At 45.3% G+C, this 115,343-nt stretch carries 115 protein-coding genes, 1 other RNA gene and 3 pseudogenes (2 of these 119 only partly in view); 51 read left to right on the forward strand and 68 right to left on the reverse strand.

Annotation, left to right across the window (positions count from 1 at the left end; genetic code table 11):
• Both AAV35_RS06330 and recU read right to left on the reverse strand, forming a co-directional pair.
• Nucleotides 1-1,448, reverse strand: partial view of a PBP1A family penicillin-binding protein gene (locus AAV35_RS06330; RefSeq protein WP_008587562.1) — the beginning only. The gene continues 1,960 nt to the left of window position 1, outside the view; the window shows 1,448 of its 3,408 coding nt (coding positions 1-1,448); it begins with the start codon at nucleotides 1,446-1,448; its stop codon lies off the left edge, out of view.
• Nucleotides 1,449-2,057: a Holliday junction resolvase RecU gene (gene recU, locus AAV35_RS06335; RefSeq protein WP_040609093.1), complete on the reverse strand. Its 609-nt coding sequence runs from the start codon at nucleotides 2,055-2,057 to the stop codon at nucleotides 1,449-1,451.
• 319 nt (nucleotides 2,058-2,376) lie between these two features.
• Between recU and AAV35_RS06340 the strand changes: the two genes are divergently transcribed.
• From AAV35_RS06340 to AAV35_RS06365, 6 genes are all read left to right on the forward strand, one after another.
• Nucleotides 2,377-2,724, forward strand: coding sequence for a DUF1798 family protein (locus tag AAV35_RS06340; protein WP_008587567.1), 348 nt, complete (start codon nucleotides 2,377-2,379; stop codon nucleotides 2,722-2,724).
• Between the two features lie 74 nt (nucleotides 2,725-2,798).
• Nucleotides 2,799-3,200, forward strand: coding sequence for a cytidine deaminase (cdd, locus tag AAV35_RS06345; RefSeq protein ID WP_008587569.1), 402 nt, complete (start codon nucleotides 2,799-2,801; stop codon nucleotides 3,198-3,200).
• Nucleotides 3,201-3,317: 117 nt separating this feature from the next.
• Nucleotides 3,318-3,887: an SLOG family protein gene (locus AAV35_RS06350; protein WP_008587571.1), complete on the forward strand. Its 570-nt coding sequence runs from the start codon at nucleotides 3,318-3,320 to the stop codon at nucleotides 3,885-3,887.
• A gap of 56 nt (nucleotides 3,888-3,943) precedes the next feature.
• Nucleotides 3,944-4,279 carry a cell division regulator GpsB gene (gene gpsB, locus AAV35_RS06355; protein ID WP_008587573.1) on the forward strand — a complete coding sequence of 112 codons (336 nt, stop codon included), beginning with the start codon at nucleotides 3,944-3,946 and terminating at the stop codon, nucleotides 4,277-4,279.
• 57 nt (nucleotides 4,280-4,336) lie between these two features.
• An RNA gene (rnpB, locus tag AAV35_RS06360) (RNase P RNA component class B) lies at nucleotides 4,337-4,711 on the forward strand.
• Nucleotides 4,712-4,856: 145 nt separating this feature from the next.
• The gene (locus tag AAV35_RS06365; RefSeq protein WP_040609095.1) at nucleotides 4,857-5,984 is read left to right on the forward strand and encodes a THUMP domain-containing class I SAM-dependent RNA methyltransferase; all 1,128 of its coding nucleotides are present in this window, start codon (nucleotides 4,857-4,859) and stop codon (nucleotides 5,982-5,984) included.
• 127 nt (nucleotides 5,985-6,111) lie between these two features.
• Here AAV35_RS06365 and AAV35_RS06370 read toward each other — a convergent pair whose 3' ends face one another.
• From AAV35_RS06370 to AAV35_RS06380, 3 genes are all read right to left on the reverse strand, one after another.
• A complete protein-coding gene (locus AAV35_RS06370) occupies nucleotides 6,112-6,510 on the reverse strand; it encodes a ribonuclease HI family protein (protein WP_008587579.1) in 399 nt (132 codons plus the stop codon).
• Nucleotides 6,511-6,515: 5 nt separating this feature from the next.
• Entirely contained in the window at nucleotides 6,516-7,193 is a 678-nt protein-coding gene (locus AAV35_RS06375) for a queuosine precursor transporter (protein WP_008587581.1), read from the reverse strand.
• Between the two features lie 257 nt (nucleotides 7,194-7,450).
• Nucleotides 7,451-7,651, reverse strand: a complete 201-nt coding sequence (locus AAV35_RS06380; RefSeq protein WP_008587582.1) for a cold-shock protein — start codon at nucleotides 7,649-7,651, stop codon at nucleotides 7,451-7,453.
• Nucleotides 7,652-7,916: 265 nt separating this feature from the next.
• On the opposite strand from AAV35_RS06380, the gene AAV35_RS06385 reads away from it, so the two are divergent.
• The 13 genes from AAV35_RS06385 to AAV35_RS06445 all read left to right on the forward strand — a co-directional run bounded on the left by AAV35_RS06385 (nucleotide 7,917) and on the right by AAV35_RS06445 (nucleotide 19,211).
• Nucleotides 7,917-8,765, forward strand: coding sequence for a DUF72 domain-containing protein (locus tag AAV35_RS06385; protein WP_008587584.1), 849 nt, complete (start codon nucleotides 7,917-7,919; stop codon nucleotides 8,763-8,765).
• A gap of 156 nt (nucleotides 8,766-8,921) precedes the next feature.
• Nucleotides 8,922-9,875: a thymidylate synthase gene (locus AAV35_RS06390; protein ID WP_008587586.1), complete on the forward strand. Its 954-nt coding sequence runs from the start codon at nucleotides 8,922-8,924 to the stop codon at nucleotides 9,873-9,875.
• Nucleotides 9,876-9,885: 10 nt separating this feature from the next.
• Nucleotides 9,886-10,374, forward strand: a complete 489-nt coding sequence (locus AAV35_RS06395) for a dihydrofolate reductase (protein WP_008587588.1) — start codon at nucleotides 9,886-9,888, stop codon at nucleotides 10,372-10,374.
• 130 nt (nucleotides 10,375-10,504) lie between these two features.
• Complete coding sequence (locus tag AAV35_RS06400) at nucleotides 10,505-10,687, forward strand: twin-arginine translocase TatA/TatE family subunit (protein ID WP_008587590.1); 183 nt, start codon at nucleotides 10,505-10,507, stop codon at nucleotides 10,685-10,687.
• 70 nt (nucleotides 10,688-10,757) lie between these two features.
• Nucleotides 10,758-11,492 (forward strand): twin-arginine translocase subunit TatC, encoded by a 735-nt coding sequence (gene tatC, locus AAV35_RS06405; protein ID WP_008587592.1) that lies wholly within the window; start codon nucleotides 10,758-10,760, stop codon nucleotides 11,490-11,492.
• A gap of 87 nt (nucleotides 11,493-11,579) precedes the next feature.
• On the forward strand, nucleotides 11,580-11,801 hold the full coding sequence (locus AAV35_RS06410; protein ID WP_008587593.1) for a YozE family protein: 222 nt from the start codon (nucleotides 11,580-11,582) through the stop codon (nucleotides 11,799-11,801).
• 8 nt (nucleotides 11,802-11,809) lie between these two features.
• Nucleotides 11,810-12,958 carry an exonuclease SbcCD subunit D gene (locus AAV35_RS06415; protein ID WP_008587595.1) on the forward strand — a complete coding sequence of 383 codons (1,149 nt, stop codon included), beginning with the start codon at nucleotides 11,810-11,812 and terminating at the stop codon, nucleotides 12,956-12,958.
• A gap of 2 nt (nucleotides 12,959-12,960) precedes the next feature.
• A complete protein-coding gene (locus AAV35_RS06420; RefSeq protein ID WP_008587596.1) occupies nucleotides 12,961-16,077 on the forward strand; it encodes an AAA family ATPase in 3,117 nt (1,038 codons plus the stop codon).
• Between the two features lie 12 nt (nucleotides 16,078-16,089).
• A complete protein-coding gene (locus AAV35_RS06425; protein WP_008587599.1) occupies nucleotides 16,090-16,338 on the forward strand; it encodes a DUF2584 domain-containing protein in 249 nt (82 codons plus the stop codon).
• A 48-nt stretch (nucleotides 16,339-16,386) separates the two neighbouring features.
• The gene (locus AAV35_RS06430; RefSeq protein ID WP_008587601.1) at nucleotides 16,387-17,055 is read left to right on the forward strand and encodes a uracil-DNA glycosylase; all 669 of its coding nucleotides are present in this window, start codon (nucleotides 16,387-16,389) and stop codon (nucleotides 17,053-17,055) included.
• A 96-nt stretch (nucleotides 17,056-17,151) separates the two neighbouring features.
• Complete coding sequence (gene msrB, locus AAV35_RS06435) at nucleotides 17,152-18,111, forward strand: peptide-methionine (R)-S-oxide reductase MsrB (RefSeq protein WP_040609063.1); 960 nt, start codon at nucleotides 17,152-17,154, stop codon at nucleotides 18,109-18,111.
• 102 nt (nucleotides 18,112-18,213) lie between these two features.
• Nucleotides 18,214-18,417, forward strand: coding sequence for a DUF6501 family protein (locus AAV35_RS06440; protein ID WP_008587605.1), 204 nt, complete (start codon nucleotides 18,214-18,216; stop codon nucleotides 18,415-18,417).
• 473 nt (nucleotides 18,418-18,890) lie between these two features.
• Complete coding sequence (locus AAV35_RS06445) at nucleotides 18,891-19,211, forward strand: GRAM domain-containing protein (RefSeq protein ID WP_008587607.1); 321 nt, start codon at nucleotides 18,891-18,893, stop codon at nucleotides 19,209-19,211.
• A 1,618-nt stretch (nucleotides 19,212-20,829) separates the two neighbouring features.
• Here AAV35_RS06445 and AAV35_RS06450 read toward each other — a convergent pair.
• From AAV35_RS06450 to AAV35_RS06460, 3 genes are read right to left on the reverse strand one after another with little or no spacing between them, the layout of a single operon-like run.
• Nucleotides 20,830-21,807, reverse strand: a complete 978-nt coding sequence (locus AAV35_RS06450; protein WP_008587609.1) for a hypothetical protein — start codon at nucleotides 21,805-21,807, stop codon at nucleotides 20,830-20,832.
• Nucleotides 21,808-21,818: 11 nt separating this feature from the next.
• Nucleotides 21,819-23,030 (reverse strand): glycosyltransferase family 2 protein, encoded by a 1,212-nt coding sequence (locus AAV35_RS06455; RefSeq protein ID WP_008587611.1) that lies wholly within the window; start codon nucleotides 23,028-23,030, stop codon nucleotides 21,819-21,821.
• Nucleotides 23,027-23,794: a GGDEF domain-containing protein gene (locus AAV35_RS06460; RefSeq protein WP_008587613.1), complete on the reverse strand. Its 768-nt coding sequence runs from the start codon at nucleotides 23,792-23,794 to the stop codon at nucleotides 23,027-23,029. Before AAV35_RS06460 ends, AAV35_RS06455 begins: the two co-directional genes overlap by 4 nt.
• Nucleotides 23,795-24,596: 802 nt before the next feature.
• Here AAV35_RS06460 and AAV35_RS14700 point away from each other — a divergent pair.
• The 4 genes and pseudogenes from AAV35_RS14700 to AAV35_RS06480 all read left to right on the forward strand — a co-directional run bounded on the left by AAV35_RS14700 (nucleotide 24,597) and on the right by AAV35_RS06480 (nucleotide 27,825).
• Nucleotides 24,597-25,883: pseudogene (locus AAV35_RS14700) on the forward strand (IS110 family RNA-guided transposase).
• Nucleotides 25,884-26,281: 398 nt separating this feature from the next.
• Nucleotides 26,282-26,524 carry a hypothetical protein gene (locus tag AAV35_RS06470; protein WP_008587617.1) on the forward strand — a complete coding sequence of 81 codons (243 nt, stop codon included), beginning with the start codon at nucleotides 26,282-26,284 and terminating at the stop codon, nucleotides 26,522-26,524.
• 428 nt (nucleotides 26,525-26,952) lie between these two features.
• On the forward strand, nucleotides 26,953-27,492 hold the full coding sequence (locus tag AAV35_RS06475) for a histidine phosphatase family protein (protein ID WP_008587619.1): 540 nt from the start codon (nucleotides 26,953-26,955) through the stop codon (nucleotides 27,490-27,492).
• A 96-nt stretch (nucleotides 27,493-27,588) separates the two neighbouring features.
• The gene (locus AAV35_RS06480; protein WP_008587621.1) at nucleotides 27,589-27,825 is read left to right on the forward strand and encodes a ferredoxin family protein; all 237 of its coding nucleotides are present in this window, start codon (nucleotides 27,589-27,591) and stop codon (nucleotides 27,823-27,825) included.
• 59 nt (nucleotides 27,826-27,884) lie between these two features.
• On the opposite strand, the gene AAV35_RS06485 is transcribed toward AAV35_RS06480, so the two are convergent.
• Nucleotides 27,885-28,157 carry an acylphosphatase gene (locus tag AAV35_RS06485; RefSeq protein ID WP_040609065.1) on the reverse strand — a complete coding sequence of 91 codons (273 nt, stop codon included), beginning with the start codon at nucleotides 28,155-28,157 and terminating at the stop codon, nucleotides 27,885-27,887.
• A gap of 71 nt (nucleotides 28,158-28,228) precedes the next feature.
• Between AAV35_RS06485 and AAV35_RS06490 the strand changes: the two genes are divergently transcribed.
• A complete protein-coding gene (locus AAV35_RS06490) occupies nucleotides 28,229-29,194 on the forward strand; it encodes a P1 family peptidase (protein ID WP_008587626.1) in 966 nt (321 codons plus the stop codon).
• A 12-nt stretch (nucleotides 29,195-29,206) separates the two neighbouring features.
• Nucleotides 29,207-32,725, forward strand: coding sequence for a dynamin family protein (locus tag AAV35_RS06495; protein WP_008587629.1), 3,519 nt, complete (start codon nucleotides 29,207-29,209; stop codon nucleotides 32,723-32,725).
• A gap of 29 nt (nucleotides 32,726-32,754) precedes the next feature.
• Here AAV35_RS06495 and AAV35_RS06500 read toward each other — a convergent pair whose 3' ends face one another.
• On the reverse strand, nucleotides 32,755-33,489 hold the full coding sequence (locus AAV35_RS06500; protein ID WP_008587631.1) for a SurA N-terminal domain-containing protein: 735 nt from the start codon (nucleotides 33,487-33,489) through the stop codon (nucleotides 32,755-32,757).
• 169 nt (nucleotides 33,490-33,658) lie between these two features.
• Between AAV35_RS06500 and AAV35_RS06505 the strand changes: the two genes are divergently transcribed.
• The 4 genes from AAV35_RS06505 (at nucleotide 33,659) to AAV35_RS06520 (ending at nucleotide 37,616) form a co-directional block, all read left to right on the forward strand.
• The gene (locus AAV35_RS06505) at nucleotides 33,659-33,865 is read left to right on the forward strand and encodes a cold-shock protein (protein WP_008587634.1); all 207 of its coding nucleotides are present in this window, start codon (nucleotides 33,659-33,661) and stop codon (nucleotides 33,863-33,865) included.
• A 79-nt stretch (nucleotides 33,866-33,944) separates the two neighbouring features.
• Nucleotides 33,945-35,558, forward strand: coding sequence for an ABC-F family ATP-binding cassette domain-containing protein (locus AAV35_RS06510; protein WP_008587635.1), 1,614 nt, complete (start codon nucleotides 33,945-33,947; stop codon nucleotides 35,556-35,558).
• Between the two features lie 135 nt (nucleotides 35,559-35,693).
• A complete protein-coding gene (locus AAV35_RS06515) occupies nucleotides 35,694-36,518 on the forward strand; it encodes a LysM peptidoglycan-binding and 3D domain-containing protein (protein WP_008587637.1) in 825 nt (274 codons plus the stop codon).
• Nucleotides 36,519-36,623: 105 nt separating this feature from the next.
• On the forward strand, nucleotides 36,624-37,616 hold the full coding sequence (locus AAV35_RS06520; protein WP_008587639.1) for a zinc-binding dehydrogenase: 993 nt from the start codon (nucleotides 36,624-36,626) through the stop codon (nucleotides 37,614-37,616).
• 123 nt (nucleotides 37,617-37,739) lie between these two features.
• Here the strand turns inward: AAV35_RS06520 and AAV35_RS06525 are convergent, their stop codons facing one another.
• Nucleotides 37,740-37,976: a hypothetical protein gene (locus tag AAV35_RS06525; protein WP_008587641.1), complete on the reverse strand. Its 237-nt coding sequence runs from the start codon at nucleotides 37,974-37,976 to the stop codon at nucleotides 37,740-37,742.
• A 15-nt stretch (nucleotides 37,977-37,991) separates the two neighbouring features.
• A complete protein-coding gene (locus AAV35_RS06530; RefSeq protein ID WP_008587642.1) occupies nucleotides 37,992-38,594 on the reverse strand; it encodes a recombinase family protein in 603 nt (200 codons plus the stop codon).
• A 400-nt stretch (nucleotides 38,595-38,994) separates the two neighbouring features.
• Between AAV35_RS06530 and AAV35_RS06535 the strand changes: the two genes are divergently transcribed.
• The 6 genes from AAV35_RS06535 to AAV35_RS06565 all read left to right on the forward strand — a co-directional run bounded on the left by AAV35_RS06535 (nucleotide 38,995) and on the right by AAV35_RS06565 (nucleotide 43,113).
• Nucleotides 38,995-39,729: an SDR family NAD(P)-dependent oxidoreductase gene (locus tag AAV35_RS06535; protein WP_008587644.1), complete on the forward strand. Its 735-nt coding sequence runs from the start codon at nucleotides 38,995-38,997 to the stop codon at nucleotides 39,727-39,729.
• Between the two features lie 109 nt (nucleotides 39,730-39,838).
• Entirely contained in the window at nucleotides 39,839-40,030 is a 192-nt protein-coding gene (locus AAV35_RS06540; protein WP_008587647.1) for a hypothetical protein, read from the forward strand.
• Between the two features lie 631 nt (nucleotides 40,031-40,661).
• A complete protein-coding gene (locus tag AAV35_RS06545; RefSeq protein WP_008587649.1) occupies nucleotides 40,662-40,880 on the forward strand; it encodes a helix-turn-helix transcriptional regulator in 219 nt (72 codons plus the stop codon).
• A gap of 3 nt (nucleotides 40,881-40,883) precedes the next feature.
• Nucleotides 40,884-41,255 (forward strand): hypothetical protein, encoded by a 372-nt coding sequence (locus AAV35_RS06550; RefSeq protein WP_008587651.1) that lies wholly within the window; start codon nucleotides 40,884-40,886, stop codon nucleotides 41,253-41,255.
• Between the two features lie 446 nt (nucleotides 41,256-41,701).
• Nucleotides 41,702-42,262 carry a GNAT family N-acetyltransferase gene (locus AAV35_RS06555; protein ID WP_008587653.1) on the forward strand — a complete coding sequence of 187 codons (561 nt, stop codon included), beginning with the start codon at nucleotides 41,702-41,704 and terminating at the stop codon, nucleotides 42,260-42,262.
• A 566-nt stretch (nucleotides 42,263-42,828) separates the two neighbouring features.
• Nucleotides 42,829-43,113 (forward strand): helix-turn-helix domain-containing protein, encoded by a 285-nt coding sequence (locus tag AAV35_RS06565; RefSeq protein WP_008587656.1) that lies wholly within the window; start codon nucleotides 42,829-42,831, stop codon nucleotides 43,111-43,113.
• Between the two features lie 153 nt (nucleotides 43,114-43,266).
• On the opposite strand, the gene AAV35_RS06570 is transcribed toward AAV35_RS06565, so the two are convergent.
• The 7 genes and pseudogenes from AAV35_RS06570 to AAV35_RS06600 form a co-directional block, all read right to left on the reverse strand.
• Nucleotides 43,267-43,518 carry a hypothetical protein gene (locus AAV35_RS06570; protein ID WP_008587658.1) on the reverse strand — a complete coding sequence of 84 codons (252 nt, stop codon included), beginning with the start codon at nucleotides 43,516-43,518 and terminating at the stop codon, nucleotides 43,267-43,269.
• Nucleotides 43,519-43,618: 100 nt separating this feature from the next.
• Nucleotides 43,619-43,885 (reverse strand): type II toxin-antitoxin system RelE family toxin, encoded by a 267-nt coding sequence (locus AAV35_RS06575; protein ID WP_008587660.1) that lies wholly within the window; start codon nucleotides 43,883-43,885, stop codon nucleotides 43,619-43,621.
• Between the two features lie 3 nt (nucleotides 43,886-43,888).
• On the reverse strand, nucleotides 43,889-44,104 hold the full coding sequence (gene relB / locus AAV35_RS06580) for a type II toxin-antitoxin system RelB family antitoxin (protein ID WP_008587661.1): 216 nt from the start codon (nucleotides 44,102-44,104) through the stop codon (nucleotides 43,889-43,891).
• Between the two features lie 88 nt (nucleotides 44,105-44,192).
• A pseudogene (locus tag AAV35_RS06585) lies at nucleotides 44,193-44,405 on the reverse strand (transposase); the annotation flags it as partial.
• A gap of 922 nt (nucleotides 44,406-45,327) precedes the next feature.
• Complete coding sequence (locus AAV35_RS14350; protein WP_156330840.1) at nucleotides 45,328-45,657, reverse strand: hypothetical protein; 330 nt, start codon at nucleotides 45,655-45,657, stop codon at nucleotides 45,328-45,330.
• 165 nt (nucleotides 45,658-45,822) lie between these two features.
• A complete protein-coding gene (locus tag AAV35_RS06595) occupies nucleotides 45,823-46,173 on the reverse strand; it encodes a hypothetical protein (RefSeq protein ID WP_008587667.1) in 351 nt (116 codons plus the stop codon).
• 23 nt (nucleotides 46,174-46,196) lie between these two features.
• The gene (locus AAV35_RS06600; protein ID WP_008587669.1) at nucleotides 46,197-46,850 is read right to left on the reverse strand and encodes a hypothetical protein; all 654 of its coding nucleotides are present in this window, start codon (nucleotides 46,848-46,850) and stop codon (nucleotides 46,197-46,199) included.
• 906 nt (nucleotides 46,851-47,756) lie between these two features.
• Between AAV35_RS06600 and AAV35_RS06605 the strand changes: the two genes are divergently transcribed.
• The 5 genes and pseudogenes from AAV35_RS06605 to AAV35_RS06625 form a co-directional block, all read left to right on the forward strand.
• Complete coding sequence (locus tag AAV35_RS06605) at nucleotides 47,757-47,975, forward strand: DUF3953 domain-containing protein (RefSeq protein ID WP_008587671.1); 219 nt, start codon at nucleotides 47,757-47,759, stop codon at nucleotides 47,973-47,975.
• Nucleotides 47,976-48,051: 76 nt separating this feature from the next.
• Nucleotides 48,052-48,336: a hypothetical protein gene (locus AAV35_RS06610; RefSeq protein ID WP_008587673.1), complete on the forward strand. Its 285-nt coding sequence runs from the start codon at nucleotides 48,052-48,054 to the stop codon at nucleotides 48,334-48,336.
• 138 nt (nucleotides 48,337-48,474) lie between these two features.
• The gene (locus tag AAV35_RS06615) at nucleotides 48,475-48,795 is read left to right on the forward strand and encodes a cupin domain-containing protein (RefSeq protein ID WP_008587674.1); all 321 of its coding nucleotides are present in this window, start codon (nucleotides 48,475-48,477) and stop codon (nucleotides 48,793-48,795) included.
• A 282-nt stretch (nucleotides 48,796-49,077) separates the two neighbouring features.
• Nucleotides 49,078-49,668: an ankyrin repeat domain-containing protein gene (locus AAV35_RS06620; protein WP_008587677.1), complete on the forward strand. Its 591-nt coding sequence runs from the start codon at nucleotides 49,078-49,080 to the stop codon at nucleotides 49,666-49,668.
• A 123-nt stretch (nucleotides 49,669-49,791) separates the two neighbouring features.
• Nucleotides 49,792-50,205: pseudogene (locus AAV35_RS06625) on the forward strand (deaminase); the annotation flags it as partial.
• Between the two features lie 31 nt (nucleotides 50,206-50,236).
• On the opposite strand, the gene AAV35_RS06630 reads toward AAV35_RS06625, so the two are convergent.
• Nucleotides 50,237-51,004: an SDR family NAD(P)-dependent oxidoreductase gene (locus tag AAV35_RS06630; protein ID WP_008587681.1), complete on the reverse strand. Its 768-nt coding sequence runs from the start codon at nucleotides 51,002-51,004 to the stop codon at nucleotides 50,237-50,239.
• Nucleotides 51,005-51,151: 147 nt separating this feature from the next.
• Here AAV35_RS06630 and AAV35_RS06635 point away from each other — a divergent pair, with 147 nt between their 5' ends.
• The 4 genes from AAV35_RS06635 to AAV35_RS06650 all read left to right on the forward strand — a co-directional run bounded on the left by AAV35_RS06635 (nucleotide 51,152) and on the right by AAV35_RS06650 (nucleotide 54,105).
• Entirely contained in the window at nucleotides 51,152-51,601 is a 450-nt protein-coding gene (locus AAV35_RS06635) for a GNAT family N-acetyltransferase (protein ID WP_008587683.1), read from the forward strand.
• 235 nt (nucleotides 51,602-51,836) lie between these two features.
• A complete protein-coding gene (locus tag AAV35_RS06640) occupies nucleotides 51,837-52,217 on the forward strand; it encodes a PadR family transcriptional regulator (protein WP_008587686.1) in 381 nt (126 codons plus the stop codon).
• Between the two features lie 15 nt (nucleotides 52,218-52,232).
• Complete coding sequence (locus AAV35_RS06645) at nucleotides 52,233-53,237, forward strand: LLM class flavin-dependent oxidoreductase (RefSeq protein WP_008587688.1); 1,005 nt, start codon at nucleotides 52,233-52,235, stop codon at nucleotides 53,235-53,237.
• Between the two features lie 22 nt (nucleotides 53,238-53,259).
• Nucleotides 53,260-54,105: a CvfB family protein gene (locus AAV35_RS06650; RefSeq protein ID WP_008587690.1), complete on the forward strand. Its 846-nt coding sequence runs from the start codon at nucleotides 53,260-53,262 to the stop codon at nucleotides 54,103-54,105.
• Between the two features lie 246 nt (nucleotides 54,106-54,351).
• On the opposite strand, the gene AAV35_RS06655 is transcribed toward AAV35_RS06650, so the two are convergent.
• The 7 genes from AAV35_RS06655 to AAV35_RS06685 all read right to left on the reverse strand — a co-directional run bounded on the left by AAV35_RS06655 (nucleotide 54,352) and on the right by AAV35_RS06685 (nucleotide 64,267).
• Nucleotides 54,352-55,467, reverse strand: coding sequence for a glycosyltransferase family 4 protein (locus tag AAV35_RS06655; RefSeq protein ID WP_008587692.1), 1,116 nt, complete (start codon nucleotides 55,465-55,467; stop codon nucleotides 54,352-54,354).
• A 12-nt stretch (nucleotides 55,468-55,479) separates the two neighbouring features.
• Nucleotides 55,480-56,628: an NAD-dependent epimerase/dehydratase family protein gene (locus AAV35_RS06660; RefSeq protein ID WP_008587693.1), complete on the reverse strand. Its 1,149-nt coding sequence runs from the start codon at nucleotides 56,626-56,628 to the stop codon at nucleotides 55,480-55,482.
• An 83-nt stretch (nucleotides 56,629-56,711) separates the two neighbouring features.
• Nucleotides 56,712-59,147 (reverse strand): DNA topoisomerase IV subunit A, encoded by a 2,436-nt coding sequence (gene parC, locus AAV35_RS06665; protein WP_008587695.1) that lies wholly within the window; start codon nucleotides 59,145-59,147, stop codon nucleotides 56,712-56,714.
• A 15-nt stretch (nucleotides 59,148-59,162) separates the two neighbouring features.
• Entirely contained in the window at nucleotides 59,163-61,118 is a 1,956-nt protein-coding gene (gene parE / locus AAV35_RS06670) for a DNA topoisomerase IV subunit B (protein ID WP_008587697.1), read from the reverse strand.
• Between the two features lie 172 nt (nucleotides 61,119-61,290).
• On the reverse strand, nucleotides 61,291-61,704 hold the full coding sequence (locus tag AAV35_RS06675) for a CoA-binding protein (RefSeq protein WP_008587699.1): 414 nt from the start codon (nucleotides 61,702-61,704) through the stop codon (nucleotides 61,291-61,293).
• 11 nt (nucleotides 61,705-61,715) lie between these two features.
• Nucleotides 61,716-63,242 (reverse strand): ABC transporter permease/substrate-binding protein, encoded by a 1,527-nt coding sequence (locus AAV35_RS06680; protein ID WP_008587701.1) that lies wholly within the window; start codon nucleotides 63,240-63,242, stop codon nucleotides 61,716-61,718.
• Complete coding sequence (locus AAV35_RS06685; protein WP_008587703.1) at nucleotides 63,239-64,267, reverse strand: ABC transporter ATP-binding protein; 1,029 nt, start codon at nucleotides 64,265-64,267, stop codon at nucleotides 63,239-63,241. Before AAV35_RS06685 ends, AAV35_RS06680 begins: the two co-directional genes overlap by 4 nt.
• Before the next feature lie 188 nt (nucleotides 64,268-64,455).
• Here AAV35_RS06685 and plsY point away from each other — a divergent pair, with 188 nt between their 5' ends.
• The 4 genes from plsY to AAV35_RS06705 all read left to right on the forward strand — a co-directional run bounded on the left by plsY (nucleotide 64,456) and on the right by AAV35_RS06705 (nucleotide 66,579).
• Nucleotides 64,456-65,037 (forward strand): glycerol-3-phosphate 1-O-acyltransferase PlsY, encoded by a 582-nt coding sequence (plsY, locus tag AAV35_RS06690; RefSeq protein WP_008587706.1) that lies wholly within the window; start codon nucleotides 64,456-64,458, stop codon nucleotides 65,035-65,037.
• Between the two features lie 87 nt (nucleotides 65,038-65,124).
• Nucleotides 65,125-66,057 carry a GTP cyclohydrolase FolE2 gene (gene folE2 / locus AAV35_RS06695; protein WP_008587709.1) on the forward strand — a complete coding sequence of 311 codons (933 nt, stop codon included), beginning with the start codon at nucleotides 65,125-65,127 and terminating at the stop codon, nucleotides 66,055-66,057.
• Nucleotides 66,057-66,287 carry a membrane protein insertion efficiency factor YidD gene (gene yidD, locus AAV35_RS06700; RefSeq protein WP_008587711.1) on the forward strand — a complete coding sequence of 77 codons (231 nt, stop codon included), beginning with the start codon at nucleotides 66,057-66,059 and terminating at the stop codon, nucleotides 66,285-66,287. Before folE2 ends, yidD begins: the two co-directional genes overlap by 1 nt.
• A gap of 4 nt (nucleotides 66,288-66,291) precedes the next feature.
• A complete protein-coding gene (locus AAV35_RS06705; RefSeq protein ID WP_008587713.1) occupies nucleotides 66,292-66,579 on the forward strand; it encodes a HesB/YadR/YfhF family protein in 288 nt (95 codons plus the stop codon).
• Between the two features lie 23 nt (nucleotides 66,580-66,602).
• Here the strand turns inward: AAV35_RS06705 and AAV35_RS06710 are convergent, their stop codons facing one another.
• From AAV35_RS06710 to acnA, 5 genes are all read right to left on the reverse strand, one after another.
• Nucleotides 66,603-66,926, reverse strand: a complete 324-nt coding sequence (locus AAV35_RS06710; protein WP_008587716.1) for a hypothetical protein — start codon at nucleotides 66,924-66,926, stop codon at nucleotides 66,603-66,605.
• Complete coding sequence (locus tag AAV35_RS06715) at nucleotides 66,926-67,348, reverse strand: acyl-CoA thioesterase (protein ID WP_008587717.1); 423 nt, start codon at nucleotides 67,346-67,348, stop codon at nucleotides 66,926-66,928. The genes AAV35_RS06710 and AAV35_RS06715 overlap by 1 nt, the downstream gene beginning before the upstream one ends.
• A gap of 1 nt (nucleotide 67,349) precedes the next feature.
• Entirely contained in the window at nucleotides 67,350-69,596 is a 2,247-nt protein-coding gene (locus tag AAV35_RS06720) for an AAA family ATPase (protein WP_008587719.1), read from the reverse strand.
• 109 nt (nucleotides 69,597-69,705) lie between these two features.
• A complete protein-coding gene (locus AAV35_RS06725) occupies nucleotides 69,706-70,296 on the reverse strand; it encodes a TlpA family protein disulfide reductase (protein WP_008587721.1) in 591 nt (196 codons plus the stop codon).
• Nucleotides 70,297-70,440: 144 nt separating this feature from the next.
• On the reverse strand, nucleotides 70,441-73,149 hold the full coding sequence (gene acnA / locus AAV35_RS06730; protein ID WP_008587723.1) for an aconitate hydratase AcnA: 2,709 nt from the start codon (nucleotides 73,147-73,149) through the stop codon (nucleotides 70,441-70,443).
• A 205-nt stretch (nucleotides 73,150-73,354) separates the two neighbouring features.
• Here acnA and AAV35_RS06735 point away from each other — a divergent pair, with 205 nt between their 5' ends.
• A complete protein-coding gene (locus AAV35_RS06735) occupies nucleotides 73,355-73,783 on the forward strand; it encodes a DUF2621 family protein (protein ID WP_040609069.1) in 429 nt (142 codons plus the stop codon).
• 15 nt (nucleotides 73,784-73,798) lie between these two features.
• Here the strand turns inward: AAV35_RS06735 and AAV35_RS06740 are convergent, their stop codons facing one another.
• The 8 genes from AAV35_RS06740 to AAV35_RS06775 form a co-directional block, all read right to left on the reverse strand.
• Nucleotides 73,799-74,287 carry a CcdC family protein gene (locus AAV35_RS06740; protein ID WP_008587728.1) on the reverse strand — a complete coding sequence of 163 codons (489 nt, stop codon included), beginning with the start codon at nucleotides 74,285-74,287 and terminating at the stop codon, nucleotides 73,799-73,801.
• Between the two features lie 11 nt (nucleotides 74,288-74,298).
• Complete coding sequence (locus tag AAV35_RS06745; RefSeq protein WP_008587730.1) at nucleotides 74,299-74,745, reverse strand: Na(+)/H(+) antiporter subunit B; 447 nt, start codon at nucleotides 74,743-74,745, stop codon at nucleotides 74,299-74,301.
• Between the two features lie 138 nt (nucleotides 74,746-74,883).
• Complete coding sequence (locus AAV35_RS06750; protein WP_008587733.1) at nucleotides 74,884-75,294, reverse strand: hypothetical protein; 411 nt, start codon at nucleotides 75,292-75,294, stop codon at nucleotides 74,884-74,886.
• Nucleotides 75,295-75,518: 224 nt separating this feature from the next.
• Nucleotides 75,519-76,319, reverse strand: coding sequence for an alpha/beta fold hydrolase (locus tag AAV35_RS06755; RefSeq protein WP_008587734.1), 801 nt, complete (start codon nucleotides 76,317-76,319; stop codon nucleotides 75,519-75,521).
• A gap of 256 nt (nucleotides 76,320-76,575) precedes the next feature.
• Entirely contained in the window at nucleotides 76,576-76,803 is a 228-nt protein-coding gene (locus tag AAV35_RS06760; RefSeq protein WP_008587736.1) for a YneF family protein, read from the reverse strand.
• Between the two features lie 352 nt (nucleotides 76,804-77,155).
• Nucleotides 77,156-79,162 (reverse strand): transketolase, encoded by a 2,007-nt coding sequence (gene tkt / locus AAV35_RS06765; RefSeq protein ID WP_008587738.1) that lies wholly within the window; start codon nucleotides 79,160-79,162, stop codon nucleotides 77,156-77,158.
• Between the two features lie 116 nt (nucleotides 79,163-79,278).
• Complete coding sequence (locus AAV35_RS06770; RefSeq protein WP_008587740.1) at nucleotides 79,279-79,512, reverse strand: DUF896 domain-containing protein; 234 nt, start codon at nucleotides 79,510-79,512, stop codon at nucleotides 79,279-79,281.
• Nucleotides 79,513-79,560: 48 nt separating this feature from the next.
• Entirely contained in the window at nucleotides 79,561-80,229 is a 669-nt protein-coding gene (locus AAV35_RS06775) for a YneB family resolvase-like protein (protein WP_008587742.1), read from the reverse strand.
• A 300-nt stretch (nucleotides 80,230-80,529) separates the two neighbouring features.
• Between AAV35_RS06775 and lexA the strand changes: the two genes are divergently transcribed.
• On the forward strand, nucleotides 80,530-81,153 hold the full coding sequence (gene lexA / locus AAV35_RS06780; RefSeq protein WP_008587744.1) for a transcriptional repressor LexA: 624 nt from the start codon (nucleotides 80,530-80,532) through the stop codon (nucleotides 81,151-81,153).
• A 127-nt stretch (nucleotides 81,154-81,280) separates the two neighbouring features.
• Here lexA and glnA read toward each other — a convergent pair whose 3' ends face one another.
• The 6 genes from glnA to miaA form a co-directional block, all read right to left on the reverse strand.
• Nucleotides 81,281-82,612 (reverse strand): type I glutamate--ammonia ligase, encoded by a 1,332-nt coding sequence (gene glnA / locus AAV35_RS06785; RefSeq protein ID WP_008587746.1) that lies wholly within the window; start codon nucleotides 82,610-82,612, stop codon nucleotides 81,281-81,283.
• A gap of 18 nt (nucleotides 82,613-82,630) precedes the next feature.
• Nucleotides 82,631-83,035 carry a MerR family transcriptional regulator gene (locus tag AAV35_RS06790; protein ID WP_008587749.1) on the reverse strand — a complete coding sequence of 135 codons (405 nt, stop codon included), beginning with the start codon at nucleotides 83,033-83,035 and terminating at the stop codon, nucleotides 82,631-82,633.
• A gap of 121 nt (nucleotides 83,036-83,156) precedes the next feature.
• On the reverse strand, nucleotides 83,157-84,377 hold the full coding sequence (locus AAV35_RS06795) for a methionine gamma-lyase family protein (RefSeq protein WP_008587751.1): 1,221 nt from the start codon (nucleotides 84,375-84,377) through the stop codon (nucleotides 83,157-83,159).
• Nucleotides 84,370-85,620: a GTPase HflX gene (hflX, locus tag AAV35_RS06800; RefSeq protein WP_008587753.1), complete on the reverse strand. Its 1,251-nt coding sequence runs from the start codon at nucleotides 85,618-85,620 to the stop codon at nucleotides 84,370-84,372. Before hflX ends, AAV35_RS06795 begins: the two co-directional genes overlap by 8 nt.
• A 201-nt stretch (nucleotides 85,621-85,821) precedes the next feature.
• A complete protein-coding gene (gene hfq, locus AAV35_RS06805; protein WP_008587755.1) occupies nucleotides 85,822-86,046 on the reverse strand; it encodes an RNA chaperone Hfq in 225 nt (74 codons plus the stop codon).
• A gap of 40 nt (nucleotides 86,047-86,086) precedes the next feature.
• Nucleotides 86,087-87,025: a tRNA (adenosine(37)-N6)-dimethylallyltransferase MiaA gene (gene miaA, locus AAV35_RS06810; protein WP_008587757.1), complete on the reverse strand. Its 939-nt coding sequence runs from the start codon at nucleotides 87,023-87,025 to the stop codon at nucleotides 86,087-86,089.
• A 223-nt stretch (nucleotides 87,026-87,248) separates the two neighbouring features.
• On the opposite strand from miaA, the gene AAV35_RS06815 reads away from it, so the two are divergent.
• Nucleotides 87,249-87,605, forward strand: a complete 357-nt coding sequence (locus tag AAV35_RS06815) for a helix-turn-helix domain-containing protein (RefSeq protein WP_008587760.1) — start codon at nucleotides 87,249-87,251, stop codon at nucleotides 87,603-87,605.
• 83 nt (nucleotides 87,606-87,688) lie between these two features.
• Here the strand turns inward: AAV35_RS06815 and mutL are convergent, their stop codons facing one another.
• The 22 genes from mutL to dapG all read right to left on the reverse strand — a co-directional run.
• Nucleotides 87,689-89,509 carry a DNA mismatch repair endonuclease MutL gene (mutL, locus tag AAV35_RS06820; protein WP_008587762.1) on the reverse strand — a complete coding sequence of 607 codons (1,821 nt, stop codon included), beginning with the start codon at nucleotides 89,507-89,509 and terminating at the stop codon, nucleotides 87,689-87,691.
• 13 nt (nucleotides 89,510-89,522) lie between these two features.
• Nucleotides 89,523-92,060, reverse strand: a complete 2,538-nt coding sequence (gene mutS / locus AAV35_RS06825) for a DNA mismatch repair protein MutS (RefSeq protein ID WP_008587764.1) — start codon at nucleotides 92,058-92,060, stop codon at nucleotides 89,523-89,525.
• Nucleotides 92,061-92,248: 188 nt separating this feature from the next.
• Nucleotides 92,249-92,668 carry a YlbF/YmcA family competence regulator gene (locus AAV35_RS06830; RefSeq protein WP_008587765.1) on the reverse strand — a complete coding sequence of 140 codons (420 nt, stop codon included), beginning with the start codon at nucleotides 92,666-92,668 and terminating at the stop codon, nucleotides 92,249-92,251.
• Nucleotides 92,668-94,224 (reverse strand): tRNA (N6-isopentenyl adenosine(37)-C2)-methylthiotransferase MiaB, encoded by a 1,557-nt coding sequence (gene miaB, locus AAV35_RS06835; RefSeq protein WP_008587767.1) that lies wholly within the window; start codon nucleotides 94,222-94,224, stop codon nucleotides 92,668-92,670. Before miaB ends, AAV35_RS06830 begins: the two co-directional genes overlap by 1 nt.
• Nucleotides 94,225-94,458: 234 nt before the next feature.
• Nucleotides 94,459-95,256 carry a TIGR00282 family metallophosphoesterase gene (locus AAV35_RS06840; protein WP_008587769.1) on the reverse strand — a complete coding sequence of 266 codons (798 nt, stop codon included), beginning with the start codon at nucleotides 95,254-95,256 and terminating at the stop codon, nucleotides 94,459-94,461.
• Nucleotides 95,257-95,325: 69 nt separating this feature from the next.
• Nucleotides 95,326-96,888: a ribonuclease Y gene (gene rny, locus AAV35_RS06845; RefSeq protein ID WP_008587770.1), complete on the reverse strand. Its 1,563-nt coding sequence runs from the start codon at nucleotides 96,886-96,888 to the stop codon at nucleotides 95,326-95,328.
• 182 nt (nucleotides 96,889-97,070) lie between these two features.
• The gene (recA, locus tag AAV35_RS06850) at nucleotides 97,071-98,123 is read right to left on the reverse strand and encodes a recombinase RecA (RefSeq protein ID WP_008587773.1); all 1,053 of its coding nucleotides are present in this window, start codon (nucleotides 98,121-98,123) and stop codon (nucleotides 97,071-97,073) included.
• Nucleotides 98,124-98,280: 157 nt separating this feature from the next.
• Nucleotides 98,281-99,534: a competence/damage-inducible protein A gene (locus AAV35_RS06855; protein ID WP_008587775.1), complete on the reverse strand. Its 1,254-nt coding sequence runs from the start codon at nucleotides 99,532-99,534 to the stop codon at nucleotides 98,281-98,283.
• A complete protein-coding gene (pgsA, locus tag AAV35_RS06860) occupies nucleotides 99,531-100,109 on the reverse strand; it encodes a CDP-diacylglycerol--glycerol-3-phosphate 3-phosphatidyltransferase (RefSeq protein WP_008587777.1) in 579 nt (192 codons plus the stop codon). Before pgsA ends, AAV35_RS06855 begins: the two co-directional genes overlap by 4 nt.
• 116 nt (nucleotides 100,110-100,225) lie before the next feature.
• Nucleotides 100,226-101,119, reverse strand: coding sequence for a helix-turn-helix domain-containing protein (locus tag AAV35_RS06865; protein ID WP_008587780.1), 894 nt, complete (start codon nucleotides 101,117-101,119; stop codon nucleotides 100,226-100,228).
• A 15-nt stretch (nucleotides 101,120-101,134) separates the two neighbouring features.
• Complete coding sequence (locus AAV35_RS06870) at nucleotides 101,135-101,938, reverse strand: DUF3388 domain-containing protein (protein WP_008587782.1); 804 nt, start codon at nucleotides 101,936-101,938, stop codon at nucleotides 101,135-101,137.
• Between the two features lie 161 nt (nucleotides 101,939-102,099).
• On the reverse strand, nucleotides 102,100-102,795 hold the full coding sequence (gene ymfI, locus AAV35_RS06875) for an elongation factor P 5-aminopentanone reductase (RefSeq protein ID WP_008587784.1): 696 nt from the start codon (nucleotides 102,793-102,795) through the stop codon (nucleotides 102,100-102,102).
• Nucleotides 102,792-104,078, reverse strand: a complete 1,287-nt coding sequence (gene yfmH / locus AAV35_RS06880) for an EF-P 5-aminopentanol modification-associated protein YfmH (RefSeq protein ID WP_008587786.1) — start codon at nucleotides 104,076-104,078, stop codon at nucleotides 102,792-102,794. The genes ymfI and yfmH overlap by 4 nt, the downstream gene beginning before the upstream one ends.
• Before the next feature lies 1 nt (nucleotide 104,079).
• The gene (yfmF, locus tag AAV35_RS06885; RefSeq protein WP_008587790.1) at nucleotides 104,080-105,363 is read right to left on the reverse strand and encodes an EF-P 5-aminopentanol modification-associated protein YfmF; all 1,284 of its coding nucleotides are present in this window, start codon (nucleotides 105,361-105,363) and stop codon (nucleotides 104,080-104,082) included.
• Between the two features lie 107 nt (nucleotides 105,364-105,470).
• Complete coding sequence (locus tag AAV35_RS06890; protein ID WP_008587792.1) at nucleotides 105,471-106,427, reverse strand: ABC transporter permease; 957 nt, start codon at nucleotides 106,425-106,427, stop codon at nucleotides 105,471-105,473.
• Nucleotides 106,428-107,474: an ABC transporter permease gene (locus tag AAV35_RS06895; RefSeq protein ID WP_008587794.1), complete on the reverse strand. Its 1,047-nt coding sequence runs from the start codon at nucleotides 107,472-107,474 to the stop codon at nucleotides 106,428-106,430.
• Entirely contained in the window at nucleotides 107,474-109,000 is a 1,527-nt protein-coding gene (locus tag AAV35_RS06900; protein ID WP_008587795.1) for an ABC transporter ATP-binding protein, read from the reverse strand. Before AAV35_RS06900 ends, AAV35_RS06895 begins: the two co-directional genes overlap by 1 nt.
• A gap of 117 nt (nucleotides 109,001-109,117) precedes the next feature.
• A complete protein-coding gene (locus AAV35_RS06905) occupies nucleotides 109,118-110,236 on the reverse strand; it encodes a BMP family lipoprotein (protein WP_008587797.1) in 1,119 nt (372 codons plus the stop codon).
• Nucleotides 110,237-110,344: 108 nt separating this feature from the next.
• Nucleotides 110,345-111,070 carry a GntR family transcriptional regulator gene (locus tag AAV35_RS06910; protein ID WP_008587799.1) on the reverse strand — a complete coding sequence of 242 codons (726 nt, stop codon included), beginning with the start codon at nucleotides 111,068-111,070 and terminating at the stop codon, nucleotides 110,345-110,347.
• 186 nt (nucleotides 111,071-111,256) lie between these two features.
• On the reverse strand, nucleotides 111,257-113,473 hold the full coding sequence (locus AAV35_RS06915) for a DNA translocase FtsK (protein WP_008587801.1): 2,217 nt from the start codon (nucleotides 113,471-113,473) through the stop codon (nucleotides 111,257-111,259).
• Between the two features lie 310 nt (nucleotides 113,474-113,783).
• Nucleotides 113,784-114,653, reverse strand: a complete 870-nt coding sequence (dapA, locus tag AAV35_RS06920; RefSeq protein ID WP_008587803.1) for a 4-hydroxy-tetrahydrodipicolinate synthase — start codon at nucleotides 114,651-114,653, stop codon at nucleotides 113,784-113,786.
• A gap of 13 nt (nucleotides 114,654-114,666) precedes the next feature.
• A protein-coding gene (gene dapG, locus AAV35_RS06925) for an aspartate kinase (protein ID WP_008587806.1) crosses the window boundary here: on the reverse strand, nucleotides 114,667-115,343 show its 3' portion. 544 nt of this gene lie beyond the right edge of the window; 677 of the gene's 1,221 nt are visible here — the last part of the coding sequence; its start codon lies off the right edge, out of view — the gene reads right to left on this strand; its stop codon occupies nucleotides 114,667-114,669.

Raw genomic sequence — 115,343 nt, forward strand, 5'->3', positions numbered from 1 at the left:
CCGAGAGCATCACCAAGCTCCATAGGCCCTTCACCGAAGGAGATACCGAGCTTGTTGGCAAAATCACTGGCACGGCTCGGTCCTACAGCATCGAGTGCTTTTACCGCAGGGATGTTGATGGACTGGGCGAGCGCTTCACGTATGGACATCCAGCCACGGTGTTCATCGTCGAAGTTGGAAGGGGAGTACCCGTTGAAATCTGTCTCCTCATCTTTCAGCTGATGATACGTCGACCATTTTTCATGTTCTATAACCGGACCATACGCTGCGATCGGTTTCATCGTCGAACCTGCCTGTCTCGGATCGTCAGTGGCAAAATTCAGGCCTCCGGATACGTAGTTTCTCCCGCCACCTATGGCACGGATCGCACCGGTTTGAGTATCAACGACGGATACGGAACTTTGAAGGGACTCGGTCGGCCAGCTCACAGGTCCTTCCCCGTTCATAGCTTCCTGAGTGAGCTGCTGTGCTTCAGGATTCAGGGTAGTGTAAATTTTAAGTCCGTCTTTGAAAATGTTCACATCTTCCATTTTGCTTTCGACTTCCTTCTGAACCTGATCCACGAACGCCTGAAATTTCTTCGTTTTTTCTGTCCTTTCGGCAAGCATCGAAGAAATATCGGTCTGGCGCGCTTTTTCTGCTTCCTCTTCCGAAATCTTGCCGTGACTCACCATTAAGTGAAGGACAGTACTCATTCTGTCTTTGGCAAGCTCAGGGTTCTCATAAGGGTCGTAGCCGCTCGGACGCTGAGGCAGACCGGCAAGCAAAGCGGATTCTGCCAGTGTCAGTTCACTCAGGTCCGATTTATTAAAGTAAGTTTTGGCGGCTTCGGCAACGCCGTAGGCCCCCTGGCCGAAATATATCTTATTGACGTACATTTCGAAAATTCTTTCCTTTTCGTATTCACGGTCGAGTTTCAGTGCCAGATATTGTTCCTGTACTTTCCTCTCCAGCGTTTTATCGGAGGTGAGGAGGGACTGTTTAATTACCTGCTGGGTGATGGTACTCGCCCCTTCCGATCCGAAACCCTGTGTGATGTTTGCCCATATAGCGGCAAGTATACGCTGAAGATCGATACCGCTGTGCTCGAAGAAGCGGACGTCTTCCGTCGCGAGCACGGAATTTACGTATGTCTCCGGAAGGTCCTCATAATTGATCCTCGTCCGGCGCTCTTCACCGCCGACATTGATCGCGAAATCATCATTCATGTCGTAAAGTTTTGAAGAGAAAGGAGCCTGAAGTTCGGATGCCTTAAGTTCCGGAGCGTTCGAAGCATAGTAGGCGAACAGGGCAGTTACTCCGAGTCCTATGATCACTCCTGCAATTAATATAATAGCGATAATCTTTTTGATTTTGGACGAACCCGCGAACTTACTCTTCTTATTCTTCGCTTTTCGTCTGTTCAACTGCTGGCGTCGTTCTTTTCGTGAGTTGTAGTTATTAGCCATTCAATTTTCCTCCAATTTCTCCAAAACCATGTCTACAGCTTTCAAATAGTCCAGTCTTGCCTGAAAGTGAAAAGGTATTGTATACGCTTTGTCCTTGACCGTCTGATAAGGGATCGATTTTCGCCCTCCGCGTTCCTGGTTATTCCAGTATTCAATAATATATTCACTTTCCATAAGATAGGTTTCCTCCAGTGGTGCAAACCGGATAATGATAAAGGACAGACCGCGCTGGTGGATCACCTGTTCCATGTGAGCAATCTGATGGGCGTGGATGTTACTCAAAGGGAAAGATGTCTTGTTCCTCGTTTCTTTCGCCTCGAAATCCACATGATATCCTTTATAAACCCCGTTGTAATCCGTAGTCGATGCCTGTTTAAAATAAGCTTCTTTGATTACGGCGGCGCTCCTCTTCGGGTAATCGACGTTAACGATCTGCACGGGTGTAGGTTTTTTATGGATGCTTGCTATATTCCTGGAAAGGTAGTATATATTGGCTGCGTTCAAGTCCTCTTCAAGCGTCATGCCCCTGTTGCTGTATTTATCAGCTGAGGAGGCAGGAGCGGTGTTGGCACGGGATACCCTCTTTTTACTTCCGTTCGGATATCGCATCATCATATCCTCCTCCTGGAATTCTCACTTTATTATACGTGCTTCATCCCCAAACGACAAATATAAATCCTTCCATGAATACGGATACAGCAGTATTTTTTTTAAGGAAATACATTTTATTGCTGTAAGAACAGGAAAAGGGAGGGGAAGGGGTGTGAACAGGTCCGAAAGAACAGTTCCAAAGCACTGGGAAATGTGAAGAAGGGGCCGAGAGGTGATAAAGTTACATCTTTGTGAACAAAAAGCAGATCCTTTACGGGAGAAGGATTTACCAGTTACACAAATCATGCTACTCTTAATGGGGAAAAGGAGGGTATGGATGAGTCTGCAAAAAAGAACCCTTACGCTTAAAGAATCTCTGGATGAGCTGTACGAGCGATACACTTCACACACCGGCCCGGTGGACCGGACGGATCACGAATTTTTTGAAAAGGTGAAAAATGAAACAGCACCTTATTTCGAGCTGGTCCAGGACTGGTACGAAGAAGTGGAACCGTTTGTAAAGGAAAGAGACGTAACCGTACACCCGAATCAGATCAAATCGACGCATGAAAACATAGAAATGCTTATTCTTCATTCTTATTATCTTGACGTGGATAAGAACAGGTACAAAGATCTTCATCAGTCTTCCCACTACGTATTGGACATGGTGCTGGACAATCTCTGAAGGTCGAATGCAAACGCTTTACAAAAGGACGGGTGTTTTATATAATGAATATCCCTAACAGAGGAGGGGATATGATGGTAACGAGAGACGAATTAATCCAGAAAGCGATAGATATACGGAAGAGAGCTTACGTACCCTATTCCGAATTTCCGGTGGGAGCCGCAGTGCTTACGAAAAGCGGTGAGGTGTACGAAGGAGTGAATATTGAAAATGCCGCTTATCCGACGAGCTGCTGTGCCGAACGGGTGGCTATTTTCAAAGCTGTGGCAGACGGCCACTATGATTTCGAGACGCTGGCAGTCACTGCAGACACAGATCGCCCGGTTCCTCCGTGCGGCTCCTGCAGACAGGTGATGAGTGAGTTCTTCGATTCCAACACAGTGATACACACGACTAGTGTGAAGGGTCAGATCAAATCGATGACGATGGAAGAACTTCTGCCTTTTTCTTTCACTCCGGAAGACCTTAACAAATGAACAGTTTTCACTCCGGCCCACTAAAGCTATAATAGTTTTAGTGGGTTTTCATTGAAAAACAACCGCGGACAGATTGACAGGTGTTGAATAAGGAAGGAAGAGGGAGGTGGAGCCGAATTGGACAGACGCCTGGTCGTAACAGGGTATAAGTCTCACGAAATGGGAATCTTCCAGGAGGAGGACCGGCGGGTACTGTTTATAAAAGAGGCCATCCGGAGAAGACTCATCGCTTTTCTCGAGGAGGGAGGAGAGTGGGTCCTCGTCTCCTGCCAGCCGGGTGTAGAATTCTGGACAGCCCAGGTCGTGCTGGAGTTGAAAGAAGATTACGACGTGTCTCTGGCGGTTCTTCCTCCTTTTGAAGGTGCGGAAGAGCGCTGGCCCGAAGATATCCAGATGGCTTTTCAGGAAATAAAAGAAGATGCGGATTTTTATAAGCCGGTCTACAAAGGCGGCTATCAGGGTGCTTTTCAGTTCAAAGCGAAAGACCGTTTTCTGATCGAGCATTCTGACAGAGCGCTTGTTCTTTACGATGAAGAGACTCCCGGAACTCCCAAATTCTTTCTGGAAATGGCCCGTTTTGCCGAAGGTTATGAAATAGAGCGGATCACCCCGGAGGATCTTCAGGATACTGTAGAAGAACTGGAATGGACGAGCCCTGAACTGTTTGAAGGAGGAAATCCCGATTGACAGACGCACCCAGTTTTGAAAGAATATAAGTACTCGCAGGATAAGAGGTGAATGGAATGACGGAAGATCGGTTTCATTTGACGGGAAAAGAAATACTGGAAAAAGATTTCAAAACGTCGATGAGAGGTTATAATCAGGAAGAAGTCGATGAATACCTCGACCTGGTTATCCAGGATTATGAACAGTATGAGCAAATGATCAAGGATTTAAAGGAAGAAAATGACCGGCTCAAGAAGAATCGATCCATTTCGAAGGATCCGGTCCAGCCCGAAAGAAGGGAAACGAGATCGATGAAGTCCGGCAACCAGGTGAACTACGATATTTTGAAACGTCTGTCCAACCTGGAGAAGGAAGTATTCGGTTCCCGTGAATATCAGGATGATCAGGAATAAATTGTTCGATGACAATTGCCGGGAAATCTGATAAAATGAACTTTCGCAACATGGGAGATGCTGAGGTAATCGCTGCCGATGGCAGAGGAAAGTCCATGCTCGCACAAGCTGAGATTGCTTGTAGTGTTCGTGCCAGACGAAATCATAAGTCTGGGTAGTGCCAAGCACTAACGGCAGAGAAAAGACCTGTGTCCCGGATGGGATATGGTCTGACTATCTTGAAAGTGCCACAGTGACGGAGCCGAAGTAGAAATACTTCGGGTGGAACGAGGTAAACCCCTCGAGCGAGCAACCCAAACTTAGGTAGGGGCACTCTTTCGAAGGAATGAAACGGAGAAAGAGGCCGGCATCGCCGGCAGATAGATGATTACCACCGGAGTACGAGGTTTGACCACCGCCGGCAGTACAAAGGTACAGAACATGGCTTACCAGGCATCTCCCGGTCATACATAAGATATGTCACCTCCTTTATGGTAGGATTACCGTAATGGAGGTTTTTTCTTTAAGACTGCAATTCAGCCGCCGGATGAAGGTCGAATGGGGAACTATCTATTTTGAATATAAGGATGTGATATCGATGGATAAAATTACGCTTATAGCTACAGCCGCGATGGGACTTGAAGGGATCGTCGGGCAGGAACTGAGGGACCTCGGGTATGAAAACGTGAAGGTGGAGAACAGCCGTGCTGTCTTTGAAGCGCGCCCTTCCGACATACCAAGAGTGAACTTATGGCTCCGTTCCGCCGACCGGGTGAAGCTTCTCGTCGGTAAGTTCAACGCCTACAGTTTCGACGAACTGTTCGAAAATACGAAAGCTCTCCCATGGGAACAGTTCATCTCGGAGGACGGAGAGTTTCCGGTCATCGGAAAATCCAAAAAATCGAAACTGTACAGCGTCCCTGACTGCCAGGCTATCGTGAAAAAGGCGATTGTAGAACGTATGAAGCAGAAGTACGGTATCGCGGACAGGCTGGAGGAGACGGGGGCATTTTATCGTGTGGAAGTGGATATCAATAAAGACGAGGCGTGGCTCACACTGGACACCTCGGGTTCCGGTCTCCATAAGCGGGGATATCGAGTAGGCCAGGGGGAGGCTCCTTTAAAGGAAACGCTGGCCGCCGCGCTCATACAGGTGACGAACTGGAGAGGGGATGCCCCTTTCGTCGATCTCTTCTGCGGCTCCGGTACGATACCGATAGAAGCGGCGCTTATCGGGCAGAACATTGCTCCCGGGTTCAACAGGGAATTCGCTTCGGAAAACTGGTCATTCGTCAGTGACAGGTACTGGGATGCAGCTTTTGAAGAGGCTGAAGACAAAGCGCAGTATGATCACCCTGTCAATATCCAGGGGATGGATATCGATCCGAAGATGATAGAAATATCGAAAGCCAACGCCATGGAAGCGGGACTCGGAGAACTGATCCTTTTTAAACAGATGCAGGCGAGGGACTTCAAACCCGTGGAGAAAGGTGGCTATCTCGTTTCCAACCCGCCGTATGGCGAAAGGATAGGAGACAGGAAAGAGGTGGAGAAAACGTACCGCCAGCTCGGAGGGACGATGAAAGATTTCCCGACGTGGAGTGTTTATATACTTACCGCCCATCCTCAGTTCGAAAAGGTATACGGCACGGAAGCTACGAAGAAGAGAAAATTGTTCAACGGCTTTATAGAAACGAACTACTACCAGTTCTTCGGAAGAAAATAATTGTAAAACCCGCTTTCTGAATGCACAGAAAGCGGGTTTTTTAAACTTCTCCTTTAACGATTCTTATTAATACTTAGTAGCAACTCCGAAATAAAAACAAAAAAACCGATTTGTAAAATCTGCGTTATCACTCATATAAATGAGTTTGAAGCGCTTCTTTAGCCAGTCGGTCTGCCGTTTTATTTTCTTTTTCCGGAATCCACTTCATAAATACGAAAGAGAACTGTTCGGCCAGCTTTAGCAATTGCTCATGGTAGGGTAGAAAATCTTTGTTTTTGCATCGGCCGGTCTCGAATGTTTCAACAACTATTTTAGAATCCGTTCTCAAAGAAATGATTTCTCCCGGATAAAGGTCCCTGCAGATTTTGAGCGCGAAACAGGCACTTGCAAATTCCGCTTCATGATTAGAAAGTGTGCCGAGGTATGAAGTACGGTACACTTTCTCGTGGTTGTTTTTTATATAAACCCCGGAGTAACTGACTCCGGGGTTTCCTTTTGTGGCAGCGTCTGTGTAAACTTCTATCACGATCGTCACTCCTTGAATGAAAAGGATTTTGCTGCATATAGAAAAGGCGTATCCAGCAGTGACACGAGGAACTTGATGAAATAGGTGGTCCAGAAAATCTCAAGCCAGACGTCAAAAGGATACAGACCGTAAAAGGCTATACCGCAGAATACGGCAGTGTCGAGCAGCTGGCTGATCATCGTCGAGCCGTTGTTCCGGATCCACAGCTGGCTATCTTTCGGGAACATTCTTTTTAACAGGGCATACAGCCACACATCGAAGTACTGGCTCACAATGTAGGCAAGAAGACTCCCGATGGCAATCTGCGGAACGATGCCGAACAGTGCTTCCAGTCCCGACTGGGCGATGTCACTTTCAGCCGGTATGAATCTGATCGAGAACTGCATCATGATAGTCATGGTGATCAGTGCGGAGAATCCGAGCCACACTGCTTTTTTTGCAGAATCTTTTCCGTATTTTTCGTTCAGAATGTCTGTCGCGAGAAAAGCTGTCCCATAAATAATATTACCGAGGGTAGCAGTCAGTCCGAATAATTCAACTGTCTTCACTACCTGAATATTTGCGACAACAGTAGCCATACCGATCCATACGAACAGGCCGTATTTACCGAAAATCCTGTAAATCACGAGAAGCATACTGAAATTGACCAGGGCGAAAATAATCCATAATAATTCATTCGTCATAATACTTTTCCTCCTTAGTTTTGGTAACGCGGGAGTTTGCGAACCGCGAAATCCTGACAAAGTAACATTATACGCAGAAGAAAGTAAGGTTGCAACGTATTAATAAAATGGGAGCATTCTGAAATCAAATAAAAAGCCGTCCCGGACTGGTTTGTATAAACGAAGCCAGACCGGGAAGACTTACCAGACTCAAAAGGACAATATAAATCCAAATAAAAAAGCAACAGCTCAATGCTGTTGCTTTTGGGACATTTGATTTATTGTTTAACAACGTTAGCCGCTTGTGGGCCACGGTCGCCTTCTACGATTTCGAAAGTAACTTCTTGACCTTCTTCAAGAGACTTGAAACCTTCTTCTTGGATAGCGGAGAAGTGTACGAATACGTCGTTACCTTCCTCTACCTGAATGAAGCCATAACCTTTTTCTGCGTTAAACCATTTTACTGTACCGTTTTGCATTATTAAATCCTCCTAGATCTTGCACGTAACACGTGATATTACAAATATGATGCGGAACATAACAAAATGTCCTAACAAAAGTGCGGAATACAAAAGCATAAGCACTTCTCATTAGGAGTTACCTTTGTTTTATGATTCCAAACATCTTATTTGCTTACTTAATAATATATCGTAATTATAAATATTAGTCAAGGAAGTGTTCGAAAAAATTTCAAATTCTTATTAAGAAATATTATAATAGAATATATTCCGGGAGGTGACAACGATGAACATCAATATTGGACTCACAGGGTGGAGCGATCATCCATCTTTGTATGAAGAGTCTGTAAGGTCCCATGAAAAACTGCAGGCGTATGCGTCTCATTTTCCGGTGGTGGAAGTGGACACGGCTTTTTATGCTATTCAAAAACAGACCTACTACGAAAAATGGGTGAAGGATACTCCGCGGAATTTCTCTTTTGTAATCAAAGCTTTCAGGGGACTGACCGGACACGACCGGGAGAAAAGATCGAAGCAGGAACTTCACGAGCTGATGAAGGCTTATAAGGAATCGATTGAACCGGTCGTTAAAGCAGGGAAGCTGAATGCTTTATTATTCCAGTTCCCACCCTGGTTCGATGTGAAGAAGGAGAACATTCAGAAACTGAGGCAGATCAGAGAATGGCTCAGGGATTATCCCGTAGCCATCGAATTCCGGAATCAGAGCTGGTACAGGGAAGCATACAGGGAGAGGACGCTTTCGTTTCTGGAAGAAGAAGGATTTATCCATACGGTGTGCGACGAGCCTCAGGCGGGCGAAGGGTCGGTTCCGGCTGTCGTTCGGGCGACGAATAAGGATAAGACTTTAATAAGGCTGCACGGGCGCAACGTGCACGGATGGGAAAAAAACGGACACAAAGATTGGAGAGCCGTCCGCTTTCTGTATAACTATAATGAAGAAGAACTGAAAAGCTGGGTTCCTTCCATAGAGAAACTTTTGAAGGAATCGAACTCCGTCACTATGCTCTTCAATAACAACTCAGGGCACGATGCCGCTGCCAACGCTAAAGAAATGATGGAGCATTTGGGAGTATCATACGAAGGGCTGAACCCTCGTCAGCTCGGTCTGTTCTGAGTATCGGCGGGGGAGCCCGCTCCCGGGCGGACGTCTTCTGGCAGAATGATTTTAAAACCTTTCGCAAATAGTGAAAAGGCTGTATCCTTATAGGAGGCGGGGGCGGAGAATGATGATTCCAAAGTACTGCTCTACTTATGAAGGAGGCGATGAAGGATGAATGAACAGGCATACCTGGATCTCTGCAGACATATTTTACATAATGGTAAGGACAAAGGGGACAGAACAGGAACGGGGACGAGGTCGGTGTTCGGATATCAGATGAGGTTCGACCTGAAAGAAGGCTTTCCTCTCCTGACTACAAAAAGAGTACCATTCCGGCTGGTATGGAGCGAGCTGCTGTGGTTTATAAAGGGGGACACCAACATAAGGTTCCTTCTTGAGAATAATAATAACATCTGGAACGAATGGGCGTTTGAAAGCTGGATCACAAGCAGTAAATACGATGGGCCGGATATGAGCGACTTCGGCCGAAGAAGACTCACAGACGAAAGCTTTGCCGCAGACTACGAAAAAGAGATGGACAGATTCAAGCGGAGGATTCTTGAAGATGATGATTTCGCTAAAGAATTCGGGAACCTTGGTAATGTGTATGGAAAACAGTGGAGGGCCTGGAGGACTTCGGACGGCAATGTGATCGACCAGCTGAAAGAAGTGATCCATTCCATTAAAACGAATCCTGATTCCAGGAGACATATCGTAACAGCCTGGGACCCTGAAGATGTGCCGGGAAACATGGCTCTGCCTCCCTGTCACACGATGTTCCAGTTTTACGTGCAGAATGGGGAGTTGTCCTGTCAGTTGTATCAGAGGAGCGGGGATACGTTCCTTGGCGTACCTTTCAACATTGCAAGTTACGCTCTTCTGACGCATCTGATTGCGAACGAATGCGGGCTGGAGCCTGGGGAATTCGTGCATACTCTCGGGGATGCACACCTATACCATAATCACTTTGAACAAATAGAGAAGCAGCTGTCCAGAGATCCCGGGCCGCTCCCTGAGCTGAATATTTACGCCCCTGAAAAGTCTATATTTGATTTGTCCATCGATGACGTGGGGATTGAAGGTTACCATCCTCACCCGGGCATCAAAGCACCTGTAGCAGTATAGGAGGGAAAACATGATTTCGTTTATTTTTGCAATGGATAACAACAGACTTATAGGGAAAGATAATGATCTTCCCTGGCATATTCCTAATGACTTCAAGTTCTTTAAGACGAAAACGATGCATTCTACCATTATCATGGGCAGGAAGACGTTCGAATCTCTCGACGGCCCTCTCCCGAAACGGGAACATATCATCATTACAAAAGATGAAAACTACGAAGCAGGCGACTGCACCGTAGTCCATTCCGTGGACGAAATACGGGCTATTACTTCCGGAGATCCAGAAAAAGAATGGTTCGTGATCGGCGGGACGGTGCTGTTCGAATCGATGCTTGAGGATGTCGACCGGATGTATGTCACGCATATCGATCATTCTTTCGAAGGGGACACCTATTTTCCGGAGATTGACTGGTCGAGGTGGGAACTTACGGACAAAGAAAAAGGAATGCGGGATGAGAAGAATCCGTACGACTATTTTTTCTGTATTTATGACAGGAAATAATAAATCAGTAGAGACATAAAGCGATTTCCGTGATATGATGAACGAAACGAACTTATGTTCATCAGGGTTCCCGGTCAGGTTTAAAATCACACGGCTGGAACCAATATGTATATTAAAGAGGTGAAGCCACGTGGCATCTATAGGGGTACCAGGTTTAATTTTAATTTTGGTTATAGCGTTGGTTATTTTCGGACCTTCGAAACTGCCGGAGATCGGTAAAGCTTTCGGAACGACGCTGAAAGAGTTCAAGAACGCCACCGGTGATATTATGTCCGACGATTCGAAGAAATCCTCGGACAAAGAGAACAAGTAAGGAGATGCGTAGATGTAAGGGATATCCTTACATCTACTTTTTTGTTTCATTTCGACAGGGAGGGTGAACATTGGCCGATCAGGAGATGAATTATGTAGAACATTTAGGCGAGTTACGAAAAAGAATTATCCTGACGCTGGTGACGTTTATAGCATTTTTCGTCGTGGGCTTTCTTTATCATCGACCTATACAGGCTTATTTTTTAAATGACGTATCATTCGAGCTTCATATGACGAGCCCGGGTGAAATCATATGGATCGTATTTACAATTGCATCCATTATTGCGATCGCAGCTACGCTGCCGATGTTTTCGTTTCAGCTGTGGCTGTTTATCAGGCCGGCACTTACAAAAGTGGAGAAACGTGTATCACTCATGTACATACCCTTTATCTTTATTCTGTTTATTGCAGGGCTGGTATTCGGGTATTTTATATTCATCAAATTTATCATGCCGTTTCTTCTCGATCTGAATGACGGCATGTTCACGGAAATTTATACAGTGGAAAGGTACTTTAAGTTTCTTTTCCGGGTCACTGTACCGTTCGCCGTGTTTTTTGAAATCCCCCTTATTCTGATGTTTCTGACGAGTCTTGGCATAGTGAACCCCCAGTTTCTCATCAAAATCAGGAAGTATGCTTATCTCATACTTGTCATCATGGGCACGATTCTGTCTCCGCCTGACTTTATCCTGCAACTGGTGGTGGCTGTACCGCTGATTCTGCTGTATGAAATCAGTATCATCCTTTCCCGGATCGTTTTCCGGAAGCGGATGAAGCGACAGCGGGAGTACCTGGATGAAGATTAGACGCTGACCCCCGGTCGGCGTTCTTTTTTGTAACGGAGAGAAAAGCATGATAAAACAGTAATACGATAGTGTAGGGAGGAATTGTATATGAAACGTTCATTTTACCATTATATGATGAGGTTCCGGGGTGATTTGAAAGAGGGACCCGAAAAGAAGCTGGCTGACTGGATGTTTCATGAGCACAGCTTTCCGAAACAGTCTGCTGCTTACGATGAACTTAGTGCATATCTCGAGTATCACAGTCCATTCCCGGGGGCGCTCGCTGCTTTCGACCATTTGTACGATTCTTATCTGGAAGAAGAAAGGTAGGAGAACAAATGAAAATCATTCATACGGCCGACTGGCATTTAGGAAAAATCATTTACAAACAGCATCTGACCGAAGACCAGAACGAAGTTATTCAGCAGTTTCTGAAAATATGTGAGGAAGAACAGCCGGATGCCGTCATTATTGCAGGAGATCTGTACGACCGGGCCATCCCGCCTAAAGAAGCGGTGAAAGTGCTGAACGATACGCTGCTTCACCTGCGGAAGCTGGATGTGCCGGTTCTTATGATCTCCGGTAACCATGACAGCAGCGAACGGCTTGCGTTCGGGACGTCCCTCTTTGAACTTGGAGGCGTCCACTTACATACGGAACTGAAAGAAAATCGGGAGCCGGTCGTACTTCACGATGAAGAGGGCCCGGTATATTTCCATCTTATTCCGTACATAGAACCTGCAGAAGCGCAGGCAGTATTCAAAGAGAAGGAGATTACGACTCATCAGGAGGCTTATGAGGCAATTGTTGAAGACATTCGGGAGAGATTCGACATGAACGAGCGCCACGTGCTCGTCGGCCACGCTTTCATTCAGGGCGGAATGGAGAGCGATTCCGAAGAGAGACTGACGATGATGGGCGGGACGCCGTATGTGGAGGCGGAACTGTTTCACGACTTCTCCTACGTAGCTCTCGGTCACCTCCACCAGCCCCAGCGCGTAGGTTCTCCCTACATCCGTTACAGCGGTTCTCCGTTCAAATACTCCTTCTCAGAAGTGACGCACCATAAATCGCTCACTGTAGCAGACCTCCACCGGGGGGAGACGAGCACCCGGCAGACCCCTCTCACACCCGAGAGGGATCTCGAAACAGTGGAAGGCTATTTCAGCGATCTGATGAAAGGGGAGGCTGCTTCGAACCCTCGTAATTACCTGAATATACGACTGCTTGATGACGGAGAAATACTTGACCCCGTCGGACAGCTTAAAACGGTCTACCCGAATGTCCTTCATCTGGAGCGGAAAGGGATCACCGGTTCTTTTCGCGAAGAGGATCTCGAAAAGGTGAGGGAAAAGCGTGATAAAGCTCCGATTGACGTTATGGCGGAGTACTACGAACTGGTGAGAGACGAAGCCCTCTCCGAAGACAAAAAAGAGATTCTGCAGCAGATAATCGAAGATATCAGACAGTCGGAAAGGAAGGAATAAGAATGGAAATCACGGAGTTGACTATACAGGCCTTCGGTCCCTATAAACACAGGCAGACCATTTCTTTTGAGAAACTGAAACAGTACCCTATATTTCTTATCACAGGTCCGACAGGTGCAGGAAAGACGACGGTGTTCGATGCCATCTGTTTCGCTCTGTACGGCAAGGCGAGCGGCAGCGACCGCGATCAGGAAACCCTGCGGAGTCAGCTGTCCAGGCCCGAAGAGAAGACCTTTGTCTCTTTTACATTCCGCATCAATAATAAGACTTATGCGCTTGAAAGAGCCCCGAAACAGATAGTGGCGAAACAGAGAGGGGAAGGGACGAAGGAAGAGCCGGCCAGAGCCGAACTGTATTTCGATCCGGAAGGGGGGCGTCAGCTTCTGGCTTCGAAAGTGAGGGAGGTCGATCAGCTTGTCGAGGATATGCTCGGGTTAAATTACGAGCAGTTCCGCAAGATGATGATGATACCTCAGGGAGAGTTCCGTAAGCTCATCTCCGAAAACAGCCGGGAACGGGAAGAGGTGCTGCGTAAAATTTTCGACACGAGCCTGTATATGGACGTCACGGAAAGGCTCAAACAGAAGAGAGCGGGCCTCGAGGGGGAAATCACGAAGTCGAGGGATAGGGCGAAGGACATCCTGGCCCGCCTTTATTTAGATGAAGAAGAGCTGCCCGAACATCCGGCCGATGCCGTCAGCCGTATACAGCAGGATATCGACGGAAAATATGAGCTGATTACGCGGATCGGCGAACAGAAAAATGCACAGGAGAAAGCGAAAAACGAAATTGAAGAAAAGCTAAAGAAAATCGAACAGCATAATGAACTGGTGAAGGAGCGCGAGGATTACGCGAAGAGTCGGACTGAAATCGAGGCTCGGAAACAGGAGATCGAAAAGAAAAAGAGCAGAGTCGCCAAAGGGGAGGAAGCAGCCAAACTCGAAGTTTACGACAAACAGGTGAGAGAGGCCGAAAACTCCCTTACGGAATTGGAACAGCAAAGAGATGCGACGAAGAAGGCGTTTGCCGAAGTCGAACAACAAAAGGATAGAAAACAAAAAGAACAGAAAAAATGTGATGAGAAAGAAGAAGAGCGCCTGCAGCTGAAACGGAAAATGGACCGCCTTGAAGAAGACAGGGAACGGTTTCCTGAAATAAGGGAGAAAGAGAAATATGCAGCTGTGAAAAAGCAGAGGAAAGAAGAGCTGAAAAAAGAACTTCACCAGCAAAAGGAAAGCGGGAGACGCTGCAGACAGAAAGAGAAAGACCTCTCCGACAGACTTGTACAATTTCAGGGAATAGATCAGAAGTACTTTGAGTGTAATGGAAAGGTCGACCGGCAGGAGGGTGAGAAAAAAACATTGAACCGTTTATATAGCTCCGCGGCGAAATGGGCGGAGAAGCAGAAAGAACGGGAAAAGCAGGAAGCCTTTCTCCGGGAGAAAAGAGAGGAAAGGATCCATAAAGAAAAAGAATGGACGACTTTGACTTCCTCCCAGAAAGAACACCAGGCTTATCTTTTGATGCTTGAACTCGTCCCCGGCGAGCCTTGTCCGGTATGCGGCTCCGACCACCATCCGTCGCCTGCCCGTCCGGAAGAAGCGGTGGATGAAGAGATGATAGAAGCGGCGGAGAAAGCGGTGAAGCAGTTGAAAGAACAGGAAGATCAGCTGCAGAAGAACGTGTACCGGGTGAAAGCGGAGGAAGAAGCGAAGAAACAGGAACTGGAAGCGAACGGATATGAAGTGGAAAAAACCCCGGCGGAAGAAGTCGCCGCAAAGCTGGACGAAGAGATCAAAGAGGTGACGCGCACGCTTCACACCCTGAAGAAAGAAACAGAGAGTCTAAAGGCGAAAACAAAAGAAAGAGAGGAAACGGAACGGACGTACAGAGAAGTCCAAAAATCGCTGGAAGAGAAGAGGGAGCAATACGAGAATCTGAAAGAGCAGTATGATGCCACAGAAAGAGAGATTTACGAGAAGGAAGCAGAACTGAAGGAATTCTATCGTTCCCTGTCGCAGTTCGGCAGCGTCGAGGAACTGACTTCTGATATGCTGGAGCGTATGTATGAAGATATCAGGGCCCGGTACGAGAAAATGACGCAAGATAAGCAGCGGATCGATGAAGAGCTGTCCCGTCTCGCCGAAAAATTGAGCGGTCTTGAGGGGACGATGAAACAGCAGAAAGAGACGTATGAGAAAGCGGAAAAAACAGTGCGGGACACTCGGGAACAATTCAAACAGATGTTTGAAGAGACTTCTTTTTCAAGTGTGGAAGACTACGAAGAGAGTAAAATAACATCCGGTGAAGTGGAAGCTGTTAAGAAAGAGATTCAGGACTATGAAAACAGTAAAAATATCATCGAAAGCCGTCTGAAAGAACTCGAGGAAAAAATCGGTGAAGATGCCTTGTATATCCCGACCGATTCTCTGACACTCAGAAGACAGGAAATTACGGAAGAAATGAACAATATTCAGGAAAGACTCACTCAGAAGGAATATGAGAAAACTCATAATGAGAAATCGCTGCGGGAACTGCAGGCCGTCCTGAAAGAGCAGGGGGGTAAGGAGGAGCTGTTTTATGAAGTCGGAGATCTCGCCCGTATGACGAACGGTGATAACCCGCTCCGGCTTTCTCTTGAGAGATACGTACTCGCATCCTATCTGGATGAAATCCTTCTTCAGGCGAATCAGCGGCTCCAAGTGATGACCGACTACCGCTATCAGTTGAAGCGGAGTGAAGAAATCGCGAAACGGGGAGCTCAAAGCGGGCTGGACCTCGAAGTGATGGATCAGTACACAGGGCTTGAAAGATCGGTGCGTACACTGTCCGGAGGTGAAGGGTTCAAGGCCGCTTTAAGTCTTGCTCTCGGTATGGCGGACGTCGTCCAGTCCCATGCCGGAGGTATCCAGTTAAATACGCTGTTCATCGACGAAGGTTTCGGGACTCTCGATGATATTTCCCTGCAGCAGGCGATCGAATGTCTAAAATCACTGCAGGACGGGAATCGTCTGTTAGGAATCATTTCACACGTCCCGCAGCTCAAAGAGGAAATACCCGTACAGATGCAGGTGAGTGCTTCAGGCAGCGGGTCAAGTGTCACGATCAAATACAGCTGAGGAGGAATTCATATGGCTACTCCCTTTTCAATGGGATGGGTACTTATTACCGAAGGAAAAGAAAAAAGACTGGATCCGGATGATAATCTGTTTGAAGTGACGTTCGACGGATACCAGCTGTTCCCGATGCATGAACATCTGGAAGTGAGACGTCATCTGAAATCAGACCAGATCGGAACGGCCAACATCGAGCAGCTGACGCTGAAAGACGGCAGGACAATCTGTCATTACCGGCTGGTCTCCCTGTATTCGGTCAACTGAACAGAAGGATCTGCCTGATTTTTAATAAGTGGACAGGGGGAAGTAAAAGTGATCGATCTGAACAACGACTGGAACCCGCTCCTGCAGCCGGAACAGGACAAGACGTACTACCGGCAGTTGCGGTCTTTCCTGAAAGAAGAATACGGAACGAAGGAAATATATCCTCCGATGCATGACATTTTCAATGCACTTCAGACTACCGGGTATGAAGATACAAAAGTGGTCATCCTCGGTCAGGACCCCTACCACGGCCCGGGGCAGGCGCACGGCTACAGTTTCTCGGTGAGGCCCGGTGTCACCATTCCGCCGTCCCTCCGGAACATATTCAAGGAGCTCGAGGAAGACGTGGGGGTACCGGCACCTTCCGGAGGCTCTCTTCTGCCGTGGGCGGAAGAGGGTGTGTTACTGATGAACAACGTTCTCACCGTCCGCCGCGGGGAAGCTCATTCCCACCAGGGGAAAGGGTGGGAGCAGTTCACGGATAAAGTGATTGAGGTGTTGAATGAACGAGAGACACCGGTCGTGTTTTTCCTGTGGGGGAGAGCCGCCCGTCAGAAAGCGGACGGAGTCGACAGGGATAAGCATTTCGTCATCGAAAGTTCTCATCCGAGTCCCTTCGCCGCGCACAAAGGTTTCTTCGGAAGCAGACCGTTCAGCCGGGCCAATGCGTTCCTCGAGGAAAAAGGCCGTTCCCCCGTGAACTGGGAACTTCCCTGAAGTAGCCGGCCGTCTTTTGCAGTAAGCACGAAAATTGATATTTTTCGTTAATTCAGAAACAATGTAATTGGAACGAATTAGTATGGAGGGGTTCATTTGGCACAGCAACTGAAGACAGCAACATTCGCAGGCGGGTGCTTCTGGTGTATGGTAGAGCCTTTTGACGAAAGGCCCGGTATCCATTCCATCACCTCAGGCTACACGGGAGGGGACGTGGAAAACCCGACCTACATGCAGGTAGTGGCGACGGACACAGGACATAGGGAAGCCGTAGAAATCGTTTATGACCCTGAGGTTTTCCCGTATCGCCGACTGCTTGATATTTTCTGGACACAGATCGATCCTACTGACGATAAAGGTCAATTCGCCGATCGCGGTTTTTCCTATACGACAGCCATCTACTATCACGATGAAGAACAGAAGCAGCTCGCTGAAGAAAGTAAGAGAGAGCTCGAAGCTTCCGGAAAATTCCGCAATCCTATCGTAACTCCTGTGCTGCCGGCCAGTGAGTTCTATGAAGCGGAAAAGGAACACCAGGACTACTACAAGAAAAACAGATTCCACTATAAAATGTACAAAAAAGGTTCAGGGAGGGCGAAATTTATCAAAGATCATTGGAAACTTGAGAAGAATAAAGAAGATCTGAAAAACAGCCTGACGGATATCCAGTACAAAGTGACCCAGGAAAACGCTACGGAACGACCGTTCCAGAATGAGTATCATGATCACGAAGAAGACGGAATATATGTGGATATCGTTTCGAAGGAACCACTATTTTCTTCCACGGATAAATACGATGCCGGATGCGGATGGCCGAGTTTCACTAAACCTATGGAAAAACAGCAGGTCGAAGAAGAAGTCGATCAGACGCACGGCATGATCCGCACGGAAGTGCGCAGTTCTCAGGCGGACTCCCATCTCGGTCACGTATTCGAGGACGGTCCTAAGGACCAGGGCGGTCTAAGGTACTGCATCAACTCCGCGGCACTTACGTTCATTCCTAAAAACGAAATGCAGGAAAAGGGATACGGAGATTATCTTTATTTATTCAGATAACGGGTATTCATTCCCTGAAGAAAAAGCAGAGCTTTTTCTTCTACATAATAGACAGAAATAGTACGGATCACGTACCATATAAGAAAAAGAGGAGAGATTCGGATGATCCATAAAACGTGGGAAAACAATGAGACAGTTAAACGTATCAAATGCGTACACAACAATGCAGAGAAATTTGTAGTGGATAATGTGCTCACTCCGGGGAAAATCTATGACGTAAAAAACGAGAGTGAGGAATTTTACTTCATTATCGACGACTCAGGAAGAATGGGCGGTTTTTATAAGAATTATTTCGAAGAGGATTAATAAAAAAATGCGAGAATTTGAAATTTAGCTCATTTATGGATGCCCTTATGCTGGAGAAGAACAGCATGAAGGCATCCTTTTTATGTTAGTGTATTCAGGGGGATAGGGTGAACTGAACAAACATGTATGAGAAGAATTGCGACAACCGACGAGTTTTTTTAATAAAAGGGGAGGACTCAGCAGAACTATGGTATGTTTCTCGTCCAATTTAAACACTGTTAGCTTACGTCGAATCAACCGGAATATTTAATCGAATAGAATGAATGATATCTTCAATAAGTTTGTTTGAATCAGTCTAAGTTCCATCATGCTTTTAAGTGTTATATTCAGTTTAGGCTTATTTCACTAAAGTATGAAGTCTTGCTTGTACTTACTTTATTATCAAATTATAAAGACTTGTAGAAATTTATTTATATAAAATTTGAAATGTATAGGAAAAGAAGACGATATCCAATTTAAAGGAGGTCTACGTAATGCCACCAATTGAAGAGGGAGAAAATTCAATTGATTTAGGTGCTAATTTAAAAAGAGGTTTGGAATATGTTGGTGGGCGTTTGAAGATTACAAATGAAAAACTGTACTTTTATCCCCACTTTTTGAATATCCAAAAAAGGAAACTAGTGATTGCTATAAACGAAATCAAAACAGTTAATAAAGGAAGAATACTAGGTATATCTCCTAATGGTGTAGTTATACATCTTAAGGATGGCACCAGTCATAAATTTACTATTGGAATGCCTTGGTCGAACAAAAAAGCAGAAATCATTAATTATATCGATAGTTTAATTGCTTGATTTGAAAACACAATTAAACAAAGACCTTAGACGCGTTCAGAATATGCAACTTAAACCTTGAACTAGGAGTCTGCAACAAACGGGCCAGCGTGACAAGTTTTGAGATAAACACTTTCAGCGTGAAAACACAGAAAGTTAATAAATAAACTTCAACTTTACAACTAAGGATTGGAGCGTGTTGAAGGTGTAATATTGTTAAGTATCGGTATCAAAACTTCAAAGTTATGAACCGTGATTATGATAATTAGAGTGCTGAATATTTAATGATCATCGGAATTAGAATTGATAATATGAAATATATAACCATCTAGTAATTGTTAATTATTTACTATCTAGGTTCATTTCATTCAGCATTTATCTTGGAACTGAGTTTTTAGTAGGGCAGGCCAGTTGAAGAATTGAATTTGAGATAATTTGGATTGTGAAATTGATTTCTTAATTCAAACGTAATTAATAGGGAAAGCTAATAAGTTACTAAATAAGAATTTTATCGAGAGGATGGATACTTATTATTGGCGATAAGTTTACTTGCAAAAATTGCGGAAGAGAAGTTGAAAAAGATGAGAAAATGGCAATTATTGTTACACCGAAAAAGACAAATGGGTATGCTCTTTTGAAAGCCTGGGGTTCTGAACAAATCATATATTGTTCAAGATGCTTTAGTAATCTGAATTAGGTTTAGTTTAGGAAAATCTAAGTGCTTATATAAGATTGCTGAAGTTAAATTATACAAGGGAAAATACGCTTAGGTTTTGTGGTTGCTTATAAAAGGGTATCGTCAATAGGTTTGTGTAAAACAGTAGGGTGATCCTCGGGGGAAAGATTCATCCCTCTTCCCCCTTTCAGTTTGGGATTCATAACGAGTCTCAAATATAGCGTGAAGTTCAGGGCTTCCTTTATGATCGTTTCCAGCTTCTACAGAACGAAGGAACGGACCATATCGTCCCATTGATTTCGAGGATGTTTTGTCCTATGCTTGTAGACATGAGTTAGGGCATCTCCTTTATTAGTTGATTTAGTCGTTAACTATGAGGATACCCTATCTCTTTTTTTGTCTTCAAGAGCTTTTACACAAACTATTGTACGTCATCCTTTCTTCTCCAGATGAAAATTTTATGCAAACCTCTAATCTCGGTAGAAACCTAATAAAACATCTAGGTTGCCTCTAATAATACCTCGAATTCAAAACATGTTCCTACGTTCCTGATTTTCGCGAGAAGTTTTTTATATCTAGTTCTTTGTAGAAATAGGAACATAGGAACATGTCTCTCGGATCCCTTGGTGTGATGGGATTTCGATGTTCCTAAATGGGTGAAAAAACAGGAACATTTTAGGAACATTCGGGGTGTTTTAGGAACATTTTGCGTGAAAGCAAGTATTTTCGAATGTATGTTCGTATAATGAATATATATTCATTATTGGTGATTTACTTGCGTAGACTCAATTTCCGAGCAAAAATAGGAACATTTGAGGCGTTTTAGGAACATTTTAGGAACATAAACGGAGTTGCTTTCTACCAAGAAAGCAAGGAGTCATAACACCTATTTACTTATTTCGTATTATATGAAAATATTACATGTTTCTGAATACTAAATGGAAAAATAAATCATATAACACCTTAGCTATAATTCAGAAATCTTTCTTCAGCAATTGCCGGAAGGATATTATCGAAAAATTGAGCATTGTCATCACTACTCTTGTAGCCTCCATCATCAGTTTGGAGCTCTTTCATTCTTTCATAAAAAGTCCGTGCATCATTTAGATTTTCATTTTCAATATAGCTTATTGTTAAAAACGCATAAACAGAAGGAGACTCGTAGGTTACAGTGGGTTCCCTTGTACTTCTATCATACCTTCCATATATCCGTCCTGTCTCCCTCATTTCTTCTTCAACGAATGCAAAAAAACTTTCTGGTTGAAAACCAAGAAGACTACTATTCAAAGCTATCAAGCTTTGATCTATCATATTCACTTCTGACTGATACTTAAATTTTTCTGAATTGACTTGGTAGACTTCAGGGAAATACACTTCGTCTTTCACTTTGCTTAATAACTTTTCATGTGCTTCTTTTATTGGAGGGTCAAAATAGTCGAGCGCTTCAGCATCTATATAGGATAAATGAACTTCTTCAGAAGCTTTCTCAGACTTCATATCGTAGAAATCGACAATCAAATTATCTTTCATTTGATGCTCTTTGAGAAAAGATTTAATTTCATTAGCAGTAGCTTCATACTTGCCATCCCACTTATTTGCTCCCTCGTATAACGATTTCATAATTCGGAGATCATCAACAGAGGCATTGGAATGAGCATCTTGGCTCCTCCATGGAACAAAGCCGCCTTGGGAGATTTCCTGGACAATTCTAGTTTGCTGCTGGAAAGCTTTTTCCTGATTTGTCTGTAATAAAAATTGCATATAAAGTCCAATGCTCTCCGTTAAAAATTCTTTCTCTTTTATATACGTTTTGATTTTCTCATCTTGATTAATGAAATTATTCTCTATGAACTTTTTTGTCGATGGCTCTTCCTGATTAAGCATGAAAAAAGCTCCCCCTACAAAAGCTAAACTAATGAAAATACCTATAATCTTCCGCATATACGACCCCTTTAAAACCTGATAGTCTTATCCCATTCCACTTGATTCTTTCCTCTTCTGTTTTTAATGTAATAAAACAAACTGCGAACTAATAGTATTAAAAATACTTGAGAATAAGTGAAATACATTATGACTGATATAAAACTATTATAGACACTCACTGTTCTATCAAACACCATAGCACTAGCGTGCTGGATAGTGTAGACAACATAACTCATATACCAGAACATAATTAACGGGCTCTCAGTAAAATCTGAGCTGAGTCCGAAGATTCCTATCACAAACCATACATGCGATATACTCAATAGTATAACGAAAAATAAATAAACCGATAGATGGTGAAGAGTATGCACGACAGTTTTTCTTTGCCAAGAACTCTTACTGAACAATGCCTTTTCAAGCAAATAAATATTCCCTTGGAACCATCTAGTTCTTTGTTTCACTAAGGTTTTCAGCGTTTCAGGTTCTTGTTCCCAGGTACGCGCTTCAGCAACAATTGGTAAAACTAAACCTGCCGATGAAATACGCATGGTGAGTTCGGCATCTTCAGCTAAAGCATAAGGGTCATATCCACCTAGCTCTGTAATGACTTCCCGTCTCAACAACATATTCGTACCTGTTAGCGATCCTGTTCGGAAAAGGAACCATCTACCACTTTGCATCATAAGTTGGTGCACCTGAAATTCAAGCCCAATCATTCTAGTCAACCAGTTCTTATTCATATTCAGGGTTTTAACATAACCGACTGCTCCCGCAGCGTCCTCGGTTGTTTCAGCTTTACTAACCAGTAATTTCACTGCTTCTGGTTCTGGTTGGTTATCTGCATCGAAAATAATGAAATAAGGACTGTCTGATATAGATAGACCATAATTTAACACTCTTGATTTCCCTTTGGGCTTGCCTGGGGGTACATTAATATGGTGGATACTCTTATATACATGGTCAAACTCTTCAGCTATGACTCCCGTTTCGTCTTCTGAATTATCATTAAGTACATATACATTCAAATGTCCAGGGTATTCAAGAGACGCCATAGCTTCCAAAGTACTTCTTATAACTACTCCTTCATTATGTGCTGGTATTAAAACATCAACAGGTGGATAACCTTCAATTTCCACTCCCTTTTGTCTACTTCGATCAATTGCTCCAGCTATAGTCAAAATGGAGTAAAAGATAAGCATTATCCAAAAAAAGATCATAATAGCAACTAATACATAAGTCATTGGGCTTCACCACTGTATAATTCATTCTCAAAAAATTCATCAGTTAGTTCTTCGTCAAATACAGTGAATATTTGATCAGAAGAATCTACGTAATCTTCAATTAGCTTCTTGAACCTAGTTAGCACAATTTCTTTTCCCTTTTCATCCGTGTTTTGCAACAAGACAATAAATGTATTCGTATCATACCTACCTACTAAATCGAAATTTCCTCGAACTGTTGTCATAAGAGTATTACCAATCGTTTTAATGAGTGCTTTTTCTGTATGCTGAAAGGAAGAATTGATGGAAATAAACATAACCCTACCACGCTCATTTCTTCTCTTTAAACCAGTCCAAATAACTTTTGCTTTTTCCATAAACTCATTCTTTGTAAAAACATTTGTTTGCTCTTCCAACCTCTCAAGTTTAGATATTTTCTCCCTCATTTGTGATAATCGAAGGGAATCTCTCTTCAATAAGAAAAAGATTATCCATAAAACAGTAACAATAGCTGCAAAGATTAAATGGTTAAAGACAAGAGGGAGCTGAGCAATAGATGTTAACTTAGCCTGATAAGCTTCATAAGTTAACAAAAATCCAGTAATGATTACTTCAGAAATAAGTATGATAAAAGCAATCGATCCTTTTAAGAACGCAAATACTCCCCCGGTAGTCAAAATAGCTATTAGATAGATAGTTTGATAATCACTTTCTATTCTAAAAAGTCCCATAATCAAGAGAATCAGTATGATAATTAATCCATAAGTAAGACTAGGTCTTTCCATTTAAAATCACTCCATAATTAAAAAGATCATAACTAATACATTATAATATACACATATATACACAAACTAAACAAAATCAAGCAAACCAGGTTACAGAAAACGTACAACATTTCAATACTTTTAGCTGGAATCGCTTTATTAGTAATGGTGCTTTACTTTATTTTTCCTTCTCTACCACCGTTCACTTTTTATGTGAGTGCATTGCTCAGCATCGTTGGAATGATTACTGCAATACTCAGTTTCTTTTTTACTGAAGAAACTTTCTCAAGACTATATAGTATTTTAAGTATACTTGTAGGTTTAGGATTCTTGATAGTAATAACTCTTATGTTTCTGATAGGAAGTAATTTTTGAAAGTGAATTATTCATACATAAAAAAATTCAAAAGAATCCTTAATAGTTCTGGAGAGACCTAAGCATGAATCCTATCTCTCAGAGTAATCCAAAAACACTTGAAAGATATGGGAAGAAACTAGGATGATCATGGTCGACTGCAATAACCTTTTGCTAGAAACCACGATGAATAATGATGAGCTGAATATATAAACTGCATAGTAATGAAGAATATCAGCATTCCACTCTGACAAAAATAATCCCATCCCGACTACTAGAAGAGAGAAAAGCACAAACACACTTGTCTCCTTCTTTTTATCCAACCACAATGGGAGCAAAGGAGCATTCCTGTAAGGGAAAAATGCGAGGATAAATCGGAGTAGAAGCCAGATGCATAAAAGAAGCCCCCTTGGTACGATAGAGAGTGTCATGCATGACCTCGAATTAAGTACCGAAGGAGGACTTCACTATGGATTTTACACAAAATCAGCGCTTAGCGCAAATGAATGATCGCACCCTTATTATTGGCGTCGATGTAGCTAAACACAAACACGTCGCGCGGGTCGTCGATGATCGTGGCCGGGACCTTGCCAAACGGCTGGTCTTCGCCAACACGATGCCCGGTTTTTCGGAACTTTTGTCCTGGGCAAGAGATCTTTCCGAGGACCATGACCGACCGGATATCGTCATCGGCATGGAGCCTACCGGCCATTACTGGCTGAACCTGGCTTACCACCTGAAAACCCGTGGCATTTATACCGTGGTTGTCAATCCGATGAAGGTGAAACGGTTCAAAGAAATGGACGACGATTCCCCGACGAAGAACGATACGAAAGATGCGAAAGTCATCGCTCAAATCGTCCGGGACGGACGGTTCCACGAACCGACGCTGCCTAAGGATGTGTACGCGGAACTGCGTGAAGGCATGAAAGTTTACGACATCATGCAGGAAGACCTCTCTTCCATCAAAGCGCAGATGCAGAATGCCCTGGACCGTTACTTTCCGGAGTTTCTCCAGGTGTTCAAGGATTGGACCGGGAAAGCCGCACTCCATCTGTTGGAGAAAGGCTTCCTTCCGGAAGACATCCGTCAGGCTTCCGAGGAAGCGTTATTGGCAGAAGTGAAGACAGCTGCCAGACGGGCGACTGGGATCAAGCGTATCCAGGCGTTGAAGCAGGTGGCTGAAACGAGTGTCGGTCTCACCGTCGGCTTGCGCATGGCCCGTGAGGAGTTCCGTTATCTGATCGATCAGTACAAGTGAATCGAAGAACGTCTCGTCGCTCTTGAAGCACAACTCGAAGAACTCGTTCTTCACATTCCTGGTGCCGATCAGATGACAGCTATCAAAGGGGTCAGTGCTTTGACGGTAGCCGGTTTCTTCGCAGAAGTCGGAAACTTGGCCAACTATAGAGATCCACGCCAAATCATTAAATTAGCGGGACTCAACTTAAAGTTGAACCAGTCCGGCACGTTCAAAGGCCAGACAACGATTACGAAACGCGGAAGAAAGCGACTGCGAAGCTTACTGTTTCAGGTCGCCCGTCCTCTCGCACTTCATAATGAGGCCTTCCGGAAGCTCCATGAACACTATCGGTACCGGGCCACCAATCCCCTTACAGGGAAGCAGTCATTCGTCGCTCTGAGTCGCAAGCTCGTGAAAATCTTTTATGTCTTAGGGACACGGAAGTGTGCCTTCAGTGAAACACGTATGATCCGGGATATCCCCGGCATTTCAGGCTTACAGGAATCTGTTTAAGAAGAATTCAATACGTCCACTTTTTTGAACAATAGAAGCACGGAGAAGCCGGTCGATATTTTTTCCATTAGGGCATAGACCCACTTGAGGAGCATTTCCGGCATCCACCATGGTCAGGTCGAACGAAGGAATTTGCGCGCATAGACGCCGAGAGACGTGGGAGGGTCCACCGCCATGTGTAACGTGGAGATCCAAGGTGCGATTATACGATTCACACCCATTTCATGGAAAATATCCATGGATGTCTGGTTGGTGTCACACCCAAATTCCAAATAACCCCTTTATTTTCATATAAAGGTTCCGGTCACTACCATATACTTCTATAAGTCAAAAGAAAATGGGCGAAAAACGAAGAAATTCTAAGAAAACGTTAATTTAAAGAGGGAGGACCTGATACTATGTCAAAATCTCAAATGTCCAAAAGTATAGCCCCCCATTATGACGCATCAAATAAGAAAGTTTCTAACATTTTAAAATTCCTCTTTTTCAGTTTAATAGGAATTTTAGTATTTTTCTATCCTATCACCTTAAATGGTACCTCTTCAATTCCTTTAGACCATATGGTTACATGGCTAACTACAACGTTTCCCTTTCTCGCCTCAACATATGCCTTACTTGTTATTTTAGGAGGAGCAATCTGACTTACCTGTTTCCCCGTTGCTGTATCTTATCTGTCTTTCAACCTCTTTTTCTTCTACGAATAAATTAGGTGCCTATATGAGGATCGCTAGTACAAAATATACAGGTTTTAAGAGTGAAATAATTTTATAAGCGCTCTATTAGTCCGTTTTACAGACTCCAGTGCGTTTTCCGGGCTTTTCTTTCAAAAATTACTTAAATTCTGTTTTGAAAAATAAAGCTGATGCATTTAAACTGAAATCACATAATTTTTTAATTATGATTTCATCCCGTAGCTATTATTCTCCCCGGTGGAGGTCAAAAATAAATATACGAATTTAAATATTTCTGTAGATACTTCAGAAGATTTTGAAAAATAAGCGAATTTACGTGTAAAGACGAAGGGTAAAGGGAATAACCGAAGTATCCCGAGCAAAGTGAGGTTTTGCAGATGGATCGTGTAATGCTCGTACGACATGCAGAAGCCGAAGGGCAGCATCGTGATTCCCCCTTGAGCCGTCGCGGACTGAAGGAGACTGCTGCTCTTGCAGAGGAGCTTAATAACTGGAGCTGCTGCGAAGCTGTTTTTTCCAGTCCCTTTTTACGTGCGATTGAGACTATCAAACCTTTTGCCGAAGAACACGGACTTTCCATCCGGACCGATGAGCGGCTGGAGGAAAGAATATTGAGTGATGTTCCTCTGGAAGACTGGGAAGAGTATATCGAAGACAGTTTCCACGACAGGGAAATGAAAGTCTCCGGCGGGGAGTCTGCCCGTGATGCTAAAGAACGCGTCCGTGAGTTTCTGGAGGAAGTCGATTCCTTTACGTATCCTCTGCTCGTAACCCATGGGGAAATTTTAGTATATATTCTTGAACATTTCGGGATGGAAGTATCATTCGAAGACTGGCTCAGTTTCTCATATCCGGATGCCATTCTTCTTGAGAAAGACGGTAATCAGTGGAAATTCAGGAGAATTTGGCATAAATAATTGCCAGGTTTCATTATAATAGGTATGATTGAAGGTAGTGCTTCTTTCTAATTAAGATAGAGGGAAGAGTTTATCTTATAAAAAGGAGGAATAGAAATGGCATTTGTTATAACATCCCCGTGTAAAGACGAAAAATCAGGTGAATGCGTAGAAGTATGCCCTGTTGATTGCATAGAAGAAGGAAAAGACATGTTTTATATCGATCCGGCTATCTGCATCGACTGCGGGGCCTGCGAAGCGGTCTGCCCGGTAGAAGCGATATATATCGAAGACGAAGTACCGGAAGAAGAGACGCCATATATTGAAATGAACCGTAAGTTCTTCCAGGAATAGAGGAACACATAGGAAAAGCTGCCTGTTCAGAGGCAGCTTTTTTTACTGGAGAAGTTGTATCATCCTACAACTTCAAAATCCTGAAAATTGCCGGGACCATCCAGGTCGGTGACGTCCGTTTTTGTAACATCCGCAGCAGGGGCAGGGCCGTTCTCGATTTTCTTTATGAATTCCTGTATTTTTTCTTCTTCACCCTGGGCGATTATTTCTACGGTTCCATCCTCTTTATTCTGTACCTGCCCTGTGATGCCGTGCCGGTCTGCAACCTGCTTGGCAGACATACGGAACCCGACTCCCTGGACTCTGCCGTGCACTGTTATCTGTTTAAGCATACGCTCACTCCTTTCTTTCATCATCAATATGTACCTTTTTCCTATCAATTTTAAACGTGGGAGGAATCACTATGAAAAGTATAGATGTACGCGAGGTCACTCCTTTCCTTTACGGTCACTGCACAGACGAAGAAAATGGGACCGGGACTACTGTCATCATTCACGAGACAGGCGCTGTGGGCGGTGTGTCCGTCCAGGGCAGAGCTCCGGGAACGAGAGAGACCGACCTTCTGAAATCGGAGAACACGGTACAGAAGATTCACGCTGTTACGCTAAGTGGCGGCAGTGCTTTCGGTCTCGAGGCGGCCGGAGGAGTGATGAGGTACCTGTCTGAGAGAAAAATAGGGTTCGAACTGCTTGGCAATACGATCCCTATCGTGCCGGGGGCTATTTTGTTCGACTTTCTTCCCTTGTCAGGAAACGCCTGGCCCGATTCTTCCTATGGTTATGAGGCTGCGCGTCAGGCTTTCGATAAAAATGATGTTCCCTCGGGCAACAAAGGGGCCGGCACAGGAGCCAGTATCGGTAAAATGAGAGGCTTCGATTCCGCCATGAAAAGCGGGTTCGGGTCCTGTGCCGTAGAAGTTAACGGTTTGAAGATAGGCGCCTGTATTGCAGTGAATGCGTTCGGTGATATAATAGACCCTGAAACCGGCCGGATCATTGCCGGAGCCCGGGAAAGCGGTTCCTTTATGGATACTGCAAAATCCCTCCAGGAAATGGATTCTCCGGACGGAGCGGAAGGGATGAACACAACTATCGGCTGTATCACCACGAATGCGAATATTACGAAGTCAGAAGCTAACTACCTCGCCTCTGCTGCTCATGACGGCCTCGCAAGGTGCATACGTCCGGTACATACGGTGATGGACGGCGATGCTCTGTTCGTCATGGCCGGCGGCGAAGTAGATGTTTCACTCTTGCAGCTGTCAGCTCTGGCCGTGCACGTTGTGGAGCAGGCAGTACTTACTGCCGTTCGTGAGGCGAGAGGGGCGTATCAGCTACCGGCCCTTCAGGAATTATTTAAACAAGAATAAAGGAGATCGACTATGACTACCGTTCAAACATCTGCACATACGATCAAACAACTGTATACGTTCCTCGTGGAAGAAGGGCTTACAGAACAGGCTGAAAAAGTCCTGGATATATACGAAAAGGATATCGAACAGACGTTCGTTATCGGATTCGCCGGTCATTTTTCCGCCGGAAAATCGTCTCTGATCAATTACCTGGCCGGGACGGATGTACTTCCTTCCAGCCCGATTCCGACCAGCGCCAATATCGTCCGTCTCCAGAAAGGGGAAGAGATGGCGGTTGCTTATAATCAGGAGAAACGACCGATTGCCAAAGAGGCCTCGCGTGACCTGGACCGTCTGCAGGCCCTTTGTAAAGACAACAGACAGATCGCATCTCTTTCCATTTATAAGTCCGATGTCCATTTTCCTGAAAACATCATGTTCATAGATACTCCGGGCGTCGATTCCACGGACGATATGGATCGTACAATTACGGAAGGATCTCTTCACATCGTCGACCATCTGTATTATGTCGTCGATTATAACCACGTCCAGTCGGAAGTGAACAGCAGTTTTTTGACGGAACTTGAGAATCAGGGGATTTCTTATACGCTCGTCATTAACCAGATGGATAAACATCAGGAAGAGGAAGTGACTTTCGACGATTTCAGCTCGTCTGTCCGGGAGTGGCTGACTGGATACGAACTTCACCCGCAGCACATCTTCTATACGTCGATGCACCAGGAGCACCTGAACCGTCTTGAAGGAAACACCCTGCTGAATGAAGACGTTCAGGAAAGGATCAGTGAAAGGAACGGGAAGAATCACATTCAGTCAGTACTTAAGGAATGTGATCAGGCTCTTCGTCATAAATATGATATAGATGCTTACGAAGCCGAACTGGAAGCATACAGTACGTCCTCCCTTGAAGAAGCCGGGGAACGGATAGAAGCGATTAAACATAATTTCATGGAAAAGAAGAATTCACTCGAAGAGCAGTATAAGAAAAGAGTACGCGGTTTTCTGAAGAATGCCTATATTACCCCAGCTGTCCTGAGAGACGATGCACAGCAGTATCTGGAATCGACGCAGCCGAACTTCAAGAAGGGGCTCATATTCACGAAAGATAAAACCGAGGAAGAACGGAAGAGGCGCCGGGATGTGTTTTATGAAAATTTGTCCGCGACCCTTGAAAAAAATCTGGAGTGGCCTCTGCGTGATCGCATGCGGGAGCTTGCCGATACCCATTCGTTAACCGACGAACATCTTGAGAAACGGATACAACAGTTTCATGTACAGGTACCTGAGCAACTGCTCGAAGACGTGATTGCGACCGGGGCCAACGTTACCGGCGAATATGTACTGAGGTATATGGACGAGCTCAGTAAAGACATATTGAAACTGTACCAGCAGGAGACGGAAGATATCTACAAACAGATGAAAGAACAGCTGGACGCCCAGCAGGAAAATGAGCTCGCTCTTTTAGGTGATGAGGAAGAAGAGCTGAATGAGAAACAAAGGGTCGAGGAACAGCTGAATGGACAGAAAGAAAAATGGGAGGAGAAACGGAAACTCCTGTATCGGGTCCATGACGGAGAGATAGAACAAGATGAGCAGCAGGCCGAGGCTGCACTTGCGGCCAGAAAAGAAACCGATTTTGAAAATGATCTGGAACTCGAATACGACCAGCGGCTGCAAAAAGAAGAACAGCCGGAGGAATCGGGTGGCGGGCCGTCCGGCTCAAAGACCGAAATCAGAAGAAAAGCCGAAGAAGTGCTGCCGGTGCTCCAGGATTACGAATTTCTGGAGTCTTACGCCCGCTCCATTAAAGAAAAATTGAGCCGCGTGGATCATCAGCAGTTTACGGTAGCTTTATTCGGAGCATTCAGTGCCGGAAAATCTTCGTTCATAAATGCGTTACTGGGTGGGGACTACTTACCGACGTCCCCGAACCCGACGACCGCTTCCATCAACCGGGTAGTACCTCCGGAGGATAACCACCCTAATGAAACAGCGACTGTTCACTTTCTTACTGAAAAGGAACTCATCGAATCGTTCGATTTTCTTGACGTTTCCGGTCCGGAAGAAATTTTACGAACGAATACCGATGAATTGGAAACGAGAAAACGAACGATGGTACAGGCTTTTCAGAACGGTTATGAGGAACTTAAAGGACACATCGGAAGCCGCCTTGAAGTCTCTCAGAAAGAATTCGTAACATACGTCAGAGACGAATCGCACTCTGTGTTCGTAAAAGCGATAGACTTTTATGTCGATTCCGTTTATGCAAGGGAAGGGATAACATTTGTGGACACTCCCGGAGCCGACTCCGTTAACGACCGCCACACGGACGTATCGTTCGGTTATATAAAAGAAGCGGACGCTATCCTTTTTCTGACTTATTATAACCACGCCTTCACGAAAGCGGACGCCGGCTTTTTGCGTCAGCTCGGCCGGGTAAAAGATTCATTCGCCGTAGATAAAATGTTTTTCATCATCAATGCCAGTGATCTTGCCCAGAGCGAAGAGGATCTTCAGTCCGTACGCTCTTATATCGAATCCCAGCTCACCTTCTACGGAATAAGAAACCCGAGGATGCACGCCGTTTCCAGCCTTAAAGCACGGCAGGGAGAGAAAGAGGAGAGCAACCTCCCCGCGTTCGAACGCGATTTCCGTACGTTCATTCATGAAGATTTGCAGGCTATGGTCTTTCAGTCGGTCCATTCCGATCTCGAAGAAACCGTGGAAGTGACTTCCCAGCTGCTTGATTTTGCTGCCGGAAATGAAGAAGAGCAGAAAAGACAGTTGGATAAATGGGGAGAGGAAGAGAGACGGATATCCGAAATACTTCTTGAAGAAAAAGGGAAGAAAGAAGCCCCTGCTGTGGGTCAGAAGGTGGACAAGCAGTTCCACTACCTGGAGGAGCGGCAGATTCTGCAGGTATCCGATTTCTTTAAAGAGGAAATCAACCCCGGGTATATACAGGGAGAGAAATCAGAAATAAAACCACAGCTGGTGAGAGCACTGGATCGTCTTTTGAACAGATATGAGAAGGAGCTTCTCGACGAAGTCAGAGCCATCAGTCTTCGTATGGAAAGTTTCGTCGGCGACCTTCTCCGGGAAAGAAGCCGGAAAACGGTGGAACAGGTAAAAGCCGTGACGGACTCCAGACCTTTCAAGGAAGAAAAGGAGGAAGTGTCGGTGGAAACCCCATCGTTCACCGTCGAGATAGAGGAAACGGCCGAAGATCTGGATATCTCGCTGCAACGGTACTCGAGTGCCAAACAGCTCTTTGAAGGGAACAGAAAAGAAGAGTTACGCGAAGAAGTGAAAGAACAGCTACCCGGAATTTTCGGGAAAGTACTTACTCCGGTCGAGGAGAGTTTCGCGGAGTATTACAAGGAAGCCTATCTTGATGCCGTCAGCGAACTGATGGACAGGTATGAAGAGAAGGTGAAAGAGTACTACAGGAAACTCCGTAATAACGGAGAAGATGCCGTAAGTACGGAAGAGCTGCAGGAACTTAAAGAAAAGCTGACATCTTCCATCTAAAGAAACCCCCGGATTTCCGGGGGTTTCTTTTATACATTAACTTTAACGTCGGCTTTCTCACGAAGGGATTCAATGTGTTTGTTGACGGCTTCGCTCTGTTTCTGGGAAGCGAGCTGCTGTTTGATCTGGTCTTTCATCTCTTTGAAAGAGCCGAGTTGCTGCTGCTGTGCTTTCTGACCGTCTTTGTTGCCTTCTTCTTTCTGTGCATCCTGCTGTGCTTTCATCTGTTCCTTCATTTTCTCATACTGTTCTTTCGCTTCTTTATCCGTAACTTCCGGAACGTCTACGTTTTTGTCCACGTATTTCTGTGCTTTTTGACTTTTCTTCATTTCCTGTTTAATTTCTTCCTGAGACATATCATTTTTTTCAAGGAATTTTTCCCACTGATCGTTTTCTTTGTACTGTTTTTTCATTTCCTCGAACTGCTTGTTTATTTCTTTATCCGATACTTTAATATCCATTTCTTCCGCCTTCTGCATCACAAGCTCTGTGCCGATCAGCTGATTGATGGCGGTTTTATTGATCTGATCTTCCTGCTTGGAAGCGTCCATGCCGAATTGTTTGTACTGCTGCTTGACGCTTTCCACATTGGATTCGAATTCCTTCTGGGTAATTTCTTCCCCGTTTACGACTGCTGCCGCTTTGCCTGAATTGTCTTTATTTTCTTTGGAATCCCCGCTGCTGCTTTTTCCGTCATCTCCGGAAGAACATGCTGCCAGAAGAGTGACTGCTGCAACCAGAACGAGTAATAATACTTTTTTCATTGAAAAGCTCCTTTTCGTAAAAACGTTAATTGGAGTGTAGCACACAGGTATGGCGGTGTAAAACCTCCGGCGCGATTTACACATTTGTGCCATATAATTTTGACTTAACCGGAAAAAAGTAGTAAAATTAAAACAATTGTTTATTCTCTAGAATAAGAGGTGAGATAGTATGGCATTCGGAAGACAGAATCAGGAGAAAGCACCAGAGGAAGAAACATCCGTGTGGGAATGTACCGCGGAAGGTTGTAACTGCTGGATGAGGGACAACTTCAAAGATAAACAAGTTCATACATGCCCCGTCTGTGACAGCGAAATGAAACGCGCTACAAAAACGATTCAGGTCGTTGAGAATAAAAGCTTATACTATAATCAGTAGAAACGCGGATGCCCGCGTTTTTTATTTTGTGATTTCCTGATATAATAAATGAGAATTTTTGAATGGAGGATTAGTTACTATGCTACAAGTACAAAACGTAAGTCTACGTTTCGGGGATAGAAAACTGTTTGAAGATGTGAACATCAAGTTTACAGAAGGTCACTGCTACGGATTGATCGGGGCCAATGGTTCCGGGAAGTCGACGTTCCTTAAAATATTAAGCGGCGAACTGGATGCACAGAGCGGAGAAGTCGCTCTCGGCAAGGGGCAGCGTCTTGCCGTTTTGAAACAGGATCACTTCGCTTATGATGAATACAATGTTCTTGATACGGTCATTATGGGATACGAACGGCTGTATGAAGTAATGGAAGAGAAAAATGCGATCTATGCGAAAGGTGACTTTACGGAAGCGGACGGTATGCGGGCTGCGGAACTTGAAGGTGAATTCGCAGAGATGAACGGATGGGAAGCGGAATCTGAAGCTGCACAACTTCTTACGGGTCTCGGTGTAGATGACGCTCAGCACGATAAAAAAATGAGGGAACTTCCTGCAAACGACAAAGTCAAGGTGCTTCTCGCCCAGGCTCTGTTCGGCAATCCTGATGTACTGCTTCTCGATGAGCCTACCAACCACCTTGACATCCACGCCATCCGCTGGCTGGAAGAGTTCCTCATCGAATTCGAAAATACAGTGGTAGTCGTTTCCCACGACCGTCACTTCCTTAATAATGTATGTACCCATATTGCGGATCTGGACTTCCAGAAAATCCAGGTATATGTAGGGAACTACGATTTCTGGTACGAATCCAGCCAGCTTGCCAGAAAAATGGCAGAAGAACAGAACAAAAAGAAAGAAGAGAAAGTCAAACAGCTGAAGGAATTCGTCGCCCGTTTCAGCGCCAACGCTTCCAAATCGAAACAGGCTACGTCCAGGAAGAAAATGCTTGATAAAATTACGCTTGATGATATCCAGCCGTCTTCCAGGAAATATCCTTATATAGCTTTCCAGGCGGAGAGGGAAATCGGTAATGACTTACTGACGGTGCAAAATCTTTCCAAGACGATAGATGGTGAAAAAGTGCTGAACAATGTAAGCTTTACACTCAATAAAGACGACAAAGTCGCCCTTGTCGGTTCTTCCGAGACGTCCAAAACGGCACTTCTTGAAATACTCGCCGGGGAGATGGAGCCGGATGAAGGTACGTATAAATGGGGGGTCACGACATCCCAGAGCTACTTCCCGAAAGATAACACGGAATACTTTGAAGGGAACGAGAAAACGCTAGTCGAATGGTTGAGACAGTATTCACCGGAAGACGAGACGGAGACATTCCTGCGCAGTTTCCTCGGTCGCATGCTTTTCTCCGGGGAAGAAGCACTGAAGAGCCCGAATGTTCTGTCCGGGGGCGAAAGAGTCCGCTGCATGCTTTCGAAAATGATGCTCTCCGGAGCTAACGTTTTGATTCTGGACCAGCCGACCAACCACCTGGATCTGGAGTCGATCACGTCCCTGAACAAAGGAGTGGCCAATTTCAAAGGTTCGGTCATTTTCGCCTCGCACGACCACGAGTTCATACAGACGGTGGCGAATCGTATCATCGAAATCACTCCTAATGGAATAGTGGATAAAGAAATGAGATATGATGAGTATCTCGATGACCCTAAAGCTCAGGCGGAAGCTCAACAAATCTAAGCTTTGTAATGTCTGTGCAATGTGAATGTTAATATTGCAAACAAACTGTTAGCTCCTTGTTCTTAAATTATTCTGTACACCTGTTATTATGGATATTGTGCAGATGAGAGATAACCATCAAGGAGGAATTAACAAATGAAAAAACAGATCGTTACACTAGCAACTACAGCAGCCCTTACAGGAGCATTCGCTACTACAGTAAGTGCTGAGGATCACAACGTAAACAGTGGAGATACACTTTGGGGCATCTCCAAACAATATAATGTGTCGGTAAGCCAGCTGAAATCCGTCAACGGCCTTAACTCCAACATCATTTATCCTGGACAGTCGTTGAGCGTGGACGGTAAAGCGGCAGAAAAAACAACAACAAATTCCAACGTCTATACCGTAAAATCCGGAGATACACTTCACAAAATCTCCAGCAGCCATGGCATCAGCGTGTCTCAGGTGAAAAGCTGGAACAATCTATCCAGTAACCTGATCCACCCTGGAGATGAATTGGCGGTAGGAAGTAAAGCGGCAGTTAAATCAGCTTCTGACTCCAAACAGGAAGAGAAAGCGGCTTCCAGTGCAAGCAGCAGCTCTGCATCCGAGCAGAAACAAAGTAGCAGCACAGCATCTGAAAGCAGCAGTTCCAGCTCTTCTGAAAGCAGCTCCCAGGGAGATGTACAGAAGCAGTTCACAGCTGAAGCTACAGCATATACAGCTTATTGTGCAGGATGCAGCGGTGTTACAGCTACAGGTCAGGATCTGAAAGCCAACCCTGGTCAGAAAGTCATCGCAGTCGATCCTGACGTCATCCCGCTCGGTTCCAAAGTATGGGTCGAAGGATACGGAACAGCTATCGCTGGTGATACCGGTGGAGCTATTAACGGCAACCGCATCGATCTCTTCATGCCTAGCCAGGGTGACGCCCTTGACTTCGGACGTCAATCCGTAACTGTTAAAGTACTTGACTAATATATTTTAAAACGAGAGTTCATCCTTAAAAGGATGGACTCTTATTTTATTTTCCACAGATTATTGGTAAGCTGAAGGTAGTCTTAAAAGAAAGGGGACAGTAATATGAAAGCGATTGTACATGAACACAAGCAGGGAATCTCCGGACTTACATACAGGGAGATGGACGTAAGGACGCCCGGTGCCGAAGAAGTGCTTCTGAAAGTGAACGTGGGTGGACTGAACCGGAGAGATGTGGCGGTCGTCGAGAACAAACATGACCCGGAATCAGGACCTTTCATTCCGGGATCCGATGCTTCTGCTACGATTGAAGAGACGGGAGCGGACGTCAAAGATTTTCAAAACGGGGAGGAAGTCATTATCTATCCAGGTCTCGGCTGGAAAGAGAAAAGTGATGCTCCGCCGGAAGGATATGAAATCGTAGGGTTCCCGAAAGACGGGACATTCGCCGAGTATATCGTCATGCCAGCGGAGAACGTGCGTAAAAAACCTGATCACCTTACGCTGGATGAAGCGGGAGTACTGTCTCTTGCAGCATTGACAGCTTACCGGGTAATGTTCACCCGTGGAAATATATCTGAGGAAGATACGATTCTTCTGCCTGGTATCGGGAGCGGTGTACTGACATATGCACTGAAATTCGCAAAAGCAGTCGGCGCACGTGTCATCGTTACCTCACGTTCGGAAGATAAGATGAAAGAAGCTCTTGATATAGGAGCGGACCGGGCCGTTTTCACCTATGATGACTGGAATGAAGTTCTTCATGACGAGACGATTGATGTAGTAGTCGAGAGTATCGGCGGCGAAACATTCCAGAAGTCCATCGATGCCGTAAGAAGAGGGGGAACTATCGTAACGTTCGGTGCTACAACGAAGGACACTTTCGAACTGGATATCAGAAGTTTCTTTTATGGCCAGTATAATCTTCTCGGTTCAACGATGGGGAGTATGGAGGAATGGGTGGACATGCTTCAGTTCATAGAGAAGCACGACATCCACCCTGTTGTAGACAAGATGTTTTCAGCAGAGAACTGCCAGGAAGCCTTTACGTACATTAAGGAGTCCAAAAACTTGGGTAAAATAGGCATTAAATTTTAATCTAGTTCTACTTTAAACTTAGTAGTAACTCCGAAATAAAATTTAATACCGGTTAAACAACCAGAAGAGAGTAATTATCTTATATAGAGAAGGAAGCTGATTTTTTCAGCTTCCTTCTTCTGATTATACGTAGTGCATACCGAGAATGATAATATAGGGACTGATTAAAAGCAGGAAACTTAACATAACTAATTTATAGTTCCGTAATACCAGTGCTACCATTCCTCCGAACAGACCGCTTATAAAGGTAAAAAAAACTGTATAAATCACTCCGTAATCCACAAAGAAAAATTGCCAATAAGAGTGAAGCCCCAAGAGAAAGAGGAACCAATAAACAATGTAGGGGAATTTTTCTTTCATTACAGCAGGACTCCTTTACATATCATCTTCTACTTGCCGGACGAGTTTGTAAAAGGTCGTTTTCTTCACTTCCGCCTGTTTCATCGCCTGTGTCGCTGTAATATTTCCTGACTTCCATTCATTGTACGCTTCCAGGAAAGCATCTGTAATCTCAGCTTTCGGGCGACCCAATCGTTTGTAGGGATTGTTGACTTCGCTTTCTTCTTCCTTCTGCAACTCGCTCTCATCGTTATCATTTTTGGCCATCCAGGAAAGCATTTGTGAAACGAGATCGGCAATAAATGTCCCCATGCTGTCTTTATACTTTGTCGTATCCAGAAGAGGCATGTCCAGTACGACAACATCTACTTCAAGCTCTTTCGTAACAGTGTGCCATTCCTGCATAATCTCTTCTTTACTACGCCCCAGATGGTCAAGGGAATGAAGGTAGAGAACATCTCCCGGGTAAAGAATCCGTTTAAGAAGCTCATAATTATCTTTTCGAACGCTTTCATCAGTGTTCACATCTGTAAAAATGTCCCGCTCCTGAATGTTTTTTTCCTTTAGACCGGTAATCTGTTTATTATTATTTCGTTCATTATTGTCGGTATATATGTATCCGTATTTTCTGTTTTCCATCGTACAGCCCCGCTTTTCTTATGTATTATTCATTCATATCATAACACAAACGTTCGTAAAATTTCATTACTTAAACTACAAATTGACTTAACCTGGTTAAGATAAAGTGTACAAGTTAATTTACGAACGTTCATTAATTGGTGGAAGGGTGTTGCTTCTTATTTTTTATCCGAATCGATCAATATCCTGAGCCGCTTGGATATAACTGTGTTGATCTCTTAAAATAAGGGGACATAAGCCGTGATGAGTTTGCTTACGGAAATGATGGACCAGAAGGGGAGGGGCGCCAGTCATTCTTCTTTCTTAAGTTTCGTTTAATATTGCTGCAGCTGCTTGTATAATCAGAATTAACTGTTTCCAAGAGTAACCCACTGGATTGTCTGATAAGGAGGTTTTTATAATGAGACGTTTTGAAAACAAAGTAGCACTGGTGACAGGCGGACGAAAAGGAATCGGCCGCGCCATAGCCAGACGCCTGAGTGAGGAAGGAGCAACGGTCATAACTGCACAACGCGGAGAGGGTGAAGAATTTGCTTCTGTTACCGCAGATTTCTCCGATCCGGAAGCACCGGAGAAAATTATTGAAGAAGTCATCGCCCGCACCGGTCGACTGGATGTGCTGATCAACAATGCGGGAATGATGCAGGAGAGTTCTATCGAAGAAATGAGCCTTGAGGATTGGGAGAGGAATCTTAACGTGAATCTGACAGGTCCATTCTTGATGATCCGTGCTGCCTTGCCGTATCTACGTAGGACAAAAGGTACTATTGTCAATACCGGTTCGGTGGAAGGGCTGGCAGCGAACCCCGGACACGCGGCATACAGTGCCGCAAAGGCTGCCATACATGGATTGACACGTGCGGTAGCTGTAGATCACGGACATGAAGGGATCCGCTGTAATGCAGTAGCACCCGGATGGATTGATACCGAATTGAATCTTGATTTTATCAAAAGTACACCAGACCCTGAGGCATTCCAGTGGAATATAGGAAACATCCACCCTGTGGCCCGTACGGGTACGCCTGAAGAAGTGGCGTCTCTTGTGGCTTTTTTGGCAGCTGAAGAAGCCGGTTTTATTACAGGGCAGGTCTACCAGGTCGATGGTGGACGAACAACTAAACTGAGTCTGCCGTAACGTCAAGTCGTATCTGCCGTATTTTAGTCCAGGGATCGATGAGAGACGGGTTATATTTTTGAAAAAGCGGCTTGTTTATATAGTTTATTTAGTAAAAGGGAGGTTTTCGATGAGTGCAAGACTCAAAAACGGTCTTCTCTCAGCTATGGTTTTTGCGGTTATTTCTATGTCCTTCAGTTACTTTGTTGAAGGAGAGATAAGATGGAATAACGTTATAGGCTTGGCCATAGGTGGATTTGTTTCCTGGTATTTTATTATACCCAGAATCAATAAGAAGAGAGCTGACAAAAAGAAGGGGTGAAGCGTCATTTCAAAACTGGCAGGAGGCTGGACTTTGTTTGTGTTGTTAAGAATTCTAATGTTTTGAAAGGGAGGGCTGGGTTATCGTTAAGTATTTTTATGGGATACTGATAAGTATAATTCTATTTACAGGTGTTACAGGTTTAATTTTTGGAAGCGGAGAAAAGACAGACTGCAATGTGTTCAAATATTATCTATTAATAGAAAGCATTTAATTTTATTACTAAGTAGTTACTCCGAACATAAGTTAACATACATAATCATTAAGACCAGGGTATTATAAAAATACGGCATCAAGAGTGCAAAAGTAGTTAGAGATCGGCTTTCAGATATAACATGGCACCAATGATAATGGTTTAATTTCAAAGTGTTACTTAGATTATCCAAATAGCTATTAAACTGCACGGCAGGAAAAGATTTTATTCATTAGAGCTTTCAGGTTTGGAGTGAAATAATTGAAAGACTCAGGTCATTTATCTAAAAAGAGAAGATACCAAGAAAGATTCGCAGTTATTTATTTTGTGGTAGCTTTATTTTTTATAATAGTAGTATTAGAAGATGATTATACAAAAAAGTAACATATATTTTAATTTAGTATGATATATGTTACTTTTAATAAGGGGTATTATACAATGAAAAAAAAGACAGTAGCGAATAAAGTGAAGATTTCTCGTTTGGAAAAAGGTGATCTGACACAAAGTGAGTTAGCTAAAAAAGTAGGTGTAACTAGGCAGACAATGAATCTTATTGAGGCACAAAAGTATAATCCCTCTATTTACGTGTGCCTCAATGTTAGTCTACATTTAGAAAAAAGTTTGGATGAATTATTTTGGTTAGAAAAGGAGTGTTAACTAATGCCTAAATATTTTTTTGAATTGTTTGTTTTTCTCATTTTTTTAATTGGGGTTTTGGGATTAGTATCTGGAAAAGTAGAGTTATCAGGTTTTATTTCTAGTGTTATAGCTTTTACTATTTTAGAATCATTGAGAAGAAAAAGCGAAAAGAAGAAAAAGGATATACATTACGATGAAAGAGTGATAAAAAACATTTACAAATTTACTTCTACAGTATTATTAATAGCAGTTTCAGTATTGTTGGTTTTTCTAGCAATTAATAGTTATTTATTAGGAATAAATACCATACAGATAAATTATTTAATGCTCTACCTTATAGTTACTTTTTATATTTCATTATTTTTAGGACCAACAATAATAAAAGACAAATAGAATAAAAACGAATATATCATATAGGTGCACGTTTTGATTGTGGCCGCCATCACTTTATCGATATATGTATTGGTGAAATTTCTGATAGGTGTTTACGTAGAAAAAAACGAGAGGGGGGCGTAATAAAGCGAAAAGATATCCCGGATTCCAGTCATATAGAATGCCAGGACTCACAGAGGAGAATTTTTAATAAGTTATACAAAATAACGATCGTTTTTAATACAACACTTCTTAGACAAAGTGAATAATTTTTACATTAATTATGGTCCAATACAATTAAACAATCGGTCTCTTTTTTTAACAGTATCTTCAGTTTCGTTTTCAAAAAAATGGTACAATGATTACATAATATAAATGAAAGGTGTGATGTCTTATGGCACATAAACTAAATGTTAATAGTGGAGAAAAGACGTTAACGAAAAATAATATGCTAAGGAGATGTCACATTGATAACAAAAGAACAGGAATTCTATTCAGAAACGGAAAGATTAGTACTAAGGCCTTTGGAGAGCTGGGATTATGAAAGATGGCTGGAAGGGTTCCGTGGTACACTTCCTCAACAGTATAAGCACGATAACCCTAAAATGGACGTGGATGGATGGACGCAAGAAAAGTTTAATGATGTCGTTTCGAGACATAAGCAGCTAGCGGAACAAGATGAGGGGTACATTTTAAGTGTTTTTCGTAAATCAGATTTAAGTCACATTGGTATGGTTGGACTTTGGACCCTTATGAGACGTGAGTTTCAGTGGGGATTCTTGGAATACAGACTCCATAACCATTATTGGAAAAATGGTTATGGAAAGGAATCTGTTAGTGAAGGATTAAATTTTGCTTTTAAAAACCTTGATTTTCATCGAATGGAAGCTCATATAAACTTGGATAATAAGCCCTCGGTTCAGCTAGCAGAACGTGTTGGTTTGACTTATGAATGTACTAGAAAAAAGTTCATTAATGAGTCTGAGGGATGGACGGACAATCATATCTATTATATGAACTCAAAATAATTTTAAAACGAAACGACCTATTACAACTTCTTTCTATGCCGCAATAGGGTAGGATGGTATAAAAACCACAAGCCTAATTCCTTTTCTTTTGAATAAGGAATTAGGCTTTATAATTTATGACATATGTGCAAAATAACGATCAAAGTGACATCAACGATCAAAATGAAATGTCAGCTTATCGGTGTGAAAACTTCAAAATTCAGATCTATCTCAAAGTACTATATGTTTGTGTTATTGAATTATTGTGCCGTTGAGTTACTGTGTTATCTTTCATAGATAAACCTGGAAGTGGTACCTAGAAGATGAGGAAACCACGGATTTATTAGACCATAGTAAAGATTGCCTTGTGCGATTTGAAATAGAACCTATAAAACGCGAGGGGCCGTACCGCAACCAGAAATTACCCGGGAAAGAAGTACGGTTCACTCATGAACCGATAGACGGGGATTACGACAGGTTGTACGAGACATTATCCGGTGAGGTAGTTACGTATCATTTAGGAGAGTCCCGGAACGTATTTTCGGGAAAGGACAAGTATACGAAGACCTTTCGAAGGAGATGATTCGATGAAGGACCTGACTCGTACAGATGACATTTTTAAAGAACTTCCGGAAACCGAGGAGTTCTTCCACGGTATCGGCGCGATATTGGGACGCGCCGTCTTTGCAGCCCGCATGGAAGCGTCGCTCACGCAGGAAGAGCTTGCCGAGAAAGCCGGTGTTGACCTTAAAACCGTCACACGAGCCGAGGGCGGTTCAGGTGTTCTTGAGGTCCGTATGTTCGACAAGCTGTTTCGAGCGCTCGGCATATCGTCGCGGGAGTACGCGGCGCTCTTTGTTGAGGCCCAGTGATTCATTTACGAGTAAGTGCGTAGGTATACAAAGACATACCTATTACAAATTTCTGCCGACCTTCTTCACGATGGAGGTGGGCTTTTTTTACTCATTTTGTTCGATGATCGCGATAAACCTCTGGATCAAAAAAACAATCTCTATCTTTGAAGATTACGTTCGTTTTCCTGGCGAGGGAGAGGTGCAAAGCGTCTCCATGAATGTAGATACACTCTTCGTTAAATGAGAAGGATCTAGGTGCCGATGCGATCGGGCCAAAGAAGTCACATCTTCAGCCCCAAAAATAGTGAAGCTATGTTCTGGAACCACCTTTTTAATTTCGTTGTAGGCCTCCTTCGCTTTCTCTGCCGACGCTACTTCTAAAAACTCATCTATAGAAGCGGAAACAATATACAGTCTGCTCATATTTTTTCTCCTTTCCAAATGAACGAGTTGCTACCCGGGGACGTTTTCCTTTCTTCCAATTTTCGGGAGATTTTCTGAACTATGGGGAAGTCATTTGTTGTTACTCATAGATGTCTTTACGATGGCCTATATTAAAAACAATAATTTTAATTTCATTATCGTTGATGTCGGCTAAAATGCGATAATCTCCTACACGATAGCGCCAATACGCTTTCAAATCCTCTTTGAGTGCCTTGCCTAAAGCTCTTGGGTCTTTAGCATTGATTAAATGTTTTTCTATCCAGGCAATAATTAGTCTTTGTTGTGCTTTATCAACTTTCTTGAGGCTTTTTATTGCTTTTTTTGTATAAACAACTTGATAGGACATGGACTATAAACCTAAGTCATCTTTTAATTCATCATGCGTATACGTAGCAGGAGGTGTATTTTTTTCATATTCTGTGATCATGCTCATATCAAATTCGTCTTCCATCTTCTCTTCCAGAGTTTTTTTAAATAACGTTGATAGAGGGACATTGTTCAATTCAGCGTACTCCTCAAAAGTTTGCGATTCATTTTTGTTCAGACGTATAGTTATTGTTTTCATCGTTATCACTCCTTTTGTTTCATTGTAACACATTGTAACACATTTTGCTCTTGCATAGAGTTGAAATTATATAAGTTAAACTAGTGTTTTATAGCCTCACACATAAACGATCGATGACCTCTTCACGGCGTTGTTGCACATCTTGCAGGAACTCCCGGACCGCGAGAACGATTTTCTGCACGCTCCCGAAAAAGACATTGGGAATGACGGTTTCTTTCAGCCATTTCCAGACGCCTTCCATCAAATTGAATTCCGGGCTGTAGGGTGGCAGAAAGACCAGTTCCAGCTTTAATGATTCATGGTGATAGAATTGATAATATGTAATATATAACCATTGGGTAAGTGTGAATTATTTGCAATCTAGGTTCTTTTTACACAGTATATATCTCGAACCTGAGTCTTCAAGTAAAGGGCAGGTTAGTTGAAGACTCAGGTTCGAGACAATATAGAGCTTGAAACTAAATTTGATTGGTGTCGTACGTGTATAATGAGCAGCTTTTTTAGTAAAGGTTAAATATAAATTGAAAAGAACCATTCTTATCGTGCTTAAAGGATCATAATTAGTATCATTAATTCCTGGAATAATTGTATTGGCGCTTACGTGATGGTTCAGTAAAATGGGTTTCCCCTCTATATATCAGGATTTTATCTGGAAGTTTATTAACTATTGCTGCTGTAATCCTCTTTTATATTGGATTGGTTAACATTCGGGTGGGGAAGCTTACAGTATTCTTTGTTTTTTTAATCCTTTTTTTTATTGCATCTTTTGCAATCGGATTTAAGGTAAACATAAATCAATCAAATCATAATTGATTAATCACTTTCTAGGTAACGTTTTAGAATCAAACCTTTATATATTGGGCGGTAGTCAAATATAGATGATGGCTATTTCACTAACGTGGGAAGATAATCAACAAGAAAATGCTAAAGAGTTACGATATTTCAAAGATAAAATCGGCAAGCGTATAAGAGGGTTTTAAAAGGGAGAGAGAATACTAGTTGAAGGTAGAGGCTTATTTAGTCTATCAGTTATAATTACCTTCGCGATGGCACAGAAATACTGGATTAAATGAGGGAATCCATGCGTTCGCACCACGTGTTCAATGATCTGAGGCCTCTCTGATGTTGTTATTTCTTCTTCTTCGCCTGCCTTTCGCGTTCGTCGAGCTTTTTTACGAAGGACAATTTCACCTCCAAATAAGCAATACGCGCTTCTGCCTTTTTCAATTGATCTTCGGAAGATAGATCTTTTGAGGAAGGTCGTGCTGATGCTCCTTTTCCACGTCGCTCCGTATAACCCCGTCTTCTCCGTATTTCTCGAATGTCTTGCGCCAACGCGTTACACACTGGTAAGTCTTTTTCCTGCCAATCACCGACATGTCGAACCCGAAATCTACAAAAATGTGATAAGAACGTTTCCCTTCTTCATTATCTTTCACAGCCTTTATTTTGAATTCCGGCGCATACGTAATGGAACGATCAGAAACCTTGAGAACTTTCGGATAGGCTTCTAATTTTATTCGTTGTGCTTCTGTGGACATTATTGTAGACATATAACCTCGTTCTTCGTAGTTATCTTAATTATATAAAGACTATTCGAGGTCATAAAACACAAAAACCCCGAATAATGGACATGAATAAAAAGGTGTCTATTATTCGGGGTATAGTTCATTACGAACTCTTTTTAAAAAGCTCTTTTTAAAAATCAATTTTTTCTTTTATGTTTCTTGCCATGGCTTAAATGTTAGTTGCATGATTGTTGTGGCTAATATACCGGCTATCACTGTCATTAATAAGATAGCGAGTCCGTTAGGCAGATCAATATTAGCTATAAGTGGTAAAGCAAAGATGAATAGTAAATCAAGTATAACTGTTTTTAGTTGATTCGTTTGAAGTTTGTAATTTTTCACGCCCAATAGTACAACACCTATTAATGACATTATGACCCAATGCCATATAAACGAATCTTCGTATTGAAGATAATACCCAAAATATCCCGCTATACTACCACTTATCAAGATATAACCTATAATAGATAAAGTTTTCAATGTTTGCTTATCTGGTTCCATGGAATAACCTTCCTTATTTAGGATTACCAATACCCAATGTCTAGTGGTGGATAACTGAATACTGGTTTGACATATACGCCTTGTCCAGTAGAGGCTGCCCAAGTGATTCTACCAGCGAGTTCACCCAATGAGGGGGCTGAAACGGCTCCAAGTATTATTGAAATTGTGGAACCTACTGGTCCAGAAGTTGCTCCCCCGATAGCGATTAGAGCTGCTTGTAAAGCATACGGACCAGCTTGTGCTGCGGCTAGTAAACCAAATGAACCTGCCACAATGTCATTATGACTAATGTACAATCCGCCATCTTCCACATGAAATTGAGGTGTAATCATTTCTGAGGAATTGTCATTATTAATTTGGTAACTCAGTATTTGATCGGTTAATCTCTGGTATTGTTCTTCCGTAAAATTGTAATCATTAAAGAGTTCTTCCTTAGTTAATTCAATATCTAAGGTACGATCTTCCTTGTTGTATTTAAAGAACTCTCCTATCGAAATTACTTTGTCCAAGAATGATTGATCCTTTTCACTGAGTTGTAAATTCCGCAAATAAACGTCATCAGACTCGATAGAGGATTCAGTTGATGCGTTTACCGAGGGGACAAATAAAGTGAAGAAAAGTGTTAAACTGATAAAAACTGCTATACTCCTTTTCCAATTTGAGCTTAACGTACTCACAAAATCGCTCCTTTTCATAAGGTAGTTGCAGTATAAAACTTAGCAATAATATACTGTAATAAAATATAAGAAGAAAAATGATAGAAGCCCTATAGTTATATAAAAATGCGCCATTTTCTTACTAAATGATTTATAAGGCGGATTTGCTTTCATTAAATGAGCTTTTGTTCTCAATATTTATCCCTCTTCCTTTTTAATTAAATTTAATCAAAACCAGCAGATTGAGCGCCAGCCCTTCCGCCAGCTACGTTGCCAGCAATTGCTCCAGGAATTCCAAGACCTCCGAATCCGGCAAGTCCAACTGTAATATCTGTATCTGTAATGCCTGGATTACATTCTGGGGGACTCTGCCAAAAAGTTGCTTGGGTGTACCGTCTGTAAGGTTCGGGAGTCTTTCTATGCAAGTTGCTAAAGAAAGTAAGAAACGTAAAAAAGCCACTTACTAACGATCCCTTAAATCAATAAGGTTTCTATTGTGCAATCAATGAAGAGCAGGAGTTTATGAGGAAGATGTTGGAAGTGACTGACATCTAGTATATCAAGAAAGAAGTGAATGGAAAAGGATGCAGCTACTCAGATGTTGCAAGAATGACGAATACGGACGTCCGCACGGTAAAGAAATATGCAGACCAGGAAGGTTTCGTCTTTTGAACAGAACTAAAAAAGAATCAACCAGCCGCTGTCATGGGTTTCGTAAAACCGAAGATTGTTGAAGGGTGATGGTTTCAGAGTTTTTGAAAGAAGCGTGTGTACCTAAGTGTCGAGGAAGAAGAAGGAGTTAATTGAGGAAGGGGAATATGTTTTTTAGATGGGTTAAAACGATTCTTCGATCAAACCTTTAGAATAATAATCGGTAGTGTTATCACGTACATATGATGTTGTATAGTGGGGAGGGGGGAGTTGTCAGTGAAAATACTTCAAATAGTGCTGGGGGTCATCATAACTATCCTGGCCGGGTATAGCCTCATAACCGGTATGACTGATATCGGACCTTACCTTCTGTTGTTGATGAGCGGGTTGGTTATCCTCATAGGGATCAACGAATATCAAAAGCGGAAACCGGCTGCTTTCACACTTTTTCTTTCCGCAGGTTTTACTATCTTTGTGGCAGTTTATATTTTATAGACCATCTGTACCTTCAGGAGAGAAGTCACTCTTTATGATTGAATAGTTGGAGCCCGGAAAGAAGGAGGATGTTACTTTGAAAAACCTGTATGTTCATCTTTTGAACGTAACTGCTTTGGTTTTATTAACTGTTTTTAATCTTTTTGCTTATCTCGGGTTGAATTTCACTCCATTAGATGAGCCTCTTACAGCGGAATATACTCATCTGGCCAGCTTTTATGTACTTTTAGGGAGTTTTTATTATTTACAACTACAGCAAATCTCACGGGTTAAATTTATAATTATTATCATGATTGAATTTTGTTGTATTTATACGTGGGCTTTGTTTGGGGAAGGTGTACTGGAATCTTTGATTGAGTAGTACTTCCCGTTTTTTCGCCCGGGTATTCTTTAAGCGCTCCATTATGCTGTCAGCCGCTATAGAACCTCTATGCATGGACCGTATGGTATAATCGATTTAGGTCCATACTATTATATCTTTAAAAAGAAGGTGACTACTATGCATGTTTATTCAATTGAAGACGCAAAGCAGTTCAATGATGAACGATTTACCAAAGTCAATCTGATTAAAAATGACCACAGTACCGCATTCGTGCTGAACTTTTTACCTGGACAGCATATGAAAGCGCATAATCATCCACATCGTGAATTGTATTTGTACGTTATCGACGGAGATGGGATCTTCTTAATCGACGATGAAGAAGTAGCGGTGTCAGCAGGTGATGTGATTTATTGTGACTCCAAGCAGCAGCTCGGTTTTACCAACACCAGCGATGCGCGCGTTTCGATTTACGCAACGATGACAAAATTGCAGGACTGATACAGCGGGTGAACTGCAAAATTAAACCTTGAAAATCTATGTATGTGAACTGTTAGAGGTGGAGGAAAAGTCCCCACCTCTTTATTTATGGTTATAAGAAATTTCACAACGCAGGATTTGGCATATTCGTTCAGGGTTAAATGAATTGATAAAAGAGAAGGTGAAGGGATTATGAAGGTAGGGCAAATGTTCGTCAGTCTGCTTTTTTTGTTTTTGCTTACCGCTTGTCACTTAACCTCTGACTCCCCGGTAGACGTGTCAAAAGAGAAGGAGAAAGATACTATGAATCAACAATTAATCGACTCCGCTCAATGTGGGGACACGAAGAACGTCCTGGAGCTTCTGGAAAAGGGTGCAGATATCGATGCTACGAATGAACATGGAATGACCGCTGTAATGGCCGCAACCCGTGAACATCACACAGGTACTGCAGATGCCCTTATTCAACGAGGAGCGGATATTGATATACGGAATAACAATCAGGATAATGTACTTTTATATGCAGGGGCAGAAGGGTTTCTTGACATTGTGAAACTTGCAGTTGAAGGAGGAGCTGATACGACGCTCACGAACCGGTATGGCGGAACGGCACTTATACCTGCTGCAGAAAGAGGTCATGTTGACGTCGTGAAAGAGCTTTTAACCAATTCTGATACAGATGTTAATCATATTAATAATCTGCACTGGACAGCATTATTGGAAGCGATCATTCTAGGGGATGGCGGCAGGGACCATCAAAAAATTGTACAGTTATTGGTGGACTACGGGAGTGATCTCAGTATTAGTGACAGGGAAGGTGTAACGCCTTTACAGCACGCCAAGAATAATGGATACCAGGAAATTGTAAGTATACTAAAAGAAGCGGGAGCTTGATTACCATTGGAATAAAACTGCAGGATAGAAAGGGTGATCGTGTTTTTTCAGGATTACTTTACATATTAAATTAGAAGGGGGAGATCAACCGTGAATTCCATTTTTTGGATAACAAATGCACGTTTGCTGGTGCTCCCGTCGTTCATCGAAAAACATTGTCATTTAGACAAAACATTACTTGGAGACCGTTGGCGTTCTGTACCCTCCGTCAATAATATCTTTGAAAGACTTGAAATTGAAAAAGAGGTTATGCCTTCCCTGGAAACTACTACAAAAGAACGTGCAGAAAAATTACTTGAATACTATGTAAACTCCGGCGTAACCCATGCGCGTACCCACGTGGATATCTATCCGGAAGTCGGTTTGAAAAATCTGGAGGAAATCCAACAAGCATTACAAACATTTGAAGGAAAACTATCCTATGAAATCGTTGCCTTTCCTCAACATGGTTTACTGCAAACGAAGACGAAAGATTTAGTAAAGAAAGCACTTGGTCGAGGGGCGGACTTTGTAGGCGGAGTTGATCCTGCTACCATATGATTTTATGAACGGGACTGCATTGATCTTCTTATAATTTTCCGGCCGTATATCCACCGTCCACCGGTACCGTGACACCATTGATCTGCTTCGCAAGGTCGGAACATAAAAATGCAACAACGTTCCCCTGATCTTCCGGTGTGGACATTTCACCTGCAGGGAGTGACTCCAATACGCCGTTATATTGTTCCGGCTGGTTCTGGGCCCATTTTTCAATGGCCGGTGTAATGGTTGCGCCCGGAGCGATTGCATTAATACGTATGCCCTGTTTTCCGTATTCCAGTGCCACGGACTTCGTCAGACCGACGACACCGTGTTTTGAAGCGGTGTATGGTGTCATCTTCGCTGAGCCTTCCAACCCGGATCCTGAAGCGGAGTTGACTATCGAACCGCCGCCCGTTTCCAGCATCGCGTTAATCTGGTGCTTCACACAGTAAAAAACTCCGTACAAGTTTATTTTTATCGTTTTATCCCAGTCTTCGGATTCCATTTCTCCTATTTTAACCTGACCCGCGTTAATACCGGCGTTATTGTGAGCGATATCCAATTTACCGAAAGCGGAGACCGTTTCATCCACTAATGCTTTCACCTGATCTTCGTCACTCACGTCACACTTGAAGAATTGTGCTTCGCCGCCATTATCCCTGATCATTTTAACGGTTTCTTTCCCGCCTTCTTCGCTGACATCAGAAACCATTACTTTGGCTCCGGATTTTGCCAGGGCGATCGCACTGGCACGGCCGATGCCCGATCCTGCTGCAGTGACTAATCCTGCTTTACCTTTAAGTAATTCCGTCATAACAATCTCTCCTGTAAGCCAATTTGTAAGAAAAATCACATGCTTTCCGGTACATGTTATTTTATAATCTGTATAACAACTAAAGTTTATCATTATAATTGGTGATTTTCGAAAATCATGATTTACCGGCATGTGGGGGGGACCGTCTTGATTAAAATAGTAGATATAACCGACTCTGAGGTTGCGGAAGAAGTGTTGAATATTCAAATACCTTCCTACAATAACGAAGCAGAACTGACCGATTTCTTTGAGTTGCCGCCTCTGAAGGATACAGTACATTCACTGCAACAGTGTGAAGAAACTTTCTTCGGGTACTATTTAGGAGAAGAACTGTGCGGGGCAATTTCTGTGAAAGTGGTAAACCGCGTCATTGACATACATCGATTAATGGTACACCCTGATCATTTCAGGAAAAGGATTGCTACAACGTTGTTACGCTTTATAGAGGAAGGTGCGGACTTTGAAGCGATGACAGTGTCAACCGGATCTGCCAATGAGCCCGCAGTCAATTTTTATTTGAAACACGGGTTTGTAAAAACAGGGGAGTCCAAAATAACAAAGGATTTTTCAATTACTTCTTTTAAAAAAATGCTATAAGTGAGTTCGTTTTCAAAGTACATACGTAGAAGAAGCAAGTTTCCTCAAACATTGAAAAGGAAAAGCATATCCGCTTAATATTTAGTAGCAACTCCTAACATAAATTAAAAACCTATTCTCTAAGCAAACTTTTTCAAAAATATACGATACGAAGCACGAGAGATTGAACAAATGTTCTTATTCATTTAATTACCCTCGTCTCTGAGGTAAAATGATAGGGAGGAGGGGTGTTTTCGTGAGTCACAAAAATAATCCTAAAAAATTCGCATTGAATATGAGCGCAGCTCAGTTTACCAAGTTTTATATTATGCATCTGCTTCAGGTGAAACAGCCGATGATCAGCGAACACTTCAAAAAGGAATTCAAAACCTTAACAAAAAACTGGATACCGGCACCTTCCACGCTGCTGGATACTTTACATGAGATGACGGAAGAAGGGCTTCTGGCAAGGAAGGAAGACTATAAATCCCATGACAAGAAGCGGCAGAAGGTGTATTGGTACTATTTGACCGATGCCGGGAGAGAAGAGTTCGAAGTTCTTAAAAAGAGATATAAAATTCTCTTTGAAGAGCAGCAGCAGATTTTAGACAAAATAATGCGGGACGTGTATAAATAAACAGGAGGATGTACAGTGATACTTAGTGTGTTGGATCAATCACCGATTTCGGACGGAGGTTCGCCAGGGGACGCGTTAGCACAGACGACAGAGCTTGCACAGTTCACGGAATCCCTCGGTTATCACCGGTACTGGGTGGCCGAACATCACAATACGAACGGGTTAGCCAGTGCCGCTCCGGAAGTAATCATAAATACGATTTTAAGTAAAACGACGAACATAAAAGTAGGGTCAGGGGGAGTGCTGCTGCCACAGTACAGCCCGTTGAAAGTTGCCGAAGTGTTCCGTACACTTGAAGTCTTCTACCCGGGTCGGGTGGATCTCGGTCTCGGAAGATCTCCGGGAGGAGGCCAGAAGACGAGGGCGGCTCTGACTGATGGAGTGAACAAGCCGCTCAGTTCTTTTCAGCGGCAATTGAAGGAACTGCAGCATTTCCTTTACGACGACCTTCCAAAAGGCCACGATTATTATGGAGTAAAAGCAAAACCGGCATCGCCGACGATTCCTGACATGTGGGTGCTCGGTCTCTCGGAGCGGGGTGCCCGGCATGCGGCGAAGCAGGGGACGGGCTTCACTTTCGGGTATTTTATCAGCCCCGATGCGGTGGAAGAGGCCCTGCAGACTTACCGCGATAAGTTTGAGCCATCTCTGCAGCTCAGCGAGCCTTCCGTGAATATGTGCGTCTTTGCTGTATGCGCGGATACGGAAGAAGAAGCGGAGTATCTGGCCAGGAGTCAGGATATGTGGTTACTCCAGGTGGAAAAAGGACTCGATACGAAAGTATATGCGCCTGATGAGATTGATTTTGATAATCTGCCCGGGGACGAAATAGACAAAATACAGAAGAACAGAAAACGAACCATCATAGGCACCCCTGAAAAGGTGGCAAGGAAATTACAACAGTTATCCGAATCGTACCAGGTGAACGAGTTTCTTCTTATAACGAATATTTACGATTTTGAAAAAAAGAAAGCATCTTATCAAAAAATCAAAACGGCTGTCGATCGTCTGTATCAGTAAAACAGCCCGAAAGGAACTAGCTATGAACTTATCTATTATCGGAACCATTCAAAAAGCGGAAGTCACCGGTGACGCTGAGGTTACCGTACACGGAGAGACACTCCCGCTGGAGACGACTGATGGCGCTCCGGCCCTGAATACAGAAATAGAGGTATTCTGCTACCTGAATAAAAACGGGGATCTCGTCACGACGGATTCATTACCGGCAGCTACCGCAGATGCTTACGGATGGGCGGAAGTTGTCAGTATCCTGCCGCATCTCGGAGCATTCGTCCATATTGGAGTGGAAGGCAAAGACATCCTCGTTTCCAAAGATGACCTGCCTCTGATGAAGGCTGTGTGGCCGAAAGAAGGAGACTTCCTGTTTGTTACGCTGGAGACGGACAAGAAAGGAAGACTCGAAGCTAAACCCATTTCGGAAGACGAAGTAATGGCAGAACTTGATAAGGCTTCTGAAGATATGCTGAACAAAGAAGTCGGAGTACGTGTGTATAAAGCTGTAAAAGCCGGTTCTGCTGTACTGACGGAAGAAGGATATCGCGGGTTCATTCATCCGACGGAGCGGATCGCGGAACCGAGGCTCGGGGAAGACTTAACAGCAAGAGTAATAGCCGTTAAAGAAGACGGCACTTTGAATTTGTCCTTGAGACCCGTAAAAGCGGTCAGCCAGAAAGAAGATGCGGAAGTGATCTACGAGTATTTAGAAGAAAATGACGGCGTTATGTTCTTTACGGATAAAAGCGATCCGGAAGATATCCGGGCAACATTCGGCATCAGCAAAGCTGCATTCAAACGAGCATTAGGAAAGCTTATGAAAGACAATAAAGTGATCCAGCAGGAAGACAAAACAGTCATTAAACATTCATGAACGGGCCGGGATCAGCGGGGGCGATAGATATTCTGTTGATCTTGTCTGTATATAAAAGAGGGGGAGTATTAACAATAAAAAGATAAAACCCCTCTCTTATTAATAAAATTACTTAGTTTACATAATATATATTATAGGAAGTTAAGGGGAATTACTTTTCTATGTCTCATAAACTAAGTATACTTATGATAGTGAGACAAAACATAATTTAACAGCTCCCTGATACATACGTAACGGGAGCTGTTTTTATTTGGCTATAGCAATCGTCTTCTTATAGATCTCAAGAATTTGTTCGGAAGGTTTCTCCCAACTGAAATTCTCAGCTTCTTTTCTGGCGTTTTCGCTGAGATGTTCCAGCAGTTCGGGGTCTTCCAGTTGCTCTACAGCATCTATCATGCTTTGAGTGTTCTCGTTTTCGAACAGTATTCCGGTTTCGCCGTCTACTACCTGTTCTTTCGTAGGACCACTCTCAGCTGCTATTACCGGCAGTCCGGATGCCATAGCTTCCAGTATAACGAGTCCAAGCGTTTCCGTCACCGATGGAAAAATCATCGCGTCCCCACTTGCAAACGCTTCTCTGAATTCTTCTCCGTGCAGATTACCGGTAAATACCGTTTTCGTCCCCTCAAACTCTTTCTCAAGCTGCTGACGGATCGGTCCGTCCCCTATGATGGCCAGAGAGACGTCTTTCCGCTTTTCCAGAAGAGGTTTTATTTTATGGATTTCTTTTTCCGGAGCAAGACGTCCGACGAATACCAGCAGTTTATCCCCCGGATTCCCGTTGGATAATCGTTCTCTCATACTCGTGCTTTCGTGCTTCGGATGGAAATGGTCGATAGCCACGCCCCGTTTCCAGACTTCAAGATTGTGTATGCGCTTTTGCTGCAGTTCTTTCAATATCGTTTGCGATGTACATACGTTTGTATGGGCATAGCTGTGCAGTTTCTTGAAATATGCCCAGAAAATCGGTTTAAAAGGATAAAGGTTATAGTAATCCAGGTATTTCGGCACGTGTGTATGATAGGAAGCCACGAGCGGAAAACCTAATTTGTTGGCATAATATACCCCGGATACCCCTACTAAAGCAGGGTTGACGACGTGAACCACGTCAGGGTTATGTTTTTCCAGCAGGTCCTTTACTTTTCTGCTCGGAAGGGAAAAGTACTTGGAAGAGTAAACGGGTAGCTTTGCGGGTTTTATGCCCTCCACAATCGCTCCGTCGAATTCTTTCACCCCAAGATCAGGGGCTATAATGACCACTTCATGCCCTTTTTTATGAATATAAGTAATAGCCTCCTTCAGACGGGTGACCACCCCGTCTGTAGAAGGCAAAAAAGTTTCTGTAACAATAACGATTTTCATAAAGGTCCTCTATTACTTCCAGGTGACAGACGGAAGAACGTTGTCTTTAATGACGCGGTCTTTATGATCAATCACCGTCTGGAGCATGTCTTTGATGACTTCGTCTGTCAGAAGGTGTGGTTCCAGTCCGAGATCACGAAGTTTCGTATTGACTGCACTATAGTAATGGTCTTCTGCTTCCACCCTTGGGTTCTCCATGTTATCAATGGAAACATTGATACCTTCTTCTTTGGCTACCTTCTGAACTTTGTCTGCGAGCTCTTTGACAGAGAACCACTCCGTAAACTGGTTGAATACGCGGAATTCACCCGGTTCGGCAGGGTTTTCGGCCGCAATCTCTACACAGCGGACCGTGTCCTCGATGTTAAGGAAAGCACGCGTCTGTTTACCGGAACCATAAACGGTCAGGTCATGTTCGATGGCTGCCTGGTTGATGAAACGGTTAAGAGCCGTGCCATACACCCCGTCGTAATCCAGTCGGTTGTTCAAAACAGGATCCTGCTTCGTTTCTTCGGTATGTAAACCGTAAACGATTCCCTGGTTCAGATCAGTGGCACGGATACCCCAGATTTTACAGGCGAACTGGATGTTGTGGCTGTCATGAACTTTTGACAGGTGATAGAAGGACCCCGGCTGTTTCGGGTAAGGAAGAGTGTCTTTTCTTCCTTTATGTTCGATTTCAATATACCCTTCTTCAATATCGATGTTAGGCGTGCCGTACTCACCCATCGTCCCGAGCTTAATAAGATGACAGTCCGGTGCCAATTCTTTGATAGCGTAGAGTACGTTCAGGTTCCCCATAACGTTGTTCGTCTGAGTGTACACCGCATGTTCACGGTCGATCATGGAATAAGGCGCAGAACGCTGTTCGGCGAAGTGGACGAAAGCATCCGGCTTGAACTGAGTAAAAACCTGCGTCAGGAAGTCATGATGGTTCAGATCACCCACGAACGTTTTGATTTCTTTACCGGTAAGCTCTTTCCACTTATTCACCCGTTCTTCGAGTGTGGCGATAGGTGTTACCGAGTTCGAATGCAGTTCATTATCGATTTTACGTCGTACTAAATTGTCGAGGATTGCTACGTCATGACCCTGCTTGGATAAATACAAAGCAGTAGGCCATCCACAGAAGCCATCTCCTCCGGCTACAATGATTTTCATAAATATCTTTCCCTCCTAAATCAACATACATCTATAGAATAACATTTTCTTCAGTATAAGCGCTATTATTTTATGGAAGATTATTATTCCAGCGGACTTTCATAGCCCACTTTTCTCCAGGCCCCCGTCACATTCCCGTTCTGTTCGGTGTCTATAACGAATGTTCCGTTGCTGTAGCTGTCCTTCGAACGGTACTGCTTCGGTTGGACCTCAATCGCTTCTTTGTCAGTGACGATACGGATATGACTCTCTTTATCAACGACGAGCATTTGTATGAGTGTATGAGGGTTTTTCTTCAGAGCCCGGAATACGACGTTTCCTTTTTTCGCTCTCGTCGTCGATTCAAATTCCCTGAGATCCATCCGTTTCACCGCACCTCTATGAGATACGACGAGAACAGTTCTTTGAGCTTCCGGGTCGAATACTTCCCCGGAGACAATGACTTCCTCCGTTTTTAACTGCATGCCTTTAACACCCGCAGCCCGGGCTCCCACGATATTGATTTCATTTTCCGGAAAACGGAGGCAGTAACCTTTGTTGGAGGCCAGCATAATATCTTTACGGCCGTCGGTGCGGTGAACAGCTACGACTTCATCATCTGCTTTCGTATTTATACCTACGAGAGGTTTGGAGTAGCGCTGTGCCTGATAATCTTTCAGCAGCGACCTTTTCACCATCCCATTTTTAGTGACGAATGTCAGGTAGTCATCCGTTTCGAAATTTCGTACAGGGATAGCTTCTATGATTTTTTCACCGGCTTCGACCGGTACCAGGTTCGTTACGTGCTGACCCAGTTCCTTCCATTTTATGTCCGGTAACCGGTGCACAGGGAGATAAAGATACTTCCCTCTATTTGTAAACAGTAATAAAGTATCCGTCGTATTGAGTTCCATGAGGCTTAAAAGATAATCTCCTTCTTTCAGAGGCGGAGATTCTTCCTGTGAAGCTCCGTAGGAACGGAGACTCGTCCGTTTGACGTAGCCGTCTCTCGTAACAGAAGTCAGTATGTCTTCACTCGGAACCATGACTTCCAGGTCCACCTTCAGCTCCTGAACCTGCTCTTCGATGACCGTCATTCTGTCATCTTTATAGGTTTTCTTTATGGAGCGGAGATCTTTCTTAATTTCTTTCAGCAACAGTTTCTCATCCGAAAGAATACTCTCAAGGTTTCTGATCGTCTCTTCCAGCTCTTCTGCTTCTTCCTGAAGGGCTGTGATGTCCGTGTTCGTCAAGCGGTAAAGCTGAAGATTGACGATAGCTTCCGCCTGAGCCTCGGAAAACGTATAGGCAGACTTCAGTTTTTCTTTGGCATCGCTTTTATCACTGGAGGAGCGGATCGTACTGATCACTTCATCCAGGATCGAAATAGCTTTAATGAGTCCCTGGACGATGTGCGCACGATTTCTCGCTTTTTTCAGGTCGTGCATCGCCTGGTTCCTTACAATGTTTTTCTGATGACTGATATAGGCATCGAGAATCATCGGAAGAGACATAAGTTTCGGTTTCTGATCGGAGATAGCTACCATATTAAAGTTATAGGATACCTGAAGATCCGTGTGTTTATATAAGTAGTTGAGTATCCCTTCACTGTTCGACTCTTTCTTCAGTTCGATCACAATTCTCAGACCCGTACGGTCCGTCTCGTCGCGGACTTCTGCGATCCCTTCCACTTTCCGGTCGATGCGAAGCTCATCCATCCGTTTCACAAGTGTGGATTTATTCACATCATAAGGAAGTTCATCAATGACGATCTGTTCCTTACCGCCTTTGATCTGCTGGATTTCCGCTTTTCCGCGGACGATGATTTTTCCTTTCCCGTTTTCATAAGCTTCTTTGATGCCCTGAGCACCCTGGACGATGCCTCCGGTAGGGAAGTCAGGCCCCGGTAATTTAGTCATCAGTTTATCTACTGAAGCCTCGGGATTATCGATCCTCATAATAACGGCCTCGATTACTTCCCCAAGCCGGTGAGGAGGGATGTCGGTGGCATATCCGGCCGAGATTCCGGTAGAACCGTTAACGAGAAGGTTCGGGAACCTTGCGGGCAATACGGTAGGTTCTTCTATCGTGTCATCGAAGTTAGGGATATGTTCCACCGTATCTTTCTGGATATCACGCAGAAGTTCCGTGGATATCCCGGAGAGCCTTGCTTCTGTATACCTCATGGCTGCAGGCGGATCGCCGTCAATACTTCCGTTATTCCCGTGCATCTCCACGAGCGGATAGCGGACTTTCCACGTCTGACTTAGTCTTACCATGGCTTCGTATACCGAAGAATCCCCGTGCGGGTGGTAATTACCGATTACCGTACCGACAGTTTTTGCAGATTTCCTGTACGGTTTGTCGGCCGTGTTTTTTTCCTGCTGCATGGCATAAAGAATACGGCGTTGTACGGGTTTGAGCCCGTCCCTGACATCAGGCAGGGCCCGTTCCTGGATAATGTACTTGCTGTAGCGGCCGAATCTGTCTCCCAGTACTTCCTCAAGTGGCAGATCCAAAAGTCTTTCTGTTTCAGACATGAGAACTTCCTCCTGTTAGTCGTGCAATTTTTCATTTTCTAAAATATTTTCGCCTTCATCAAGACCGAAAGTAACGTGCGATTCAATCCATTTCCGGCGTGGAGGCACTTTGTCCCCCATCAGAGTTGTCACCCGTTTTTCGGCGGTTGCGATATCATCAATCGTTACGCGAATCAGCGTCCGGGAAGACGGATCCATCGTAGTCTCCCACAACTGATCGGCGTTCATTTCCCCGAGTCCTTTGTAACGCTGGATGGTATAGCCATTCTTAAATTGTTTCAGTACTTCTTCAAGACCGTCTTCATCCCATACATACTCCTCTTTCGCTTTCTTACCTTTCCCTTTGGAAATCTTATAAAGCGGAGGCAGTGCAATGAATACCTTACCTTCCTCAATGAGCGGTTTCATATACCGGTAAAAGAAAGTGAGCAGCAGTACCTGGATGTGAGCGCCATCTGTATCTGCGTCCGTCATGATGATTACTTTATCATAATTACAATCCTCAATGTCGAAATCGTTCCCGACGCCTGCGCCGATCGTGTGCACAATCGTTGATATCTCTTCGTTTTTAAATATATCATCAATCTTCGCTTTTTCCGTATTAATGACCTTACCTCGAAGCGGGAGGACGGCCTGGAACCGGCGGTCCCTCCCCTGTTTGGCAGACCCGCCTGCCGAGTCCCCCTCGACCAGGTACAGTTCATTCTTATTGGGATTACGTGATTGGGCCGGTGTAAGTTTACCACTTAGGAGGGAGTCCTTTTTCTTACGCTTTTTCCCACTGCGGGCATCTTCTCTGGCTTTTCTTGCCGCCTCGCGAGCAGCCTTGGCTTTGATGGCTTTTTTTACAAGCATAGCAGCCGTCTCCGGGTTCTCCTCGAGAAAGTAAGCAAGGCGCTCAGCAATGACGTTATCTATAGCCGAACGGGCTTCCGGTGTGCCGAGTTTGCTTTTAGTCTGACCTTCAAACTGAAGCAGATCTTCCGGTATACGTACGGAGATGATGCACGTAAATCCTTCGCGTATATCGTTCCCTTCCAGATTTTTATCTTTCTCTTTCAGCAGTTGTGTCCGACGGGCATAGTCGTTAAAAACGCGAGTAATGGCCGTTTTTGCTCCGGATTCATGCGTTCCGCCGTCTTTTGTCCGTACGTTGTTGACGAAGGACAATATGTTCTCCGTGTACCCGTCGTTGAACTGAAAAGCGGTGTCCACTTCGATGGACGTATGTTTCCCTTCGAAGGAAATAACCGGGTGGAGCGTCTCTTTCTCTTCGTTTAAGTAGGCTACAAAAGATTCGATTCCATCTTCATAGTAGAATACTTCTTCCTGTTTTTCATCTCCACGTTCGTCTACCAGTTTGATCTCCAGTCCTTTCAGAAGGAAAGCGGCTTCTCTTAAGCGTTCCATCAGCGTCTCGGTGTGAAAGTTGATCGTGGAAAAGATGGACGTATCCGGTTTAAAGGAAATAGTGGTTCCCATTTTCTTCGTATTACCTATCTCCTCAAGCGTGGTGACCGGCAGCCCGCCGTTCTCGAAACGCTGCCTGAAATGGGTACCTTCTCTGAATATATCGACGACAAGCCATTCCGAGAGCGCATTTACAACACTGGCCCCGACGCCGTGCAGACCGCCGCTGGACTGGTAACCTCCCTGACCGAATTTACCGCCAGCATGCAGTACGGTCATTATAACTTCAGGGGTAGGTTTGCCGGTCTGATGAGTCCCGGTAGGCATACCTCTCCCTTTATCACTTACAGAAACGCTATTATCTTTCCGGATCGTAACTGTAATAGTTTCTCCATATCCGGCTAAAGCTTCATCTACCGAATTATCGACAATTTCAAAGACAAGATGGTGAAGCCCCCGGTGATCCGTAGATCCAATATACATCCCCGGGCGTTTCCTTACAGCTTCCAGTCCCTCCAGCACCTGTATGGAACTGTCCGTATAAGTTTGTTTCGACTTCATTTAAATCGTCTCCTTCCGTTCCAATATCACCTTACTATCTATATTAGAACAAACGTTCGTGTTTGTAAATTCAAACTTATTCACTCGTATCATTGTAGCTTTTTTTTTCGTATAAAAAAAGTTATTTATGGACAAACAAGAAAAACCCCCTTGTGAAAAAGGGGGTCCGTTGCTATAGAAGGGTTGCATGAGCGACTTTGATGCAGGAATCCATGATGACTTCCTGCTTACTGTCTTTCAGTTCTTCGTACGCTTCCGGGTGGAAGACTCCCTGCTGAGCCCAGAAAGCTTCGGCATCTATCGCTTTTGCCTCTCTGGCCACTTCCGGGAGAAACTCGGAACGCCGGAATACGTTGATGATATCGATCTTCTCTTCAATATCCTGAAGAGAAGAAACTGCTTTTTTTCCTAAAACTTCCGTCACTTTCGGGTTTACGGGGATGATTTTGTACCCCGCTTTCTGCATCGCCTCACTGATCTGAAAAGAAGTCCTGGCGGGATTGTCAGAAAGGCCCACTACAGCAATAGTCGATGAATTTTTCAAGATTTCTGCGGTCGCCTGTGGACCGGGATTGGTAAAACTCATTGAAATTCCTCCTATTTATCGAGCAGCCCTTCTTCTACAAGATAGTCTCTTGCGACTTCCGAAGGAGCTCTGTCTTTTACATCCACTTCATAGTTCATTTCCCGCATTTGATCTTCGGTAATCTTCCCGCCCAGCTTATTCAGTACGTCCTCCAGCTCCGGATACTTCTCGAGCGTTTCCTGTCTCATGAGCGGAGCGCCCTGATACGGAGGGAACAGATTTTTCGGATCATCGAGAGTCGTCAGATTAAGTTCGACCATATAGCTGTCTGTCGCATACGCATCGATAATATCCACTTCTCCGTTTTTAATCGCTCCCTGGCGCAGACCGGGGTCCATCGTTTTCACTTCGCCGAATTCCAGATTATACAACTCTTTCATCCCCTGATATCCGTCTTCCCTGTCATTGAATTCAAGAGTGAAGCCGGCCGTTACTTCGTCATCTATCGGAGCAAGATCACCGATGGTTTCAAGATTATTTTCCTGTGCATATTCTTTCGTCGTAGCCACAGTGTAAGTGTTGTTATACTTCATCGGTTCCAGGTAAGCCATATCGTACTCTTCGGCCATGCCCTGTTTGGCCTGCTGGTATACCTCTTTCGATTCGTAACTGTCCGGCTGACGATCGAGAAGGGATACGAGTGCTGTTCCGGTAAATTCCGGATAAATGTCGATACTTCCTTCCTGCAGGGCACTGAAGACAAGATCTGTTTTTCCGAGGTTCGGTTCAAGACCTACTTCAAGATCCGTCTCTTCTTCGATAAGCAGTTCATACATATTGATAAGGATTGTCGGTTCAGCGTTCAGTTTGGCACCGATGGTAATATCGTTCCCTGCTTTTCCGGTGAAAATGATCGGAGCAACGACGATCAGCAAAGCTACAATGATAAGGATAAACAAGGATTTCATCCCGGTTTTAGCAGAAGTTCTCTCAAAGAACCGCAGAACGACATCGAGAAGAATCGCAAGAAGAGCCGCAGGAATAGCCCCGAGAAGAATAAGGTTGATGTCTCCTCCACGGTCAAGTCCGAGAAGAATCAGATCCCCCAGCCCCCCGGCTCCTATTAATGCAGCGATAGTGGTTGTTCCGACAATCAGTACCATAGAGGTACGGATGCCGGCCATAATGACCGGCATAGCCAGAGGAAGCTCAACTTTCGAGAGACGCTTGAAAGAGTTCATCCCCATTCCGGTAGCGGCCTCCAGTAAAGAATTGTCGACTTCGCTGACTCCGGTATATGTGTTCCTCAATATCGGCAGAAGACCGTATGCAATCAACGCGATGATCGCAGGTGTCTGTCCGATACCGAAAAAAGGAATAAGAAATGCCAGAACGGCCAGACTCGGAATTGTCTGAAGGATCGCCGTCACCTGGATGATCGGTTCGGCCGTTCTTTTATATCTGGTTAGTATCAGCCCGAGCGGGACGGCTATCAACGTTGCTATTATTAAAGATATAATGGAAATCTGCAGGTGTTCCCACAGTTTGATCCAGAATTCATCCTGACGCTGCTGGAAGATATCAATAAATTCATTCATTGCTGTACGACACTCCCTTCACGTTCAGCGGATGCTTTTAAGTAATGCACGATATGCTCGTACGTAATGTACCCGAGAAATTTGTTATTTTTCGTTACCGGGAGTGTTTCTTCAGGAGTCGATTCCAGCGTTTCTACAGCTTCTTTTAACGTAGTGCTGTTGCCGAGAACCGGCACTTCCACTTCTCTTCCTTCTTTTTCGGTGTATTTATACTGTCCTTCTTCATCTGTCACAAAAGTCATGCCCGCAGGAGTTGTCGCCTCTTTCTTCATTACGACGTCCACGGCAGTCTGCCAGGGACTCTTTCTCTCGCCGATGAAATTCTTCACAAAGTCATTGGCCGGGTGCAGGATGAGTTCCTGAGGGGTGTCCACCTGTACAATCTCGCCTTCTTTCATCAGGCAAACACGGTCTCCCAGTGCAAGGGCTTCATCCATATCGTGCGTAACGAACACTATCGTCTTTTTAATTTCTTTCTGGAGCGTTTGGATATCTTTCTGAAGCTGTTCTCTACTGATCGGATCAAGAGCACTGAAAGGTTCATCCATCAAAATAATGTCGGGGTCAGCAGCGAGTGCACGCACTACTCCTACTCGCTGCTGTTCACCACCCGAGAGTTCCGAAGGTTTTCTCTTCCTGTATTTCTTCGCATCCAGTCCTACCATGTTCATAAGTTCGTCTATTCTCGAGGAAATATTCTCCTTTTTCCACTTTTTCATCTCAGGTACAATAGCTATATTTTCTTCCACGCTCATATGAGGAAATAAAGCTATCTGCTGCAGAACGTAGCCGATGTTCCATCTCAGTTCATGAATGGAATAATCTTTGACTCTCTTGTCGTTTATGTATATGTATCCATCTGTAGGTTCGATGAGTCGATTAATCATTTTCATCGTAGTGGTCTTTCCGCAGCCACTGGGACCTATTAACGTTACGAACTCCCCTTTATTCACCTGTAAATTAAAATTCTTTACTGCAGTAGTGCTGTCGGGGAAAGTTTTGCCGACATTTTCAAATCTGATCATATAATCCCTTCTTTCTGTAATTAAGAAGTAACTTTTTGCCTATTCCCTAATTATGTGGTTATAAACTTTCTTTTGTTAATATATTGGAGTTACTACTAAGTATAAAACTATGTACTTTATCCATTCTTTTTTTAATCGACACGTGATAAACTGAAACTATCATTTTTTTGTGAATGGAGGTCGTGCTTTTGGAATTTATCATATTTGCTGCTATTGCATACCTTCTGGGTTCTATCCCCACCGGTCTGCTTGTAGGTAAACTCTTTTACAATGTTGATATCAGGGAACATGGCAGCGGCAACCTGGGCGGCACTAATGCGTTCCGTGTGCTCGGTGTCAAACCAGGGCTATCCGTTACCGTCGCCGACATTCTGAAGGGAACCGTCGCAGCTGCCCTCCCCCTGTGGATGGGTACGGAACTTAACGGCGTAATCATCGGTATTTTTGCGGTGATCGGCCATATGTACCCCGTTTTCGCCAGATTCAAGGGCGGCAAAGCTGTTGCGACTTCCGGTGGAATCATTCTCGGAGTGAACCCGCTTCTGTTCGGCATTATGCTCCTCACTTTCTTTGTCACTCTGTATATAAGTAAGTACGTTTCGTTATCCTCCATGGTGACGGGTGTCGTCACCGTGGCCGTTACTATCATCCAGCAGGAGTTCTTACTGACGGCTGTCGTCTCTGTTCTTACAGCATTTGTCATTTATCGGCACCGTACGAACATCATACGCATCAAGAACAGGGAAGAGCCGAAAATAACGTGGATGTAACCGGCACGGGATAAGCATTTAGTTGTAAATTAAAATTTATATAAGGTATACTTCTTGATAGAAAAGTCGTTGAAAGGAGCCACGGTTATGAATAAAATAGAATCTCATATCACTGATACAATGCCTTCAAAAGATGAACGTCACAAATTATTCGGGTCTGTACCTCCCGGACCGAAAACCAAACCTGTGGAAAAGGATCAGATGGCTGATCTTCAGAATTCCAGACAGGATTTTCTTTTCGACCTGGATGTCGTCGGAATCAACAACGTAAAACATCCCATTACTATTGAAAGTTCGATGAAGCCGTCCACTCAGACCACCATAGGAACCTTCACCTTTTCTTCCTCGATTGCCAAAGGAAGCAAAGGAACGAACATGAGCCGCTTCACGGAACAGTTGACCAGTTATTACGAGCAGGGCTTTACAGTCACGATCGAATCGCTGAAGCAGTTTGCAGAAGAACTCGCAGGCCGGCTGAAGCGGGAAGATGCGTTTATAAAAGTCGAATTCCCGTGGTTCTTTGAAAGAGAAGGACCTTCTTCGGGTCTAGCCGGCATGAATCACGCGGATGCCTTCATTTCCGTAACATGGTCCAAAGCAGGCGGTTTCGATATTCAGACCGGGCTGACCGGTAAAATCACCACCCTTTGTCCCTGCAGCAAGGAAATCAGCGAATACAGTGCGCACAATCAGCGCGGAAATGTCTCGATGGCAGTAACGCTTACGGAAGATTTCAACGAAGATATGGTGGACTGGAAAGAAGTTCTGCTGGAGGCTGCCGAGAGCAACGCCAGTGCACGCATTCACCCCGTCCTGAAACGGCCGGATGAGAAGATGGTCACGGAGCAGGCTTACGAAAATCCGAGATTCGTCGAGGATATGGTCCGTCTTGTAGCTGCAGACCTGTACGAAACTCCGTTCATTCACGCTTTTGAGGTTTCGTGCCGTAACGAGGAATCGATTCATCTGCACGATGCTCTCGCCTCCCTCCGCTTCGACAAACGTACGGATGAGCGCTGATGCTGAGGAACGCCATGATAGGACTGATCCGCTTCTACCGGAAAGGCATCAGTCCCTTCACTCCTCCGACGTGCCGCTTCTACCCGACCTGCTCGGAGTACGGTCTCGTCGCTTTTCAGAGACACGGGTTCGTAAAAGGGATGTACCTCACCTTGAAAAGAGTACTGAAGTGTCATCCCCTGCACCCGGGCGGTGTGGACGTCGTACCCGAAATAAAAGAAAAGGAGTGATTATGTGAATATCACTGTATCGGAAGAAGCCGCGCAATGGTACAAAGAAGAACTGGATTTGACAGAGGGGGACGCTATCCAGTTCTTCGTAAGATACGGGGGATCCGGAGGACTTCAGCCCGGATTATCCCTCGGTATGAAAATAGAAACCCCCTACGAACCGGTCGTCGAAACGAATGTCGAAGGGATCCTGTTCTTCGTTGAAAAGGCGGACGAATGGTACTTCGATACCTATTCCCTTAAAATTACTTATGACGAGAGCCTGGAAGAAGCCGCTATCGGCTACGAATGAAGACAGTCAAAAAGCAGCCGCGCCTAAAGGTAGCGGCTGCTTTTTTGATGCAGACGGAATCTTTCAATATGATCATTTCTGTTCTCGGCCTTAAGAATGGTGAACTGATGTCTTCCGAAAAGATCGTAATGGGGGAACCCTTCCTTACGGTCGATCCACTCTTTTTTCAATCCGTACTGTTGCCCCCACTCCGCCAGCTTTTCTATGTCGCTGCATCCGACTTTTGTCACCGTGTCACACCCCGGAAATCTGTCATCCAGCCAGTAGTGGGTCAGGATAGCTATATTCCCGGCACGGACGTCCCGCTTCCATTTCCTCAGTTCTTCCTTACCGATGCCGAAAGCCATCAGTGCTGCCCCGCTGCTTCTTTGTACACGGCGTGCCAGGCGGGAAAGGCTTTCCGCAGGGAAGTCGGGCGGAAATCCTCTTTTCTTACAATGACGTGATCGGAGGTGCCGGTTACAGCTACCGTTCCATCCTCATGGACCACTTCGTAGGCATACGTCGTTTTGACTCCCGTGTATGCCTGGATCCACGTCTTCACAGCTACTTTATCCCCGTACCGGACCGGAGTCCGGAACGAAACCTGTACATCCGTAACCGGGGATACCACCCCTGCATCTTCCATATCTTTATAATCGAAACCGAAACTTTCTATTAAAGAAGTCCGACCGATTTCGAACCATACGAGATAATTGGCGTGATAGACGACGCCCATCATATCCGTCTCCTGGTATCTTACCTGTATATCTTTCACATCTAATTTCACTCTAAATCTCCTTTCTTACGGCTTTCCATGCTTCCTCAATATCTTCCCGGGAAAGAACCGGGTCTTTGTATTCCCCTTTATGGTGCCAGGCATGGTACTGAACGGCTTCATCCATCAGGTTTCCGATGAACCTTCCGTTTCCCTGCACCTTCGTTTCCAGCAGCTGCACTTCCAGGTACTCCCGGGCCGCGGGGGACAGAGAATAGTTATATGCCCCTGCAAGCGTGACCATCATTTCCAGCAGCTCTCCGGCCGAATAATCCGGGAAACGGAAAAATTTCTTGAATCTGGAAGCGAGTCCCGGATTACTGTCTATCAGGTCTCTCATCTCCCTCTCGTACCCGGCCAGAATGACTACGAGATTCTCGTTGTGCCTCGTCATTTCATCCACCAGTGTTTCCACTGCCTCTTTTCCGAAATCGTCTCTCCCTCCGCTCTGAAGGGCGTAGGCTTCATCAATGAATAAAACCCCTCCGAGGGCTTCTCTTATTTTCTTCTTCGTCTTGATAGCCGTCTGGCCCACATACCCCGCCACAAGATCACTGCGGGAGGCTACTACGACGTGTCCTCTTTTCAGAAGCCCGCATTCTTTCAGTATCGTCGCATACACTTCGGCCACCGTCGTTTTTCCGGTGCCCGGGTTTCCGCTGAATACCGAATGCAGCTGAATGGGAACAATAGGGTCCCCTTCTCTCTTCCGCTGCTGCTGCATCTGTACGAAGGAAGATAGCTTTTCCACCTCGCGTTTCACCGTATCAAGACCGATCAGGGAATGGAGACGTTCCACCCCGGAAATGGCGTCGTCTGCAGAATCTTTATCCCAGTGCAGATCATCTTCCGTAATACGCATGTGATGGAACCAGTCGTCATGAGGTTGTATGACTTCCCGGGAACCCTTGTAAAATATCGTTTTCATGACGATGTTCCGCACGCTTCTCGCGTTCCCGAACGATTCGTCCACCTGTTCCTTCTCAATCAGCGTACCGAGTCGTCTCCGCGCCTCTTTCGTAAAGAAAAAGTCATTGTTCAGCGCGATATATTCTCCGATATCCTCCAGTTCACCGATAGAGTAATCCGGCAGATCGAGGCGGTTCTGCTCCGGTATCCGGCTTCTGAGGCCGGGATTCGCCCACAGAAACTGGCGCATTTCTTCCGGGTACCCCGCCAGTATAAGAGCGAAAGTACCGCCGTGTTCGGTGCTGGTGAGAGCGGAAACGAGCGTATCAATCACTGCCTGTCCGTAATCGTTTCCTCCCTGACCTTCGCGTTTCAGGCTGTACGCTTCATCAATGAATAATATTCCGCCCCGCGCTTCTTTTATATAGTTCATCGTATTTTCCTCACTCTGCCCCATGTAGGACCCGACCAGGTGGGAGCGGTTCACTTCCACCACTTTGCCCGTCGACAAAAGGCCGAGTTCCGTATATATTTCAGCCAGGAGACGTGCGAGAGTCGTTTTACCGGTCCCAGGGTTCCCTGTCATAATCATGTGCAGCGACGGTTCGTCAGGCATACGAAAACCGAACGATTTTCTTTCCTGTTCATACCTCAGAAAGTGATAAAACTGATGGATGTACGTTTTCACGTCACGAAGACCTATCATCTCCTCCAGTTTATCTAGAGCATGACGCCTCTCCTTCCGGGAAAAGGAAGGAGGAAGATAATCCTCCAGTTCCTCTCTCTCATCGTCCAGTTCCCGCACCGCGGAATTGATATCACTCACCGGCATTTTGATACGTTTGGATTCCCTCGTCTCCAGGGCGTAATCGATCGTCTCCTTCGTCTTCAGAAGATATTCGTACAGCCGCTGGTACGTCCGCCATCTGGAACCGGCGTCCACGACTGTCTGATTGACGTAGTTATCATCAAACAGATGCAGCAGAAGACTCAGTTCTTCCTGAATATCAGATATTTTTTTGACTTTCTGGGTAATGTGATCCGTTTCATGCAGCACGGGAATCCGGCCGGATACGTCTTTCATATAATAAATAAGGCGAAGGACATGCTGCAGTTCCTCCGTCTCCCTGATGAGCTTCAGGGAAGGGTCAAGCATTTTCGCTGTTTCCAGTATGTAGGGAGTAAGAGTATCGCCCTCCGGCACTCTTTTCATTCTGTAATAAACTAAAGCGACCTGGAGCAGGGCCCTTTCTCTGTCCTCCCGCTCCTCTTCCTGCAGCAGACGCAGCACCTCCGTTTCCTTCCACGGCGGCGTCGTGTAGAGAGAGGTCCAGGTTTCGAGCTTATCCATCGTTTCACTTCCTTCCTGTCCCCAGTTTACCACAGCTTTAAGCCTTTAAAAAAAGACTGCTACAGGCAGCAGCCTTTGAACACTTACCAGGAGCGCGGGAAACCGGAGATTATTCAAGTTCTTTCATTTTTTCGATCATGTACTCGTACGTCATAGGTCCGAATTTGCGGGAATGGATCGTCCCGTCGCTGTTGATGAAATAGGACGCCGGTACAGAGAACGTCTGGTACTTTTCGGAAAGCTGGTCGTCACTGTCCAGTACCGTTTCAAAAGTGAAGTTTTCTTTGTCTACAAAGTTTTTCGCATTTTCCGGTGAGTCTTCGGTGGAAGTTGCGTTTACGGCTAGAACCGTGACGTCCTCGCCGTACTTTTCATGAAACTTCTGCATCTCCGGCATTTCTTCCTTGCAGGGCGGACACCACGTCGCCCATATATTTAAAATGACCGGTTTTCCTTTGTAGGCATTAATATCCGTTTTTTCCCCTTTGAGCGTCTCGACAGGCATGTTCGGTGCCTCATCACCGATTTCAATCCCTTGGTGTGCTCCCTCGGGCACGATGGACGTCCCTTCCTGCGATGTATTACCCGAAACATCGTATTCCCCGCCTGTCGACTCTTCCTCTCCCGTCAACTCGAACACGCTGTACAGCAGCAGTGCCAGAATCAGGGAAAAAATAGCCATAGTACCGATTTTTTTCATATCCGAGGAATCTCCTTTTTTCATTTCTTCTTTAAGAAGTGTATCACAGAACCCCCTATCTCAGGTATCCCCGGCACCTGAATGTCATAATAATGACAAAAGAGGCATGCACACGGGGGTGCATGCCTCTTTCCTGTACATTATTTATTTTTTCAGCTTGTTACGAAGAACCATCTGAAGGATTCCTCCGTGACGGTAGTAATCGATTTCCACATCGCTGTCAAAGCGGGCAATAACTTCAAATTCTTTCTTATTGCCGTCTTCGTCCGTAGCAGTGACTTTAACGAGATCGTGCGGCTTCACGTCTTCGCCGATTTCCACGTCGATCGTCTCCCGTCCTGTCAGTCCGAGGGACTCGATAGTTTCGCCCTCCTGGAACTGGAGCGGAAGTACGCCCATCATAACAAGGTTGGAACGGTGGATACGTTCAAAGCTCTGAGCGATGACCGTTTCGATACCGAGCAGATCGGTACCTTTGGCAGCCCAGTCACGTGAACTTCCCATACCGTAGTCATCACCGGCGATAACAGCAAGCGGCGTATTATCTTCTTTATATTTCATAGCGGCCGTATAGATCGGCATAACTTCTTCCGTAGGCCAGTATGTCGTATAACCGCCTTCTGTACCCTGAGCCAGCTGGTTACGGATACGGATGTTTGCAAACGTACCGCGCATCATCACTTCGTGGTTTCCGCGACGGGATCCGTAGGAGTTGAAGTTTCGCGGCGACACGCCTTTCTCCTGCAGATACTCACCTGCCGGCATGCTGCTGGCGATGGCGCCTGCCGGGGAAATGTGGTCGGTAGTGACCGAATCTCCGAATTTACCGATAACGCGCATGCCGTTCAATGGTTTGACCGGGTTGAAATCTTTGGACAACCCTTCGAAAAACGGCGGGTTCTGGATGTACGTGGAGTCTTCGTCCCAGTCGTACAGCGGCTCATCCGTTGTTTCGATTTCGTTCCATTTTTCGTTGGAATTGAACACGTTTTCGTATTCCTTACGGAAGATCTCAGGCGTTACGACGCTTGAAATCTGTTCTTTGATTTCTTCCTGGGAAGGCCAGATATCATCGAAGTAAATATCATTCCCCTGCTGATCTTTGCCGATCGGTTCATTCTTCAGATCGATGTCGACCGTGCCGGCAAGGGCGTAAGCCACAACAAGAGGTGGTGAAGCCAGATAGTTGGCCTTCACGAGCGGGTGAATCCGTCCTTCAAAGTTACGGTTACCGCTCAATACGGAAGAAACTGTCAGATCTTCATCTGCAATCGCCTGTTCGATTTCAGGAAGCAATGGACCGGAGTTACCGATACATGTCGTACAACCGTAACCGACCAGGTTGAATCCGAGCTGGTTCAGGTAGTTCATAAGACCCGAATCTTCCAGATAGCGCGTTACCACCTTGGAGCCGGGAGCGAGTGATGTCTTCACATATTCCGGTACTTCGAGACCTTTATCCACAGCTTTTTTAGCTACGAGCCCGGCACCAAGCATAACGTGCGGGTTAGAGGTGTTTGTACAGGAAGTGATGGCAGCAATCGCCAGAGCTCCCGTCTTCATCTCCGCTGTCTCGCCATTAGTGAATTCAACTGTCGCTTTTTTGTTGAACTCGGATTTATCAAGACCGAAACCCTGGTTTCCTTCCGGAGCCGTGATGGAGTTATTGAACGACTCTTTCATTTCGGAAAGCGGGATCAGATCCTGCGGACGTTTCGGTCCCGACAGGTTCGGTTCCAGTTCTTCCAGGTTGATTTCGATCAGCTGAGTGAATTCCGGATCTTCGAGAGAAGGATCGTACCACAGATTGTTCTCTTTACAATATTTTTCGACGAGATCGATCTGTTCTTCCGTTCTTCCCGTAAGTCTCATATAGTCGAGAGACTCTCCGTCTACCGGGAAGAAACCACACGTCGCCCCGTATTCAGGAGCCATGTTGGAAATCGTGGCACGGTCCGCCAGCGGCATTTCCTGAAGACCGGGACCGAAGAATTCGACGAACTTACCGACGACGTTCGCTTCGCGGAGACGCTGCGTCACTTTAAGTGCAAGGTCTGTCGCGGTCGTCCCCTGAGGGAAGCTTCCCTGCAGTTTCACACCGATCACTTCCGGTGCCGGGAAATAGGACGGCTGTCCAAGCATCCCTGCTTCCGCTTCAATTCCGCCAACACCCCAGCCGAGTACGCCAAGACCGTTGATCATAGTCGTGTGGGAATCGGTACCGACGAGTGTATCCGGGTATGTATCCACACTTCCGTCAGCGTTCTCTGTAGCATGAACGACGTTAGCGATGTACTCCAGGTTCACCTGGTGCACGATTCCTGTAGCAGGCGGAACGGCACGATAGTTATCGAACGCTTTCTGTGCCCAGTGAAGGAACTCATAACGCTCCTGGTTCCGTTCGAATTCAAGTTCCATGTTCGCCTGAAGCGCTGTACTTGTACCATACTGATCCACCTGAACAGAGTGGTCGATGACGAGATCGACAGGTACTTCCGGATTGATCTCCTCCGGCTTACCACCCATGTCTACCATTGCTTTACGTAGGCTTGCAAGGTCCACAACGGCTGGAACACCTGTGAAGTCCTGAAGGATGACACGTGACGGCTTGAAAGGAACATCTTCCTGTTTGCTGTCACTCTGGCCCCATTTAGCGAGACTTTCTACGTGTTCATCCGCTATTACCCGTCCATCGTGCTGACGAAGGAGTGATTCAAGTAAAATACGGATGGAAAAAGGCAGGCGCGAAATCTTTCCGATTCCTGCATCTTCCAGTGATTTCAGATCATAATAATTGTACGTTTTGCCATTTGATTCAAACTGCTTTTTAGCATTGAATGGATGGTCTGCCATATCTCATATCCCCCTTATCATTCTTGCTGTGAAAGTATTACTTGTTCCTTCACATACTTATAATACTATAATTCGCCATTTACATTGTAAATGAAAACGATTTTAAAGTAAATTCATTATAGTACTTTTTATTAAAGGGAAATTCGTTGTTTTTCCTCCGGTCACCTTTTATAATAAAGGTAATTATCAAAGAATAGGTGATGACATGTCTTTAGGTTTTTCGCTATTTATCGTAGGTTGGGTCGTCATTATGGTGGTGCTTATGGGCATCGGAGGTTTCTTCATGTTCCGTAAATTCCTTAAAAGCATGCCGAAAGAAGACGGGAACTCCACCATCGACTGGGAAGAATACTATATTGAACAAACGAGGCACATGTGGAGTGAAGACCAGAAACACTTTCTGGAAGAACTGACCTCCCCCGTACCCGAACTGTTCCGCAGCGTTGCTCAGCAGCGGATTGCAGGCGAAATCGGCAGGATCGCCCTTAAAAGGAAGCTTCGGCACATGACTCAGGATACGATTATCGAAGGGTACATTTTGGCTACTCCCAAACGTGACCACAAGTTTCTCGTGAAGAAACTGAACGAAAAAGAAATCGATATAGATCCGTACAGGGACTACCTGGAAATATAGAAGAAGCACCGCTTTTTATAGCGGTGCTTTTGTCGTTTCCAGACTTTTTTGTATGCGGAGATATTTATAAAGCATAGCAATACGCCAGGATACGATCATTCCGAAAGCAAGAACGAAAAACATCCCGCTCGTCTCCCCGAAAGAAATCGTCTGTCCGATGATCAGCTTAAATACCACCCGGAATGCGAGCAGACCGAACAGAACTCCTATGAAAAGCCTGGACGGTTTAAGATAGATTTCCCCTCCACGTGTTTCAAAACGGGAGGTAAGTATGAGAAAAACCGAAAATACCACTCCGACGCTGAGGGCCTCCAGTACCTGGGACAGACTGATCCGGAAGACCGGAAACAGAAACATCAGCGCCCCCGAGCTCATAAACAATGGAGGGAGCACGATCTTTTTAATACTTGCAGGTCTTTCCGCGACTTTCTTCCGTACGAATATCATCGTTACTGCCATAAAAGTACCGACTATCGTAGAAGCTATTAATAAAAACGTATTCATCGAATAACCCCTTACTCCGAGAGTTCTTCTTTGTGATCCTCAGCGATCGACAAGATGATTGTCATCGTAATCCCGATAACAGTGAGATAAACCCCAAGATCAAACAGCAGTGCCGTGGCCAACTCGGTACGTCCGAGCACGGGAAGCTGAAAGTAGGCGAATGTCTGACTGAGAAACGGTTCATTGAATAAAAACGACCCCATGCCTGTCGCAAGTGCGATCAGCAGTCCCAGTTTAAACAGAAAACGGAAATTGATCGGCAGGGAGCTCTTCATTGCCTCCTGTCCGTAAGCCATATTCATCAGTACGATGGCAGCGGACGTCATAAGACCGCCGATAAACCCTCCCCCGGGAGCATTGTGCCCGGCAAAAAATAAATATATCGAGAATCCTAGCAGAATAAAAGCGATGATGGAAGTCATCGTTTTCAATATCAAATCATTACTGTTAATTTTCATCGCAAAAAAATCCCCCTGTGATCTTTCAATTACATAGCTGAATACATTCTATCAAAAATTATCATAAAAGACGAACGACATCGTTAGTAATTGTTTTTTTAACATTTCGGAGTTGCTACTAAGTTTCAAGTTAGAATGTTAACGCTTCGTATCTTTGATCACTTTTTCCCTGTTTTTGAGATATCTGTACTGTTCGCTTGGTGTTTTACCACGTAAGTTCTCATCATTGGAGGCTTCCGCGATCAGTTCACTGCAAATCATCTGGTTCGGATCGTTCCATGATTTTCCGTATTTAATGCCGTACCAGAAAAACAGTCTGAGATCGTAGCGTTTTTCGATGTGTTTCAGAGCTTTACGCGGGTCTCCTTCCACTTCGAGTATTTCGTAATCTTTCAAATCAAAGTGCCTTATCCGGACGCCTCCCGGAAAACGGGAATCGATAATGTGGTAATCCCCCACTTTAATAGCGTTATGACTCCACTTTCCTTTCGTGAAATACTGAATCAGTCGGGACAAAGGAGATGTGTTGCGCGAGAAATACAGTTCCATCCGGATTCCTCCTTTACGTAGTTTCCGAAAACGTCAACAATGTCATTGGAGATGCAGGCATCATCCCGCTTCAGTTTGAAACTTTATAGGTGTATCATACCACACCCTTTATTTGAAAAGCAGAGATACCTTCTTCATTTTTTATCACTATCCTCCAGTTTAACGGAGACCATAAAACAGGCAGGCCCCCGGCCGGGGCCCTGCCTGTTTTATCCACCGGGCATTTAGACGAATGCTTTTATTTCTGCTGAAAATTTATCAGGCACCTCCTGAGGAACCCAAGGAGCGGCGTCATCTAACCTGATAAGTTTGCAGTCGGGAAGATCTCTTTCAAGCTGTTCCCCGGTCTCCACAGGCTGCCACGGGTCCTCCGTTCCCCAGAGCAGGAGCACAGGGGGTTCAATCTTTGGAAGTTTATAAGTGAGGGCTGTAGTATGGTTCGTATTTAATGCAGCTGCATTGCGTACGAGGCTCAGTTTGCCCTGCTCCTGCACGTAAGGAGAAATGATCCCCTGAAGGAATGTATCAGTAAGCTGTTCTTCGTTAGAAAACATATCTTCGTACGCTTTCGTAAGAAATCCTTCGATTTCTATTAAGGATTTATTTTTTTTCGAAGGATGTCCCATCATAAGCATGTCTTCGATCGGCCAGGAGTCATAGGCGACGATGTTGAAAAACACCATCTTATCTATACGTTCCGGTGCCTCCAGGGACAGAATCAGTCCTACGCCGCCGGCTATATCATGGCCTGCGATACTCGCCTTATCAATTCCCAGGTCATCCATCAGTCTGAGCACCATTTTTGCCTGAACACGGATAGAACGGTCAAAACGGTCCCGCTGATCCGACCATCCGTATCCCAGTAAATCAGGTGCTATGACACGATAGTCCTGTTTCAGCCGGGGTATGACCTCCCTGTATAAGTAGGACCAGGTCGGGATGCCATGTAATAAAATAATCGGAGTTCCTGTTCCTTCATCTGTATAATTGATTTTCACCGGCTCCTCCACGATATCGTCAAGCATAACCGACTTCTGATTCCGTCTGAAAGCATCTCCACTGATTTCCTGTTCCTCTTCCCTGATAATACCTCTCCTTCCATTTGGTTTTCCGGCAATTCCGGAACGGCTTCCTTTCTGCCGCTTCTTTCCCCTATTCCCGCCGGAGAAGCCGTTTAAATGTAATTTATACTACATGTTAACGTATTCCCGTAAAGCACAAAAAAACCTGCCCGCCATACCGGATAGCCGGCAGGACGGGCAGGGGAAGATGGAGAGGCGCTTACTTGTCCATCTGGTTATTCATCTGTTTCATCATCTGATTGATCTTCTTCTGTGAAGGTTTCTGACCCATTTGCATCATCAGTGTCCGCAGCATCTGTTCATTGATTGGAGGGTTTTTCTTCAAATAATTCATCATATATTTTCTGGCGATGAAAAAGCCTAAAGCCGCTCCTGCTATTAACGCGACTAATGCAATCAGAATAATCCATATAATTCCTAATTCCATAATAAGTTTCCCCTTTCATAATATATCCCATAACAGTATAGTAAATTGAAACGGGGATTACAATAGACGGGTGAACAGATGCACACAATATTTATGATTCAATAGCTTCGATCATAACTTCCGGCACCCGCCGGTCACGTTTGAAAAATCTCAAAACTGTACCCGGGACCCGTTGCCGGACTGCTGTTCCCCGACGTTTCTGTACCTGTATTATACCATATCGTTCCTCCGGGCTTAAAACTCAAGACCTCGGACATCGGCTATGTCTTCCGCCCTTAAAACTGCGGAAGTGAAGAGCCTTATGTAATAAACAGGAACTCCGGATAATTTTCCGAAGTCCCCGATTCTTGTCTTACTTTACATAGCTTTCTACGTGCTTCACAACATTTTCGACAGTAAAACCGAAGTTTTCAATAACGGTCGCTCCAGGCGCCGAAGCTCCGAAGCGGTCAATACCCACTACTTTACCGTCGAGACCGACGAAACGCTCCCAGCCGAAGGAAGAAGCCATTTCAATAGCTACGCGATTTCGTACGCTGTTCGGCAATACTTCTTCTTTATAGGCATCATTCTGAGCTTCGAAACGATCGAAGGAAGCCATGCTGACAACGCGGGCATCCACGCCTTTGCTCTTAAGCTCTTCTTTGGCTGCCATAGCCAGCTGTACTTCCGATCCGGAAGCCAGAAGAATGGTATCCGGCGTGTCCTTGTCGGAGTCACTGAGCACGTAAGCTCCTTTTTTCACACCTTCATAGGCTTTCTCTTTCGTCCCTTCCAATGTCGGCAGTCCCTGTCTGGTCAATACGAGAGCTGTCGGGTTGGACGTGGATTCCAGTGCCAGTCTCCACGCCGCGCTGGATTCGTTCCCGTCTGCCGGGCGAATGACCGAGAGGTTCGGAATGGCCCGAAGTGCTGCCAGATGTTCTACAGGTTCGTGAGTCGGACCGTCTTCCCCTACAGCAATAGAGTCATGCGTAAACACATAGTTCACTGGAAGATTCTGAATAGCCGACAAACGGAGAGACGGGCGCAGATAGTCACTGAAGACGAAGAATGTGCCTCCGTATACTTTAAGGCCACCGTGTAAAGCCATTCCGTTCAGAGCCGCTGCCATAGCGTGTTCGCGGACACCGAACCAGATGTTTCTTCCTGCATAATTATTTCTAGAAAAGTCTTCCTGTGCCTTGACCGTCGTCTTATTGGAGCCTGCAAGGTCGGCACTTCCGCCGAAGAAATAAGGGATTTTATCGGAAAGAGCGTTGATCGCTTCCCCGGACGTTGCACGGGTGGCTGCTTTGTCACTGGACGTGTCGTAAGCAGGGAGGACCTGTTCCCAATCTTCCGGAAGTTCCCCTCTGATGGCTTTCTCAAGCTCTTCGGCCAGCTCAGGATTAGCTTTCCTGTATTCTTCGAACTGCTTATTCCACTCTTCTTCTTTCTTTTCCCCGCGCTTTTGGATCTTTTCCCGGAAGTCTTCATAAACTTCATCAGGCACATAGAACGGTTCTTCATATTCCCAGCCATAGTAGTCTTTCGTCTGCTGCACTTCCTCTTCTCCAAGAGGTGCTCCGTGCGCATCCGCTTTACCCGATTTATTCGGTGCACCGTAGCCGATGACGGTTTTCACTTCGATCATCGTCGGCTGTTCAGTGTTTTTCTTCGCTTTATCGAGTGCGTCGGTGATAGCTTTCGTATCATTTCCGTCTTCTACACGCAGCACCTGCCAGCCGTAGGCTTCGTATCTCTTCTCTACGCTTTCACTGAACGCACGGTTCAACTCCCCGTCAAGAGAGATGTCATTGGAATCATATAGTACTATGAGTTTTCCGAGACCGAGGTGACCCGCAAGAGACGCGGATTCCTGAGATACACCTTCCATAAGGTCTCCATCACTGCAGATGACATACGTATTATGATCGATGATCGAATGTTTATCTGTATTGTAGTTGGCCGAAAGATGGGCTTCCGCCATCGCCATTCCGGTAGCCATGGCAATACCCTGCCCGAGCGGTCCGGTCGTAGCTTCCACGCCATGTGTATGCCCCACTTCCGGATGTCCGGGCGTTTTGGAGTCCCACTGGCGGAAATTTTTGATATCATCCATCGTTACGTTATATCCGGAAAGATGAAGCAGACTGTACTGCAACATGGATCCGTGGCCTGCCGAAAGTACAAACCGATCACGGTTGAACCAGTCGGAGTTCTTCGGGTTGTGATCCATATACTCCGTCCAGAGTTTGTAAGCCATAGGCGCCGTGCCCATCGGCATACCAGGATGTCCCGAGCTCGCTTTTTCCACTGCATCGATCGTCAGTGTACGAATAGTATTAATAGACTTCTGTTCAATATCTTTAGTCAATGCCATTCCCCTTTCTGATGCGGAATATGTAACAAGTATAATCCTATAATGAAATAGGGTTCGTAGCAAGTCAGTAAACCGCTTTCACACAAAAAACCTGCGATTCCCGCAGGTTTTTAATGTTTTTTCTCATTCTGCTGCATGCGTTTCACTTTCTCCGGAGTAACGTCCTGTCCTTCCGGATCGATGACTGTCATTCCTTTCAAATGGTTCTTGAAAGATTTTCTCACGTTCTGTAAATATTCCTGACGTAATTCATGCTGTTCGTTCTGCTCTTCAGAAGAAAGTCCCTGCTCTTTTTTCTTATTAGCTAAAGCGTTTATACGATCAAGCTTGTGTTGTGCCAACATGTTTTGTCACCTCTTTACTTACCCTGTATATACTGAAGGGTATTATCTTTAATTATGATAACGCGACGTATTTTCATTTTCAAATGTTTGGCTTTCTTTATATCTGCGATGCACTGTCGCCTTGGAGACATCATACCCCATACCGCGGAGAGTAGCCGCAATTTCCTGAAACGTGAGCTTCTTTTCCCGGAGACGTGCCACTTCCTCTACAGGAAAATCAATACGTTCCCGCCCCCTGGCCTGGTCGATGTTCTTTAAATTTTTGGAAGGGTCATAGCCATCTTCCACCGCTTTTTTCATCCCACGTCGGATTTTCATGTTATGAAGATAGCGCTGATACTCTTCCACCACTCCGACGATCTGCAGAACCATGGAATCAGACTCGGAAATCTCCATCTCTCCGCTTCCCGTCACCGTATAGATCGTTACATCAAGCTTTTCGAGCTGGTGTAAAAGGGCGATTTTCGTGTTTCCCCTGCCGAGTCTCGTCTCATCCTGAATCAGGAGTGCTTCCGCTTTTTTCGAGGAGAAAATATCAAGGGCACGAAGTATACCTTCCCTTTCGATGGAGTATCCGCTGGCTTTTTCTTCGATAACTTCCACAATATCCATACTATGATTCTCCGCAAGTTCCTTAAGTTCTTCCTTCTGTCTCTGTATAGACGTAACCTGGGTCTCTTTTTCCGTACTTACTCTGCAATACAAGACCGCTTTCATCCTTACCACCTCTCCCACAGAAAAATGATACAGGATTTAAACACTGGAAACCATTGAGATGTATAGGAAAACCAGACTCAGAATGAACAGAATGATATGAGTAAGATCCTGCTTGGATAATTTATGAAACATGGAATACCTCCCGATAGAACTATTGTTCCTTAGAACTTATGTTCGTGTAGTTATCATTATATACGAACTATTGTTCCTGTCAACACAAAAGTTCGAACGCGTGTTTGTATTCCGGCACCCTACGTGCTACAATATATGTAATAAATTTTCTATACAGGATGTGACATTATGACTAACCTATCCAAACGACAGCAGGAAATATTGAATTTCATAAAACAGGAAGTAATCGACAAAGGGTATCCCCCGTCCGTCAGGGAAATCGGGAAGTACGTAGGACTTGCTTCCAGTTCTACCGTACATGGACACCTCGCGAGACTGGAAAAGAAAGGTTTCATCCGGAGAGACCCGACGAAACCCCGGGCGATCGAAGTGATAGATCTGGAGGAAGGTACTAAAATCCCTAAAGGGGAAGCGACGTTCGCCCCCGTAATCGGTAAAGTAACCGCCGGTGTTCCTATAACTGCAGTAGAGAATATCGAAGAATACCTTCCGGTGCCGGATACGATAAGCAGCACGGAAGAAGATACTTTCATACTCGTCATCCAGGGGGAGAGTATGATAGAAGCCGGCGTTCTGGACGGAGACAAAGTAATCGTCCGTAAGCAGAACACCGCGCAGAACGGAGATATCGTTGTCGGTATGACGGACGAGGGTGAAGCTACAGTGAAGCGATTCTTCAAAGAAGCGGATCACGTACGCCTTCAGCCGGAAAACTCCTCCATGGAGCCTATCCTTCTCGATGACGTCACCATCCTCGGAAAAGTGGTCGGCTTATTTAGGAACGTACACTGAACCGCTTCCCCTGTATACACTTAAAAATCCTCCATTACCGGCCGGTAATGGAGGATTTTTATTTTAGTTTTATGGTCATGTAAATCTAAACGTTCTCAACGGAAATTACCTTGAGAGGAGGTTCAGATTAATACGTCTGCAGATACTGTTCCCTCTCCCAAGGGTGTACCTGGGTACGGAACATGTTCCACTCGATTTCTTTCGCTTCGATAAAGTGCTCATACAGGTGTTCGCCCAACGCCTTCACCATCACGTCATTCTTCTTAAGTTCCTGAAGTGCATCATACAGTGTAGCCGGAAGATCGGTCACTCCCGCTTCTCTGCGCTCTTCCTCATCCATCACATAAATGTTGCGATCCACCGGTTCAGGTACTTCCAGTTTGTTCTCGATACCGTCGAGACCCGCAGCAAGCAGAGCGGCCATTCCCATATACGGGTTCGCGGCCGGATCGACACTCCGCACTTCGATACGGGTACTTACTCCGCGGGACGTCGGAACGCGGATGAGCGGACTTCTGTTCTGGGACGACCAGGCTACATATGAAGGAGCTTCATATCCCGGAACGAGACGCTTATAGGAATTCACTATAGGATTCGTTATTGCTGTGAAAGCCATCGCATGCTTCAGAATACCGGCAGTAAACTGATAAGCTACGTCCGAGAGCTGTTCTTTGCCGTTCTCATCGAAGAAAGCATTACCTTCTTCCGTGAACAGGGACATGTTTGCGTGCATACCGGAACCGTTCACTCCGAAGAGAGGTTTAGGCATAAACGTTGCATGCAGACCGTGTTTACGGGCAATGGTTTTTACAACGAGTTTAAACGTCTGGATATCGTCACAGTGCTTCACTGCTTCCGAATATTTGAAGTCGATTTCATGCTGCCCGGGAGCGACTTCGTGGTGGGAAGCCTCGATTTCGAAACCCATCTCCTCAAGCTCCAGTACGATATCCCGTCGACAGTTCTCCCCGAGGTCGGTCGGAGCAAGGTCGAAGTAACCGCCTTTGTCGTTCAGTTCAAGCGTAGGGTTCATGTTTTCATCCATCTTGAACAGGAAAAATTCCGGTTCGGTACCGAGATTGAAAGCGGAGAAACCGAGCTCTTCCATTCTTTTCAGGTTGCGCTTCAGGTTGTAGCGCGGGCATCCCTCGAATGGAGTACCGTCCGTGTTGTAAATGTCACAGATGAATCGTGCCACTTTCCCTTTCTCGGATGTCCATGGAAGTACGAGGAACGAATCGAAATCCGGTACCAGATACATATCGGACTCCTCGATTCGTACGAATCCTTCAATGGAAGAACCGTCGAACATCATCACTCCGTCCAGAGCTTTGTCGAGCTGGCTGAACGGGATCTCCACGTTTTTGATAATACCGAGCATATCCGTAAACTGCAGACGGATGAATTTGACGTTCTCTTCCTCGATCTTCTTGTAAATTTCTTCTCTTGTTAAGCCCATACATGTGCCTCCCGTAATTTAGTGAAAGAATCTTGATAATTCTCCCTGTCTGAGTCCAAAATTTCCTTTTCCTGCATCATTCTCAATTTCCTTACGAAGCATTTTCCGTAACTCTTTTTCGCTGAGCTGATGGTAGACTTCCTGTACTTCTCCGGGTTTGTAATCAGGGCGGGGCGTTTCCTGTTTCAAATCGAACACCTGCCTGATACCCGCAAGATTGACCCCTTTTTCTACAAGTGATTTAATCTCAAGAAGCCGGTCTACATCATTAAACGAAAACAGTCGCTGATTCCCTTTGGAACGGGCCGGAGTCACCAGCCCATTCTGCTCGTAATAACGAATTTGCCTCGGAGTGAGGGCAGTAAGGGATTGGACGATTCCCATAGAAAACAGCGGCATGGAACGTCGTACTTCATCACTCATTTCTGCCACCCCCTCCAAGAATTCTTACTATTATTATAATTCAAAGTGGATAATTGTCAAGCGATGTCAGGAAAGTTGACATGAAAAAAGCCGGAGTATTCCGGCTCCCTTTCTCAGTTCCCTATGACGTAACAGCATCCACGGCACGCCGCACTGCTATTTTTACGTGTTCCGCCGTAAGTCCTCCCTGGACAAAAGCCATGTAGGGAGGCCGGAGCGGGCCGTCTGCTGTCAGTTCAAGGCTCGCACCCTGAATAAACGTTCCGGCCGCCATGATGACGTCGGAATCGTACCCCGGAAGCGGGCCCGGTTCCGGAAGGGCGAAGGCATTTACCGGCGAAGCTTTCTGGATCTCCCGGCAGAAATCGACCATCTGCTCCGCATTGTCGAAGTACACCGTCTGAATCAGGTCCGTACGGTATTCATCATAAAACGGTTTTGTCCGGAATCCGTAACTATCCAGATATTTAGCCGTGTAAACCGCTCCTTTCAGAGCTTCCCCGACTACGTGGGGGGCGATGAATATGCCCTGGTACATCTCCTGCAGAACGGAAAGCGTCGCACCCATTTCCTTGCCGAGTCCGGGAGCCGTGAGCCGGTGCGCACAGGCAGTAATCAGTTCTTTCCGCCCGGCTATGTACCCGCCGGTACGCACAATACCGCCGCCCGGGTTCTTGATGAGGGAGCCCGCGATCAGATCAGCTCCCGCTTCCAGCGGTTCCGCTTTCTCTACAAATTCCCCGTAACAGTTGTCCACAAACACAATCGCATCAGGTTTCACTGCTTTTATTTCCTTTACCATCCCTTCGATATCCTCAATGGTAAAAGAAGGTCTGTCTGCATATCCCTTGGACCTCTGGATGGCTACCATCTTCGTCCGTGAAGTGATGACTTCCCTGAAACGCTCTGCATCCACCGCCCCTTCTTTTAAAGGTAAGGCACGATAGCTGATGCCGAAGTCGTGCAGGGAGCCGTGGTCTGCTCCATCCCCGGCAGGTTCAATTACTTCACGAAGAGTGTCGTAAGGTTCACCCGTCACATACAGAAGTTCATCCCCCGGACGGAGAACACCGAAAAAAGCGGTGGAAATCGCATGAGTCCCCGATACGAGCTGAGGTCTGACAAGCGCATCTTCAGCTCCGAATATTTCCGCATAAACTCCTTCGAGCGTATCTCTTCCTTCATCATCATAGCCGTAGCCTGTCTCCGAATGGAAATGGCGATCCGCTACGTTCTGATTTTGAAAAGCATCCAGCACTTTTTCCTGATTATGCAGCACGATGTCCTCGATCTTTTCTTTATAAGGACGGATTTCTTCTTCTATATTCACAATATCATTCATCTTTATGCTCCTTCGGTATTACTTTATCCCTCAAAGGGTGCAGAGGGTCGATATATCCGCGCACGACGTACTCCCCGCGCTCTTCGAGGAATTCACGTACGTAAACGAGCGTGTTAAGCTCCAGTGTTTTTAAGAATTTACCTTCTTCCGCTTTTACATACGTATGGTACGGATCCCAGTTTTCCGATAGTACTTCTTCAATTGCCGATAGTGCGTCCCCGACTCCTCTGTCATCTTTAAAGGAAGTCTGGACCGACGGCTTTTCCATCGGTGTGAATGGTCCCTCTACCTTATCCTGCTTATTATAAACGGTAAGCCGGGGCAAATTCTCGGCTCCAAGTTCTTCAAGGAGAGAGAGGACCGTTTTTTCATGCTGGTCATGATCGGAAGCCGAAGCATCCACGATGTGCAGAATGAAGTCGGCTTCCGTCACTTCTTCGAGCGTGGAACGGAAGGCGGCAATCAATGTTGTAGGCAGGTGCTGTATGAAACCTACCGTGTCGGACATGAGAACTTCGAGCCCCGATGGGAGCTGGGTCTGCCGCGTCAACGGATCGAGTGTAGCGAACAGCTTATCCTCCTGCAGAGAATCAGCGGAAGTTATTTTATTGAAAAAGGTCGTCTTGCCGGCGTTCGTATATCCGACGATCGCCACCTGAAACGCACTGTTCTCTTTTCTTCTTTCTCTGTATTGCTTCCTGTGCTCCACGACCTGATCGAGTCTCGTCCTTACATCACGGATCCTTCTTCTGATGTGACGGCGGTCTGTTTCCAGCTTCGTTTCCCCCGGGCCTCGCGTACCTATTCCGCCTCCGAGTCTCGACAACTGAACGCCCTGACCCGACAGTCTCGGCAGGAGATATTGCAACTGGGCAAGTTCCACCTGCAGTTTACCTTCTTTAGTTTTGGCTCTATACGCAAAAATATCCAGAATCAGCTGGCTTCTGTCTATGACCCTCACTTCCAGACGGTTCGTAATATTTCTGAGCTGCGTCGGCGACAGTTCATCATTGATGATTACCAGTTCAATTTCATGTTCCTCTATAACGCCTGCCGCTTCTTCCAGCTTCCCGTCACCGAGGTAATGAGCTTTATGAGGTTTTTCCAGCTGCTGGACAAGAACACTCACAACTTCGCCTCCGGCAGTTTTAGTTAAATCTTTCAGTTCTTCCAGTGAATAATCGAATGTTTCTTTTTTTCTCGGGTCTTTTCTTGCTAAAATCAGCGCCTTCTCTTTATCCAAAGATAAGCATCCCCCTTTAATAAAAGTCTTTATTACTTCAGTCTTCCCGCTGTGGACCGATTTCATCCTTCCGGAAAAGATTCTTCCTCCCTGATATCCTCTCATACTGTATCATCAGGGAAAAAGGTGGCGAATTAAGTTCTGCCGGCAGAAGCCGACAGACTTTTTTTCAATAATAAAACCGGGCCAAAAGCGCCCGGTTTACATGTCTTCTAATGTAACATTTTTATTTGGAGAAAAAGTGGAAATCGCATGTTTGAAGATCAACTGCTGCTTCCCTTCAGTTTCAACGAGCACTGTAAAGTTATCGAAAGCTTTGATAGTTCCCTTTAACTGGAAACCGTTCAGCAGGAACAGCGTCAACGGAATCTTTTCCTTACGCAACTGATTCAAGTAATTATCCTGAATGTTCACTGTCTGGCTCATAAAATGATCCTCCTCCATTCTATCTCTCTAGCTTAACAGTTTATTTCTCCGGCAACATCAAAAATCCTTCTAAATCCGACAAAATTAAAGAAACTTTTTCTGCAAAATTCTCCTCGGTCACTTCATACCACTCTACGGGAAGCTTATTTTTGAAATACGTGTACTGTCGTTTGGCGTATCTCCTTGAATTTCTCTGCAGAAGAGCTACCGCTTCCTCCAACTCTTTCTCCCCCTCGAGATAAGGGATCAATTCTTTGTAACCGATAGCTTTCATCGCCTGGGTCTCTTTCGGATATTTTTCCAGGAGATTGCTGATTTCTCCCGGAAGTCCGCCTTTGACCATGTAATTGACCCGTTGGTCAATCCTGTTGTACAACACTTTCCTTTCCATCTCGAGACCGATCATTCTGAAGTCGTAAAATGGAGGCTGCTGCAGTGACTCATGCTCGGATTTTGTCTTTCCGGTCACTTCATAAATTTCTAAAGCTCTAAGTACGCGTTTCGTATTATTAGGGTGAACTCTCTCCGCTTCATCCGGATCGATCAGGGTAAGCCGTTCGTGCATCTTCTCTTTTCCATCCTGTTCGAGTTCACGGGCCAGCCTTTCGCTTTTTACATGGTCCCGCGGAGTGTCAGAAAAAGAATAATCATATAGGAGGCCCTGAATATACATACCTGTACCCCCTACTATCACCGGCACTTTCCCTCTCGAGAAAATGTCTTCGATCAACTCTCTTCCCCGGTCCTGAAACTCGGCAGCCGAAAACGTGTCATCAGGGTACTTGATATCGATCATGTGATGAGGCACGCCTTCCGCTTCCGAATTCGTGATTTTCGCAGTCCCTATATCCATTCCTTTATAAATCTGCATGGAATCCCCGCTGATCACCTCCCCGTCAAATGCTTTACAGACTTCCACTCCCAGTTTCGATTTCCCTACCGCAGTGGGTCCCACGATGGAGACAACTTTTCTATTCATTAAAAAATCCCCGCTTTCTAATATATATTTTACACCATTCCCGCACCGAACTACAGAGGTAACTGAAAACGTTACGTGTTTATATCTGAATCCGTTACTAAAAACTAACGTTTTTAGTTACATGAAACTAAATGTTACCGTTAGTTTTTTTAAAGGTTTTCGTTAGTTTCTCTTTCCAAATCCGTTATCCTGTAGTACTATAGCATTTAGGAGCGTGATATCGATGCTTAACGAGAGAATCAAAAAGTTAAGGAAAGAAAATCGTTATACACAGCAGGAACTGGCCGAAGAAATTGAAGTCACCTCCCAAGTAGTGTCCAACTGGGAGAGGGCCTATACCTTTCCTGATGTAAATGACGTCAGAAACTTAGCCAAAGCTTTACATACAACATCCGACTACCTGCTTGGGCTCTCCGATAATTCGGTGGATCAATATTCGAGAATACTTCGTCACCTGGAAGAAATAGACCTTTCCTGTCCGCTGTTTCTCCAATATGACAAATTGACGGAGCTGGATGCACAAAACATTCATCAGCTGGAAAACTACTTTCAGTTTTTACTGCAGCAACAGCAGAACTGAAGCCGTTTTTCCGGCATATTTTCACATAAGAAAAAGGATGACGTTAAAGCAACAGTAACGTCATCCTTTTTACGTATCTGAAATTAATTCATGACTCTTTTAAACATTTTCTCAATATCATACTCGGAAAAGAAGACGATGATAGGACGGCCGTGAGGGCATGTAAAAGGATCTTCGGCAGCTGCCAGATCATCTAGTAACACTTCCATATCCCTTGGCGTCAGGTGGTGGTTGGCCTTTATAGATCCTTTGCAGGACATGAGCGCCGCTGCATCATTCCGGAAGTTTTCAATGTTAATGTTGTTGGACTGTTCCAATTCCTCTACAATCTCTTCGATAATCTCCCCTTCATACCCTTTCGGAAACCATTCAGGATGAGAACGGACAATAAAAGTATTCGTTCCGAACGATTCGAAGAATACCCCGATGTTTTCGAGTATGTGACTGTTTTCCTCAATTTTCAAAGCGGTTCTGGCAGGAAATGTGAAGGTCAACGGGACGAGCAGCTCCTGCACTGTCTGATCCGGTTCCCCCAGCTTTTTTTTGAAACGTTCGTATTTGATCCTTTCCTGCGCAGCATGCTGATCTATCATGTACATGCCTCTTTCATTCTGTGCAATAATATAAGTTCCGTGGAGCTGACCGACCGGATACATATGAGGAACTCTTTGCGTGTTCTCCTCTTCTTCCTGCCGGATATCTCCGGAGTCTTTCACTGTTTCTTCTGCCGGCTCAGGTTCCAAAGGGAACGGATTTTCTTTTTCCGGCCCGGGAGTACTTTCATCTATACGTTCTGTTTCGTAACTTTGATTGCTGTTGGCTGCAATCTCAGAAACCCGCGGTTTTTCAAAAACCATGGAGGTCTGTTCCCTTTTATCTTCTTTTTTGTTGATCGTCGATGTCCCTTCCGGTATCAGCGTTTCTTCCCGGAAGGCTTGTTTAATCGTATTCTGAATAAGTTCGAAAAGTTCCTGTTCTTTGCTGAATCTGACCTCGAGTTTGGCGGGGTGAACGTTCACATCCAAAAGGGAGGGATCCATATCAATATTAATAAGGGCTACGGGGTATTTTCCTAAAGGAAGCAGCGTATCATAGCCTTTGAGAATCGCCTGGACGAGTTTAGGGTTACGGATAAACCTTCCGTTCACTATCAAAGACATATAAGCCCTTGAAGCACGGGTGATTTCCGGTCTTCCAATCAGCATCTCAAGCTTGAAATCTTTATCTCCGGCAGACGTTCTCTTCATCTTTCTTGCTACGTTGCTTCCATATATTTGAGAAAGGACCTGCAGCTGATCTCCACGTCCGCTCGTCTGGAATAACGTTTTCCCCTGATGCTCCAGACTTACTTTTACGTGCGGGTTAGCGAGTGCCATACGATTCACAACGTCAGTGACGTGCCCGAGTTCAGTATGGATAGTTTTCATATACTTCAGCCTTGCAGGCGTGTTGAAAAATAATTCCTCCACTTTTATTTCCGTACCCTGTCTTGCATCGCTTGCTTCATGGTTCTTGACTTCTCCTCCCTCAAGATAAAGACTGATTCCGGAGGTGTCACCGGTGGAAGTTTTTACGCTGAGCTTACTGACAGCCGCTATACTTGCAAGAGCCTCTCCCCGAAAGCCCAATGTTTTCACATGAAACAAATCACGTTCATCTCTGATTTTTGACGTGGCGTGCCGCTGAAAAGCTCTTACCGCATCCTCTTTTTCCATACCTTTGCCGTTATCAGCGATACGGATATATTCAAGTCCGGCTTCTCTCAGTTCTACATTAACTACGGAACTTCCGGCATCTATACTGTTTTCCATCAGTTCTTTAACGACGGAGGAAGGCCTTTCCACCACCTCTCCGGCAGCTATTTTATTTGCCAGCGCATCTGGCATAACGTGAATATTATCCATATATATCCCCCCTTCATTTCACCATTTTTTGCAGTCTGTACAAGGCGTTCATCGCTTCCATAGGCGTCATTTCCATCAGTTCCAAGCTGGAAAGTTCTTTTTTCACTTCGCTATCCCCTTCATCCTCCTGTTTCCGGGGTGTCTCAGGTTCAGGGTGAAATAAAGACAGCTGGGTCTCTTTTGTATCATGACTTTCAAATTCCTCCAGAAGCCGCTCCGCTCTTGTTATCACTTCCGACGGGAGCTCAGCCAGTTCCGCCACGTGGATTCCATAACTTTTATCCGCTGCCCCTTCTTTCACCTGATGGAGAAAAACCACTTTCCCGTCCACCTCTTCCGCACGGACGTGTACGTTCTTCAGGGAACCGAGCTCGGATTCAAGTGTGGTCAGTTCATGGTAATGAGTTGAAAAAAGCGTTTTCGCTTTAATATTTTCATGGATATATTCGACAATCGACTGCGCCAGCGCCATACCATCGTACGTACTTGTTCCGCGCCCGATTTCATCAAACAGGATCATACTCCTGTTCGTAGCATGAGTGATGGCGTTATTAGCCTCCAGCATTTCCACCATGAATGTACTCTGACCGGAAATAAGGTCATCCGCTGCTCCAATTCTTGTAAATATCTGATCGAAAACAGGCAGTACTGCTTCTTCACAGGGCACGAAGGAACCGATTTGCGCCATGACGGATGTGAGCGCCATTTGTCTCATGTAAGTACTTTTCCCGGACATGTTAGGGCCGGTAATAAGAAAGATATTCGTGGACTCATCCATATAAATATCATTGGGTACGAACTCGTCCTCCATCACTTTTTCAACTACCGGGTGACGGCTATTGACAAGATGCACGGTCCGTTTTGAAGAAAAAGAGGGTCTCTCATACCCGTTCATTTCAGCTGCGTAACTGAAGCCCTGCAGCACATCCAGTTCACTGATGTCTTTTGCCAATTGCTGAATCTTGTTAACATAATCTTTTACCAGTTCCCTTATCTCCAGAAACAGCTCATACTCAAGCTCAATACTTTTCTCTTCCGCCTGTAAAATAGTCGTTTCCTTTTCTTTCAATTCCGGAGTTATAAATCTTTCTGCGTTCGCGAGCGTTTGCTTCCTTTCGTACCGTTCAGGTACGTGTGTAAGATTAGCGCGGGTCACTTCTATAAAATAGCCGAATACTTTATTATATTTGATTTTCAAAGACCTGATCCCCGTCAGCTCTTTTTCTCTTTTCTCTAAATCTGCAATCCATTTCTTCCCGTTAATCTGGGCATCCCGATATTCATCCAGACTTTCGGAATATCCGCTCTTAATAATGTTCCCTTCACGGATAGTCAGTTTCGCATCCTCATGAACGCTGTTTTCAAGAAGCTGTGCAAGTTCCTCCATAGGATCCATTCGTTGAACAAACGTTTGAATAACTGACACTTCAAGGGTTGAGAGCGATGAAAGTATGGATGGGACTTTTTGTAAAGAACGCTTAAGCTGAAGCATATCTTTCGCGTTAATATTACCAAAAGCGACTCTTCCTGCCAGACGCTCCAGGTCATAAACAGAAGTCAGGTCTTCCCGGAAGGCATCCCTGTATAAGAAATTATCCATGAAACCCTGAACGATTTCCTGACGTTTCTGAATAAGTGATTCGTCAAGAAGAGGACGGTCAATCCATTTTTTCAAAAGCCTGGCTCCCATAGCTGTCACAGTGGAATCGATGACTGAAAGCAGACTTCCTTTCTTTCCTTTCTTCATCAGTGTTTCTGTCAGTTCAAGATTTCTTTTGGAATACATATCCAGCCTCATGTAATCTTTTGTTTCAATGTACTGGACGGGCTGCAGGTGACTCATCGCCCTTTTCTGAGTACGATTGATGTAATTGTATAATCTTCCGAACACGGGGGTGAGTTCTTCACTCAGATTTCTGACAAGATGATGAGAATCCTCCGGGATATGTGTCTCCTCTTCGAAAGAGACGGTACAGTCCAGTTTTTCCCGCGCTTCTTTCTGTACATTTTCGGGAATTTCCCGGCTCATTACAATTTCTTTTACCGGCTGATGATACAGTTCGCCGATCAGAGAATGGGAATCTCTTCCGATATAAGAAGCGCTGGTCTCTCCCGTAGTAAGATCTGCATAACTTAACCCGAAGGAATGATCTTCGAGCAGGGAAACCGCTGCTAAAAAGTTGTTTTCTTTCTCTTCAAGCATCGAGCCTTCCATGACTGTGCCTGGTGTAATGAGTTGAACTACCTCCCGTTTGACTACGCCTTTCGCCTGTTTCGGATCTTCCACCTGTTCGCATACGGCAATCTTGTATCCTTTTTCCACGAGCTGTTTAATGTAGTTCTCCGAAGAATGATATGGGACGCCGCACATTGGTATTTTATCACCGCCTCCGTCTCTTGCGGTAAGGGTGATTTCGAGTTCCTGAGCTGCCTTCAAAGCATCATCAAAAAACATTTCATAGAAATCTCCCAGTCTGAAGAACAGAAAAGAGTCTTTGTAATCAGCTTTTATTTTTAAATATTGTTGCATCATCGGGGTGTATGTAGACATATATCTTCCTCCAGCACGTACTTATATTCGATCTAATTATAGCATAGTTGTCATTTCCTTTAAAAAGGTCATTGTTTCGTATCCATCAGATATTTACAGTTTTTATTTTTATACTTTGGAGTTGCTACTAAGTAATTATATGAAACAACCACAAAAAAAGAAGTCCCGATTAAAGGACTTCTTTCTCTTTAACATCCGCCGCTTGCCTGCTTGGAGCCGGTCTCTCCGCTAAGGATATTCCCTCCGGTGGACTTGATCACTTCGTTCGTAACTTCTCTTGAGATGGTACGTGAAATCATTTGCAGAAGGTCATTCACTACTACCTGGGAATGTTTGAATTCCGCGACGACCGGAATTTCATCCAATTCATCCTGAAGCCTGTCGATTTCTTTTTCCACTTTCTCAAGAGCTTCCGTTTTTCCGTAAGCCTGGAAATTCACCGCCTGCTTCTGAAGAGCTTTGATTTTCTTGATATACAGCTGTACTTTATCGTTTTCGTTAAGTTTCGCTTCCAGCTGCTTGAAGCGGTCGATCTCCTCCAGTTCGGAAATCATCTTCGCCAAATCTTTCGCTTCCCCGAGCACCTGTTCTCTAGTGTATTCTGCCATTATTCTTTCACTCCTACTGTTGTCTCTGCCATTTCGCCATCCAGAGACCAAGTTTTTGCTTTCGTGATCCTTACGGGTACAATGTTTCCAATAGCGGACTCAGGACCTACAAAGTTAACGAGCTTATTCCTTTTCGTGTAGCCTGCGAGAACGTCCGGGTTATTTTTACTTTCCCCTTCCACGAGGACGTGAACTATTTCATTTTCGTACGTTTCCATCGTTTCTCTGGCCTGTTTATTGATAAGAGCATTCAGACGCTGAAGACGCTCTTTTTTCTCTTCCATAGAAACTTTATCGCGCATTTTAGCTGCAGGCGTGTTCTCTCTCGGTGAAAAGATGAACGTGTAAGCCGCTTCAAAGCCTACTTCTTCCACAAGGGAAAGAGTTTCCTGGAACTGTTCTTCCGTTTCGTTCGGAAAGCCTACGATAATGTCCGTCGTCAGTGTGGCATCTGGCATGGCCGCCCGGATCTTCCGTACGAGTTCCATGTAGTCTTCGCGGGAATATTTTCTTCCCATTATCTTCAGAACGTCACTGCTTCCGGACTGGACAGGCAGGTGGATATGATCCAGCATGTTGCCTCCCTTGGCCAATACCTCAATGAGACGGTCGTCGAAGTCCCTCGGGTGGGAGGTCGTGAATCTGACTCTCGGTATATCGATTTTGTGAAGGTCATCCATCAGATCTCCGAGCCCATAATCCAGATCGAGATCTTTCCCGTAGGCGTTGACGTTCTGTCCGAGCAGCGTCACTTCCTTATACCCCTGGGCTGCGAGATGCCGCACCTCCTGGATGATATCTTCGGGGAGGCGGCTTCTTTCTTTGCCGCGTGTATAAGGGACGATGCAATATGTACAGAATTTGTCGCATCCATACATTACGTTAACCCAGGCTTTAATTTTACCTTTTCTGGAACGGGGGAGGTTTTCGATAATATCCCCTTCTTTGGACCATACATCTATGACCATTTCCTTGCTGAACATCGCTTCCTTCAACAACTCAGGTATTTTGTGAATGTTATGGGTACCGAAAATCATATCGATGAATGGGTGTTTCTGTAAAATACGGTTAACAACCCCTTCTTCCTGTGCCATACAGCCGCACACACCGAGGATAAGATCGGGATTCTCACGCTTCAGCGATTTCAAGTGACCGATTTCGCCGAAAACTTTGTTCTCTGCATTTTCACGGATCGCACACGTATTCAGAAGAATGATGTCCGCTTCCTCCGCCTGTTTCGTCGGTTCATATCCCATCGTCTCAAAAATTCCCGCCATGACTTCGGTGTCGTGTTCGTTCATCTGGCATCCGTAAGTACGAATTAAATACTTCCGGTCTTCCCCGACTCCCTCCATTTCCTCAGGAATCGTGAAATCATAATGAACATCAACATCTTTTTTGCGTCGGCGCTGGGCGTCCCTCATGTTCGGGGGCTGGTATGTCGTTTCGAAATATTTCATGAATTCATCCGTGCTTTTATCTTTAATCCGCTCAAGATTGTTTTTCGGATCTTTCTGTCGAACCTGATCCATCTCTTTTCTTTGTTGTTCGTTCATAATTATCCCCTTTCCACCGTGCAAATCAACTACATAATTATAACAGGTTTTTCAAGATATGATAAGCGACTATAATTAGATGGTGCAAAAAGCGACAGAAATACAAAAGGAACTGGATCTTCGCCTCGAAAACAGCCCGTCCGGGACATGGACGGACATCACACCATCCTCTTCAGGTACGGCACAAAAGCTGTTTTCTTCCATCGTGAGGGAATAATTTTAATTATTCAAGTTTCAACTGAAGAACGGATGATCATCATTTATCATAATACGTCTGATTTTTTTAGCTTTCCCTGTTTTATCGTCCACGTCCACGACGACCCCGCTGAGCTGTGTCCGTCCATCCTTGGGCACTTCGAATCTCACTGGAAGCTGTGTCAGAAACCGTTTCATTACAGCCTCTCTTTCCATTCCGAGAATGCCATCGTAAGGTCCCGTCATTCCGACATCCGAAATGTAAGCGGTCCCCTGAGGAAGAATGCGTTCATCTGCCGTCTGCACGTGGGTATGGGTTCCTACGTTAACGCTTACTCTTCCGTCTACATACCAGCCCATAGCCTGTTTTTCACTGGTGGCTTCCGCATGAAAATCGAGGAATATGATATTCGTTCTCTTTTTCGCTTCGTTAATCAGTTCATCTATTTTCCGAAAAGGATCATCCAGGGGAGCCATGAACGTACGGGCCTGGAGGTTGATTACCGCAACTTCCGCATGAGGCGTTTTGATGAATGCGAGTCCTTTCCCGGGAGTACCTTCGGGCATGTTGGCAGGCCTCACCAGATAATCGGCGTCATCTATAAATTCAAAAATCTCCTTTTTATCCCAGGCATGGTTTCCCAGCGTGACTGCCTGAGCTCCCTTCTCAAGGAAGCGTCTGTAGATCTTTTCGTTGATACCTTTACCGGATGCTGCATTCTCTCCGTTTATTACGGTCATTGTAGGCTGATATTTCTGCTTAAGTTTCGGCAAATATGTATCTATCATTTCCCGCCCCGGAGAACCTACAACGTCTCCTATAAACATTATTCTCATCATCTCACTCCTGTCTTCCGATTTAAGTTAAACATAAAGAAAAGCGGCAAAGAGCCGCTTTTCCCAGGTTTATTTTGCATACTCTACTGAGCGTGTCTCCCGGATTACGGTGACTTTGATATGCCCAGGGTAATTCAATTCATCTTCTATACGGCCACGAATATTTCTGGCCAGTTTCGTTGCCTCTAAATCATCAATTTCATCAGGGCTTACCATGATTCTGATTTCACGACCGGCCTGAATTGCAAAAGATTTTTCTACACCATCATATGATTCCGAAATTTCTTCCAGTCTTTCCAATCGTTTAACGTAGTTTTCCAGAGTCTCGCTTCTTGCTCCGGGTCTTGCGGCAGACAATGCATCTGCAGCCGCTACCAGTACCGAGATGATCGAAGTAGGTTCTTCATCTCCATGGTGTGAAGCGATAGCATTGATCACTGTGTCGTTTTCCTTATATTTCACTGCGAGTTCCTTACCGATTTCCACGTGACTTCCTTCCACTTCATGGTCGATCGCTTTACCGATGTCATGAAGAAGACCGGCACGTTTCGCAAGCGTCACGTCTTCACCGAGCTCGGCAGCCATAAGGCCGGATAAATGCGCCACTTCCGTCGAGTGTTTCAAAACATTCTGACCGTAACTGGTACGATACTTCAGACGTCCGAGAACTTTAACCAGGTCCGGATGAAAACCGTGGACACCTACTTCAAAGGTTGTCTCTTCACCGATTTCCCGAATGTAGTCGTCTATTTCTCTTCTCGATTTCTCGACCATTTCCTCGATACGGGCCGGATGGATACGACCATCCTGTACGAGTTTTTCAAGAGAAATACGTGCAATTTCACGGCGTACCGGATCGAACCCTGAAAGAATAACCGCTTCCGGTGTATCGTCTATAATCAGATCGATTCCTGTAAGGGTCTCCAGTGTCCGGATATTCCTTCCTTCTCTCCCGATGATTCTGCCTTTCATTTCATCGTTAGGAAGATTTACGACAGATACCGTAGTTTCAGCTACATGATCGGCAGCACAGCGCTGCATAGCCAGGGAAAGAATGTTTTTCGCCTTCTTATCGGCCTCTTCTTTCGCCTTATTCTCAGCTTCCTTAACCATGAGCGAAGTTTCGTGGGAAAGATCATTTTCCACACGATCCAGGATTACCTGTTTTGCCTGGTCCGCAGTCAGACCCGATATACGTTCAAGCTCCGACTGCTGTTTCTCCACGAGCTGATGCATATCCTTTTCTTCCTGTTCCAGCTGTGTCTGTCTCTCACCCAGCATATCCTCTTTCTTCTCTACAGAAAGTTCACGCTGATCGAGAGTGACACTCTTACGGTCCAGGTTCTCTTCTTTCTGGTTCAAACGATTTTCAAACTTTTGCAGTTCCGTACGCCGTTCCCTTATCTCATTTTCCGCTTCCTGACGAAACGCCTGATTCTCTTCTTTCGCTTCCAGAAGAGCCTCTTTTTTAGCTGATTCTGCATTCCTTCGACCTTCTTCAACAATTTGCTTCGCAAGATCCTCTGCGCTCGAAATCTTCGCTTCGGCAATCGACTTCCGGACGAAATAACCTGCAGCCAATCCGATGATCAGGGCAAGCAAGATGAAGATGATCGTGGATACAATACCCATAGTTTCACCTCCTCGTGCTTCTAGAGCCCATTATTAGTTTTAACCATCATTACTTTTTTGTCTGTTTCGTATCGAAATCATAAGTAACATAAATGGAATGATACACGTCTATTTTATGCCTGCCTATAAAGGATGTCAAGATAGTACAATAAAAGCAGGACTCTGTGGAGTCCTGCTTTGTATTAAACGTCCAGTGATTCCTGATCTTCCTCGGAGGATTTCTCCTCTTTTTCAGGCGCACTGTTCTCTTCGTCCATGCCATAGTGCTCACGGATCAGACGTTTCAGCTCACTGTAAACTTCCGCGTTCTCTTTCAGATACTGCTTCGCATTTTCGCGGCCCTGTCCCAGACGATCACCGTTATAAGAGTACCAGGAACCGCTCTTATTGATGAGATCGAGTTCCGTAGCTATATCCACGAGCTCTCCTTCACGGGAAATACCTTCCCCGTACATGATATCCACTTCCGCTTTACGGAAAGGAGGAGCCACTTTGTTTTTGACCACTTTAATTCTCGTTTTATTACCTATCATATCGTTCCCCTGTTTCAGCGTTTCCGCCCGGCGTACTTCCAGACGTACGGAGGAATAGAACTTAAGGGCACGACCGCCCGGTGTCGTTTCCGGACTTCCGAACATTACACCCACTTTTTCACGGATCTGGTTAATGAAAACAGCTGTCGTGTTCGATTTACTGATAGCTCCCGAAAGTTTACGAAGGGCCTGGGACATGAGTCGCGCCTGGAGTCCCACGTGTGCATCTCCCATTTCACCTTCGATTTCCGCTTTCGGTACCAGTGCTGCTACCGAGTCGACTACAATCATATCTACTGCACCGCTGCGTACCAGTGCCTCCGCAATTTCAAGTGCCTGTTCCCCGGTATCAGGCTGGGAGAGGAGCAGCTCTTCAACGTCTACTCCAAGAGCTTTGGCGTACGTAGGATCGAGAGCATGCTCGGCATCGATGAAAGCCGCCTGCCCTCCTGCAGCCTGAGCCTCTGCGATAGCGTGCAGAGCCACGGTGGTTTTACCGGAAGATTCCGGTCCGTAAATTTCCACGATTCTTCCGCGCGGGTATCCGCCCACTCCGAGAGCGACATCCAGAGCGAGTGATCCACTCGGAACGGTACTTATACGGCGACCGGCCTGATCCCCCATTTTCATAATCGATCCTTTACCGAACTGCTTCTCTATCTGTCTTAACGCCGAATCTAAGGCTTGTTTGCGTTCACTCATCAAATTCCCCTTTCCTCTTTTCTATACCCATCATAACTCTTTTCAGTCTGTTTGCCAACTAAAACGCGAATAAATGTTCCCGTTTTTTTAAGACAAAAACATATAGAAAACGAGGAAATCTGAAGGAGAAAATCCTGTTTCTATATGTTTTTCGTTCTTAAACCCCATTATTCAATGTGTGGAATAAAAGTTGATATGCTTTTTTTACTGCTTTGTTCTGTACCTGCTCCCTTGATCCCTGGAGATGTATAAAACGGTGCCACGCTCTGTCTTCCCCTATTTTCACGCCTATATAAACGCTTCCGGGATCCTGGTTTTCACTCTTGGAGGGGCCGGCCACTCCCGTAAAACTTATGCCCACGTTGGAGTTGAAAATATGCTGCGCCCTTTCGGCCATAGCTTCTGCGCATTCGGCACTGATCGTTCCGTAACGGTTCGTCACGTAAGGAGAAACGCCGAGGGCTTTTTCTTTCGCTTCTTTGGTGTAGGAGACCATTCCTCCTGTACAGACTCCAGAGGCCCCAGGGAGACTGATCATCTGATTGATGAACTGCCCCCCTGTTAAACTCTCAGCAGCCGATATTGTCCATCCACGTTCCTTCAGGAGTTCAAACACTTTCTGTTCGATAGTGATGTCATCACTGCCGTAGTAGTAGTCCCCGACTATTTCGAGAATACGCTCCCTTTCTTTTGCAAGGAGGTCATCCGCTTCTTCTAATGAAGCTCCGGAGGCCGTCAGACGGACACCCACTTCCCCGAGGGAAGCCAGCGGGGCGATAGTAGGGTTGGTCTGATTACTGATACGTTCCGAAAGAAGGTCTTCAAGAGCCGATTCCCCTATCCCGATGAACCTGAGCATTTCGGATTTGATTTCTGTACTCAGCACGTATCTCTCCCTGAGATATGGGAATACACCATCTCTCATCAGCTGCTTCATCTCTACCGGAACGCCGGGGAGAAAGACCCACACTCTGCCTTCGTGTTCCACAATCTGCCCGGGAGCCATCCCCTCTTCATTAGTAAGTATATGCGCCTGTTCAAATACCTGAGCCTGTTTATAATTATTCGACGTCATCGATTGACGGTTTTTCTTATAAAAGTTCTCTATTTTTTCTTTTGCCGTCTCATCCGTCCGGAATGGCCGGCGAAAAAGAGTGTTCACCGCTTCTTTCGTCAGATCATCTTCGGTAGGACCGAGCCCTCCGGTCACTATGATGAGATTCGAGCGTTCCTGGGCCGTACGGAAAAGAGCAGCCAGCCGGTCCTGGTTATCTCCGGCGGCCGTGTGATAATACACTGATATTCCGTGAAAGGCCAGCTGCTCGGAGATCCACTGCGCATTAGTATTTGCAATCTGACCGAGAAGCAGTTCTGTTCCTACACCTATTATCTCCGATTTCCACTGTGTCATTTGGAATCCCTCATTACATGCCAGTTTTTCTTAAAGTAATCATATCCTGAATAAGCCGTAATAATCATGGCCAGGTACAGGGCGATGATACCGAGAGGAAGGCCGACGAATGCAAAGGGGAAATTGTGCAGAAGCATCAAAGAGACTGCTACAATCTGAATCCACGTTTTCAGCTTACCCATCTGACTTGCAGCAAGGACCGAACCTTCCCCGGCAGCGACCAGACGAAGACCCGTTACTGCGAATTCCCGGCTGATGATTATAATAACGATCCAGGCAGGTGCAATTCCTGCTTCCACGAGAACTATGAGAGCCGCACTCACCAGCAGTTTGTCGGCGAGAGGGTCAAGAAACTTCCCGAGATTGGTTACGAGATTATATTTACGGGCTATGTAACCGTCCACCCAGTCCGTAGTGGAAGCGATTATAAATAAGATCGCCCCCAGAAGATGGGATACAGGCAGTTCTCTTTCCCCCATATCAAACGAGCCCCAGCCGAACGGGACGGAAACCAGAATAATGAAAATCGGAATCATTAAAATACGGGCTAACGTAATTTTATTGGGCAAATTCATACAAATACTCCTTTTCTGCCCAGTACGAGTACACGCCACCGGACAGTAAAATTTTATAAATACCGTTCGTGTCACCTACTAACAAGAAGCTGCCCTGTAAGGGGACAGCTTCTCATTCAGTTGAAGTTGATAAGCAGCTTCTGTGTGGATACCTCAGCAGGGAATTCAAGCTGTTCCCCGTCCACTGTAACTTTGGTTACGGCAGCGTTTCCGGTTTTCAGATATAGCTGATCTTTCCCCGATACGTCAATCTCGAGCGGACTTTCCTCTTCACTGTAAGGAATAGGATCGATAAGACCCTCCCCGTCCTCGGAAGCAGCGGCTTCCAGATAAGCAGTTCCCGAGAGTTCCACTTTCACCTTTTTATCCGAAGCGCCCTTCACGTTGTACGTGTGCTCCGGAAAGTCCCCGCTTCCTTCCTGCTCCAGCTCAACTTCAGTCGTCGGCTCGCCGGTATCTTCTCCGGAGGAGCCATTTTCCAAGTCACCGGAAGCTTCCGATGCTTCGTCATCCGAGGCCTTTTTATCGTCCTGCTTCCCGTTTTTATCTTCGGAAATGACAACTTCATCCTGCGGACCCTCATCGGCAGGGTTCGTTTCATCAGTAGTTGTGATCTGCTGAGTAAAGAAATAAACGATAAAAGCTATCAGAACTACCAGCACCCCGGTTATAACTGCCGGAAGAATTCTGGAGGTGCTGCGGGAACTCCCGCTCCCCGCAGCTGCACGTACCTCTGTTTTTTTGGATCGCGGATAAACAGCGGCACTTCTCTCATCCACGGCGGGCAATTCATTCTCATGCTCATTCATTACCTCTTCCGGGTCGAGACCGACAGCAGAGGCGTACTCCCGAATGAAAGCCCGCGTATAAAATTTCCCCGGAAGAAATTCGAAATTATTATCTTCCATGGCCTGTAAATATTTCTGCTGAATCTTTGTGGAAGATTCAATTTCTTCCTGGGAGAGGCCCTTTGCCTGCCGGGCTTCCTTCAACCTTGAACCAAGTTCCATTCTTTTCACCAACCTTTAAAAATCAAACATATTGAAACCGTCACCGAAATCCCCGAATCCGTGCTGCTTCTGTTTTTCTGCCGTTTCATAGGTGATTTCCTGATCTTCATGACTCCTCAACTCGATAATATAATCGAAGTCATCCATCTTATATTCCGTCTCCTGCACGAATATGTCCGGATGCTCAATCACTTTCATAGCCGGGAGCCTCATGATTTCGCGCACCAGCTGCCAGTGTTCTTCATCAGCACTCCTTGCGGAAACCATCCCGTCAATAATGTACACATTCTCCGGATTGAACTCTTCTTTAATCAACTTGTTGCGCACAGTCTGTTTCAGCAGCGTGCTGGAGAGAAACAGCCATCTTTTATTCGCACTGACACTCGCAGCTACGATCGATTCTGTTTTACCCACTCTCGGCATCCCGCGGATTCCAACCATTTTGTGACCTTCTTTCATAAACAGTTCAGCCATAAAGTCGACAAGAAGCCCGAGATCTTTCCGGACGAACCGGAATGTTTTACGGTCGTCTATATCGCTATGTATATATCTTCCGTGACGAACCGCCAGCCGATCCCTTAATTTGGGTTTTCTCAGTTTTGTTACTTCTATCGTATCCATCGTATGTAATATCGATCGCAGCCGGCTGATCTGCACTTCATCTTTACACAAAAGAAGCATGCCCCGGTGCGAATTTTCCACTCCGTTAATGGTTATGATATTGATGGACATCATGCCGAGTAGTGAAGCAATGTCTCCCAGAAGACCAGGCCGGTTGTATTGAATCTGATATTCGAGATACCATTCCTGTTTTTCCATAATTAGAAGCTCCTCACTGTGCCGGATAATGAGACGGCTTGGACTCACTTACTATCATATATGATTTTCCCCCAATAGGAAAGAATATATGCCACAAAAATGGCAGGAACCAACCGGGGGTTTCTGCCATTTTTCACTATTAAAGATCATGCAAATCGCCATTATTTCCATCCGCCCGAGACATTGAGGATTTCTCCCGTTATATAGGAAGCCTTCTCTCCGAGTAAAAAAGAGGCGGCCGATGCAACTTCTTCCGCCCGCCCCTGCCTTCCGAGCGGAATCTCCTCCTCGATTTCCAGAACGTCCTCGTCACGGAGCAGATGGTTCATTTTTGTATCGATCATCCCGGGAGCGATACCGTTCACCCGGACACCACTCGGACCGACTTCTTTGGCTAACGCGTTGATAAAAGCCCGCTGGGCGCCTTTCACCGAGCTGTAAAGCACTTCCGTACTCGCACCCGTCTCTCCCCAGATCGACGTAATAACGAGGATATTCCCCTGCTTATCCGTTATCATGGAAGGAAGTATGTGTCTCGTAATCTGCCACATCGATTTCACATGTACATGGTGGAGATAATCCATCATTTCCTCTTCGCTGTCCTGAAACAGTCCCTGCAAAGAAATGCCCGCGGCAAACACGACCGCATCCCAGTCCCACGAAAGACCGGAAAGAAAACTGTCGATCCCCTCCGATGAGGACAGGTCACCCTGGACAGAAAAGCTTTCGTCAGGCAAAACAAAATCAGGGGGGGTGGAGTTATAGTGGACGCCGAGAGACCATCCTTCATCGAGAAGTTCCTTACAGATGGCCTTCCCTATGTCCCCGCTTCCTCCGATAACCAGACACTTGTTCATTCCTTTGGTTTCACCTGGAACGTAGTCATCTGACTTTCCTGGATCCAGTTTTCAATAAACTCTTCCATATCCTCTTTTTTCAGTGACTCGATTTCAGGTAATACATTGAACAGGTTCACACCGAGCATGTGGTAATGAGTGTACTGATTCGCGATGAATTCCAGAGAGTTAAGTGCTCTCATGAATTCCCCGATTTTTTTTCGCTTCATTTTCTCGAAATCTTCCGCGCTGATTTTTTCTTCCTTTATGGAAAGCAGCATCTTTTTCAATCTCTTGAGAAAAGCATCAGGCTTGCGGGAGTCCCCTCCAAGAATGGTGAAACCGAATTCTCTTTCCCATTCCGTTTCAAAATGAAAACTGTCATTTACCAGTCCGCTCTGGTACAGCTCATCATAAAATTTCCCGCTCGTGGAAAAATAATGGTCGAGCAGCATATCCGACAGCAGTTCGTTATGCAATATCTCTTCCCCGGACAGACCGTCCACCTGTTCTTTCAGACCTACGTAGGCTTTCGGAGTCGAAACAGCCATTTCAATAGCCTCTTCCGATTTGAACGCGGAGACTGGCTCCCGTGGGAATCTCCGGTTGATTTCGGGTGCTTCCGGAAACTCTTTCCGCTGCTGATTTTCGCGGATGAAATCCATCATCTGTTCAGGTTCGAAATTGCCCGCGATAAACAACACCATGTTCGAAGGATGATAGAACGTTTCATAACAAGTGTACAGATCATCTTTTGTAATGTGCTGGATCGAATCCACTGTACCTGCAATATCGATTTTCACCGGATGCTTATGATACAGACTTCCTATCGTCCCGAAAAATCCTCTCCAGTCAGGCTGGTCATCGTACATGCGGATTTCCTGACTGATGATCCCTTTTTCTTTTTCGACAGACTGTTCGGAAAAATAAGGATCCTGGACAAAATCGACTAACGTTCTGACATTCTCATAGACGTGAGAGGTGGCAGAGAATAAATAGGCGGTTTTCGTGAACGACGTGAACGCGTTCGCCGAAGCCCCGAGTTTCGTAAAATCCTGAAAAACGTCCCTGTCCTCTTTTTCAAACAGCTTATGCTCGAGAAAGTGGGCGATCCCCTCCGGCACGGTTACTTCTTTATCTTCGCCCAGTGGAGTGAACGTCTGATCGATCGACCCGTAGTCCGTAGTGAATATCCCGTATGTTTTCACCATTTCGGGTTTCGACAGTAGAAAAACCTGTAGTCCGTTATCCATTTTTTCTTCGTGTATCGTCTCATTGATCTGATGGAATTCCTGTGTTTTCATTTTAGGCGTCCCCTTTCTCTAAGCTGGTCAGGAAATATACAGTGTCGAGCTCTATCTTCTTCGCAATCCGCACAACATCTTCACGGCTTACTTTTTCCAGACGTTCAAAAAGTTCAGATGCTTCAATCTGTCTGCCACTCAACTGCTGATGGTAAAGAATCTCGATAAGTCCATACGGATGCTCCATCGTTTCTTTAAGCTGGTGAATGATCTGCTGTTTGGCTTCTTCAACATCCTCATTAGTAAAGTCGCCATCTTCTATAGCCTTTTTCTGATCAAGAATGATCGTTTTCGCCTGATCGTAGTCAGCCGGATCGATGCCGCTGAATACGAACATAAGGCCTTTATGACTTTCAAATCTGGAAGCCGCGTAATATGCCAGGCTATGTTTTTCGCGAACGTTCATAAATAATTTCGAACTTGGAAATCCGCCAAATATTCCGTTGAACACCTGAAGTGCATAATAATCTTCTTCTCCAAAGAAGGTGTGGGTACGGAAGCCGATATGGAGTTTCCCCTGACTCATTTCTTCTCTTTCTATGATTTCGCGTGGCTCCTCTACCTGCATATCGCTTACAGTAGTTGCAGGCGCCGGTCCAGCAGCGTGACGTAGGAAATACTCATTAAATAAAGGGATCATTTCTTCCTGTGAGACATCTCCTGTAATGTACACGTCCAGCTCGTCTTTCTGCAGCATATTTTTATAGTAGGAATAAAGTTCTTCATTCGTCAAAGGTTCCAGATCTTCCAGATGGCCCTGCCCATGTACCCCGTAGGCTTCATCCTCACACATGTGATCGAGGAGACGGGTGTTGGCGTAACTCATCTTATCGTCTTTTATGGAACGGATTCTTTGAGCAAGCGTCTCTTTCTCCCGCTTGAATACGGAAGCCGAAAACCCTTCCCCTTCCGATTTCGGATGGAAAAGAACGTCATTCAGGATGTGTAATGCTTTCTTAAGGATGGAGTCTTCGTCTTTCAAGTAACGGTCATTCACAACTTCCATGCGGAACGTAATTACGTGATTTTCCCCTTTTTTCGAGGCGTCTGCACTTAAAGCGGTGCCGTATAAATCCTCCAGAGCCCCCTGAAGTTTACGGGCGGAAGGAAAATTTTCCGTAGCTTTCTCCATAATGCTCGGTAACAGAGCCCGCCTGGTAATCGTTTCTTTCTCAAGAGGAGCTTTCCACTTCACTACGATGGAAACTGTCTTATATTTATTAGTGGGAAGTACGTGCAGGCGGTATCCCTGCTGTTCTTCTGTGTATTGTTTGGCTGTCTTCATTTTCTTCCTCCTATACAACAACGGTAAGTTATTTCTCCCTATCCTATGCTAAATGATGATTATCCAAAAGTAAAAACATATAGCCCGGATAATACCGGGCTATATGTTTAACGACTTCCTTTAATATAAGGTGTGCCCAGAGATTTCGGAGCTTCGGCCCGGCCGATGAACCCTGCCAGCGCTAAAATGGTGAGCGCATAAGGGAGGATCAGCAGAAACACCTGAGGGATATTGGCGAATAACGGCCAGCTCGCCCCGTTAATGCTGATGGCCTGCGCGAATCCGAAGAAAATTGCTGCTCCGAGTGCGCCAAGCGGATGCCATTTCCCGAATATAACGGCAGCAAGGGACATGAAACCCTGACCGACGATAGTAGCCTGGGAAAAAGCCTGAGCTACTGTCAGAGCGTATGCAGCGCCCCCAAGACCACCCATGGCTCCTGAGATCATGACTGCAATATAGCGCATACGGTACACTTTAATACCGTTTGTATCAGCTGCCATAGGGTGCTCCCCTACAGCCCGGAGTCTGAGCCCGAAAGAGGTCTTGAATAAAACGAACCAGCCTAACAGAGCAACAGCGATAGCGAGATACGTGGAGGGATAATTCTCAAAAAACATCCTTCCGAGAACCGGAATATCCGACAGGAACGGCACGTCCCACGTATAGAACGGGTTACTGATGATATCCGTCTGACCGCGGTCATAAAACTCGCGGGTCAGGAACAGTCCGACACCGAGCGCCAGAAAGTTGATCGCCACCCCGCTTACCACCTGGTCTGCCCGGAAAGTTATCGAAGCTACGGCATGAACGAGTGCAAATATTGCCGAGAGTACCATAGCAGCAAGCATCGAAATCCACGGGGTCATTGATCCGAACATATCCGAAAATGTGAGGTTAAACACGATTCCGACGAAAGCACCCATTACCATCAGACCTTCAAGTCCAATGTTGATAATTCCGGAACGTTCACTGAACACCCCGCCTATAGCCGTAAAAATCAGAGGAGCAGCAAATACAAGTGCAGAAGAAACCATTATAGCCAAAGCGTCTAGAAAGTCCATTTATTTACCCTCCTTACTGAATTTCAGGAACACCCAGCGGATAATGTACCCGGATGCCACGAACAGAATAATCAATGCGATTACGATATCTACAAGTTCGGTAGGAACTCCGGCCTCGGTCGGCATATTCAGGGCCCCTATTTTCAGCGTACCGAATAAGATAGCCGCCAATATCACCCCGATGGCCGTATTCGCCCCGAGCAGAGCAACCGCGATTCCGTCGAACCCGATGTTCGTAAATCCGGAACTGACAGATGCGTACTGGAATGTACCGAGTCCTTCCATGGCACCCGCAAGACCCGCAAAACCTCCTGAAATCACCATGGCAACGATAATATTTCTGCCGACTTTCATTCCGGCATATTCCGATGCAAAGGGATTACTTCCGACTGCGCGGAGCTCAAAGCCCCGAGTCGTTTTGTTAAGCAAAAACCACATGGTGAATGCCATTACCAGAGCAACGATAAAACCGTAGTGGATCCGGGAATAGAAAGTCAGTTCTCTCAGCCAGGGAGCAGCTAAAGATGCCGTTTCGGCTACGTTGCTCGTCCGGTCCTCTCCGTCCGTCAGTACACTCCGGATCACAGAGTTGGAAAGATAAAGAGCTATATAGTTCATCATAATGGTTACGATGACTTCGTGGACTCCGAGTTTCGCTTTCAGCAGTCCCGGCACAAAACCCCAGATTCCACCGGCTACAGTGGCTGCGAGCAGAGCAACCAGTACGTGGACGACCGGAGGCATACCAAAAGAAGAACCTATCCAGACAGCTGCCAGCCAGCCCACAATCACCTGTCCTTCCACTCCGATATTCAGAAGGCCGGCTCTCATTGCAAAAGCAACTGCCAGTCCCGAAAGTATGTATGGTGTTACCTGTCTAACCGTCTCACCGAGGAAGTAGGCATCTCCGAACGCCCCGTTCCACATGGCGGCATAACCGGCTACCGGATTGTAGCCGAAAGCCACCATAATAACAGCTCCTGCCAGCAGGCCGAGTAAAACAGATACGATAGGTACGACTATATTAAACGTCCGATTACTGAACATTACGCTTCCCCCTGCTTTTCTGACTTTCTGCCGGCCATCAACAGGCCGAGTTCCTGCTCATCCGTTTCTTCCGGATTAACTTCCTCGATAATTTTACCATCGAACATTACAGCTATACGATCACTGACGTTCAAAATTTCATCAAGTTCAAACGATACGAGCAGAACCGCACGACCTTTGTCTCTCTCTTCGATCAATTTATTGTGTATAAACTCGATCGCTCCTACATCAAGACCCCGTGTCGGCTGCGAAGCGATCAGAAGATCCGGGGAGCGGTCAACTTCCCGTGCAATAATCGCTTTCTGCTGGTTTCCTCCTGAAAGGGAACGGGCTTTCGTGTACTCATCCGGTGTACGGACATCATATTCCTCGATCAGGGATTTCGCTTTTTTATAGATATTCTTGAAATTCAGAATTCCTCTTTTCGAGTTGGGCGCCAGATAATAGCTCTGCATCACCATATTTTCCCCTATCGGAAAGTCCAGAAGAAGTCCGTGTTTGTGCCGGTCCTGAGGAATATGTGCAACCCCTGCTTCCGTCACTTTTCTCGGTTCCAGGTTATAGATGGAACGGTTGTTAAGCGTTATTTCTCCTGAACTGCTTTTCTTCAGTCCCGTAAGTGCTTCCACGAGTTCAGTCTGCCCGTTCCCATCCACACCCGCAACACCGACTATTTCGCCCTGCCTGACGTGAAGGTTCAGATCCTTTACCATTTCCACTCCACGGGAGTCTTTAACTTTGAGATTTTTGACACTTAAAGCATTCTCTCCCGGAGTCGCTTTCGTTTTCTCCGTTTTAAACGTAACTTCTCTTCCTACCATCAGGGAGGCCAGTTCCGTCGCATTCGTATCCTTTACATCCACCGTGCCTATGCCTTTCCCTTTACGGATTATGGTACATTTATCACAAACCTGCATAATTTCTTTCAGTTTGTGGGTGATCAGAATAATCGACTTTCCTTCATTCACAAGGTCTTTCATAATTTGAGTCAATTCTTTAATTTCCTGCGGGGTAAGTACTGCGGTAGGCTCATCCAGAATAAGTATTTCCGCACCCCTGTAGAGCGTTTTCAATATTTCGGCTCTCTGCTGCATACCGACGGAGATATCCCTGATCTTAGCAGTCGCATCCACATTCAACCCGTACTTTTCAGAAAGAGCCTGCACTTCTTTTTCGGCTCTTTTTATGTCGACGGTACCGGCTTTATTAGGTTCACTGCCGAGTACGATGTTCTCAGTGACGGTAAACGTATCAACCAGCATAAAATGCTGGTGTACCATGCCGATCCCGAGAGCGTTCGCAACGTTCGGATCTTCCACATTCACTTCTTTCCCCTGAATCCTGATGCTTCCCTTTTCAGGTTTATAAAGTCCGAACAGAACGTTCATCAGAGTCGATTTCCCTGCTCCATTTTCTCCTAAAAGTGCATGAATCTCCCCTTTTTGTACCTGGAGCGTAATGTCGTCATTTGCTACTATACCCGGAAACTCTTTCCTGATATTAAGCATTTCTATTACGTAGTCCATGAAATCCTCCCCCACTCATGCTTATTTCTATTTCCAGATCATCCAGAGAAGAGTTTCCCTGAATGATCTGAAGATAGAAGGAGGCCGGTCATGGAAACCGACCTCGTAAACTTCCATCTATTTCAGAGAAGAAACATACTCTTCTGTTTCATCACGGGTCATTGGCACTTCGACCTCTCCGTCAATGATTTTTTGTTTCCACTCTTCCACTGTAGATATAATTTCTTCTGTCATAGCTTCTTCATTAGTGCGTGCAAGACTTACACCTTCATCTTCGAGTCCATACTCCACGACTTCCCCTCCAGGGAATTCGCCTTCCATCGCCTGTTTGGAAACGTCCTGAACAGCGATATCGACTCTCTTAACCATAGAAGTCAAAGTAACGTTCGTATCATCGATGGCGCCTTCTTCATGCTGGTCACGGTCTACCCCGATGACCCACACTTTTTCGTCGCCGCCGCGAACGCGGTCTTTCGCTTCAGAGAACACTCCGTTGCCTGTACCTCCGGCTGCGTGATAAATTACATCAGCACCCTGGGAATACATGTTGGAGGCAATCAGTTTACCCTGATCGGCGGAGTTGAAGCTTTCTGCATATTGCACATCGATTTTAATATCGGGATTTACTGTTTTCGCACCGGCACGGAAGCCGGATTCGAATTTGTTGATAAGTTCACTGTCGACACCACCTACAAAACCAAGGTGATCCGATTCGGTTTTATTAGCTGCAGCCACTCCTGCAAGGAAAGATCCCTGATGTTCTTTAAAAGTGATGCTTGCAATATTATCTCCCTCAGCTACTGCATCAACCAGTGAGAAGTTCGTTTCAGGGAATTGCGAAGCTACTTTTTCAACGTCGGGCTGTAAAAGGAAGCCGATACCGAAGATCAGATTGTAATCTTCGCGTACGAGACGGTTCAGGTTTGTGGTATAATCCGCATCACTCTCCGATTGAGCATAGTCATAGCCTTTATTTTCTTCAAGGTTGTTCTCTTTACCGAATTCCTGCAGACCCTCCCAGGCTGACTGGTTGAAAGACTTGTCGTCCACTCCTCCGGTATCCGTAACCATCGCCACGGTGAAGTCACTATTACCGCCTTCACCGGAGCCCTCTTCTTCGGATTTCGAATCGCTGCCGGAACTTTCAGAGCCTCCTCCGCTGTCCGAGGAACCGCAGGCTGCAAGAAAAAGTCCAAACGTAAGTACCAGTGTCAGCAAAAATAACGTACGACGCACAATAATTCCCCCTTAATTTTTTGAACATTCAATCTTCATCAATAAGAAAGGTACATCTACCCCGAAGCCTCACCTCCTTAAAAGATTATATTATACTATTGAAAACCCTTACACTCTCCGGCGCAAAACGTGAAAGCTGAACTTATCTGCCCTGAAGTAGTTTAACGATAGAAGCAGCGGCTCATCATCTGCAGTATAATGCATCTGTTTCAAAAGAAGAAGCGCTTCTTCCGGGTCGGTGTTCAAAACCGGGGAAACTATCTCGTGGTAACCGACAGGCTCAATATACGTCACGGCATAAGCGATCGGTTTCTGAGTATATTCTTCGATCAGCCTGAACATAGAGCCCTTCTCTTTCACATCCTGTAAAGATATGACGCCCTCCGGCAGTTTGTCCACACAATAGACTACCGGTTCCCCGTCTGCAGTCCGGACGCGTTCCAGTTTGGCTATTTTATGTAACTCTTTCGGGTGAAATCTCTCCCGGTCTTCTTCCGTAGGCTCTACGAGATCCGCAGATAAATACTGGGTGCCCGGAGTCATCCCGGAACTTGTAATCATACCGGTAACGCTGTCCAATTCCTCGATTCCGGCTGAAAACATCGGTTTTGGGTTAACGAAAGTGCCCACCCCGTGCCTGCGGGTCACCAGATTATCTTCTTCTAGGATTCTTAATGCTTCTCTTAAAGTCGCACGTGATACGCCCAGTCTTTTTGAAAGCTGAAACTCGGAGGGTAATTTTTCTCTTTCTTTATATACTTCCTCCTGTATATCCTTTTTCAACTGCTCAATCACCTGCAGATAAAGATGTCTCGGATCCTGTTTTATTGCCATATGCGCACCTCCTGCTCCTGGAAATTCGTTTCGAATGTTGGAGATCTGACCTCTGACGTTCGACACATATTATTGAAATAAATATAACACTTTTTTCCCAATAAATAAATACTATTGTTGCAACTTTAATAGTTTTTTGAATTCGAAAGGAATTCCCTCCGATATACTCCATATCGAAGGGGCTTTTTATGATTCCCTGTTTTCCTCATCCACTCCGGAAACCAGAACCGTACGTGGTTTACTGCCCTCGGAAGGTCCCACTATCCCGTTTTCTTCCATTGAATCCACAAGTCGTGCTGCTCTTGTGTAACCTACACGGAATCTTCGTTGAATCATCGAAGCACTTGCACTTTGCATCTCTACTACCATCTGAACGGCTTCCGGATACAATTCGTCGTCCACTTCCTGCTGGACTTCCGTTTCTTCTTCAGGGATCATCTCTTCCTGATATTGCGCTTTCTGCTGTTCCACACAAAAGTCGACGATATTTTCCACTTCCTCGTCAGAAAGGAAAGCTCCCTGTACTCTCGTCGGTTTATTTGCGCCAACCGGCGTAAAGAGCATATCCCCCCGGCCGAGAAGCTTTTCAGCTCCTCCCGAATCAAGGATAGTTCTCGAATCAGTCTGGGACGACACGCTGAAGGCTATTCTCGAAGGGATATTCGCTTTGATCACTCCCGTAATGACATCTACCGATGGACGCTGCGTAGCAATAATCAGATGTATTCCTGCAGCTCTCGCCATCTGAGCCAGTCGCGTTATGGAATCTTCCACTTCATTTGAAGCTACCATCATCAAGTCCGCGAGCTCATCGACGAGAACGACAATGTAAGGAAGCGTAGGCTGGTCATCATCTTCCAGTTCATTATGTTTCTTAATATATTCATTGTACCCTTCGATGTTTCTCGTGCCGCTTTCCGAAAACAGGTCATACCGCCTGTCCATCTCACTTACTACTTTCTTCAGTGCCCGGGATGCTTTTTTCGGATCGGTGACGACCGGTGATAACAGGTGAGGAATGCCGTTGTAGACGTTCAGCTCCACTTTCTTCGGATCGATCATCATCATTTTCACTTCATGTGGCTTGGCACGCATAAGTATACTGGTGATGATACCATTTATACACACGCTTTTCCCACTGCCTGTGGCTCCTGCCACGAGCAGATGGGGCATCTTGTTCAGCTCGGCCATGACAGCTTCCCCGGAGATGTCTCTGCCCAGCGCAAAACCTAATTTCTGATCTTTTTTGAGAGAAGCCGACTCCAGCACCTCTCTGAGTGTGACCATGGAGATCTCCTGGTTCGGGACTTCAATACCGACAGCGGATTTACCCGGAATCGGGGCTTCAATACGTATATCACGGGCAGCCAGTGACAGAGCCAGATCATCGTGCAGGTTAACGATCTTACTTACTTTAACTCCTGTATCGGGATTCACTTCGTATTTCGTGACGGAAGGACCGACATGTACTTTCGTCACTTTCGCCTTCACTCCGAAACTGTCGAAAGTGGCTTCCAATTTCCTGACCGTCTCCTGAATATGGCTTCTGTCTTGACTTTGCGGGGTCCCCTCCGGTGCTTTCAGCAAATCGAAGCCGGGGAGTTCATAATCATGGTTTTCCGTTTCCCCGGTAGCTAACGATACGTCTTTCGTCTCTTCTCCCGTTTCTTTTCCCGATTCCTGAACCGCAGGCACGGGTCTGTTCTTAGTCTGTTCCGTAAAGTCCTGAATAATCGGATGTTCCGTTTCTGTCTCCGGACTTTCCGGCGGAGCAGGTTTCTGCTCCTTACGCTCAGGCTCCACCGATGATTTGGAAGAAGTCTTTTTCTTCTTTCTTCCGGAGACCTTTTTCTTCCACTTTTTGAAAAATTTACTGATTTTCTCTGCAGGCGACCATTCCCTGATCATCATGCTTCCTATGACAATCATAAATACGGAAACTATAATCGAACCCGCCTGTCCAAAAAGAAAGTCAGTTATGCTGTAGAGGACAGCTCCACTGAAACCCCCGCCCATCTCAATGAAGGATACATCGCTTCGATAAATCCCCCAGGTGGCAGAGAACACACCTCCGTTCGACGGGTATAACGCCTGGACGTGCGAAAGAAGCAGTACTCCTGCAACGACAAGGAATGTACCTCCGGGTTTCTTAATGATCGGCCACGACCTCTTAAGCATGACGTATCCGCCAAGCACCAGCAGACCGAGCGGTATCATAAAATACCATAATCCAAAAATCAGCTGGAAAACGAAAGTCAGGAATTTCGGGACTGCTCCCGTTTTGAAAAAGGGCAGTCCGCTCCCAAATATTGCTGTAATAACAAACAGCAGACCGAACAATTCATAACGTATACGATTATTTATCTTTGATTTCTTTTTTCTGTTTCTCTTTCTTTTAGCCATGGAAATCCTCCTACTTTGACGAAAAAACAGGATGCCGTGGTTATCCGGGGCATCCTGGAAGGTTCATTCTATAATTATAGCATATTCCTTTCTTATACACCTATACCCTCCGGTCACAAAAACAGAAGGACTCTGATGAATTTTGCGGAGTGAAACGACTGGAGAATGCTTGAAAATACGTAACGACCGGTCTTTCGAAAAAGACCGGTCGAACATATAATTTCCCTCAACTGACAGATTGGGCACCGGAAATGCTGCAGGTACCGGCAACAGGACGTCAGGGAGATGTTGATGGAGAAGGACAGCCGGGTTACAGGTCGTCCACCAGGTTGTGGATGAATGTTTCTTCCTCCTTTGTAAGAGGCACCATCGGGAGACGTACACCTCCGACATCGAGACCTTTCCTTTTCAAAGCCTCTTTGATCGGTGCCGGCGAAGGAGCTATAAACATCCCTTTGCAGACCGGTACGAGCTTACGATGTATGGCGGCAGCTTTTTTTATATCACCCTGGTCAAATAAATCAAGCATTTCCTGCATCGTTTTACCGGCTACATGAGAAGACACCGACACCACACCACGACCACCGATAGCGTACGTAGGATATGTCAGATGATCATCGCCGGTATAAACGTTAAAATCATCGGAGGCCCCCTCTATGATTTCAGCCATGGCGCTCAGGTCGCCGGTAGCTTCCTTAACGGCTGCGATATTGGGGATTTCGGAGAGCAATACAATAGTCTCCGGATTCAAGCGTACGACTGTGCGACCGGGAACGTTATATACCATTATCGGTACGTCCACTTTCTCAGCAATCGTTTTAAAATGCAGATACAGGCCTTCCTGATTCGGTTTGTTGTAGTAAGGAACGACCAGCATCAGACCGTCGACTCCTGCATTCTGAGCCAGAAGGGACAGTTCCAGAGATTCCTGGGTTCCGTTAGTACCTGAACCGGCAAGGACAGGGACCCGTCCGTCCGCTGCGTAAACGGTCCTTTCCCATACTTTCACTTTCTCATCAAAAGAAAGAGTGGCAGATTCCCCGGTCGTCCCGGCTACCACCAGGCCGTCGCTTCCATTATTAACTAGATGGTCGACAAGTTCATCAATTTTCGGAAAATCCACCTGCCCGAAACTGTCAATCGGAGTTGCCATAGCAGTCAGTACCCGTCCGAAATCCATATTCATCTCCCCTTTATATATCTTCGCTCAGTTGAAATATCGAATGAAGAGCATTAACGGCTTCCTTAATGTCCTCTTCCTTGATCAGCATCCAGATGGTCGTATGAGAGTCTGCGGACTGAAGAATCTGCACTCCGGCACTGCTTAACGTATTAACTATCTTGGAAGTAACACCCGGGACCCCTGAAATTCCGGCCCCTACAGTCGATACTTTGGCACAGTTACGTTTTATTACCGGAGAAAACCCTTCCTGTTCGAAAAGCTCTTTCGCCTTCTCCGTATAAGGTTCGGCAATGGTGAATACAATCGAGTTCGGTGAAATATTGATGAAATCCACCGAGATACCCGCTTCTGCCATCATACCGAAGACTTTTGCCTGAACATTGCCGTTTTCCTCTTCCACCGGAATTTTTATTTGCGTAATTCCCGTCATATGGGCGATACCGGTAACGAGTCTGTCATCGATATCACTGCCATTCTCCCCATCCGTGGAAGCAGAAACGAGCGTGCCCGGTAAGTCCGAATATGTAGACCTTACCCGTAACGGGACTTTTGCGTGCATGGCGATTTCTACAGCTCTCGGATGTATCACTTTGGCTCCCTGATAAGCAAGGTTACTGATCTCATTATACGTAATCTGCTTCATCGTACGGGCCGATTCGACAATTCTCGGATCTGCAGTCATAATAC

It is taken from the genome of Salimicrobium jeotgali (assembly GCF_001685435.2).
Classification (GTDB): domain Bacteria; phylum Bacillota; class Bacilli; order Bacillales; family Halobacillaceae; genus Salimicrobium; species Salimicrobium album.

Excerpts from the sequence above, each read along its gene's own strand:
- AAV35_RS06620 (WP_008587677.1), top strand. The coding sequence starts at position 49,078 with ATGAATCAACAATTAATCGACTCCGCTCAATGTGGGGACACGAAGAAC.
- AAV35_RS06725 (WP_008587721.1), bottom strand. The coding sequence starts at position 70,296 with ATGAAAAAAATCGGTACTATGGCTATTTTTTCCCTGATTCTGGCACTG.
- AAV35_RS14350 (WP_156330840.1), bottom strand. The coding sequence starts at position 45,657 with ATGTCTACAATAATGTCCACAGAAGCACAACGAATAAAATTAGAAGCC.
- AAV35_RS06485 (WP_040609065.1), bottom strand. The coding sequence starts at position 28,157 with ATGCTTAAACAGATAACAGTGCACGGCAGAGTCCAGGGAGTCGGGTTC.
- AAV35_RS06575 (WP_008587660.1), bottom strand. The coding sequence starts at position 43,885 with ATGTCCTATCAAGTTGTTTATACAAAAAAAGCAATAAAAAGCCTCAAG.
- miaA (WP_008587757.1), bottom strand. The coding sequence starts at position 87,025 with ATGAATAGAAAAGTTGTCTCCATCGTGGGACCCACTGCGGTAGGGAAA.
- cdd (WP_008587569.1), top strand. The coding sequence starts at position 2,799 with ATGGTAACGAGAGACGAATTAATCCAGAAAGCGATAGATATACGGAAG.
- AAV35_RS06790 (WP_008587749.1), bottom strand. The coding sequence starts at position 83,035 with ATGAGTGATGAAGTACGACGTTCCATGCCGCTGTTTTCTATGGGAATC.
- AAV35_RS06545 (WP_008587649.1), top strand. The coding sequence starts at position 40,662 with ATGAAAAAAAAGACAGTAGCGAATAAAGTGAAGATTTCTCGTTTGGAA.
- AAV35_RS06750 (WP_008587733.1), bottom strand. The coding sequence starts at position 75,294 with ATGGAACTGTATTTCTCGCGCAACACATCTCCTTTGTCCCGACTGATT.
- AAV35_RS06595 (WP_008587667.1), bottom strand. The coding sequence starts at position 46,173 with ATGGAACCAGATAAGCAAACATTGAAAACTTTATCTATTATAGGTTAT.
- pgsA (WP_008587777.1), bottom strand. The coding sequence starts at position 100,109 with ATGAATTTGCCCAATAAAATTACGTTAGCCCGTATTTTAATGATTCCG.
- AAV35_RS06395 (WP_008587588.1), top strand. The coding sequence starts at position 9,886 with ATGATTTCGTTTATTTTTGCAATGGATAACAACAGACTTATAGGGAAA.
- AAV35_RS06570 (WP_008587658.1), bottom strand. The coding sequence starts at position 43,518 with ATGAGCAGACTGTATATTGTTTCCGCTTCTATAGATGAGTTTTTAGAA.
- AAV35_RS06340 (WP_008587567.1), top strand. The coding sequence starts at position 2,377 with ATGAGTCTGCAAAAAAGAACCCTTACGCTTAAAGAATCTCTGGATGAG.
- AAV35_RS06440 (WP_008587605.1), top strand. The coding sequence starts at position 18,214 with ATGATCCATAAAACGTGGGAAAACAATGAGACAGTTAAACGTATCAAA.
- yfmF (WP_008587790.1), bottom strand. The coding sequence starts at position 105,363 with ATGAAGACAGCCAAACAATACACAGAAGAACAGCAGGGATACCGCCTG.
- AAV35_RS06455 (WP_008587611.1), bottom strand. The coding sequence starts at position 23,030 with ATGACTTATGTATTAGTTGCTATTATGATCTTTTTTTGGATAATGCTT.
- rny (WP_008587770.1), bottom strand. The coding sequence starts at position 96,888 with ATGGGTATTGTATCCACGATCATCTTCATCTTGCTTGCCCTGATCATC.
- AAV35_RS06470 (WP_008587617.1), top strand. The coding sequence starts at position 26,282 with ATGTCAAAATCTCAAATGTCCAAAAGTATAGCCCCCCATTATGACGCA.
- AAV35_RS06460 (WP_008587613.1), bottom strand. The coding sequence starts at position 23,794 with ATGGAAAGACCTAGTCTTACTTATGGATTAATTATCATACTGATTCTC.
- AAV35_RS06655 (WP_008587692.1), bottom strand. The coding sequence starts at position 55,467 with ATGAAAATCGTTATTGTTACAGAAACTTTTTTGCCTTCTACAGACGGG.
- AAV35_RS06740 (WP_008587728.1), bottom strand. The coding sequence starts at position 74,287 with ATGAATACGTTTTTATTAATAGCTTCTACGATAGTCGGTACTTTTATG.
- gpsB (WP_008587573.1), top strand. The coding sequence starts at position 3,944 with ATGACGGAAGATCGGTTTCATTTGACGGGAAAAGAAATACTGGAAAAA.
- AAV35_RS06890 (WP_008587792.1), bottom strand. The coding sequence starts at position 106,427 with ATGGACTTTCTAGACGCTTTGGCTATAATGGTTTCTTCTGCACTTGTA.
- AAV35_RS06710 (WP_008587716.1), bottom strand. The coding sequence starts at position 66,926 with ATGGCTTTCGGCATCGGTAAGGAAGAACTGAGGAAATGGAAGCGGGAC.
- AAV35_RS06650 (WP_008587690.1), top strand. The coding sequence starts at position 53,260 with ATGAACTTATCTATTATCGGAACCATTCAAAAAGCGGAAGTCACCGGT.
- AAV35_RS06685 (WP_008587703.1), bottom strand. The coding sequence starts at position 64,267 with ATGATCAGATTTGAAAATGTCGGCAAAACTTTCCCCGACAGCACTACT.
- AAV35_RS06770 (WP_008587740.1), bottom strand. The coding sequence starts at position 79,512 with ATGTTGGCACAACACAAGCTTGATCGTATAAACGCTTTAGCTAATAAG.
- dapA (WP_008587803.1), bottom strand. The coding sequence starts at position 114,653 with ATGGATTTCGGACGGGTACTGACTGCTATGGCAACTCCGATTGACAGT.
- AAV35_RS06385 (WP_008587584.1), top strand. The coding sequence starts at position 7,917 with ATGAACATCAATATTGGACTCACAGGGTGGAGCGATCATCCATCTTTG.
- AAV35_RS06755 (WP_008587734.1), bottom strand. The coding sequence starts at position 76,319 with ATGCTTGACGATATCGTGGAGGAGCCGGTGAAAATCAATTATACAGAT.
- AAV35_RS06675 (WP_008587699.1), bottom strand. The coding sequence starts at position 61,704 with ATGAGTTTTACCAATCCCGGTCCACAGGCGACCGCAGAAATCTTGAAA.
- parC (WP_008587695.1), bottom strand. The coding sequence starts at position 59,147 with ATGTCTGAAACAGAAAGACTTTTGGATCTGCCACTTGAGGAAGTACTG.
- AAV35_RS06515 (WP_008587637.1), top strand. The coding sequence starts at position 35,694 with ATGAAAAAACAGATCGTTACACTAGCAACTACAGCAGCCCTTACAGGA.
- AAV35_RS06475 (WP_008587619.1), top strand. The coding sequence starts at position 26,953 with ATGGATCGTGTAATGCTCGTACGACATGCAGAAGCCGAAGGGCAGCAT.
- miaB (WP_008587767.1), bottom strand. The coding sequence starts at position 94,224 with ATGAACGAACAACAAAGAAAAGAGATGGATCAGGTTCGACAGAAAGAT.
- AAV35_RS06530 (WP_008587642.1), bottom strand. The coding sequence starts at position 38,594 with ATGGAAAACAGAAAATACGGATACATATATACCGACAATAATGAACGA.
- AAV35_RS06520 (WP_008587639.1), top strand. The coding sequence starts at position 36,624 with ATGAAAGCGATTGTACATGAACACAAGCAGGGAATCTCCGGACTTACA.
- AAV35_RS06615 (WP_008587674.1), top strand. The coding sequence starts at position 48,475 with ATGCATGTTTATTCAATTGAAGACGCAAAGCAGTTCAATGATGAACGA.
- AAV35_RS06445 (WP_008587607.1), top strand. The coding sequence starts at position 18,891 with ATGCCACCAATTGAAGAGGGAGAAAATTCAATTGATTTAGGTGCTAAT.
- AAV35_RS06540 (WP_008587647.1), top strand. The coding sequence starts at position 39,839 with ATGAGTGCAAGACTCAAAAACGGTCTTCTCTCAGCTATGGTTTTTGCG.
- mutL (WP_008587762.1), bottom strand. The coding sequence starts at position 89,509 with ATGGATAATATTCACGTTATGCCAGATGCGCTGGCAAATAAAATAGCT.
- AAV35_RS06745 (WP_008587730.1), bottom strand. The coding sequence starts at position 74,745 with ATGAAAATTAACAGTAATGATTTGATATTGAAAACGATGACTTCCATC.
- AAV35_RS06630 (WP_008587681.1), bottom strand. The coding sequence starts at position 51,004 with ATGACGGAATTACTTAAAGGTAAAGCAGGATTAGTCACTGCAGCAGGA.
- AAV35_RS06795 (WP_008587751.1), bottom strand. The coding sequence starts at position 84,377 with ATGAATGATATTGTGAATATAGAAGAAGAAATCCGTCCTTATAAAGAA.
- AAV35_RS06510 (WP_008587635.1), top strand. The coding sequence starts at position 33,945 with ATGCTACAAGTACAAAACGTAAGTCTACGTTTCGGGGATAGAAAACTG.
- AAV35_RS06505 (WP_008587634.1), top strand. The coding sequence starts at position 33,659 with ATGGCATTCGGAAGACAGAATCAGGAGAAAGCACCAGAGGAAGAAACA.
- glnA (WP_008587746.1), bottom strand. The coding sequence starts at position 82,612 with ATGGGCTTAACAAGAGAAGAAATTTACAAGAAGATCGAGGAAGAGAAC.
- AAV35_RS06550 (WP_008587651.1), top strand. The coding sequence starts at position 40,884 with ATGCCTAAATATTTTTTTGAATTGTTTGTTTTTCTCATTTTTTTAATT.
- folE2 (WP_008587709.1), top strand. The coding sequence starts at position 65,125 with ATGAATAAAATAGAATCTCATATCACTGATACAATGCCTTCAAAAGAT.
- AAV35_RS06500 (WP_008587631.1), bottom strand. The coding sequence starts at position 33,489 with ATGAAAAAAGTATTATTACTCGTTCTGGTTGCAGCAGTCACTCTTCTG.
- recU (WP_040609093.1), bottom strand. The coding sequence starts at position 2,057 with ATGCGATATCCGAACGGAAGTAAAAAGAGGGTATCCCGTGCCAACACC.
- AAV35_RS06365 (WP_040609095.1), top strand. The coding sequence starts at position 4,857 with ATGGATAAAATTACGCTTATAGCTACAGCCGCGATGGGACTTGAAGGG.
- AAV35_RS06815 (WP_008587760.1), top strand. The coding sequence starts at position 87,249 with ATGCTTAACGAGAGAATCAAAAAGTTAAGGAAAGAAAATCGTTATACA.
- AAV35_RS06735 (WP_040609069.1), top strand. The coding sequence starts at position 73,355 with ATGTCTTTAGGTTTTTCGCTATTTATCGTAGGTTGGGTCGTCATTATG.
- AAV35_RS06915 (WP_008587801.1), bottom strand. The coding sequence starts at position 113,473 with ATGGCTAAAAGAAAGAGAAACAGAAAAAAGAAATCAAAGATAAATAAT.
- AAV35_RS06855 (WP_008587775.1), bottom strand. The coding sequence starts at position 99,534 with ATGACACAGTGGAAATCGGAGATAATAGGTGTAGGAACAGAACTGCTT.
- AAV35_RS06760 (WP_008587736.1), bottom strand. The coding sequence starts at position 76,803 with ATGGAATTAGGAATTATATGGATTATTCTGATTGCATTAGTCGCGTTA.
- AAV35_RS06420 (WP_008587596.1), top strand. The coding sequence starts at position 12,961 with ATGGAAATCACGGAGTTGACTATACAGGCCTTCGGTCCCTATAAACAC.
- AAV35_RS06375 (WP_008587581.1), bottom strand. The coding sequence starts at position 7,193 with ATGACGAATGAATTATTATGGATTATTTTCGCCCTGGTCAATTTCAGT.
- AAV35_RS06865 (WP_008587780.1), bottom strand. The coding sequence starts at position 101,119 with ATGGAACTTGGTTCAAGGTTGAAGGAAGCCCGGCAGGCAAAGGGCCTC.
- AAV35_RS06775 (WP_008587742.1), bottom strand. The coding sequence starts at position 80,229 with ATGAAAGCGGTCTTGTATTGCAGAGTAAGTACGGAAAAAGAGACCCAG.
- AAV35_RS06425 (WP_008587599.1), top strand. The coding sequence starts at position 16,090 with ATGGCTACTCCCTTTTCAATGGGATGGGTACTTATTACCGAAGGAAAA.
- lexA (WP_008587744.1), top strand. The coding sequence starts at position 80,530 with ATGACTAACCTATCCAAACGACAGCAGGAAATATTGAATTTCATAAAA.
- AAV35_RS06480 (WP_008587621.1), top strand. The coding sequence starts at position 27,589 with ATGGCATTTGTTATAACATCCCCGTGTAAAGACGAAAAATCAGGTGAA.
- AAV35_RS06565 (WP_008587656.1), top strand. The coding sequence starts at position 42,829 with ATGAAGGACCTGACTCGTACAGATGACATTTTTAAAGAACTTCCGGAA.
- yidD (WP_008587711.1), top strand. The coding sequence starts at position 66,057 with ATGCTGAGGAACGCCATGATAGGACTGATCCGCTTCTACCGGAAAGGC.
- AAV35_RS06415 (WP_008587595.1), top strand. The coding sequence starts at position 11,810 with ATGAAAATCATTCATACGGCCGACTGGCATTTAGGAAAAATCATTTAC.
- relB (WP_008587661.1), bottom strand. The coding sequence starts at position 44,104 with ATGAAAACAATAACTATACGTCTGAACAAAAATGAATCGCAAACTTTT.
- AAV35_RS06535 (WP_008587644.1), top strand. The coding sequence starts at position 38,995 with ATGAGACGTTTTGAAAACAAAGTAGCACTGGTGACAGGCGGACGAAAA.
- AAV35_RS06490 (WP_008587626.1), top strand. The coding sequence starts at position 28,229 with ATGAAAAGTATAGATGTACGCGAGGTCACTCCTTTCCTTTACGGTCAC.
- AAV35_RS06720 (WP_008587719.1), bottom strand. The coding sequence starts at position 69,596 with ATGGATAAGCTCGAAACCTGGACCTCTCTCTACACGACGCCGCCGTGG.
- AAV35_RS06870 (WP_008587782.1), bottom strand. The coding sequence starts at position 101,938 with ATGGAAAAACAGGAATGGTATCTCGAATATCAGATTCAATACAACCGG.
- AAV35_RS06390 (WP_008587586.1), top strand. The coding sequence starts at position 8,922 with ATGAATGAACAGGCATACCTGGATCTCTGCAGACATATTTTACATAAT.
- AAV35_RS06830 (WP_008587765.1), bottom strand. The coding sequence starts at position 92,668 with ATGGCAGAATACACTAGAGAACAGGTGCTCGGGGAAGCGAAAGATTTG.
- recA (WP_008587773.1), bottom strand. The coding sequence starts at position 98,123 with ATGAGTGAACGCAAACAAGCCTTAGATTCGGCGTTAAGACAGATAGAG.
- AAV35_RS06450 (WP_008587609.1), bottom strand. The coding sequence starts at position 21,807 with ATGCGGAAGATTATAGGTATTTTCATTAGTTTAGCTTTTGTAGGGGGA.
- ymfI (WP_008587784.1), bottom strand. The coding sequence starts at position 102,795 with ATGAACAAGTGTCTGGTTATCGGAGGAAGCGGGGACATAGGGAAGGCC.
- AAV35_RS06910 (WP_008587799.1), bottom strand. The coding sequence starts at position 111,070 with ATGGCAATAAAACAGGATCCGAGACATCTTTATCTGCAGGTGATTGAG.
- AAV35_RS06410 (WP_008587593.1), top strand. The coding sequence starts at position 11,580 with ATGAAACGTTCATTTTACCATTATATGATGAGGTTCCGGGGTGATTTG.
- parE (WP_008587697.1), bottom strand. The coding sequence starts at position 61,118 with ATGAAGTCGAAACAAACTTATACGGACAGTTCCATACAGGTGCTGGAG.
- AAV35_RS06840 (WP_008587769.1), bottom strand. The coding sequence starts at position 95,256 with ATGAGAATAATGTTTATAGGAGACGTTGTAGGTTCTCCGGGGCGGGAA.
- AAV35_RS06900 (WP_008587795.1), bottom strand. The coding sequence starts at position 109,000 with ATGGACTACGTAATAGAAATGCTTAATATCAGGAAAGAGTTTCCGGGT.
- mutS (WP_008587764.1), bottom strand. The coding sequence starts at position 92,060 with ATGTCTACATACACCCCGATGATGCAACAATATTTAAAAATAAAAGCT.
- hfq (WP_008587755.1), bottom strand. The coding sequence starts at position 86,046 with ATGAGCCAGACAGTGAACATTCAGGATAATTACTTGAATCAGTTGCGT.
- AAV35_RS06680 (WP_008587701.1), bottom strand. The coding sequence starts at position 63,242 with ATGAATGAATTTATTGATATCTTCCAGCAGCGTCAGGATGAATTCTGG.
- AAV35_RS06895 (WP_008587794.1), bottom strand. The coding sequence starts at position 107,474 with ATGTTCAGTAATCGGACGTTTAATATAGTCGTACCTATCGTATCTGTT.
- AAV35_RS06380 (WP_008587582.1), bottom strand. The coding sequence starts at position 7,651 with ATGCAAAACGGTACAGTAAAATGGTTTAACGCAGAAAAAGGTTATGGC.
- yfmH (WP_008587786.1), bottom strand. The coding sequence starts at position 104,078 with ATGAAAACACAGGAATTCCATCAGATCAATGAGACGATACACGAAGAA.
- AAV35_RS06525 (WP_008587641.1), bottom strand. The coding sequence starts at position 37,976 with ATGAAAGAAAAATTCCCCTACATTGTTTATTGGTTCCTCTTTCTCTTG.
- AAV35_RS06495 (WP_008587629.1), top strand. The coding sequence starts at position 29,207 with ATGACTACCGTTCAAACATCTGCACATACGATCAAACAACTGTATACG.
- acnA (WP_008587723.1), bottom strand. The coding sequence starts at position 73,149 with ATGGCAGACCATCCATTCAATGCTAAAAAGCAGTTTGAATCAAATGGC.
- AAV35_RS06660 (WP_008587693.1), bottom strand. The coding sequence starts at position 56,628 with ATGAAAATCATTGTAGCCGGAGGAGATGGCTTCTGTGGATGGCCTACT.